The organism is Streptomyces sp. NPDC008238, assembly GCF_042956445.1.
Lineage (GTDB): Bacteria > Actinomycetota > Actinomycetes > Streptomycetales > Streptomycetaceae > Actinacidiphila.
The window spans coordinates 248,486-363,161 of the sequence record NZ_JBIBGK010000004.1 but is presented as its reverse complement, the minus strand read 5'-3'; the positions used below and the strand labels follow the sequence as shown (position 1 = coordinate 363,161).

The window sequence follows — 114,676 nt, the reverse complement described above, 5'->3', positions numbered from 1 at the left end:
TCGCTGCTGGGCTTCGTGGTCGTCGCCTACGTACTCTTCGTCGCCCTGTACGCGGTGCTGGTCTCCCTCGACCAGAACCGCGTCGCGGTGCGCGACCGGGTCGCCGCCGTCATCTGGCAGAGCCTGGCGATGCTGCTCCTGCTGGCCCTGCTCTTCGTGGTCGGATACGCCCTGTACCGCGGCAGGCCCGCGCTGGCGCACCTCAACTTCTTCACCCAGAACATGGGCGGCACGGGCCCTCTGGCCCCGCTCACCCAGGGCGGCGTGCTGCACGCGATGGTCGGCACCCTGGAGCAGATCAGCACCGCGCTGGCGATCACCGTGCCGCTGGGCCTGCTGTGCGCGGTGTTCCTCAACGAGGTTCCGGGCACCTACGCGCGTTTCGTGCGGACCGTCGTCGAGGCGATGACCGCGCTGCCCTCGATCGTGGCGGGCCTGTTCATCTACGCCACCTTCATCCTCATTCTCCACTTCGAGAAGTCCGGCCTCGCCGCCGGGCTCGCGCTGAGCGTGATGATGCTGCCGATCATCATCCGCGCGGCCGACGTGGTCATCCGGCTGGTGCCGGGTTCCCTGCGCGAGGCCTCCTACGCGCTCGGTTCGGGTCAGTGGCGCACGATCTGGACCGTCGTGCTGCCGACCTCCCGTTCCGGTCTGACGACCGCGGTGATCCTCGGGACCGCCCGCGGCATCGGCGAGACGTCCCCGGTGCTGCTCACCGCCGGAGCCAACCCCTCGCTCAACGCCGACCCGCTGAGCGGGCCCCAGGTCTCGCTGCCGCTGGCCACCTTCCAGCTGGTGGCCTCTCCCCAGCCCAACATGATCGCCCGCGGGTTCGGCTGCGCCGGGCTGCTGATGGCGCTCGTCCTGCTGCTCTTCCTGCTGGCCCGCGTCCTCGGCGGCCGCGGCGCGGGTGAGCTGTCCCGGGGGCAGCAGCACCGGCGGGTGCTGGCCTCCCGCCGTGACGCGGAGCGCATGAACCGCCGGCCGGCTCCGCTCGCGCAGTCCACGTCCGCGACCGGGACCCAGCCGTGACCGTCCACCCCGCCCGCCACCAGGGCACCGACCGCACCGATCAGGAGTCACCCGCCATGCCCGGAGCACGTCCGGCACCGTCCGAACGTTCCCGCTTCAGAGCTCTGACAGCCCTCGCCCTGATGCTGGCGGCGCTGCTCTTCGGCGCCTCGCTGCCCGTCGCCGAAGAGGCGGCCGCCGTGACGTACGTCCCGATCGCGGGCGCCGGCTCCACCTGGAGCCAGAACGCGATGGACCAGTGGACGGCCAACGTCCAGCAGTACAACATGAAGGTCACCTACAACGGGACCGGCTCCTCCGACGGCCGCAACCAGTACCGCAACGGCACCGTCGACTTCGCCGTCTCCGAGATCCCCTACGGCATCAAGGACTCGGGCGTCGTCGACACCCCGCCCCGCCGCAAGTACGCGTACATGCCGATCGTGGCCGGCGGCACGTCGTTCATGTACAACCTCAAGATCGGCAACAAGCAGGTGACCAACCTGCGGCTGTCCGGCGAGGTCATCACCAAGATCTTCACCGGTGTCATCAAGACCTGGAACGACCCGGCGATCAAGAAGGACAACCCGGCACTCGCCGCGTCGCTGCCGGCGCGTCCGGTCGTCCCCGTGGTCCGCTCGGACGGCTCCGGCACCACCGCGCAGTTCACGACCTGGATGGCCAGGCAGTACGGCGGGCTGTGGGACGACTACTGCCGCAAGGCCGGCCGCAGCACGCCGTGCGGCACGACGTCCATCTACCCCAAGATCTCCGGATCCTCCGTGGTCGCCCAGGCGGGCTCCAACGGCGTCTCCGGCTACGTCGCCGCGCAGCGCAACGTCGGCACGATCACGTACGTCGAGTACTCCTACGCGAAGGTCACCACGCACTTCCCGGTCGTCAAGGTGCTCAACAAGGCGGGCTACTACGTCGAGCCGACCGACAAGAACGTGGCCGTGGCGCTGCTGAAGGCGCAGATCGACGACAAGACGCTCACCCAGAAGCTGGACGGCGTCTACAACGACACGGACCGCCGGACCTACCCGCTGTCCAGCTACAGCTACATGATCATTCCGACCAAGGTCGAGAACAACTTCAGCGAGCTGAAGGGCAAGACCCTCGGTGCGTTCGCCTACTACTTCCTGTGCGAAGGCCAGAAGAGCGTCGGCAAACTCGGGTTCTCGCCCCTGCCGATCAACCTGGTGAAGGCCGGCCTCGCGCAGGTCCGCCGCATCCCCGGGGTCGACGTCGAGTCGATCGACGTCAAGAAGTGCCAGAACCCCACCTTCTCCACCGACGGCACCAACACCCTCGCCAAGAACGCGCCCTACCCGCAGCCCTGCGACAAGCAGGGAGGCCGCCAGTGCGCCACGGGCACCGGCGGCAACACGACGTCGACCACGGTCAAGGGCGGTTCCGGCTCGTCGGGCGGCTCGGGCACCGGCGGTTCCGGCAGCAGCGGTACGTCCGCCGGCTCGTCCGGCAGCGGGAGCGGGTCCGCCACGGGCACGTCGGGCGGGAACTCGGACGGCACATCGGCCGGCGGCACGAACGCGTCGCCCTCGGTCGACCCCGACACCGGACAGGTGGTCGCCAACGACGGTTCGACGGGCGCCTCCGGGGGTGAGGACGGCGCGTACTCCACGCCGGTCACCACCGCGAGCAGCATCGGCGGCGGCACGCGCACCGCCCTAATGGTGCTCGCCGCGGTGCTGTTGCTGGCACTGACGGTCGCGCCGCCGCTGCTCACGTCGCTCCTGAACCCGAAGCGGAGGCGGTCGTGATCCCCGCGCGTCTCCGCCGGGCGGCGCACCGCGCCGTACTCGTCGCCTGCGCCCTGGTGATGGCCGCGGCGGCGGCGCCCGCCACCGTCTCCCAGGCCGACTCCGGCTCCGGGATGACCGTCTCCGGCAAGGGGGACTTCGCCGACCTCAAGGTGACCGTCGACCAGACGAGCAGCCTGGTCAACCAGGTCGTGAAGATCAGCTGGAAGGGCGCGGTCCCCACCGTCGACGACAGCAAGTACCCCGCCGACTACCTGCAGATCATGCAGTGCTGGGGCGACGACCCCGCGGGTCCGAGCCCCGAGCAGTGCCAGTTCGGCGGTTCGGCCGACCTGGGCGCGGGCACGGGCGGACAGGCGGCCGGCGCCTGGACCAACACCCGGCAGCTCAGCTACGGAGGCCTCAAGGACCCGGCGCAGACGCTGCCGCCGCCCGCCTCGGGCAGCAGCATCTCGTTCGCGCCCTTCCGCGCCGTGAGCGGGGACGTGTTCGACAAGGGCAACACCAATGAGTTCTTCGACTCGAACACCACCAACGAGGTGCCCTACGCGCGCACCGGTTCCAACGGGACCGGGGAGGTCTACTTCGAGGTCCAGACCGCGGCGGAGGCCCCCGGCCTCGGCTGCGGCGACGTCCCGAAGGGGAAGTCCGGCGCGCGTTCGTGCTGGCTCGTCGTCGTCCCCCGTGGCGAGACGGAGGTCGACGGGACCTCGTACAAGGCGCAGTCGGACGGCCTGCTCCAGTCCTCGCCGCTGTCGGCGACCAACTGGAAGGAGCGCCTGGTCTTCCCCCTGCGCTTCGAGCGGACCGGCACGTACTGCCCCATCGGCGCGGCCGAGCGTCCCACCCTGGGCACCGAGATGGTCGCCGAGGCCGTGCACCGCTGGCAGCCCACCCTCTGCCAGACCGGCAACAAGACCATCTACGGGTTCGCGCCGGCGGGCGACGCCGGCGCCCGGGAGAACCTGTCGACGGAGGAGCCGGGCATGGTGTTCCTCAACCGGGCCGCGGATCCGTCCACGTTCGCCCCGGACGCCAAGCCCGTCTACGCCCCGGTCACCCTGTCCGGGCTGACCCTCGGCTTCTTCATCGAGAGCCATGCGGCGTCCTCCGCGCCGGAGGACGTCCGCGCGGACAACGGCCTCCGGCTGGAGTCGCTGAACCTCACCCCGCGGCTGGTCGCCAAACTGCTCACCGAGTCGTACCAGGACGGCAACTCGCGCTTCGCCGAGAGCACCGCGAAGAACCCGTACAACCTGGGACACGATCCGGAGTTCATCAAGTACAACCCGAAGTACAAGGATCTGGACTTCCTCGGTGCCCTCGGTGACGCGCTGGTGCCGCAGCCCCTCTCGGACGCGACCGCGCAGCTGTGGAGCTGGATCGACAGCGACCCCGCCGCCCGTGAGTTCCTCGACGGCACGCCCGACAACAAGGGCAGCCACGGCGACCCGGGTTTCTCGGGCATGACGGTCAACCCGAACTACAAGGACCTGGACCTGCCCGTCGACAACTTCCCGAAGAGCGACCCGTACTGCCAGCAGTTCGAGGACCACCCGGACCAGCCGCTGTGCATCCTCGACAAGCACCCCTACGCGACCGACCTGCGCAACGCGGCCCGCTCCGCCGCCCGCGGCGACACGCTGGCCCGCGGCAACTGGGACCCGACCAGCCAGCCGCCCGCCTACAAGAAGGACCCCCCGCAGCCGGCGGGCAGGCGGGCCATCCTGGCGGTGACCGACACCCCGACCGCCCGGCGGTACGGACTGGTGACGGCGAACCTGCAGAACGCCTCCGGCGCCTTCGTGGCGCCCACCGACGCGGCCATGCTCGCCGCGCAGAAGAGCATGAAGGCCGGCCCGGTGGGCGGCGTCATGGTGAGCGACCCCAGGGCCGCCGCCAAGAACGCCTACCCGCTCACGGTCCTCACCTACGCCGCCACCGTCCCCGAGAGGCTCAGCAAGCAGGAGGGCCGGGACTACGCCGCGCTGCTGCGGTACGCCGTGGGCAAGGGCCAGGCGCCCGGAGTGACCCCCGGCACGCTCCCCGAGGGGTACGCCCCGCTGCCGGCGTCGCTGCGCAAGCAGACCGAGTCGGCCGCCGACGCCGTCGTGTCCCGGTCGGGCCCCTCCGTGCCCGAGGAGGAGGGCGAGAACACCTCCGACGGCACGGGCGGCGGTTCGGGCGGCAGTGGCAGCGGCGGCGGTCAGACCGTCGGCACCACGCCTTCCACGACGCCGTCCTCGCCCCCGCCGAGCACCCAGGCGTCCACGGCGCCGCCGGTCCCCGTGGCCGCCGAGAGCCCGCTGGGCCGCACTCCGGCATGGGCGCTGGGCGCCATGCGCTACGTCCTCCTGGTCGCCCTGGCCGCCGGGCTCGTCGCGGCGGTCTGCGGCCCCCTCCTGCCGAGGGTGGCGCCGCGACTCGCGGCGGGCTTCCAGACCTGGCGTGCGAAGGGCACGTCCGGACGAGAGCCGAGGGGGTGATGCCCGAACCCGAGACCACGACAGGTCCGCGCCAACGAACTGTCTGAAACAACCGTGCCGGGCACCACCCGGCGCAAGCCTATCCGAGAGGTAAACGCAAGTGAACATGCGCAAGTTCGCAGTGGCCGTCATCGGCGCCGCCGGCCTGCTCACCGGTACCGTCTGCGGCAGCGTCGCCGTCGCCGACCCCTCCGGTGCCCCGGCCTTCCGCCAGCTGTCCGGTGTCGGCTCCGACACCACCCAGGACGTCATGAACGGCATGGCCCAGTCGATCACCATCGGCGGCCAGAAGGTCATCGGCTCCTACGACGCCACCGGCACGACGAAGATCTCGACCAAGAGCGGCGCCGCCTGCACCATCGACCGCCCGAACGGTTCGGGTGCCGGCCGCAACGCCCTGGTCGCCTCCCTCCAGGCCGGCGACAACTGCCTGGACTTCGCCCGGTCCTCCAGCCTCAACCTGGGCGCCGTGGACCCGGACCTCACCTACGTCCCGTTCGCCGTGGACGGCGTGACCTACGCGATCACCGGCTCCAGCCAGATCCCGCGCAAGCTCACGCTGAACGACCTGAAGCAGATCTACACCTGCAACAAGGACTACGTGGGCACCGCTCCCAACTTCACCATGACGGCGTACCTCCCGCAGGCGGGCTCCGGCACGCGCAGCTTCTGGGAGTCCACCGTCGGCATCTCGGACACCGACGTGAAGAACGGCGTCTACCCCTGCATCAAGGACGCCAAGAACGGCAACCCGGTGCAGGAGCACGACGGCCGCGTCCTCGACGACAAGTCGATCGTGCCGTTCTCCATCGCCCAGTACAGCTCGCAGGCCACGCAGACCATCGCGGACCTCCGCGGCAAGGCCGTCCTCGGCACCATCGACGGTCTCGCGCCGACCGTGCTGAACAGCAACTTCGGTGTGAAGCGCGACGTCTACAACGTGATCCCGACCAGCAAGGTCGGCACCGCGCCGTGGAGCACGGTCTTCGTCGGCTCGAACTCGCTGATCTGCCAGAAGACCGACGTGATCAACACCTACGGCTTCGCTGCCAACGCCAACTGCGGCGACACCAGCAAGCAGACCCCCTGATCACGCCCTGCTGTTTCCGTCACCTTCGCAACCTCCGAAGAGGGAGAACACGACAGTGTTCAAGAACAAGCTCTCGCGGGCCATGGCGGGCGGTCTCGCGAGCCTCGTCGCCGCCTGCGCGGCCGGCCTGATCGCGGCCCCCGCCGCGCACGCCGCCGAGATCGGCAGCCTGTCCTTCAACCCGGCCACCGGTACCGACACCACGGGCATCGCGCTGACCACCACGGGCGCCTGCCCCGACGAGGCGACCAACGTCATCGTGTCCGTCACCGGTTCGGGCTTCCCGGCCGAGGGCCAGACCGTCGTCGGCAACGCGTCCAAGGAGATCTACCCGATCTCCGGTGACGGCGGGATGGTCATCCCGCTGACGCAGACCATGCGCGACTACGCCAAGGACGCCGGCTTCAACGAGCTGAAGGGCGAGTACTCCTTCAAGGTCACCTGCCGCCTGGCCTTCGGCTCCTCGAACTTCGGCGACTTCACCGGTTCGATCTGGTTCACGTCCAACGAGACGTACCAGGACACCGACCCGAGCGTGAAGACCGACACCACCACCTCCCTCGCGGCCTCCCCGGCCAGCCCGGTCACCGAGGGCGAGACGGTCACGCTGACCGCGAACGTGGCCCCGGCCGCCGCCGCGGGCAAGGTGCAGTTCAAGGACAACGGCACCGCGCTCGGCTCCCCGGTCACCGTCTCCGCCGGCACCGCGGTCCTCACCACGAACGCGCTGGCCGCGGGCGACCACGACCTGACCGCCGAGTTCACCCCGACCGGCGCGGCGTACAACCCGTCCGCCTCCACCGCGGTGGCGTACAAGGTGAACGCCCCGCAGGCGACGGCGACGACGACCTCGCTGGCCATCTCGCCGTCCGACACCACGCCGCAGTTCAGCCCGGTCACCATGAACGCCACGGTCACCCCCGCCGCCGCGGCCGGTTCCGTGAAGTTCCAGGACACCGTGGGCGGTAACACCACCACGCTGGCCACCGTCCCCGTCTCGGGCGGCCAGGCCTCCTACACCACCAGCAGCCTCGACAAGGGTGAGCACGCCTTCTCCGCCACCTTCGTCCCGGCGAACTCCGCGGCCTACACCGGTTCCGACTCCGGCGCCGTGCCGTACCTGATCGGTGACTTCGCGGGCGTCTCCGCCTCGCAGGACATCACCACCACCGTCGAGTCCGGCGCCCTGGTCATCAGCGTCGACAACCCGCACGTCACCCTGCCGTCGCCGGTGCTGAACGCCGACGGCGACCTGCTGACGACCGCGGGCGACATCAACACCGTCACCCTGACCGACACCCGCGCCGGCAACCCCGGCTGGAGCGTCAGCGGCCAGGTGACCGACTTCTCCGACGGTGGCACGCACGCCATCAACGGCCAGAACCTGGGCTGGACGCCGAACGTGGTCGACCACGCCCCGGCGCAGACCGTCACCGCCGGCTCCGCGGTCGCCGCGGCGCAGGGTGTCGCCTCCGGTGACGCCGGTCAGGGCGGTCTGAAGGCCTCCCGCTCCCTGGCCACCGGTACCGGCCTCGGTACCGCGCACCTGGGTGCGGACCTCGCTCTGAACGTGCCGACCTCCACCGTGGCCGGCACCTACACCGCGACCCTCACCCTGACGGCCATCTGAGCCGGCGGACGGCCTGAGGGGCGCTGACGCCCCCGGGGCCGGCCCGGGCCGGGACGGGCAGCGATGCCCGTCCCGGCTCCCGGGTCCGGCCCGTCCGCACGCACGGCCATGTGCCCCGGCACCCTGCCGCGGCCCCCCGTACCACCCCGTCCCACCCGCGCCCGATCGGACGACCTGACATGATCACACGATCAGCCCGCCGTATCGCCGCCGTCCTGGCCGCCTGCGTCCTCGCCGTACTCCCGGCCGCCGAAACGGCGTCGGCCGCCACCCCGCAGGCCGCCGCCTCGCACGCGGCCACCGCACGACCCGGCGCGGGCCCGAACGGGCGCACCACCTTCGGCGTCCAGCCGTCGACGGCCGACAAGCCCGACGGCCGGCCCCACTACTCGTACGGCGTGACCCCCGGAGCCGTCATCCGGGACCACATCGCCATCTGGAACTACAGCGCCGAGCCGCTGACGCTGGACGTCTACGCCGCCGACGCCGTCAACTCCGCCGAGGGCGGCTTCGACCTGCTGCCGCGGGCCACCAAGTCCGCCGACGCCGGCACCTGGGTCAAGCTCGGCAGGTCCCGGGTGACCGTGGCCTCCCGCTCCCGCGTCATCGTCCCCTTCACGCTGACCGTGCCCCGCACCGTGAGCCCCGGCGACCATCCCGCCGGCATCGTCGCCTCGCTGTCCGCGGTGCGCACCAGCGCCAAGGGCGACCGGGTCCAGGTCGACCAGCGCGTCGGCGCCCGGATGTACCTGCGGGTGGCCGGCCGGCTGCGGCCGCTGCTCGACGTCGAGGACGTCCACACCGAGTACCACGGCACGGCCAACCCCTTCGGGACCGGCACCGCGACGGTGTCGTACACCGTGCGCAACTCCGGCAACGTCCGGCTTGCCGCCGAGCAGACGGTCCGCGTCCACGACGCGTTCGGGGGCATCGCCACGGTGAAGGGCTCGCGCGACCTCGCCGAGATCCTGCCGGGCAACGCGCTGAGGATCAGCGTCACGGCCACCGGCGTCCTGCCCACGGTGCGGGACGCCACCACCGTCTCGGTCGACGCGGTCTCCGTACGCGGTGACGTCGCGATCCCCGACCTGCCGAGCCTGACCCGCACCCAGGGCTTCTGGGCGGTGCCCTGGTCGCTGCTGGCCGTGCTGCTCGTCGTCGTCGTGGCGGCCGTCGTGTGGTGGGTCCGCCGCAGGCGCCGCCGCCGCGGTCAGCGCCCGGACGCCGCGCGCACCGCCGCGGCCTCGCCGAAGAAGCCGGCCCCCGCCTCGCGCGCCTCCGCCCCCGTCGCCATGGTGCTGGCCGCCCTCTCGCTGTGGGCGGGCGCCCCCGCGGCCCACGCCGCCGAGCGCGGCGGCCTCACGGTCGCGCCGCAGCACGGCAGCGCCACCGAGCCCATGACCCTCACCGCCGCCGGGCCCTGCCCGGACGGGACGCGGAACCTCATCGCGTGGGTGAAGGGCGCCGGATTCCCCCGCGACGGCAAGGTCGTCGTCGGCAACTCCGAGATCGGCACCTACCCGTCGGCGCCCGGCGGCGGACCCGTGGTCCCGCTGACGTACACGATGCAGGACTACGCCCTCGACGCCGGTTTCAGCACCCTGCGCGGCACCTACACCTTCACCGTCAGCTGCCTGGAGGCCCCCTTCGGCCTCAAGAGCCTGCGGGACTTCAGCGGTTCGCTCCGCTTCGCCTCCAAGACCTCCTACACGGACGGCACCCGGGCCACCCCCGAGAACCCCGGGGCGGCACGTTCCGCCCAGCCCGGCGGTACGGCAGGTCCCGGCGCGTCGTCCACCCCTGGCGGGTCCGGCCCGTCGGCCCCGGCCGGCGGCCAGGGCACCGTGCCCTCCGGCTCCCCGTACGCCTCCGGCGCGCCCGGCCAGGGCGGTGTCACCGGCGTGGTGAACGCCGCCTCGGCCGACCCGGCCGGGGACGGGAGCGGCTCCCTCGCCGCCTGGTCGCTCGGCGGCTTCGCGGTCGCCTTCCTGGTGCTCCTGGCGGGCGCCGCCCAGTGGGTGCGCGGGCGCAGAGGACGCACCGCGTCGGCGGACACGTCCGGCTGAGTACCCGTCACCCACGTCCATCACAAGCAATGAGGAGAAAGAAAGTGTCGTTCACACGTCTGCACCGCTCGACCGCGGCCGCGCTCGGCTCGCTCGTCCTGGCCGGAGGGGCGGTGGGCATCATGGCCTCGACCTCCGCGCACGCGGACACCATCGGCACCCTGAAGGTGAACCCGGCCACCGGCACGGACACCAGCGGGATGGACCTCACCACCTCGGGCATGTGCCCGGCCGAGGCGACCAACGTCATCGTGTCCGTCACCGGTTCGGGCTTCCCCGAGGAGGGCATGAACGTCGTCGGCAACGCGTCCAAGGAGATCTACCCCGCGAGCGAGGGCGGCTTCCGCGTTCCGCTGTCGCAGACCATGCGCGACTACGCGAAGGACGCGGGCTTCGACGTGCTCCAGGGCCGCTACGAGTTCACGGTCACCTGCCGCCTGGCGTTCGGCGAGACCTCGTACGGCGACTACAAGGGGTCGGTCTGGTTCACCTCCAACACCGCGTACCAGGACACCGACCCCGCGGGCGGCACCCCGAGCACCACCCCGAGCACCACGCCCAGCACCACCCCGTCGAACACCACCACGCCGACGACGGACCCGACCGGCACCGGCGAGCCCACGGACACCGGTGACCCGACGGACACCGGCGAGCCCACCGACACCGGTGACCCGACGGACACCAGCGGTGGCGACACGACCGGTGGCGACACGACCGACGGCGGCTCGGAGGGCATCTCCACCGAGGTCGACGGCGGCGCGTCGGGCGACGACGGCGGCTCGCTGGCCGCCACCGGCGCCGACGCCGGCTGGCTGGCCGCCGCCGCGGCCGCCCTGGTCGGGGCCGGGACCGTGGTCGTCCGGCAGGCGCGCCGCCGCGGCCTGCTGTCCTTCTCCGACTCCTCGAACGACTGAGACGGCGGGGAACGACCATGAAGATCACGACCGTGCGCCGGCGGCTCTCGCTGGTGCTCGCTTCGGCGCTCGCGGCCGGCGGCATCGCCGTCGCCGTCGCCGGGACGGCCAGGGCCGAGGTCATCGGCTCCATGGAGGTCGCGCCGGCCACCGGCACGGACCTGTCGGGGATGTCGCTGACCACGTCGGCGCCGTGCCCCGACGAGGCGACCAACCTCATCGTCAAGGTGACCGGTTCGGGCTTCCCGGCCGAGGGCCAGAACGTGGTGGGCAACTCGGAGATCGCCATCTACCCCGGGGCCCCCGGCGGCGGCTTCACCGTGCCGCTGATGCAGACGATGCGCGACTACGCGAAGGACGCGGGCTTCGACGAGCTGAAGGGCCGCTACGACTTCACCCTGACCTGCCGCAAGGCCTTCGGGTCGGCGACGTACGGCGACTTCACCACCGCCGTCTGGTTCACCTCCGACACCACGTACCAGAGCACCCCGCCCCCCACCCAGGCCGCCACAACGACCACCCTCGCCGCCTCCCCGGCGAGCCCGGTGGTGCAGGGCACCGCGGTGAAGCTCACCGCGACGGTGGCCCCGGCCGCGGCCGCGGGCTTGGTCCGCTTCCTGGACGGCTCGGCCCAGATAGGCTCGCCGGTCACCGTGTCGAACGGCACCGCCTCGCTGAGCACCGGCGCCCTGGGCGTCGGCACTCACACGCTGACCGCGGCGTTCACCCCGGCCGACGCGGCGGCGTACAAGCCCTCGGTCTCGGCGGCCCTCCCGTACACGGTCAAGGTCAAGCCCCCGGTGGTCGTCACCGCCGCGAAGGTGACCGGCACCGCCAAGGTCGCCTCGCAGGTGACCTGTTCCGCCACGTTCAGCGGGGCGACCTCGTACGCGTACGGCTGGCTGCGCGACAGCAAGGTCATCAGCGGCGCGACCGCGAAGACCTTCGGCCTGACCTCGAGCGACTACAAACACAAGGTCTCCTGCCGGATCACCGCGAAGAACAGCACCGGCAGCACCGCGGCGACCAGCCCCGCGGTGACCGTGGCCGTCGGCCCGGCCCTGAAGTACACCAAGCTGCCGACCGTCAGCGGCACCGCCAAGGTCGGCAAGCGGCTCACCGCCAAGGCCGGCAGCTGGAAGCCCTCCGCCACGTCCTACAGCTACGAGTGGCGGCGTGACGGCAAGGTGATCCGCGGCGCCACGCACTCCACCTACGTGCTGACCAAGTCCGACCGCGGGCACCGCGTCGCGGTCAAGATCACCGCCAAGCGGTCGGGCTACTCCAACGGCAGCGCCACCTCCAAGTCGGTGAAGGTCGGATGACCCAGCTCGGCACCCCGGTCCGCGTGGCCCCCGGCCACGACCGGCCCGCCCCCTCGGGGGACGGGCCGGCGGACCGCACCCCGCCGGGGCCGCCGGCCGGCCGGACGCGCACGCGTCCGGCCGGCCCCGGCCTGCGGGTCACCGGTGCGGCACTGAGCATCCTGGCGGCCCTGCTCCTCGGCTTCGTCGTGGACGTGGGCCTGCTCGGCCAGGTCCGCCACGCCCGCGACCAGCAGGTCGACTACGCCGCCCTGCGCAACGACCTCGCCAACGGCGTGGCACCCGTGGGCGGCTCGGGCGACGGCCTCAAGCCGCTGACCTCCGGCACCCCGGTGGCGGTGCTCTCCGTCCCCGGGCTCGGCCTGCGCGAGGTCGTCGGCGAGGGCACCACCTCGGAGGTCCTGACCCGCGGTCCGGGCCACCGCCGCGACACCCCGCTGCCCGGCCAGGCCGGCGTCAGCGTCATCATGGGGCGCCAGGCGACCTACGGCGGCCCGTTCCGGCACCTCGGCGGTCTCCACCCGGGCGAGCAGCTCACCGTGACCACCGGTCAGGGCGTGCACCGCTACCGCGTCGCCGCGGTCCGCCGCGCCGGTGACCCCCAGCCCGCGCCGCCCGCGGCCGGCAAGGGCCGCCTGACGCTGATCACCGCCGAGGGCACCCCCTTCATGCCGAAGGGCATCCTGCGGGTGGACGCGGACCTGATGTCCGACGTCCAGCCCGCCTCCGCCCCCGCCGTTCCGGCCGGCGCGCTGCCCGCCGAAGAGGCCGCGATGGCCGTCCAGGAGTCCGCCTGGCTGCCGGTCGTCCTGTGGGGCCAGGCCATGCTCCTCGCCGCCGCCGGTCTCGCCTGGGCCCACGCCCGCTGGGGACGGCGGCACGCCTGGGTCGTCGGCGTCCCCGTGCTCGGCCTGCTCGGCCTCCTCGTCGCGGACCACGCGGCACTGCTCCTGCCCAACCTGATGTGAGGACCCGTTCGTGACCGAGACCACCATCCCGCTCCCGCCGATCACCGAGGACGCCCACGCCGGCGCGACCCTGGACGCCCGCCGCATCTCGTGCTGGTTCGGCGACCACAAGGTCCTCGAACGGGTCTCCCTGACCATGCCCGCCGGGCAGGTCACCGCCCTCATCGGCCCCTCGGGCTGCGGCAAGTCCACCTTCCTGCGGACCCTCAACCGCATGCACGAGCTCGTGCCCTCCGCATCCCTGGCCGGCGAGGTCCTGCTGGACGGCGAGGACATCTACGCCCGCGGACGCCGCCTCACCGAGGCCCGCCGCCGCATCGGCATGGTCTTCCAGAAGCCCAACCCCTTCCCGGCGATGTCGATCTACGACAACGTCACCGCGGGCCTCAAGCTCACCGGCCAGCGGGTCCGCGACTCCCTGAAGGACGACCTCGTCGAGGAGTGCCTGACCAAGGCCGGCCTCTGGAAGGAGGTCCGGGCCCGGCTGCGCCAGCCCGGCGGCGCCCTCTCCGGCGGTCAGCAGCAGCGCCTGTGCATCGCCCGCTCGCTGGCCGTACGGCCCAAGGTGCTGCTCATGGACGAGCCCTGCTCGGCCCTGGACCCCACCTCGACCCGGCGCATCGAGGAGACGATCCGCGAACTGGCCCACGAGGTCACGATCGTGATCGTCACCCACAACATGCAGCAGGCCGCCCGCGTCTCGGACCAGTGCGCCTTCTTCCTCGCGGAACAGGGCACGCCCGGCGGCATCGTGGAGCACGGCCCCACCACGGCCATGTTCGGCAGCCCGACCGACCCGCGGACGGCCGACTACGTGGAGGGCCGGTTCGGGTAAGGGGTGGTCATGCCTTCGTACACGTCCCCACCGCGGGCACGGCCGGCCCGCGGGGTCCTCGCCGTCGTCGGCTCGGCCGCCGACGGCGCCGAGACCCTGCGCGAGGGACTCGTGCTGCCCGCGATCGCCCGCGGCTGGCGCGTTGCCGTCACGCTCACCCCGGCCGCCGCACTCCGGCTGCGCGAACAGGGCGAGACCGGGCGGCTGCGCGACGCCACCGGCCTGCCCGTACGCGACCGGTCGCGGCTCCCCGGCGAGCCGCGGCCCCATCCGGACCCGGACTGCTGCGTGCTGGCTCCGGCCGATGCCGACACCCTGGCCAAGCTCGCCCTCGGCATCGCCGACAACCAGGCCCTCACCCTGCTCGCCGAGGTCCTCGGCACCCCGCACGTGCCACTCGTGGCCGTCCCCGTCGTCAGCGCGGCCCACGCCCGCCACCCCGCGTGGCCGGGCCACCTCGCGACCCTCCGCGCGGCGGGCGTCCACCTGCTGCCCGACCCGGACGTACGGCCCGTGCCGGAACCGGGCGACGCGCCCGGCGGGCGCGGCCTTCCCTGGGCGGACGTCCTGGAGACGATCGACCGCGTGACGGGCTGAGGCCGCCGTCGCGGACCCGGGCCACCGGGGTCCCGGCGTTGGTGCGTTCGCTGTTCGGCCTTCACCTTTCCGCCGCCCCGGGTTGCGGCCGGCCGCGCATCCTTGCGCGATGCGATCGGGCACGGGGAGTGACCCTCGATCGCGCCCGGGGCACGGACACCGTGCCCCGCGACAGGGGGGAACGACGGTTCATGGCAAGCGGTCGGCGATCAGCGGCACCGTTCCGGTCGGTGCGGGTCCGCGCCGGGACGTCGAGCGCGCATGAGCGGGCGCGCCCACCCCAGGCCCTCCGGTCACCCGCAACCGCCCCACCACCACGGCCCGCACCCCTCCACACCGATCAGGAGTCACCCGCCATGCCCGGCCCGCGTCCGGCACTCTTCGCACGCCCGACCATCGTCACCGCCCTCTCCCTCCTGGCCGCCCTCCTGTTCGGCGCCACCCCGGCGACCGCCGCGACACACGTGCCGATCTCTGGTGCCGGGTCGACCTGGAGCCAGAACGCGCTCAACCAATGGACGGCGAACGTCCATCAGGACGGCATGCACGTGAACTACAACGGCACGGGCTCGTGGGACGGCCGCACCCAGTTCCGCAACGGCACCGTGGACTTCGCCGTCTCCGACATCCCCTACGGCCTCGAGGACTCCGGCGTCGCCGACCCGCCGCCGTCGCGCCAGTACGCGTACATGCCGATCGTGGCCGGTGGCACGTCGTTCATGTACAACCTCACCATCGGCGGCCGGCCCGTCACCGACCTGCGGCTGTCCGGCGAGGTCATCGCCAAGATCTTCACCGGCCGGATCACGAAGTGGAACGATCCCGCCATCAAGGCCGACAACCCGGGGCTCGCCGCCACGCTGCCCTCCCGTCCGGTCGTCCCGGTGGTGCGTTCCGACGGCTCCGGCACCACGGCGCAGTTCAGCACCTGGATGAGCAAGCAGTACCCGTCGCTGTGGGACGACTACTGCCGCAGGGCCGGCCGCAGCACCCCTTGCGGGATGACCTCGAACTACCCGATTGCGCAGGGCAGCGGCTTCGTCAGCCAGGCGGGCTCGAACGGCGTGGCCGGCTACGTGGCGCAGTCCCGCAACGAGGGCGCCATCACGTACGTCGAGTACTCCTACGCGGCGATCACCACCAGGTCGCCCGTCGCCAAGGTGCTCAACAAGGCCGGGTACTACGTCGCGCCCACCGCGCAGAACGTCGCGGTCGCCCTGCTGAAGGCGCGGATCAACGAGGACAGCTCCTCGCCCGACTACCTGACGCAGGCCCTCGACGGCGTCTACGACAGCACGGACCCGCGCGCCTACCCCCTCTCCGGGTACGGCTACGCGATCGTCCCGACCAAGGTGGAGCGCAACTTCACCCTGCAGAAGGGCGAGTCCCTCGGTGCCTTCGCGTACTACTTCCTCTGCCAGGGGCAGCAGCACGTGAGCAAGCTGGGCTACTCGCCACTGCCCATCAACCTCGTCCAGGCGGGCCTGAACCAGGTCCGCAGGATTCCCGGCGCCGACGTCCAGAGCATCGACATCAAGGGCTGCCACAACCCCACCTTCTCCACCGACGGCACCAACACCCTGGCGTTGACGGCTCCTTACCCGTCCCCCTGCGACCGGGTGGGCAGCACGCCGTGCGACGGCAGCGTCCCCGGCGGCCGGACGCAGTCGATCACCACGACCCTCGCGCCGGGGGCGTTGCTGATCTCCGTGGCGGGTGACGCGCACGTCGAGTTGCCCGGTCCGCAGCTCGACCCCTCGGGCGAGTACCTGCACACCACGGGGCAGATGACCCCGGTCACCGTCACGGACACCCGCCCCGGCAACATCGACTGGACGGCTACGGGCCAGGTCGGCGACTTCAGGGGCCAGGCCGGAAGCGTCCTCGACGGGAGCAGCCTGACCTGGGCCCCCGCGATCGTCGACCGCGGCAACGTCCGGTCCGTCACGGCGGGCGCCCCGGTCGCCCCCGGCGACGGCAGCGGGCTCAAGGACGTCCGGACGCTGGCCAGCGGAGTCGGCCCCGGCACCACGGACGTCGGGGCCGGCCTCGACCTCGACGCCCCGAGCTCCACGCCGCCCGGCACGTACACGGCGGTCCTGACGCTGACCGTCATCTGACCCGGACCCCGGCAGCTACCACAGCCCCGCCGGTGGACGCCCCACCCGACCACGGTCGGCCACGACGTCCACCGGCGCCGTAGCACTGCGGGCGGCAAGCTTCAGGCCGGGCACGCCTACCCTGGCGGGCGGGTTCGTGCCTCCGGACGGATCCCCCCGGGTCCGGCGGTCCGCGGATGTCGAGGACGTGTGATCGGCTCCGTCCCAGGGACACCAGCGGCCGCACCGGCCGCACGAGGAAGAGGGAGAGACCGGCATGGCGATTCAGCGGATGGACAACGTCGGCATCGTCGTCGAGGACCTGGACGCCGCCGTCGCGTTCTTCGTGGAGCTCGGCATGGAGCTGGAGGGCAGGGCGGAGGTCCAGGGCCCCTTCGCCGACCAGTGCACCGGACTCGACGGCGTGCACTGCGACATCGCAATGGTCCGGACCCCGGACGGCCGCAGCCGGCTCGAGCTGGCGAAGTACCGCAGCCCCGCCGCGATCAGCGCCGGGCCGCGCGACCGGCCGCACAACGTCCTGGGCACGCACCGCGTCATGTTCGCCGTGGACGACATCGAGGACACCGTCGCCCGCCTGCGCCCGCACGGCGCCGAACTCCTGGGCGGGATCGCCCGGTTCGAGGACAGTTATCTGCTCTGCTACCTCCGCGGCCCGGAGGGCATCATCGTCGGACTGGCCGAGCAACTGGGCTGATCAGGCGGAGCCCGGCGGCTGCGCGCCGAGCGGGCGGCACCCGTGCCGTGCCGTACGGGGAAGCCGGGGGCCCGAGCCCCGCGGATCCGCTCGTCCCCGGACAGCACGGGGCGTCCTCGCGGGGCGGTTTCCCGCCGTGCCCCGCGCACCGCTCGGCAGCGGGCCCCCGCGCCGGCGAGTGTGCCCCGCCGTTCGGCGATCGTGGCCGTGACCTGCGGAGTGTCTGCCCAGGCCGGTGGCGTGGGGCGGGTGTTCCGCGGGCCCGCGGCGCCGAGCGGACGGGCACCGGTGGCCCCGTCTCGCCTGCCACCTACGCGCGTTGTGCCGCGGGTCGGCTCGGGGACTACGGGACCCGGATCGAGGCCGGGGGAGTCCGCGTCCCGCCCGCCGGAACCCCGGCCCCCGCGCGTCGGAGCGGCCCGCGAGAGCCCGGTGGCGGCCGGACGGCACCGGGGCGCCCCCGCGATCACGCGCAGGTGCCCCGACCGCTGCGGCGCTCGCCCCGGCAGGCCTGCGACCAGCAAAAAGCCCCTCCCTAAGGGAGGGGCGCAGTGGGTGCCCCCGGCAGGACTCGAACCTGCGGCCAAGCGCTTAGAAGGCGCCTGCTCTATCCACTGAGCTACGGGGGCCGGACGTTGGCCGCGACCGAACCCGCCCCTTGTGTCGACGGTTCCGTGACCTTGCCGGGGACAAGGATAGGGCGAGGCTCATGTGCGGCCGGTTGCTTCGCCTTCATGACACGTTGTGTAGGTTCGGTGAAGCGGTCTGATAATCGCAGGCAGGTGCGAATGTCGCACCAGTTTTGGCGCCTCAGTCGGCGGCTGTTGTGCACTCGTTATGCCGGTGTCTCTTCCGGCCCTTCTGTCCCGTTCCGGGCTTCTTGCGGGCCGAAAGGCGTGAACTAGGCGGAATACGCTTCAAAAACCCATCAAAATGGGGCATTCTGCCACTGTGGCGATCTTGGATGTACGGCCCGAACTCCTCGACGCGCTGTCGGCTCTGCGCGACCGCGTCGCGGACGCGCGTTTTCCCCTTCCCCTTCCCGGTGCCGAGCGGGCCCGCCGCACACGACTGGAACTGCTGGCGCAGCTCGACGACTATCTGGTGCCCCGGCTGAAGGCACCCGAAGCGCCGCTGCTGGCCGTGGTGGGCGGCTCGACGGGGGCGGGGAAGTCGACCCTCGTGAACTCGCTGATCGGACGGCGGGTGAGCGACGCGGGCGTGCTGCGCCCCACCACCCGCACCCCGGTGCTGGTGTGCCACCCGCAGGACCGCGCGTGGTTCGCCGACCCGCGCGTCCTGCCGGGCCTGGCCCGCGCCTGGGCACCGCGGCCCCGGACCGCCGCCGACGCCGACGGGGAGGACGGTGCGGACGGGAGCGACGAGGAGCGCGAGGCGGAGGAGACCAGGCTCTGGCTGCGCCTGGAGACCGACGACACGCTGCCGCGCGGCCTCGCCCTGCTGGACGCGCCCGACATCGACTCCCTCGTCTCCCGCAACCGCGAGCTCGCCGCCGAACTGCTCTGCGCCGCCGACATCTGGATCCTGGTGACCACCGCGTCGCGCTACGCCGACGCCGTGCCGTGGCATCTGCTCCGTACGGCCAAGGAGTACGACGTCACCCTGGCCACCGTCCTGGACCGGGTGCCGCACCAGATCGCCGAGGACGTCTCCCAGCACTACGCGGCCCTGCTGACCCGGGCCGGGCTCGGGGACGTGCCGCGGTTCACCGTCCCGGAGCTGCCCGAGTCCGCGGGGGCCGGCGGCCTGCTGCCGCACACCGCGGTGGCGGCACTCGGCAGCTGGCTGGCGCACTGCGCCGAGGACCCGGCCGCCCGCCACCAGGCGGCGCGGCGCACCGTGTCCGGGGTCCTGGGGTCGCTCGGCAACCGGCTCCCGGAACTGGCCGGCGCCTCGGCCGCGCAGCACTCCGCGGCGGTGCGCCTGACCCGCCGGGTGGACGACGCCTACGACGAGGCCGAGTCGCGCGTCCAGGAGGCCGTGGACGCCGGGGCGCCGCTCTCCGGGGAGGCCCTGGCCAGCTGGCGCGGCTACCCGGACTGCGGCCCGGCGGCCCTGCTGTCCGCCCTGGCCGAGAGCCTGGCCGCGCTGCTGCGGACGGAGGTCGCCACGGCGGACGAGCGCACCCTCGACGCCTGGCGCAGCGACCGCGCGGGCACCGCCCTGGCGGAGGACACCGACCCGGAGGCGGCGGCCGAGGACGCCGCCGAGCGGATCGAGGACGCCGTGGACACCTGGGGGTTCACGGTGAACCGCCTGGCGCACCAGGCGGTCCGCGGGAGCGCCGACGGAGTGGACCCCCAGCACGCGGCGGCGCTGATCGCCGTCGCCGTGCTCGGCGGCCGCAAGGGAACGGTCGCGGGCGAGCGGCTCGCCTCCCTCGTCGGGGCGCACGCGGCGCTGCGGTCCGGCGACCGGGCGCGCGAGGAGCTGGACCGGCTCGTCGGCGACGTGCTCGACGCGGAGCGCGAACTGCGGGTGCTCCCGGTGGACGCACTCGATGTGACGGCGGGCCAGCAGGCCTCGCTGATCGCGGAGCTTTCGGTCGTGCAGAAGTCGTACGGACTGCAGGAGAGGTGATCAGGTGCTCACGGAGCGGGTGGACGCGCTGTCGGAACTGCTCGGGCTGTCGCGCACCCGGGTGAGCCACGAGGCGCTCGACGGGGCGGGGGAGTTGCTGGAACGGGTCGGCGACCGGCGCCGGCTCTCCGCCGACCACACGGTGGTGGCGCTGGCGGGGGCGACGGGCAGCGGGAAGTCGTCCCTGTTCAACGCGCTGACGGAGCTGGACCTGTCGCGGATCGGCGTCCGCCGTCCCACCACCTCCGCGCCGGTCGCCTGCGCCTGGGACCCCCGGGGCGCCTCCGGGCTGCTGGACCGGCTCGGCATCGCGCCCAAGGCGCGGTTCGCCCGGCACAGCGTCCTGGACGAGGGCGCGGAGCGCACGGACGACGGGCCCGCCGGCCTGGTCCTGCTCGACCTGCCGGACCACGACTCGGCGGCGACCGCCCACCGGGACCAGGTGGACCGGGTGCTCAAGCTCGTCGACGTGATCGTGTGGGTGCTCGACCCCGAGAAGTACGCGGACGCCGCCCTGCACGAGCGCTACCTGCGGCCGCTGGCCGGGCACGCAGACGTGACGATCGTCGTCCTCAACCAGATCGACCGGCTCCCGGAGGAGGCCGTCGAGCAGGTCCTGGACGATTTGCGGCGGCTGCTGGACGACGACGGGCTCGCCGTCGGCGAGCACGGCGAGGACGGCGCCATGGTGCTGGCCGTCTCGGCGCTGAGCGGCGACGGTGTCGCGGAGCTGAGGGCGGCCATCGCACAGGTCGTGACCGAACGGGCCGCCGCGAGCCGGCGGCTGTCCGCGGACGTGGACGGTCTCGCCGAGCGGTTGCGCCCGCTGTACGTCGCCGAGGCGGTGGCGGGGCTCACCGACCGGGCCCGCGAGGACTTCACGGCGAGCCTCGCGCACGCCGTGGGCGCCGCGGCGGCGGGCCGGGCGGCGGAGCGTGCCTGGGCCAGGGCCGCCGACGAGGCGTGCGGCACCCCGTGGCGGCACCTGCGCCGGGTCCGCGGCGGAGAGCCGGACGACGACGGCCTCGACGGCCGGCGTCCGGCGCTGTCGGCGTCCCGCGCCTCGGTCGACGAGGCGGTGCGCGCAGTCGCGGCGGAGGCCGTGGAGGGGCTCCCCGCTCCGTGGGCGCAGGCGGTGCGGGAGGCGGCGCGGCGCGGCGGCCGCACGCTTCCGGAGGCGCTGGACGCGGCGGTGGAACGGGCGGCTCCGGACGAGCCGCCGCGTCCCCGGTGGTGGTCGGCGATCGGTACGGCACAGTGGCTGCTGGCGCTGCTCGCGACGGCCGCGCTGGTGTCCGGGACGGTGGCGGCCGCGGGCGCGCTGCGTCTGCCGTGGTGGCTGCCTCCCGTGCTGCTGGCGGTGGGCGCCCTGGGCGGTCCGCTGCTCACCCGGGTGAGCCGGTTCGCGGCCCGCGGCCCGGCGCGGAGGCACGGTCAGGCCGCCGAGCGGCGGATGGCCGACGCGGCGGCCGACTGCGGGCGGGCGCGGGTGCTGGAACCGCTGGCGGCGGAATTGCTGCGCTACCGGGAAGTGCGGGAGCAGTACGGGGTGCTCGCCGGAAACCACTTCCGGGTGACGGAGTTGTCCACAACGGGTCAGTAATCCACAGGTTGAATCCGATTTCTCCACGGGGGGCGGGGAGGGCGCACCATGGAGCCATCGCGGGGCCGGCGGCAGGGGGCCGCCGGCCGGCGACGACAACGGGGGAACATCGGCAATGAACGAGACACTGGTCACCGTCGTGGGGAATGTCGCCACCAGGCCGGAATTCCGGAAGACGCCCACGGGTGTCCCGGTCGCCAGGTTCCGCCTGGCGACGACCGCGCGCCGCTGGGACCGCGAGCGCGGCGGCTGGTCCGACGGGCACACCAGCTTCTACACGGTGTGGGCCTGGCGGCAGCTGGGGGAGAACGTCGTGGCCTCGGTCGGGGTCGGCGAACCGCTGCTCGTCCAGGGCCGCCTGAGGGTGCGTGAGGAGGAGCGCGACGGGCGGCACTGGATCTCGGCCGACGTCGACGCGTTCGCCTGCGGCCACGATCTGACGCGGGGCACCTCGGCGTTCCGGCGGCTGTCCGCGGCCCGGCCGGAACTCACGGTTCCGAATTCCGGGGGTGCCGGGGAGTCGCTCGTGGGCGATCCGCCGGCCGCACTGTCCGGATAAGCCGGACAGCTGGGCATTCGCCCCGCGGGAAAGTGTCGATGATTTATCGACAATTTCACGTTCATGCCTACGCGCGGGTAACGATTGCGATTCGAATTCTCGGGCGGCCGTGAATCCCGGTGGCTTTGGTGCGGTTGGTTCCTAGGATTCAGCGATACCCCGGCTTTCCGCGGGGATCCACAGCTGTCGGCGAGGCCCACCCCACGACCAGCCTCGCACGGAGGGGAAATTCATGTTCACTGTACGGAGGCGGGGAGCTGCCCGCCTTGCCGTCGCGATGGTGGCCTCCGGGCTCCTCGCCACTGGTTCCATAGCCGCTGCCGGGTCCGCCATCGCGGACGACGCGACCCCCACCGCGCCCGGTGCGACGGCGACCCTCGGTGGTCTGAAGACCGCCGCCCAGGCCGAGATCAAGGAGAAGGGCAAGGAGCCGGAGAAGGTCAGCGCCGGCCTCTTCGAGATGTCCGTCGACGGCGGCGGCACGATCCAGACGTACTGCATCGACATCAAGAACCCCACCCAGACCAAGGCCAAGTACAAGGAAGTCTCCTGGGACCAGTCGAGCCTGCACGACAACGTCGACGCGGGGAAGATCAACTGGATCCTGCAGAACTCCTACCCCCAGGTCGACGACCTCTCCGCACTGCAGAAGACGGCCGGGATCAAGGACGGCGCCCTGACCCCGGAGCTCGCCGCCGCCGGTACCCAGGTGGCCATCTGGCGCTTCTCCGACAAGGCCGACGTGACCGCCGTCGACCCGCTCGCGGAGCAGCTCGCGGACTGGCTCGAGGGGAACGCCAAGGACCTCAAGGAGCCCGCGGCGTCGCTGACCCTCGACCCGCCGGCCGTCTCCGGCAAGGCCGGTGACCTGCTCGGTCCGATCAAGGTCAACACCAACGCCTCCACCGTCCAGGTGAGCCCCGCGCCCAGCAACCCCTCCGGCGTCAAGGTCACCGACAAGAACGGCACCGCGGTCACCTCCGCGAAGAACGGCGACGAGCTCTACTTCGACGTCGCGGCCGGCACCGCCGACGGGACGACCTCGCTGACGGCCACCGCCAACACCAAGCTGCCGGTCGGCCGCGCCTTCACGGGCATCGACAGCACCACGCAGGTCCAGATCCTCGCCGGTTCCAGCGACAGCTCGGTCTCCGCGACGGCGACCGGCACCTGGGCCGCCAAGGGCCCGATCCCGGCGGTCTCCGCCGAGGTCAACTGCGCCAAGAACGGCCTGGACGTGACGGCCGCCAACGAGGGCGACCAGCCGTTCACCTTCAACCTGGCCGACAAGGAGTACACGGTCGAGGCCGGCAAGTCCGAGACCATCACCGTGCCGGTGGCCGAGGACCAGCCCTACAAGGTGACCATCACCGGCCCCGAGGGCTTCGAGAAGACCTTCGAGGGCGTCCTCGACTGCGAGACCGCGGGCAGCGGCGGCGACACCCCGTCCTCCTCGCCTAGCCCGGCCTCGGCCGGCGGCTCCTCCGAGGGCACGGCCGACACCGGCTCCACGACCGGCGGTGACCTCGCCGAGACCGGTTCGAGCAGCGCCACCCCGGTGATCGCCGGCATCGCGATCGCCCTGGTCGTCCTCGGTGGCGGCGCGGTGTTCTTCCTCCGCAAGAAGAAGGCGGCCCCCTCCGCCGAGTGAACTGACCCCACAGGCCGCTCATGAGTGAAGGGGGCGGAGGTCGACAGACCTCCGCCCCCTTCGCCGTTCGCCCCGCGGGCGCGCGACGAGCAGCGAACAGCCCCCTCGGAGCGATCTCCGAGGGGGCTGTTCACATGCTCAGGACCCAGGACTCAGGACCCAGGACCCAGGACTCAGGTCCCGGCGCCCGGGACCCGGGGCCCGGGACTCAGTACTGCTCGGTCTCCACGAACCCCGCGTCCGCGCGGTCGTCCGCGCCGAAGGCGGCGGCGGTCGGGTCGAATCCGGGCGGGCTGTCCTTGAGGGCCAGGCCCAGGCCGGCCAGCTTCGCCTTGACCTCGTCGATCGACTTCGCACCGAAGTTGCGGATGTCGAGCAGGTCCGCCTCGGAACGTGCCAGGAGCTCACCCACCGAGTGAACCCCCTCGCGCTTGAGGCAGTTGTAGGAGCGGACGGTGAGCTCCAGCTCCTCGATCGGCAGCGCCATGTCGGCGGCGAGGGCGGCGTCCGTCGGGGACGGGCCCATGTCGATGCCCTCGGCGTCGACGTTCAGCTCGCGGGCGAGACCGAACAGCTCGACGAGGGTCTTGCCGGCCGAGGCCATGGCGTCACGGGGACGCATGGCCTGCTTGGTCTCGACGTCGACGATCAGCTTGTCGAAGTCGGTGCGCTGCTCGACACGGGTCGCCTCGACCTTGTAGGTGACCTTGAGCACCGGGCTGTAGATGGAGTCGACCGGGATGCGGCCGATCTCCTGGCCCACCTGCTTGTTCTGCACGGCCGAGACGTAGCCGCGACCGCGTTCCACGGTCAGCTCCATCTCCAGCTTGCCCTTGCCGTTCAGCGTGGCGAGCGCGAGGTCGGGGTTGTGCACCTCGACACCGGCCGGGGGCGCGATGTCGGCGGCGGTGATCAACCCCGGGCCCTGCTTGCGCAGGTACATCACGACCGGCTCGTCGTGCTCCGAGGAGATCACGAGCTGCTTGATGTTGAGGATGAGGTCGGTGACGTCCTCCTTGACGCCCGGCACGGTGGTGAACTCGTGCAGGACGCCGTCGATCCGGACCGAGGTGACCGCGGCACCCGGGATCGACGACAGGAGGGTGCGGCGGAGCGAGTTGCCGAGGGTGTAGCCGAAGCCCGGCTCCAGCGGCTCGATCACGAACCGGGAGCGGAACTCGTCGACGACCTCTTCGGTCAGTGACGGACGCTGAGCGATCAGCACGAGGTATTGCCTCCAGGTTTGGCGCCCTCTATGTGACGCCATAGACAACACGAAGGGTACGGGGCCCACGGCCTCCCGTGCGGCAGCCCCGCCCGTCCGGCCTCCGGCGGGCAGGACGGGCCCCCTCGCGGGGTCCGGGCGCGACGATCCGCCTCGTGTGCCCCGGGAGCCGGTCGCCGCCGCGTTTCGCGGGTGCATACTGGGGGCAATGACAAAGCCTCCTGCACCGAAGCGTCATTTGCCCACCAGCCCCTTCAAGGCGCCGGTCGCGCCGGCCCCGAAGGTCTTCGCCGTGGGCGACCAGGTCACGCACGACATCTACGGCCTCGGCCGGGTGATCGGCATCGACGAGGGAACCGCGGCGCTGGTGGACTTCGGGTCCACGCAGCTGCGGATCCCGAGCCCGTACAGCAAGATGACCAAGCTGTAGGACCGCCGTGCCGGTTCACGGCACGGCAGGCCCCGCCGGGGTCCGAGACGAAAGGGACACCTCTCATCGATTCGACGTCGCTGTTCTCCGCCCCGGAAGGGCAACCGCGCTCCGTGAGCGCGGCATCCCCGCCCCCGGCGACGAACCCCTTCCAGGCCCCGGACTTCGGGGACGGCGGGACGCCCCCGCCCGACGACGCCCAGGAACCCGCCCCGGGCAAGCACGCCCCGCGCCGCAAGGGCCGCTGAGTCCTGGCACAGCGGGCCGTCGCCTGGTCGGGGGAACGCCTCCGCCCGGCTTTGCGGCACGTCTCCTCCGGCCGCCCGCCCTACGGGCGGACCGTCGCCGTAGCGCGCCCCCATGAGGACGTCGCCCGCACCGGACCGCCGGCCGCCCCGGCCGGGCGGTCCACCGACGCGGAGCCCCGCCGGCCCGGGTGCGGCTCGGTAGGGACCGTCCGTGATCCGTCTCCGGATCCGGGCGCCGCGCGGGCGCTGGTCAGCGGGGTGCGGGGCGGTGTGCGGGTACTCGTTTCCGCCCGGGGGTGGACGGCTGGCAAGATGGGGTGTATCTGCCCACACATCGAATGCCGGACGGTTTCTCTTGGCTGAGTTCATCTACACCATGCGCAAGACGCGCAAGGCGCACGGCGACAAGGTGATCCTCGACGACGTCACCCTGAACTTCCTGCCCGGCGCGAAGATCGGTGTCGTGGGACCCAACGGTGCCGGTAAGTCCACCGTGCTCAAGATCATGGCGGGGCTGGAGCAGCCGTCCAACGGCGACGCGTACATCTCGCCCGGATACTCGGTCGGGATCCTGCTGCAGGAGCCCCCGCTGGACGAGTCCAAGACCGTGCTGGAGAACGTCCAGGACGGTGTGGGCCCGGTCAAGGCGAAGCTGGACCGGTTCAACGAGATCGCCGAGCTGATGGCGACCGACTACTCCGACGCGCTGCTCGATGAGATGGGCAAGCTGCAGGAGGAGCTGGACCACGCCAACGCCTGGGACCTGGACGCCCAGCTGGAGCAGGCGATGGACGCCCTCGGCTGCCCGCCCGGCGACTGGCCCGTGGTCAACCTCTCCGGTGGTGAGAAGCGCCGCGTCGCGCTCTGCAAGCTGCTGCTGGAGGCCCCCGACCTGCTGCTGCTCGACGAGCCCACCAACCACCTGGACGCCGAGTCCGTGCAGTGGCTGGAGCAGCACCTGGCCAAGTACGCGGGCACCGTCGTGGCGATCACCCACGACCGGTACTTCCTGGACAACGTCGCCGAGTGGATCCTCGAGCTCGACCGCGGCCGCGCCTACCCGTACCAGGGCAACTACTCCACGTACCTGGAGACCAAGCAGTCCCGTCTCAAGGTCGAGGGCCAGAAGGACGCCAAGCGCGCCAAGCGGCTCAAGGACGAGCTGGAGTGGGTCCGCTCCAACGCCAAGGGCCGCCAGGCCAAGTCCAAGGCCCGCCTCGCCCGTTACGAGGAGATGGCCGCCGAAGCCGAGAAGATGCGCAAGCTCGACTTCGAGGAGATCCAGATCCCGCCGGGCCCGCGTCTGGGCAGCATCGTGGTCGAGGTGAACAACCTCTCCAAGGCGTTCGGCGAGAAGGTCCTCATCGACGACCTGTCCTTCACGCTGCCGCGCAACGGCATCGTGGGCGTCATCGGCCCCAACGGCGCAGGCAAGACCACGCTGTTCAAGATGATCCAGGGCCTGGAGGCCCCGGACTCCGGGTCGATCAAGGTCGGCGAGACGGTCAAGATCTCCTACGTGGACCAGACCCGCGCCAACATCGACCCCGAGAAGACCCTCTGGGCGGTCGTGTCGGACGAGCTGGACTACATCAACGTGGGCCAGGTCGAGATGCCGTCCCGCGCGTACGTCAGCGCCTTCGGCTTCAAGGGCCCGGACCAGCAGAAGCCGGCCGGCATCCTCTCCGGCGGCGAGCGCAACCGCCTCAACCTGGCGCTCACCCTCAAGCAGGGCGGCAACCTGCTGCTCCTCGACGAGCCGACGAACGACCTCGACGTCGAGACCCTGTCCTCGCTGGAGAACGCGCTGCTGGACTTCCCCGGCTGCGCCGTGGTCGTCTCCCACGACCGCTGGTTCCTGGACCGGGTGGCCACCCACATCCTCGCCTACGAGGGCGAGTCCAAGTGGTTCTGGTTCGAGGGCAACTTCGAGTCGTACGAGAAGAACAAGATCGAGCGGCTCGGCGCCGACGCGGCCCGGCCGCACCGCGCCACCTACAAGAAGCTCACCCGGGGCTGAGCGGGAGATGGCCCGGCACATCTACCGCTGCCCGCTGCGCTGGTCGGACATGGACGCCTTCGGGCACGTCAACAACGTGGTCTTCCTCCGCTACCTGGAGGAGGCCCGGATCGACTTCATGTTCCGGCTGGCGCCCGGGGAGGGCAGCGCGTCGTTCACGGGCGGGTCGGTCGTGGCCCGTCACGAGATCGACTACCTGCGTCCGTTGGTGCACCGGCACGAGCCGGTGACCGTGGAGACGTGGGTGACCAAGGTGGGGGCCGCCTCACTGACCGTCGCGTACGAGGTCAAGGACGCGGACGTGGTCTACGTCCGCGCGTCCACGATCGTCGTGCCGTACAACCTGGAGAAGGGCCGGCCGCGCCGGATCACGGCGGAGGAGCGGTCCTTCCTCGAGGCGTACTACGACGACAGCGCGAACGGGTCCGGTGAGGCCGGCGAGGGGGCCGTTGCCGCATGACGGCACCCCTGCGACTCGCCGATGCCAGGGAGGCGGACGGTTTCGCCGCCTTCCTGGCCCGGCTGCTCCACTGGGACAAGGCCGCCGTCGTCCGGCTGCGCGCATCGGGCACGGTGCTCGCCGTGTTCGGGCAGCCGCCGTTCGGCGGCGGGGTCCTGGCCGTCCGCACCGCCGAACTGGACGGGGCCGCCGGAGACCTGGACTCGACGGTCTCCGCGGGCCAGTTGCTCGACGGCATCGACGACGTGACGGGCACGGTCGCCGTGCCCGCGGCCGTCACCGGGCCGGCCTGGGCCGGACTGCTCCCGCCGCGCGGCGGCTGGGAGCCGGTGCGGGGCCTGCCGTCCGCGGAGGACGTACGCGCCGTGGCCGCGGCTGCGGTGACGGAGTTCCGCGACCGCAGCGAGGCGCTGCGGCCCGAGAGCCGTACGCGGGCCGAACTGGACGCCATCGCCGACGACATCTGGTCCCGGCAGCTCGGCGCCACCGGCCTGCCGCTGCGCGTGGTGCACGCCGCCCACGCGCTGGGCTTCCTCCGCCCGGTCCGCACCGCCGTCCCCGCGCCGCGCACCTCGGAGCAGCCCGCGGTGCTGCTGCTCGCCGCCGGCCCGTGGCTGCGGCTGCGCACGCCGTACGGCTCGGTCGCCGTACGGCGCGGCCTGCCGGGGCTGTCGGTCAGCCCGGTCCGCTAACCCACGACGACCGCCGCGAGCCCGGTGAGCACGGCGACGGCGAACGCCACCGCGCCCAGGAGCACACAGCGGTGCTTGACGACGGCGATCCCGCTCGCGGAGACCAGGGCGGGGAGCAGCGAGGTCGTCATCGGCTCGCGCGCGGTGTGCTCCAGCGCGCGGCGCAGCGGCTCGCCGCCGCCGGTCCGCACGACGTCGGCGAAGAAGACCAGGGGCCGGCCGGGCTGCCAGTCGCTGCGGCTGCAGCGCCGCCCGTACGTCGTGGAGGCCCTCCCGCACCACGCGCACCGGATCGGCGACCTGCCAGTGCACGTCCACCTCCGACAGGAAGTGGAAGTGGTCGCCCTGGCTGGGCACCGACCCGCCGACGGGCAGGGCGTGCCGGCACGCCGAGCAGGGCGATCGCGGCGCGCGGATGCCGTTCCAGGAAGGGCAGGAAGTCGGCGGACCGGACGGCGACCAGCCGCACCGCGTACAGGGTGGACACCCGGGCCGACCGCAAGGAGCCGTCCACCGCGGCGAGTTCGCCGACGACGTCGCCCGGGCCGCGCAGCCCCAGCAGCGCCTCGTGGCCGTTCGCGGACGAGGCGGTGACCTTCAGCCAGCCGCTCAGCACCAGCAGGACGTGCGAGGAGGGCTCGCCCTCGTGGAGCACGACGGTGTTCGGGGGCCGGGACTGCGGGAGTCCCAGCGACAGCAGGTCGTCGCGCGGGCCGTCCTCGAGCCGGGCGAGGTAGGGGACGCGGTCGCCGAGCGCTGCGCTGATCGTCACCCGTCCCCCTGATCACCCGTCGAGGGCACCCAAGGACAGTCAGGGGGCACGGTCCGTGCGGGCCCGGTTCCGGATAGTGACACATCCGGGCTACGGATTCAGCCCGCGGTGTTCACCATCGACGCCGCCGCGTAGACGAGGTAGTCCCACAGCTGCCGTTCGAGGTCGGGCTCCAGGCCCAGCTCGTCGACGGCGGCGCGCATGTGCAGCAGCCACGCGTCGTGCGCGGCCCGGTCGACGGTGAAGGGCGCGTGGCGCATCCGCAGCCGGGGGTGGCCGCGGTTCTCGCTGTACGTGCGGGGGCCGCCCCAGTACTGCATGAGGAAGAGCCGCAGGCGGTCCTCCGCGGGGCCGAGGTCCTCCTCCGGGTACATGGGGCGCAGGAGCGGGTCCTCGGCGACGCCCTCGTAGAAGCGGCGGACGAGCCGCCGGAAGGTCGGCTCGCCGCCGACCGCCTCGAAGAACGTCTGCTGCTCGACGGTGCCCCGCGGGATCTCATTCACGCCTCCCATGCTCTCAGACGGCCCGCGTTGTCCGGAGGGGGTCACCGTCGCAGAGTGGTCGTATGACGGATGGCGACCGGTACGCCGCCGCAGCGGGGCCGCTGCGGGCCCGGCTGGTGCGCCGGATCGCCGCGGCCGGCGGCCCGGCGGACCGGCGGTGGCGGGCGGCGTTCGAGGAGGTGCCGCGGCACCTGTTCGTGCCCGTCTACCACCGGCCCCGCTCGGACGGGGGGTTCACCCGGCTGTCGGCCGAGGACCCCGACCCGCGCGGCCGGTCCCGGTGGCTGTCCGGCGCCTACGCCGACGTGCCGCTGATCACACTGGTCAGGGGCGGGGAGCCGGTCTCCTCCAGCAGCCAGCCCTCGCTGATGGCCGCCATGCTGGAGGCGCTGCGGGTCGAGGACGGGCAGCGGGTGCTGGAGATCGGCGCCGGGACCGGCTACAACGCCGCCCTGCTCGCGCACCGCCTGGGCGCCGGGGCGGTGACCACGGTGGACCTCGACGCGGAGATCACCGAGGGCGCACGCGCGCACCTGGCGGCGGCCGGGCGCCCGGTGGCGGTGGTCACCGGGGACGGGGCGCTGGGCTGCCCGCAGCGCGCGCCGTACGACCGGATCGTCGCCACGTGCGAGCTCCCGTCGGTGCCGGAGGCCTGGCCGCGGCAGTGCCGGCCCGGCGGACTGATCCTGGCGCCCTTCGCGGGCGGGCTGATCGGGCTGCGGGTGACGGGACCGGAGCGGGCCGAGGGGCGCTTCCTGCACACCCCCGCGTACTTCGTCTCGCTGCGGGGCGCGGGCGCGGCCCCGCGCCGGGAGGCCGGCGCCGCGCTCGCCCCGGCCCGCAGCCGCGCCAGCGACACTCCGCCGCGGGTCCTGGAGGACGAGCTGTTCCGCTTCCTGCTCGGCCTGTACGCCGGGGACACGGAGGTCCACTGGACCCCGGGCGGCCCCACGGTCACCGCCGCCGACGGCTCCGCGGCGCACGCCGCACGGGACGGCACGGTCCGGCTCGCCGGGCCGCGGGACCTGTGGTCCGCCGTCGAGGAGGCGTACGTCCTGTGGCGCGCCGAGGGCCGGCCGCCCCGGGACCGCTTCGGCATGAGCCTGGCGGAGGGCCGCCAGTGGACCTGGCTGGACCGCCCGGACGGGCCGCACCGCTGGGAGCTGCGGCCCGTGCCGGGGCCGGCCGGGGTCAGTCGCGGAGGACCGTGATCGTCGTCCAGGCGCCGACGTGGACGCGGTCGCCGTCCGTCAGCGGGACGGGCACGAAGGGGTCGATGGGGTCCTCGCCGCCGTTGACGGTGGTGCCGTTGGTGGAGCCCTGGTCCACCACCGACCAGCTGCCGTCGGGCTGTTCCACGAGCACGGCGTGCTTGTGGGAGACGCCCGGGTCCTCGGGCGCCCGGGACAGGTCGATGTCGGGGGCCTCGCCGGTGCTGTGCCGGCGGCGCCCGACGGTGATCTGCGGGCCCGTCAGCGGCAGCCGCTGCTCGGGGGAGTACGAGGGGAAGTACAGCCCGCGTGCCTCCGGGCCGCTGCGGGCCATCATGCCGGTGAAGTAGTCGCGGTCGGCGGCGATCACGGCGGTCCAGGTGCCCGGGCCCGCCTGCCCGTGACCGGGGCCCGGCGCGCTCGGCGGCGTGAGCAGGAAGTCACCCGAACCGGAGGTCACCGACTCGGGGGCGAGCGGCTCCGCCGGGCGGTTGATCTGGGACGGGCGGGACAGCTGCGACTCGTAGCGCTGGTACGGCGGCCCGTCCGGCGGGTAGCCGGGGGAGGCCGGCGGCGGGGGCGGCCCCTGCGGGACGAAGGTCGTCCCCGCCTGGGTGACGAAGTTGTAGCGGCACTCCTCGCAGAACTGGGCGTAGCCCTCGCGCGGGGTGCCGCAGTTGGGGCAGGGCTCGGCGGCCGCGGTGGCGTCCGGGTCGTAGCCGAACCCGCCCTGGCCGCGGCCGTACCCGGGGTCGTATCCCGGTTCGTAGGCGGGCTCGTAACCGGGGGTGTACCCGGGGGAGTAGCCGCCGGAGTACGGCGGCGGGGGCGGCGGGGGACCCGGCGCCGGGTACGCGGGCGGTGGGGACCCGGGTGCGGGGGCGGAGGAGGACGCCGGTGCGGACATGCGCATTCCGCACACCTCGCACCAGTCGTCCGTCTCGGACCGGTGACCGTTCGGGCAAGTCGACATGTCGCTTTCTCCCCCTCCGCCCCTCTGAGTCCCGCTGCTCTATTTCTTCACACGGACGGTCTTCGTCGAACGTGTCTCGAGGGTCATCTCGTCGGCGTCGGCCACCCGGGCCTTGAGCCGCACAGTACCCGTCACCGCGTCGACCACGTCCACGACCTTGGCCAGCAGCTTGGCGGTGTCGTCGTTGCCGGAGGCGCTGGCCAGCTGCACGGCGCGGCCGAGCTTGGCGGTCGCCGAGTCGAGGTCGCCCTGCTTGCGGGCCTCCAGGCCCTGCTGGATGACCTGGGCCAGCTCCGCCTGCCCGGTGTAGTGGGCGACCTGCGGGTTGATCCGCGTCGAGGCCGCCATGTCGTCCGTCCACACCGCGCGCACCAGCCCCTGGCCCAGCACGCGCGGCGTGCCGTCCGGCTGGGGCAGGACGAGGGAGATCCGGGCCGCCAGCATCTCCTGGCCGACGCCGGCCGAGGGCACCACCACGTTGACGTGGTAGTCGCGCGACTCGTCGCCCCAGGAGCCCGTCGGGTAGTCGCCGGCGCGCGGACCGGCCGCGGTGCGGCGGGCGGTGAGGTCCTCCACGGTCGGCGCAACCTGCTTGACGTACTGGATCTCCGCGCCCTGCGGGGTCCACACACGCAGGGCGACGTCGGCGACCTCCTTGCCCATCGCCGTCTCCATCATCCGCCGGAAGTCGGCCTCCAGGCCGGAGGGGTCGGCGACGATGTCGACGGAGCCGAGCAGCGCGGAGGCGATGCCGGTCAGCTCCTTGACCTCCCAGTCGGTGCCCACGCCGCGCGCGTCGCAGGTGAAGCGGCCGGCGCAGGAGTCGAGCGCGGCGCGCAACTGCTCCGGCTTCTCGTGCTCGTTGCGGCCGTCGGTGAGCAGGATGCCGTGCCGTATGGACACGTCGGCGGTGGCGAGCAGCCGGTTCGCCAGGCGCAGCCAGGAGCCGATCGCGGTGCCGCCGCCGGAAGTCAGGCCGCGCAGCGCCTCCTTGGCCTGGTGCCGGGTGGCCGGGTCGGCGACGGCGAGGCCGCCGTTCGCGGGGTAGACCTCCTTGGCCTGGTGCGTGCCGGCGACCACGGCGAAGGCGACACCGTCGCGGATGGTGTCGACGGCGGCGGCGGTCGCCTCGCGGGCACTGCGCATCTTGGTCGGCGGGTACTCCATGGAGCCCGAGCAGTCCACCATGATCACCACGGCGGCCCCGGCCGCCGAGCCCGGTACGTCGCCCGGCGCATGGGTGGCCAGCGGCAGACCGCCGCTGGTGCCGCCCCCGGTCGAGGTCACGGTGACGATCGCGTTGACCTCGCGCCCGCCCTCGGGGAGGAACTCGTTCTGGTAGATGTCGACGGAGAACTGCGGCACGTTCGACTTGGAGAAGTTGGCCATCGGGTGCGCTCCTAGCGCTTGTTCAACCTTCGGAAGGGAGCATCAGGGAGTGGTCACGCGGCCGGGAACGGCAGTACGGCGACGGTGATGTTGTCGTGGCCGCCGCCGTCGATGGCGACCCCGACCAGGGTGCGAGCGCAGTGCAGCGGGCGGCTGCGGGCGTCCTCGGGCACCACGGAGGCCAGCTCCGCGGCCGACTCCGCGTAGTTCCACAGTCCGTCGGTGCACACCACCACTACACCCGGTTCGTCCGGTTCGAAGGAAGCGGTGTGCGGGTCCAGTTCCACGGCGTCCGCGCCGAGCCAGCCGGTGATGGCGTGGGCCCGCTCGTCCGCGTACGCCTCGGCCTGCGTCATCAGGCCCATCGACACCATGCGTTCGGCCCAGGAGTCGTCCTCGGTCAGCCGGGAGGCGGGCGCGGAGCGGTCGTCGGGGATCCAGTAGGCGCGGCTGTCCCCGATCCAGCCCACGGTGAAGGTCTTGCCGGAGGTGATCGCGCTGACGCAGGTGCACGCGGGCGCGTTGTGGTGGCGCCGGGCCTCCTCCTCGGGTGTCTCGGCCGCCAGGTCCGTCACGGCCTGGGCGGCCACGAGCAGCGCGTCGCGCATCGCCTCGTCGGGGCGGGCGCCACGGGCCAGGGAACGCACGAGCGAGGTGCTCGCGGTGCCCGCGGCCGTCTCGGAGGCGTCGTCCGGACGGTACGCGGAGGACACCCCGTCGCAGACCACGGCGACGACGGCCGGGGTGCCGTCGGGCAGCGCGGTCGTGGCCAGCGCGAAGGCGTCCTCGTTGCGGTGGTGCCGCAGGCCCCGGTCGGTCACGGCGGCCACGCCGTCGCACTCCTGCTCCTGGTGGTCGCGGGGCCGGGGCTGGGCGTGCCCGCAGTGCTCGCAGTAGCCGTCCGGGTCGACGTCGCCCATGCCGCAGGCCACGCACCGCGGGGAGGCGGCGGGCGACCCGCCCGCCGCCGGGTCCAGCCGCGGGTCGGTGATCCGCGCCCGGGGCAGGTCGGCGGTGCCCAGACCGAAGGCGAGGGTGTCGTTGTCCCCCGGTGGGGCCAGCTCGTACGACTCCGGCTCGCCGTCCGGCGGTCCGGGGGCGGCGGCGGCCGAGGCGGGGTCGGGCGGCGCCAGTTCGTACGCGTCCGGTTGCCGGGGCGCGGACAGGTCGGCGCCGCAGACGCCGCAGAACTTGTCGTCGGGTTCCAGAGGCTCGCTGCACTCCGGGCAAACGGTCTCGTGCGGCATGGCGGTTACACCCACGTCCGGGGGCGGAGGCGGTTGGCGCGCTCCACCAGATCGATCCTTGTGCGGCCCTGGTCGGCGAGCCGGGCCAGTACCCGGTACGAGTGTTCCAGGCCGAAGCGCAGGCCCCGTTCGTCCAGGTCCCGGCCCAGGAGCCCGGGCGTGGCGGATCGCGCGGCCGGCACCCCGGCCGCGCCCTGCTGCCCCGCCAGCACCCAGTCCAGCGCGCAGCCCAGCACCTCGGTGGACAACTGCTCGCGCAGCCCGGTGTCCAGGCCCATCCGCTGCAGGTCCTCCACCTGCCGGGCCGCGGCCCGCAGGTCGTCCAGGAGCGGTTCCTGCGGGGCGCGCCCGCGCAGCCGCGCGCGGACCGCCGCCACCCGCGCCGCCGTGAAGTGGATCGAGGACTCGGGGACCGACTCCAGGGCGGCGACCGCCCCGGCCCGGTCGCCCGCGGCGAGCCGGACGCGGGCCAGGCCGAAGGCCGCGCTCACGTAGCTCTGGTCGGTGGCCCACACGAGGCGGTAGTACTCGGCGGCGTTGTCGAGCTGGCCCAGCACCTCGGCGCACACGCCCAGGGCCAGCTTGGGCGCGGGCTCGCCGGGGAAGGCGTCGTAGACCGCGTCGAAGGACAGCGCGGCGGTGGCGTCGTCGCGGGTGACGAGCGCGGCCAGGCCGCGGTGCCACACCACCCGCCAGTCGTCGGGATGTTCCTCCTGCAGCGCGCGCAACTCCTCTGCGGCCGCGCGGGCGTCGTCGCTGTCGAGCCGTGCGCGCACCGTGCGCAGCCGCAGCTCCGGGGACCGCACCGGCGCCGCCTGGAGCGCGGCCACCAGCTCGGACGGGGCGGCCGCCGCGAGACCGGCCAGGAAACCGGCGTTGGGGTCGGCGGGGTCGACGTGCGGCACGGGCAGCGAGAGCGCCGCCGCCCGCACGTCAAGCGGCGAGACGGCGGGTCCGGCCGCCGTGGCCGGCGGGGCGGTCCGCTGGGCGGGCACGGTGACCGGGGAGCCCGGCGCGGTGGCGCCGTAGCCGCCGGGGGCGGGCAGCGCCGCCGACGACGGGGGCAGGACGGGCGCCGGGGCCCCCGCCGGCAGGGCCGGCACGGCGCCGCGCCGGCCGTTCGCGGCGCGGCCGCCCAGGGCGGAGGCGTCCTCGGCGGGCGCCAGCAACTCGGTGTCCACCACGCGCAGTTCCGGCCCGAACAGGGTGGACAGCGCGGGCCGCGGCTTGCCGCTGCCCAGGGCCACCACCTCGCGCAGCACCCCCAGCAACTGCTCGCTCATCTCCTCCGCGGAGGCGAAGCGCCGGCCCGGGTCGGGGTCGGTGGCGCGGACCAGCAGCCGGTAGAAGGACTCGTAGCGGGAGAAGACCTCGATGCCGTCCGGGTCCGGAAGGCTGTCCACGAACACGTTCGTGTAGCCCTGGAAGTCGAAGGTGAGCACGGCCAGCGTGCGCGCCACCGTGTACAGGTCCGAGGCGACGGACGGGCCGACCTCGGGCACTTCGGGGGCCTGGTAGCCGACCGTCCCGTAGATCGGGCTGTCCTGGTCGTCCATCCTGCGGACGGCGCCCATGTCGATGAGCTCCAGCCGGTCCTCGGTCTGGATGGCGTTGTCGACCTTGAAGTCGCAGTAGAGCAGGTTGCGGCTGTGCAGGTGACCGAGGGCGTCCAGTGCCTCGATGGCGTAGGCGACGGCCTGGTCGACGGGGAGCGGTTCGCGTCTGCCGTCGGGGCCCCGGCGGTCGTTGGCGATCTCCTTGAGGGACTTGCCGCCGACGTACTCCATGACGATGTAGCCGTCGAGGGTGCCGCCCCGCGGGTCGAGGTGCTCGACGAAGTTGTAGATCCGCACGATGTTGGGGTGCTCGATCTCGGCGAGGAAGCGGCGTTCGGAGACCGCCGCGGCCAGCGCGTCCTCGTCGCCGGTGTCGAGCAGGCCCTTGAGCACCACCCAGCGGTCGCTGACCGCCCGGTCCACGGCCAGGTAGATCCAGCCCAGGCCGCCGTGCGCCAGGCAGCCCACCACCTCGTACTGCCCGTGCACCACGTCGCCCGCCCGGAGCTTGGGCGTGAACGAGTACGGGTGGCCGCACTTGGTGCAGAAGCCCTCGGTGCGTCCGGGGCGGTCGCCCCGGCTGCGCCCGACCGGCGCCCCGCACTCGCCCTTGCTGCAGTACCTCTTCCGCTCGGGGACCTGCGGGTCCGCCAGCACCGCGGCGGCCGGGTCCGGCCGGGGGATGGGCGGTACGGCCACCAGGCCCGCGCCCAGCTTGCCCCGGGTCGGCCCGCTGGTGGCGGAGCGCGCACTGCGCACGGAGACGGAGGCGGCGCCGCTCGTGCCGCCGCTCAGCGAACGCGACAGCCGCCCGGACACCGAACGGCGTGAGGAGCGGGACGTGCTCGAGGTCCGCGAGGAGCGCGAGGAGGAGCCGGAACCCGGCCCGCTCGCGGCGGCGTTCGAGGGCTGTGAGGACGGTGAGGACGGTGAGGACGGTGAGGACGGTGAGGACTGAGACGGGCTCGACGAGGCCCCGCCGCTTCCGCCGGCCCGGCCGGCGGCCGTTCCCGCCGCGGCGCCGAGCGGCGCCAGGCCGCACGTGTCGCAGAACAGCTCACCCCCGCCGACGTCCTCGATCATCCCGTCGCAGCCCGGGCGCTGGCAGTTCATCGTGCATCCCCCCTGTGGTCGGCAGGTTCCGCCTGCCCCGGCACCAGCAGTTCGGCGACGGCCCGCTGGTAGCGCAGCACCGCGTTCTCCGCCGCGCGCAGGTCGCACGGCGCGCTCCACAGCAGTCGCCGCGCGTGGTCGTACCGCTCCATCAGGAACGGGTCCTCCGCCATGCCGTGGCGCGCCACCTTCGCCCGGTAGGCGTCGAGCCGGCCGCGCAGCTCGGCGCGGACGGCCAGCGGCGCGGTGACCGCGGTCAGCGACTCGCGGGCGCGCAGCAACTCGTCGTCCGCGCGCTGTTCGAGACCGTCCAGCAGCGGCGAGAGCCGGTGCCACTGGCCGGTCCTGCGGAAGTCGACGGCGGCGGAGAGCTGGTCGTGCAGCGCGACCGGCGCGCCGCTGACCGCGGGCACCTCCGAGGCCGCGATCTTGGCGAGCACCTCGACCCGGGCGCTGCGCGCCTCGGTGAGGGTGCGGTCGGCACGCGACAGGACGTCCCGCAGCCGCATCAGCCGGTGGTCGGCGTCGTCACGGACGTGGAGCACGGCCTCGACCTCGCGCCGTATGTCCTCGAGCGTCCGCCCCGCCCGGTCGTAGCGCCCGGTGTCGGGGCGGCCGGCGGACCAGAAGGCGAGCGGGTCGGAGACCACCTCGGCGCGCAGCGCCGCCAGCGCGTCCAGCATCTCCGCGAGGTCGTCGCCCGAGGGGTGGGTGCCGGGGCGCACGCCGACGGACTCTGCGAGCGAACGGACCCGCTGCGCCTCCGCGACCAGCAGGTCGATGCGGGCGGGCAGCGCCGACCACACCGCGTCGGCGGCCGACACCACGTCCATCACCTGCGCGTACCACGCGTTCATCCGCGCCAGCAGCTGCTCCAGGCTGATCCGCTCGCTCAGCCGGGCCGGACCGGTCAGACCGCGCGCCGCCTCCGGCACGACGCCGCCGGAGACGGTGACCCCGGAGCCGCGCAGCAGCTCGGTCAGCTCCCGCAGTTCGCTCTGGGTGGGCCAGCGGCGGCGGCCGCGCAGACCCCGGGCGGTCGTCAGGGCCTCGGTGTAGGTGTCGAAGTGCGCCCACAGCAGGGCGACGGCCTGTTCGGCCGCGGTCCAGCGCTCCTTGGTGGCACCGCTGAGCTCCGCGCCCTCCAGCAGCCTGCGGCCGGAGTGGTCCTGCAGCGCGAGCAGGGACGCCTCGATCGCGTCCCGCTCGTCACCGAGCCGTGCCAGGGCACGGTCGACGTCCTCACGGCTCATCGCCGGTCCGGATGGTCCCGCGACCGCCATCGCACCTTCCTTCTCTCCAGCCGGTCCCCGTGCTTGCCGTCAGTCCTTGTAGAGCGGTTGCGGCGGCCCCTCGATGCCGGGGAGGTCCGCTTCCAGCCAGGTACGGTACGCCTGCATCCAATGGCTGTCCGCGCCGCCGCCGCGGTAGTCCTCCAGCACCCTGTTGACCCGGCGCACCAGGTCGGTGTCCTTGTCGTTCATCGCCACGCCGTAGTACTCGGTGGTGACCGGTTCGCCCACCAGCCGCACCGCCGGGTCCTGCGCCGCCTGGCCGGCGGCAAGGGCGTTGTCGGTGAACACGGCGTCGGCCTCGCCGAGTTGCAGCATCACCAGGCAGTCCAGCTGGTTCGCCACGAGGAGGACGCGCGGCCGCAGCCGCTCCTTCTCCTTCTCCAGCTCGGCCTGGGCGGTGCTGCCCTGGGCGACGCAGATCCGTTTCCCCCGCGCGGAGGAGTCGAACCCCTTGATCGCCGAACCCTGACGGGGGACCAGCAGCTGCTGTCCCGCCTCGAAGTAGGCCGTGGAGAAGGCGATGTGCCGCTCCGTGATCCGCTCGCAGGTGATGCTCACGGTCCGCACCAGCAGGTCCACGTCGCGGTTGTTGACGGCGTCGAAGCGCTTGGCGGTCGGCACGGTCCTGTACAGGATGGCGTCCTCGTCGCCGAGGATGTCCTCGGCGATGGCCTTGGCCAGGTCGATGTCGAAGCCGACGATCTTCCGGGAGGCCGGGTCGCGGTAGCTCCAGCGGTAGCTGTTCTGGTCGACCCCGACGACCAGCTTGCCGCGCTTGCGGATCCGCTCGACCGCGGGACCGCTCGCGGAGGACGGTCGCAGGCTCGCCTCCGGGTGGCCGCCGCAGTCGTCGTCGGCCGCGGCCTTCCCCGGCGCCGCGGCGGGACTCCCGGTGGCCGTCGTCCTGGCCTCCGGCCGGCCGTCCCGGCCCGCGCCCTCCTTCGGCGGCAGCACGGCGGCGGCGGCCGCGACGGCGGCCACCAGGGCCGCCGAGACCACGGCACCCCAGCCCCGCCCGCGCCACCGGCGCTGCCCGTGTCCCTCGCGTCCCATCGGCGGCCTCCCCCCGCTCACCGGTACTCCGAAAGCCGGCGCCCGATGCCGAGCACCGCGCCCGCGGCGCCCAGCACCGCCAGCAGCGCGGCCCCCGGCACCAAACCGCCCAGCGCGCCGCGCCCGTCGGCGGCGGCCTGTTCGAACTCCTGCTGCTCGTGCGCGACGGCACGGGCGAGGTCGGTGTCCACCTGGTCGAAGCAGAAGCCGGTGTACTGCTCGGGCCGCCCGCCGTCCTCGTACGTGCCGCCGATCGTCTGGGCCACGGCGTCCAGGTAGTTGCCCTCGTCGTCCTTCTCACGGGCCTCCGCGTGCAGCCCCCACCAGGCCTTCGCGGCCTCCATGGCGGAGGTGACGCTCTCGCGGCCCCGGTCGTCGTCGGCCAGGCCGAGCGCCTGCGCCAGCAGGCCCGTCCGGCCGTCGGCGTCCGTGCCTGCCAGGCCCTGCAGTTGCTTGTCGTACGCCGCGCTGTAGGCGTCCCCGCTGCCGCGGGCCACGAGCGTCAGATTCTCGTTGCCCCGGGCTTGCAGGGTCTGGATCCGGGCCTCGTTGAGGATCTGCAGCGACTGCGCCCCGTGCGCGTAGGAGTCGTCGAGCTTCGCGCGGGCGACACCGTGCCCGGCGACCAGCCACAGCAGGACGACGGCGGTGGCCACCGTGCCCGCCACCATGCCCGGGTTGAACACCCGCTGCGTGCGCCGGTACGAACGCCGCTGCGCCCACACCAGCGCGGCCAGCGCCACGACGCCGAGCGCCCAGGCGGCCAGCGGCAGCACCTTGGCGTCCGCGTAGTCCTCGCCCAGCCGCTCGGTCTCGATCGTCCACAGCTGCTTGGCGTCGGGGAGGATCTCCTCGCTCATCATCTTGTTGGCGCGCCGCAGGTACGCCCCGCCGACCGGGAAGCCCTGGCGGTTGTTGGCCCGGGCCCGCTCGACCAGCCCGGTGTAGACCGACAGCCGCTGGTTCAGCCGCTCCAGGCGTTCCCGCGCCTGGGCGGAGTCCTCGGAACTGGCCGCCGCCTCGGCGATGTTCCGCGAGGCCGTACGGATGTCCCGGGCGTACCGCTCGCGGTCCTGCGCGGGATCGTCGCCCCCGGCCAGGAAACCGCCGGCGGCGGTGGCGTCGGCGTCGGCGAGCGAGCGGTAGATGTCCGCGGCACGCGCGCTCAGCGGCCCGCTGTGGTGGATCACGTCGTCGGCCGCGGCCGAGCGCTCGGTGATCTGCCACGCCGTCACCGCGCCGAACGCCACGACGCACAGGGCCAGCAGCACCCCGATGACGCGCAGCCTGCCCGGTTCCGTGGTGGCCGCGGCGCGCCACGCGCGTGGTCGCTCCACCCACGCCCGCGGTCGCCTGCCGCCGGGTGCGGGCGTGTCCACCCGCACGGTCGGCGACTCCGTCTCCATCGGCGTCCGTGTCACCTGCCGGCCCTCCCCCCGACCCGTTCGCCCGCGCGACGAGCCCATGACCAGCAGTATGACCGTCGTCACAGACATCCACCCAGGGATTGCGTGGATCTTGCCGTCCGACACGGTCCGACCGCCGCCCGTGGGTCCCCCCGCGCGCCGCCCCCTCGCAGCTCACCACGCACGGGGGAGCGTGTTCGGTTCCCCCGGCGTGCGCGCCGGTCACGACACGGAGCCCACCGATGCGTAGTGCGCCCGCAGCCGCGCGTGCGCCTCGGCGGCCGCGCCCGTGCGGTCCAGGCCCAGCAGGGCGGCGCCCAGCACCGGCGGCGAGGTGACCACCCGGGGTACGGCCTTGGGCGCCGCGGCGGCCAGCAGGGAGGTCACGGAGTCCATCAGCAGGGGGTGACGGGCGGCCAGCACACCCCCGCCGAGGACGACGTCGGTCTCCTCGTCGAGGAGGCCGAGCCGGCGCAGCGCGACCGTGGCCATGACCACGATCTCCTCGGCCTGCCGCTCCACGATCGCCCGCGCGACCGGGTCGCCGTCCTGCGCCGTGGCGAAGAGCACCGGGGTCAGCTCGTGCTTGCGGGAGACCGCGACACGGCCCAGGTGGAGGGCCTCGATCAGGGCGTACATCGAGGTCAGCCCGAAGTGCCCGGGCAGCGTCGTGGCGAGCGCGGTGGAGCCGCCACGGCCGTCCTCGGCGCGCGCCGCCCACCACAGGGCCTCGTCGGCCAGGCCAGCCCCGCCGCCCCAGTCGCCGGAGAGGTGGCCGATCGCCGGGAAGCGGGCGGTACGGCCGTCCGGGAGCATGCCCGCGCAGTTGATGCCCGCGCCGCAGACCACGGCGACCCCGCGCGGCTCGTCGACGCCCGCGCGCAGCAGGGCGAAGGTGTCGTTGGCGACGCGGGTGTCCTCCCCCCAGCCGCGGGCGTGGACGGCGAGTTCGAGCTGCTGCTCCTCGACGGGCAGGTCGGCGTTGGCCAGGCACGCGGAGACGTGCCGCACCAGCGGCCCGCCGGACCGCGGGGACAGGCCCGCGGCGTCCGCGGCCCACTCCACGATCCGCGCGATCACCTCGACCGCCGCCTCGGTGCCGACGACCTGCGGCTGGAACCCCCCGCCGCGGGCGGTGCCGAGCACCGTCCCGTCGGCGGCGACCAGGGCCACGTCGGTCTTGCTGTTGCCCGCGTCGACGGCGAGCACGCCGTCGGGGACGAGAGGGTTCAGGCCCACGCGAGGTGCTCCCGGTTGTGCGCGATCAGACGGTCGGTCAGGGCCTCGGCGTACTCGTACTGGCCGACGAGGGGGTGCGACAGCAGGGCCTTGAACACCCGGTCGCGGCCGCCGTGCACGGCGGCGGTCAGCGCCAGGTCCTCGTAGCCGGTGACGTTGGCGACCAGGCCGCCGAACAGCGGGTCCAGGGGCGGGACGGGCAGCGGGTGCGTCCCGTTCGCGTCCACGGTGGCCGGCACCTCGATGACGGCGTCGTCGGGGAGGAACGGCAGGGTGCCGTCGTTGCGGGTGTTGACGACCTGGACGTCGCCGGTGTTCCGCAACAGGGAGGAGGCGAGCGCCACGGCGGCCTCCGAGTAGTAGGCCCCGCCGCGCCGGGAGAGCAGCTCCGGCTTCTCGTCGAGGGTCTCGTCCCCGTACATCTCCAGCAGTTCGGCCTCGATGGCGGCCACCTCGGCGGCCCGGGAGGGCTTGTCCCGCATCTCCCGCACGACCTCGTCGTGGGCGTAGTAGTACCGCAGGTAGTACGAGGGCACCACACCCAGCCGGTCCAGCAGCGCGCGGGGCAGGTGGAGGTCGCCGGCGATGCCGTCGCCGTGCTCGGCGAGCAGCTTCGGCAGGACGTCCTCGCCCTCGGGTCCGCCGATCCGGACGCCGCGCTCCCAGGTGAGGTGGTTCAGGCCCACGTGGTCGAGGTGGACCTGCTCGGGCGTCACGCCGAGCAGCCCGGCGAACCTGCGCTGGAAGCCGATGGCGACGTTGCACAGCCCGACGGCCTTGTGGCCGGCCTGCAGCAGGGCACGCGTGACGATGCCGACCGGGTTGGTGAAGTCGATGATCCAGGCGTCGGGGGCGGCCCGGCGCACCCGCTCGGCGATGTCCAGCACCACCGGCACCGTGCGCAGCGCCTTGGCGAGGCCGCCCGCGCCGGTGGTCTCCTGGCCGACGCAGCCGCACTCCAGCGGCCAGGCCTCGTCCTGCGCCCGGGCGGCCTGGCCGCCGACGCGCAGCTGCAGCAGCACGGCGTCGGCCCCGGCCACGCCCGCGTCCAGGTCGGAGGTGGTGGTCACGGTGCCGGGGTGGCCCTGCCGGGCGAAGATCCGCCGGGCGAGCCCGCCGACCAGCCGCAGCCGGTCCTCGGCGGGGTCGACCAGGACCAGCTCCTCGACCGGCAGGGTCTCCCGCAACCGGGCGAACCCGTCGATGAGTTCCGGGGTGTACGTGGACCCTCCGCCCACGACCGCCAGCTTCATCCCTTTACTCCCGTCAACGTCACGCCTTCGATGAAGGCCTTTTGCGCGAAGAAGAAGACGACGATCACGGGTGCCATGACCAGCACCGTGGCGGCCATCGTCAGGTTCCAGTTGGTGTGGTGGGCGCCCTTGAAGGACTCCAGGCCGTAACTGAGGGTCCAGGCCGCCGGGTTCTCGCTCGCGTAGATCTGCGGGCCGAAGTAGTCGTTCCAGCAGTAGAAGAACTGGAACAGCGCCACGGCTGCGATGGCCGGCTTCGCCATCGGCAGGACGACGCGCAGCATCGTGCGCAGTTCGCCGCAGCCGTCGACCCGGGCCGCGTCCGTGTACTCCTTGGGGATGGTCAGCAGGAACTGCCGCAGCAGGAAGATGGTGAACGCGTCGCCGAAGGCCATCGGGATGATCAGCGGCCACAGCGTGCCCGACAGGTGCAGCTGCTTCGCCCAGAACAGGTACATGGGCACGATGACGACCTGCGGGGGCAGCATCATCGTGGAGATCACGAGCATCATCGACAGGTTGCGCCCGCGGAAGCGGAACTTGGCCAGCGCGTAGGCGACCGGCGTGCTGGACACGACGGTCAGCACGGTGCCGAGGCCCGCGTACAGCAGGGTGTTGCGCCACCAGGTGAGGAAACCGGGGGTGTCCCAGACGGTGCCGAAGTTGCCCCACTCCCAGGTCCTCGGCCACAGGTCGCGGGTGAGGGCCTGGCTGTCGCTCATCACCGCGGTGAGGAAGACGAAGACGAAGGGCAGGACGAAGAAGAGCGCGGCTGCGATGCCGAGGGCGTGCACCGCGATCCAGTGGAGCGCCGCCTTGCGGGCGGCGTCGCGCCGGGCACCGGAGGGGAGACCGGTGGCGGGCGCCGTGGCGGAGGGGGCGAGGGTGGCGTGGGTGGTCATGGGTGTCAGTCCTCCGCCGTCAGGAAGCCGCTGCGGCGGCGCATGAGGAGCGCGGTGAAGGCCATGGCGAGCGCGAAGAGCACGAGGGCGATCACACAGGCCGAGCCGGTGTCGAAGCGCTGGAAGCCGAGGTTGTAGACCAGCTGCGGCAGGGTCAGCGTGGACTTCTCCGGGTAGCCCGGCTCGAACTGCTGGCCGGAGCCGCCGATGACGCCGCTGGCGACCTTCCCCGCCACCAGGGGCTGGGTGTAGTACTGCATCGTCTGGATCACGCCGGTCACGACGGCGAACATCACGATGGGCGAGATGTTCGGCAGCGTGACGTAGCGGAACCTCGCCCAGGGCCCGGCGCCGTCCAGCTCGGCGGCCTCGTACTGCTCCTTGGGCACGTCGAGCAGCGCGGCCATGAAGATGACCATGAGGTCGCCGATGCCCCACAGCGCGAGCAGTGTGAGGGCGGGCTTGGACCACGTCGGGTCGTTGAACCAGCCGGGCGTCGGCAGTCCGGCTTTGCCCAGCAGGTTGTTGACGGGTCCCGTGCCGGGGTTGAGGAGGAAGGCGAAGGCCATCGTCGCGGCTACCGGCGGGGCCAGGTAGGGCAGGTAGAAGGCGGTGCGGAAGAGTCCCGCACCGGTCTTGATCTTGGTGATCAGCAGGCCGATCCCCAGGCCGAACACGACCCGGAGGCTGACCATGACCACGACCAGCCACAGGGTGTTGCGCAGCGCCGGCCAGAAGAACGGGTAGTCGTTGAAGACGTACGACCAGTTCCTGACGCCGTTCCAGGTGGGGGCGGCGAACCCGTCGTACTTCATGAAGGAGAAGTAGACGGTCGAGACCAGCGGGTAGGCGAAGAAGACGCTGAAGCCGACGATCCAGGGCGACATGAAGGCGAGGGTGCGAAGCGCCTCGCGGCGGCGCTTCGCCCTCAGCATCGGGTGGACGGTGCTCATCAGCGGGCCTGCGCGATGTCCTTGTCGACCTGCTCGTCGACGCCCTTGAGGCCCGCGGCCAGGTCGGTCTGCTTTCCGGCCTCGTAGGCGTAGCCGAAGTCCTGCAGGGTCAGCTGGTAGGTGCCGCCGTTGACGCTGGCGGGGGTGGTGCTGCTGTTCGGGTTCTGCGCGATCTCCACGAAGGTGCGGAAGAGGGGATCGGCGTCGAGGTCGGGGGACTTGAGCGCGGCGAGCGTGGACGGCACGTTGTGGATGGCGTTGGAGAAGCTCACCACCGCGTCGGTGTCGGTGGCCATGTACTTCACCAGTTCCCAGGCGGCGTTCTTCTTGGCGCTGGTGTTGGCGACGCCGATGATCGTGCCCGAGAGGTAGCCCTTGCCGTAGGTGTCGGCCTGGTCGTCCGGTACGGGGAAGGGGGCGACGCCGATCTCGAACTTCGTGCCCGCCTCCTTGGCCATGCCGGCCCGCCACTCGCCGTCGACGGCCATGGCCACCTGCCCGGTGTGGAAGGGGTTCTTGGCGCCCCACTCGTCACCGAAGCCGGACCGGTACTTCTCCAGCTTCTTGAAGCCGCCGAGCGCCTTCACCATGTCCTGCTGCCAGGTGAACATGGCGGCGAAACCGGGGTCCTTGGCGACGTTCGACTTGCCGTCCGCGTCGAAGTACCTGGCGCCCCACTGGGCGGCCAGGTGCGTGGTGGTCGACTCGTAGCCGTGGAAGTTCGGCATGAAGCCGAGCTGGGAGTAGGAGTCGCCCTTGCTCTTGGTGAGCTTGACGGCGTCGGCCTTGAACTCCGAGAGCGTCTTCGGCGGGGAGGCGATCCCGGCGGCCTTGAAGGCGTCCTTGTTGTAGTAGAGGCCGTAGGCGTCGCCGAGCAGCGGCAGCGTGCAGCGCTTCCCCTCGAACTGGGTGTACTCCAGCATCGGCTTGGGGAAGGTGGTGGCCGGGTCGATGCCGGACTTCTTCAGGAACGGGTCCAGGTCGGCGAAGGCGTTGGAGGCGCAGAACTTGCCGACGTTGTCCGTGGTGAAGGAGGAGACGACGTCCGGGGCGTTGGGGCCGCCGGCCCGCAGTGCCTGGTTGATCTTGTCGTCGGTGATGTTGCCCTGCACCTTGACGTGGATGTTGGGGTGGGCCTTCTCGAACGCCTTGACGTTGGCGTCGATCGCCTTCACCTCGCTGGGCGCGGACCAGCCGTGCCAGAAGGTGATGGTCACGTCCTTGGTGGGGTCGTCGCCTGCGGTGTTGTTGCTCGAGCCCGTGCACGCGCTCGTCAGCAGGGTTATCGCGGCGGCTGCCGCGACGGCGGCCGCGGCCGTCTTGGTGGAACCGGACACTTCGCTTCCTCCGGGGGGACTTCGGGCGGTTCGAGGGTGTGCGAGACCGGCGGAGGGACCCGGGGCGGGCCCGTCCGCTGCGAGTGCGGGTGGTGGGTGGGCTGTTGCGGTCAGCGCGAGGTGTCGAACACCTCGTCGCGGGTGGTGGCGAGGGCGCTCTGCAGCGCTCCGGACAGGACGGGGTCGTTCGGTACGCCGCCGAGCACCAGCCGGGGCCGGGGCACGGCCAGTTCGGCCAGTTCGGACTGGACGAGGGAGCGCAGCGGCTCCCCGCCGGCGGCGATCACCCCGCCGGCCAGGACGATCAGGCCGGGGTCGAGGACGGTCACCAGCGAGGCGAGTCCGACGGCGAGCCCGGTGGCGAAGCGCCGCAGCAGTTCCGCGTGCGCGCCGTCACCGGTCCCCGCCGCCGCGGCCAGCAGCGCCGAGGCGCCCTCGGCCTGCGTGCCCCGCGGCACGGGCAGTCCCAGTTCGCGCGCGATGCGCAGCACCGCGTTGCAGCCCGCCAGCTCCTGGAAGCCGCCGGCGTTGGCCTTGGCGACGTGCCGGACCAGGGGGGTCCCCGGCACCGGCATGAAGCCGACCTCGCCGGCGCCGCCGGTCCAGCCGCGGTGCAGCCGGCCGCCGATCACGATGGCCGCGCCGATGCCCTCCTCGTTCCACAGCAGGACGAAGTCGTCGTGGTCCCGGGCCGCGCCGAGCCGCTGCTCGGCGACGGCGGCGAGGTTCACGTCGTTGTCGTACTCCAGGGGGACGGGCAGGGCGGCGGCCAGCTCGTCCAGGAGGGCGGGGGAGTGCCAGCCGGGGAGGTGGCTGGCGTAGCGCAGCCGGCCGGTGCTGGGGTCGAAGGCGCCGGGGGTACCGACGACGATCCGGTGCAGGTCGGTGCGGTGCAGTCCGGCCGCCTTGACCGCGCCGTCGACGGCCTGGACGACCTGTTCGACGGCGCCGCCCTGGCCGCGCCGGCCGCGGCCGGGGGTGGCGAGCTCGAAGACGCCGACCACCCGGCCGGTGATGTCGGCGACGGCGGCGCGGATGCGCTCGGTCGTCACGTCGAGGCCGGCGACGTGCGCTGCCGCGGGGTTGACCGCGTACAGCTGGGCGTTGGGTCCCGGGCGTCCGGCGGTCGTGCCGGTGGCGAGCACCAGTCCGGCCGCTTCGAGGCGGGCGAGGAGCTGGGAGGCGGTGGGCTTGGACAGCCCGGTGAGCTTGCCGATCCGGGTCCGGGAGAGGGGGCCGTGTTCGATGAGCAGGTCGAGCGCGGCACGGTCGTTCATCGCCCGCAGTACGCGCGGTGTGCCGGGGGTGCCAGGGGTGCCTGGGCTTCCGGGGGTACCGGCCACGGTCTCGTCCTCCCTCGTCGTGACGGCTCGCGCCGCAGGCTACGGCACGGGGCTGGTGGGCTGGGTGGGGTCGGAGGGGCGGGTGTGCCCCCTGTTGGTAGTTAGGAAACTTTCCTGTTGGTGAAAGGCAAGGTAGGCGCCCGTAGCCGGAGCGTCAAGGGCGGTTCGCGAGGTCGCCGCCAAAGCGTTACCGGCCGCGCCGGGGCAGGGAAAAGGGGCGCCGGGCGGTGCCCGGCGCCCCTGGAGGGCGGCGTTCGCTACTTGACCGTGCTCGGCTGGGACGACGCCGGCGCGGGCGCCAGCGGCTGGGCCGCCAGCGCCTGCGGGGAGGCCGGGTTGGCCAGCGCGGACGGCGGGGCCACGGCGGCCGAGGGGTCGGCGGGCTCGTCCTCCGCCACCGCCTGCGGGGTGCCGCCGACGATCGCGATCCCGGCCGCGTCGAAGGCCCGCTTGATCCGCCAGCGCAGTTCCCGCGCGACCGCGGCCGCCTTGCCCGGCATGGTCTTGGCCTGTGCCTGGATCAGCACGGAGTCCGAGGTCACCGACTCCAGGCCCAGCACCTCGACCGGCTCCCAGAGCACCTCGTCCCACGGCTGGTCCTTGGCCATCGCGGCGGCGGTCTCCTCGATCACCGCGCGGGCCCGGTCCAGGTCCTCCGTGTAGCCGACCTGGACGTCCACCACGGCCGTCGCCCAGCCCTGGCTGAGGTTGCCGATCCGCTTCACCTCGCCGTTGCGGACGTACCAGATCTCGCCGTTGTCGCCGCGCAGCTTGGTCACCCGCAGTCCGACCTCGACCACGGTGCCGCTGGCGACGCCCGCGTCGATGACGTCCCCGACGCCGTACTGGTCCTCCAGGATCATGAAGACGCCGGAGAGGAAGTCGGTCACCAGGTTCCGCGCGCCGAAGCCGATCGCCACACCGGCCACACCGGCGCTGGCCAGCAGCGGAGCCAGGTTGATCTTCAGTACGGACAGCACCGTCAGCGCCGCCGTCCCCAGGATCACGAACGAGGCCACGCTGCGCAGCACCGAGCCGATCGCCTCGCTGCGCTGCCGCCGCCGCTCCGCGTTGACCAGCAGTCCGCCCAGGGCGCTGGTCCCGGCGGCCTCGGCGCCGCGGTTCATGCGCTCGATGAACTTGGTGATCATCCGGCGCACGACGGTCCGCAGCACCAGCGCGATCACCACGATCAGCAGGATGCGCAGCCCGGCGGAGAGCCAGTCCGCCCAGTTCCGGCTGATGTAGTCGGCGGCGTCGGTCGCGCTCTTGTGGGCGTCGTCGATCGTCGTGACGGTGGACGGCGATGGGGACACGGGCGGAAACCTCCGGGTTGGGCAGGCTTCCCACACTAACGGGGGAGGCGAAGTGTCCCGTTGTGCTGTTCGAGCGCGACGTGCGGTGATTCAGGGCATGTAAAAGGGGTGTGGTTGAAAACACCCTCGCTCCGTTACCCGGTCATGGTGGCGCCGCGACCGGGCTTCCGGAGAGACTGTGGGCAGATCGTCCCGGCGCGAGCCACGCGCCGCCGGCGTAAAAGGAGGCACCCGTGCCGCATGTCCTGGTCCTCAACGCGTCGTACGAGCCGCTCGGCGTCGTACCGCTCCGCCGCGCGCTCATCCTCGTGCTGAACAAGAAGGCCGTGTGCCTCGAGGAATCCGGCGCCTATATGCACAGCGCGACCTGTACTGTCCCCGCTCCCAGTGTCGTCAAGCTCACCAAATTCGTCCGAGTGCCCTTTCGCGGCCCCGTGCCCCTGACCCGGCGGGCGCTGTTCGCCCGGGACGGCGGCCGGTGCGCGTACTGCGGAGGCGTCGCAACCAGCGTCGACCACGTGATCCCGCGCAGCCGCGGGGGCCAGCACACGTGGGAGAACGTGGTCGCGGCATGCCGCCGGTGCAACCACCTCAAGGCCGACCGCCACGTCGCCGAGCTCGGCTGGCGGATGCGCCACCAGCCCGCCCCGCCGTCGGGCCTCGCCTGGCGGATCATCGGGACGGGGCATAGGGACCCGCGCTGGCTGCCATACCTGCAGGCATTCGGCGCGGAGGACGCCATGGCCCGGATCGACGGCATATCCGCCTGAGACCGGGCCTTCGTGTTGTCCTGACCTGTTCCTGACCTGTTCCTGACCGGGCCCAGGGCCCCGGACCGCACCCCCGTGCCGGTCCGGGGCCCCCTTCCGGTGCCCTGCGCCCGCTACTCGTGGCGCAGCTGCGCCGGGTGCACGGTGCGCCGCAGCAGCGGCAGGCAGGCCGCGGTCGCCAGCAGTGCGGCGGCCAGGAGCCCGCCGGTGAGCAGCGCCGGCTCCAGCAGTGGCAGGGCGCGCCGCTCGGCGTTGAGCAGGACGGGCGAGATCAGCGTCAGGCCGCAGACGGCGCCCAGCACGAGCGCGGGGGCGAGGGGCAGCGCGGTCTCCAGCAGTGTGGCGCGCCACAGCACCTTCCGTGGCGTGCCCGCCGCGGCAAGGGCGGCCAGGGTCCGGCGGCGGGTCATCAGCGACTCCACGACGCCCACCGCGACGCCGCTCACGGTGACCGCACTGGCGATCAGGATGGCGAGCCCCGCCAGGTTCCAGCCGCCGATGTAGAAGCCCAGCTCGTCGGCGCTGTAGCCGCTCTCCGCGCGCAGTCCGTCCACCGCCACACGGCGCGCGGTCACCCAGCCCGCGCCCACCAGCGCCGCGAGCATCAGCACCGCGTGGGCCCGCGACGCGGCCCAGGGATCGTTCCGCAGCCGTTGCCCGGCGATCAGCAGCACCGGGCGGCCCGACCGGGCGGCCAGCCTCCCCGTGAGCAGCGCGAGCCCGGCGCTGCTGTGGAGCAGCCCGTAGACGTAGAGCGCGAGGATCACCGACCCCACCACCAGCGGCGCCGGCGCCACCCGCGTCCCCGCCAGCATCAGCGCGGTCCCCGCCAGCAGCGCGACCGGGCCCAGCAGCCAGCGGACCGCCCCGCCGCGCGGGGGGCGCCGCTTCGCGATCACGCCCAGCGGGTCGCGGGCCGACCGGCGCAGCGCGAACCGCGCCTCCGCCGTCGCCAGCAGCGGCACCGCGAGGACGACCAGGGCGGCCGGAGGCCATGGCACGGGTACGTCGGAGGGCCAGGTCAGCGCCTCGCGGTCGTCCTGCACCGCCGTGAGCAGGGCGCGCAGCGCCAGGAAGCCCAGCAGCCCGGCCACCGCCCCCAGGCCGCCCGCGGCGCCCGCCTCCAGTGCGGCGATCCGCCGGACCTGCCGCGGGCCGGCCCCGGACAGGCGGAGTGCGGCCAACCGCTGTTCACGCCGCAGGGCGCCGATCCGGGTGCACTGGCCGAGGAAGGCCAGCACCGGGACCAGGAGCAGCAGGAGCACCACGACGACCCCCGGCCGCAGCCCGGCGCTGTTGAGCAGGCCGTTGGTGTACCGGGGAGGGTCGCCCCCGTACCGGGTGCCGATCACGGCCACGACCGCGGCCGCGAGCGCGAAGCCCGTGCCGAGGGCCGCGCCGAGCGCGGTCAGCGCCAGACGCCACCACTCGCTGCGCGGGGAGCCCCGCAGCATGGCCCAGGCCAGCAGGGCGTCCCCCCGCAGCCCCCTCACCGGGTCACCTCCGCGGCGGGCTCGTCCTCGGTCTCGACGACGCCGTCCCGGACGGTCGCCTCGCGGTCCGCGTACGCCGCGACCTGGGCGTCGTGCGTGATCAGCAGCACGGCGGTGCCGGACTCGCGGGCGGCGTGGACCAGCGCCGTCATGACCTGCTCACCGGCGAGGGAGTCCAGGGCGCCGGTCGGCTCGTCCGCGAAGACCGCCTTGGGCGTGGTGACCATGGCGCGGGCCAGGGCGACGCGCTGGCCCTGGCCGCCGGACATCTCGCCGGGGCGCAGTCCGGCCTGGCCCAGGACGCCGAAGCGCTCCAGCCAGGTGCGGGCACTCCTGTGGGCCGCGGCACGCGAGGTCCCGGCCAGCAGCAGTGGCAAAGCCACGTTGTCGAGGGCGGTCAGTTCGCCGACCAGTTGCCCGAACTGGAAGACCACGCCGAAGTCGGTGCGCCGCAGGGTGGAGCGGCGGTTCTCGCCCGCCTGGTCGAGGCGCTCGACGCCGTAGTGGATCTCGCCCTCGTCGGGCCGGACGATGCCGGACATGCAGTGCAGCAGCGTGGACTTGCCGCTGCCGCTCGGTCCGGTGACGGCCAGCACCTCCCCGGGCAGCAGCCGCAGCGAGGCGCCGCGCAGGGCGTCGGTGGTGCCGTACCGCTTGACGAGGCCGTGTGCCTCGATCAGAGGTGTCGTCATGTTGAGGCGACCTCCTCGGCCAGTGCGCCGAGGCGCTGCGCGGCGTTGTCCATCCAGCGCAGGTCGGCGTCGAGATGGGTGAGGGCGTAGTCGGCGGAGAGCACGGCCGCCAGCGGGGCGCCGGCCGTGGTCTTCACGGTGGTCAGCTCGCGCATCCGCGCGATGTGGGCGGCGCGCTGGAGGCGCAGGAAGGCGGCCGGGTCGCCGTAGCCGGAGGCGATGATCGCCGTGACCTTGGCGAAGATCTCGTTGGCCGCGCTGACCGGCGCGGGCGGTACGGGCTCGCCGAGCCAGGTCCGCAGGGTCTGCGAGCCCCGCTCGGTGAGCCGGTAGGTGGTGCGCTCCGGGCCGCCGTCGCTCTCCGTGGCGTCGACCTCGGCGAGGCCGTCGCGCACCAGGCGCTGCAGGCTCGTGTAGACCTGTCCGTAGGCGAGGGGGCGGGCTTCGGGGAAGCGTTCGTCGTGCCGCCGCTTGAGGTCGTAGCCGTGGCCAGGACCGGCGGCGAGCAGACCCAGCAGGACGTTGCCGGTGCTCATGCGACGCCCCCTCCTTCTATTCACTCAATACATGTACTGAGTGAAAAGTGACACCCGTGCGGCCGTCGCGCAACGGCCCCCGGAAAGTGGTGGGTTGGGGAGGGTGGGCGGTCGCCGGCTCAGCCGGTGACGGCGTACGCCTGCAGCGAGTACAGCGAGTAGCCGTACTTGGTTCCGCGCTCCAGCCCCTGCACCCGGATGAAGCGCGTGCCGGAGGGGGCGTCCAGCCGTACGGACTCGGTGCCGCCGCGGCCGTCGGAGACCACCGCCGCGGTGTGCCAGCTCTGCCCGTCGGCCGAGGTCAGGATCGTGTAGCGGGAGGCGTACGCGTCCTGCCAGCGCAGCACCACCCGGCCGACCCTGGCGGCCCGCGGCAACTCGGCCTGCACCCAGGCGTCGTCCCGCACGGGGGAGGACCAGCGGGTCGCCGGGTCGCCGTCGGTCAGCGCCGAGGCCGGGAAGTCCGGCGTCTCGTCACCGGAGGAGGTGGCCGGGGCGCCCGCGGCGAGGTCGGGGCCGCCGGTGCGCGGACGGGCGTGCACGGTGACGGTCTGCCGCACGGTACGGCCCTCGGCGCGGAACACCAGCGGCACCTCGTACACCCCGGGGGCACCGTCCGCCGGCAGGGACAGCCGCACCGGGACCACCACCTTGCCGCCGCGCGGCAGTCGCACCGTCCCGGGCGTCACGACCGCCACGCCCGGGGGCGCCTCGGCGGTCAGCGACACCTCGGCCGCCGCCGGTGAGTCGTCGGTCAGCTCCGCGGTGACGGTCGCGGGGGCGCCGCCGGGTTCGAGGTCGGTCTTCGTGCGGTCCAGGGTCATCCGGGCCGCGGGCCGGTCCGCGTACCAGGGCACGATCTCGTGGACGACCGGCGGGCGGGCCCCCTCCGACGCCGTGACCCGCACCGCGTCGGCCGGCAGGCCCCGCGCCGGCAGTTCGGTCCAGCCGCTGCCCAGCGAACCGAGCCGGTGCCAGCCCTGGCCGGGCACCCGCACCTCCACCGACCCGGCGGCACCGGGCCCGGTGTCGGTGAGCACGGTCAGCGCCTCCAGCGGGCGGGCCGAGCCGTACTCCAGGGTCAGCCCCCCGGCGGGCACCCGGACGGTGGTGGTGGCGTCGCCGTCGGAGGCCGCCAGGGACGAGGGGTCGGCCGCGAAGGCACCGGAGGTGCCGTCGTCCTCGGTGGTCACGGTGAACTCCCGTACCGACACGGCGTTCTCCTGCGGCGCGGTCGCGCGCAGCCGCACGTACCGCGCCCGGGTGCCCTCGGGCAGCCGCACGGTCACGGTGCGGTCGTCGTGCACCGTGGCGGCGGTCCGCCAGCCGCTCTCGTCGCCCGCCGAGTACTCCAGCACCGCCTCGCGCAGGTAGTCGTCCCGCTCGGGGCCGGGCTGCGCGGCGCCCATGGCGACCCGGACGGAGTGGATCGTGCGGGTGCCGCCCAGGTCGACCCCGAAGGTGTCGTCCTGCTGCGGCGGGGCGTCGCTGGCCCAGGAGGTGCCGTCCTTGCCGTCGGTCATCAGCGACGGGTCGGTCGACCGCGCCGAGCCGAGGGTGGCGGTGGCCTTGCGGCCCGTGGTGCGTACGCCGGTCCACGCGTCCGCCATGGCCAGCGACGTGGCGAGGAACGGGTCGAGCACACCCTGGCCGACGGTGGCGGGGCTGTCCGCTGTTCGCCGGCGGGCCCGCTCCAGCGCCAGCCGGTGCCTCCAGGCCCCGGTGCCGTCGCCGGCGCGCAGCGCCACCAGCATGTCGACGGCGTGTTCGCCCGCCGAACCGTAGCGGGCCAGCAGGCTCAGCCACGGCCGCAGCTCGCCGCCGATGGAGCCGCCCGCCGGCCCGTCCAGCCGTTCCGGGGCGCCGCGCATCGTGGTGAACTCCGCGCGCAGCCGGGCGGCGGCCGCCACCACCCGGTCAGGGCCGCCGTGCGCGTAGGCGTCGAGGAACTCCGCGATGAGCGGCCGCAGGTACGCCGACTCCGACCCGTCCAGCGCCGAGGAGGCCGCGTTGCCCGCCAGGGCGCGCAGCGCGTCCCGCGCCCCGGGGTCGGGGCCCGCCAGGTCGTCGATCGCGGCGCGCCAGGACGCGGCGCGGTCGTACCCGCGCGGGTTCCACGCGTAGTCGGCGACGGTGAACAGCGCGATCCGGGAGGCGGCGGGCTGCCGCATCGCCGCCGCCAGCAGGCCCGCGGTGGCCGTCGCGACCGCGGGCTCGCGTCCGGTGTAGGGGCCGAGGAAGACCCGGTCCTCGGCGAAGTCGTTGACCGGGTAGTCGTCCATCGTCAGCAGCGGGTGCTGCAGCGCCGCCCGCGCGTCGGCGACCTGCCGTCCGGTGATCTCCCCCGGGACGACGCCGACGCCCGTCCACGCCACCTCCACCCGCCGGTCGAGCTCCCGGGCCAGCGTGCGGCGGAAGTCGGTGGCACCGTCCTGGTAGTACTCCGTCGGCAGCAGCGACAGCGGCACCGCGGCCCGGTGGCGCTCCGCCAGGTGGACGGCGAGCGCGTCGGCCACCTCGGCCTGCGCCCGGGCCGCGGCCGCCGGGCCGTCGCCGTAGGCGTCCGCGTCGTCGTCGCAGTGCCACTCGCTGTAGCTCACGTCCTGGAACTGCAGCTGGAAGGCGCGGACTCCCAGCGCCCACATCGCGTCGGCCTTGCGCAGCAGCGCCCCGCGGTCGTCCTGCGAGGAGAAGCACAATGCCTGGCCCGGCGACACGGCCCAGGCCAGGGTCACGTGGTTGGCCCGGGCCCGCTCGGCCAGTTCGCGGAACTCCGCGCGGCGCGCCGCCGGGTAGGGCTCGCGCCAGCGCTCCTGGCGGTAGGGGTCGTCGCCGGGGGCGTACAGGTAGCGGTTCTGCTTGGTGCGGCCGAGGAAGTCCAGCTGGGCGAGGCGCTGTTCCCGGGTCCAGGGCTCGCCGTAGAAACTCTCGGCGACGCCGCGGGTCGCGGCCGCCGGCCAGTCGCGGACGACGACGCCCGGCAGGCGGCGCCCGGTCGCCAGCTGGCGGAGCGTCTGCACCGCGTGGAACAGGCCGTCCCCGCCCGTCCCGTCCAGCGCGACGACCTCATGGCCGCCGGTACGGCCCACGGCCAGCCGGTAGCCGCCGGAGGGCAGGTCCCCGGTGGGCGCGGCGCCCAGGGCGCGCAGCGCTCCGGCGGCCCGCGGGCCGCCGGCGTACACCACCAGCCCGCGCGGTCCGCCGGCGTCCTCGTGGAGCGTGGTCACGCCCGCGCCGCGCAGGACCGCGCGGAGGGCGTCCAGGGCGTACGGGTCGGCACCCGGCCCCGCGACCAGGGTCGCCGTGTCCGGCACGGCGACGGAGGCGCCGCGGGCGCGCAGCGACTGCGGCCTGGGGTGGACGGCCGGCAGGGCGCCGGCCGTCACGGTGCCGTCTGTCGCGGTGGAGGCCGTCGCGGTGTCGTCCGCCACGCCGGGCGCCGCCGGAGGGGTGGCGGGCGGGGTGGCCAGGGCGACCGGTGCGGTCCCGAGCAGTCCGCCGACGACGGCGGCGACGAGTGCTGCCGTGCGGGTCGAGGCGGTTCTCCTGCCCGGGGTCATGGTCCGACAGCCCATCACCCGCACGGAGGGCGTGTCAACGTGCGGACGCGCCCCCTGCGCCCCGTGCGCGCGGCCCGTACCGCCGGTAGCCGGCGGCGGCCGGGGACACGGCCGGACCGCCGAGGGAAAACCCCCGGCCGTCCCACCCCTCCCGCGTGCGAGGATGGCCGAAAACCCGACGAAGGAGACGGACACGTGCCCGGCACGAACCTCACACGCGAGGAGGCGCGGCAGCGAGCGCGCCTGCTCACCGTGGACACGTACGACATCGAGCTCGACCTGAGCGGGGCCCAGGAGGGCGGCACCTTCCGGTCGGTGACCACGGTGCGCTTCGACTCCGCCGAGGCGGGTGCCTCGACCTTCATCGACCTGGTCGCCCCCGCCGTCCACGAGGTGGTGCTCAACGGCACCGCGCTGGACCCGGCCGAGGTCTTCGCGGACAGCCGGATCGCCCTGCCGTCGCTGCAGGCCGGCGCCAACGAGCTGCGGGTCGTCGCGGACGCGGCGTACACCAACACCGGCGAGGGCCTGCACCGCTTCGTCGACCCGGTCGACAAGCAGGCTTACCTCTACACCCAGTTCGAGGTCCCGGACGCCCGCCGGGTCTTCACCTGCTTCGAGCAGCCCGACCTCAAGGCGGCCTTCACCTTCACCGTGAAGGCCCCGGCCGGGTGGACGGTCGTCTCCAACTCCCCGACCCCCGAGCCGGCCGGCGACACGTGGAGCTTCGCGCCCACCCCGCGCATCTCCACCTACATCACCGCGCTGATCGCCGGTCCCTACCACGCCGTGCACAGCACCTGGGAGGGCGAGGGCGGCCGCAGCGTGCCGCTGGCCCTGTACTGCCGCCCGTCGCTGACGGAGTTCCTCGACGCCGAGGCCATCTTCGCGGTCACCCGGCAGGGCTTCGACTGGTTCGAGGAGAAGTTCGACTTCCCCTACCCCTTCGCCAAGTACGACCAGCTCTTCGTGCCGGAGTTCAACGCCGGCGCCATGGAGAACGCGGGCGCGGTCACCATTCGCGACCAGTACGTCTTCCGTTCCAAGGTGACCGACGCCGCCTACGAGGTGCGCGCCGAGACGATCCTCCACGAGCTGGCCCACATGTGGTTCGGCGACCTGGTCACCATGGAGTGGTGGAACGACCTCTGGCTCAACGAGTCGTTCGCCACCTACACCTCCATCGCCTGCCAGGCCTACGCGCCCGGCAGCAGGTGGCCGCACTCCTGGACGACCTTCGCCAACTCCATGAAGACCTGGGCGTACCGGCAGGACCAGCTGCCGTCCACCCACCCGATCATGGCGGAGATCAACGACCTCCAGGACGTGCAGGTCAACTTCGACGGCATCACCTACGCCAAGGGCGCCTCGGTCCTGAAGCAGCTGGTGGCCTACGTCGGCATGGACGCGTTCTTCACCGGCGTCCAGGCGTACTTCAAGCGCCACGCCTGGAAGAACACCCGCCTGACCGACCTGCTGTCCGCCCTGGAGGAGACCTCCGGCCGCGACCTGAAGACCTGGTCGAAGAAGTGGCTGGAGACGGCCGGCATCAACATCCTCCGCCCGGAGATCGAGACCGCCGCCGACGGCACCATCACCTCCTTCGCCGTCCGCCAGGAGGCCCCGGCGCTGCCGGCCGGCGCCAAGGGCGAGTCGATCCTGCGGCCGCACCGCATCGCGGTCGGCGCGTACGACCTCCAGGACGGCAAGCTGGTGCGTGTGCAGCGCGTCGAGCTGGACGTCGACGGCGAGCTGACCGCGGTGCCGGAGTTCACCGGCGTCAAGCGCCCGGCCGTCGTGCTGCTCAACGACGACGACCTGTCCTACGCCAAGGTGCGCCTGGACGAGGCCTCGCTGGCCACCGTCCGCGAGCACCTCGGCGACTTCACCGAGTCGCTGCCGCGCGCCCTGGTGTGGGCGGCCGCGTGGGACATGACCCGCGACGGCGAACTCGCCACCCGCGACTACCTGGAGCTGGTGCTCTCCGGCATCGGCAAGGAGTCCGACATCGGCGTCGTGCAGTCCCTGCACCGCCAGGTGAAGACGGCGCTGGAGCTGTACGCGGCCGACGGGTGGCGCGAGACGGGCCTCGCCCGCTGGACGGAGGCGGCGCTGGAGCACCTGCGCGCGGCCGCCCCCGGCAGCGACCACCAGCTCGCCTGGGCCCGCGCGTTCGCCGCGACGGCCCGCACCAAGGAGCAGCTGGACCTGATCGCGGGGCTGCTCGGCGGCACCGAGACGATCGAGGGCCTGGCCGTCGACACCGAGCTGCGCTGGTCCCTCCTGGAGCGGCTGGCGGCCACCGGCCGTGCCGACGAGGAGGCCATCGCCGCGGAGCTCGGCCGGGACGCCACGGCGGCCGGCGAGCGGCACGCCGCCACCGCGCGCGCCGCGCGTCCCACGGCCGAGGCTAAGGCCGCGGCGTGGGCCTCGGTCGTCGAGGCGGAGACGCTCACCAACGCCGTCCAGGAGGCGGTCATCGCGGGCTTCTCCGAGCCCGACCAGCGCGAGCTGCTGGCGCCGTACACGCAGCGCTACTTCGCGGCGGTCTCGGACGTCTTCGGCTCCCGCAGCCACGAGATGGCCCAGCAGATCATCGTCGGCCTGTACCCGGCGCTCCAGGTCTCCCAGGAGACCCTGGACGCCACCGACGCCTGGCTGGCGGCGGCCGATCCGGCGCCCGCGCTGCGGCGCATGGTGACGGAGTGCCGTGCCGGCGTCGAGCGGGCCCTGAAGGCCCGGGCCGCGGACGCGGCGGCCGGCTGACCGTCACCCGGAGCCGGACGAGGCCCCCGCGGCGCACCGCCGCGGGGGGCCTCGTGTCCTTCCGGTGCTCCTACCGCCCGGGAGCCGACGCGCCGTCCGGGCGGGCACCGGCGGCGGCCGGGAACGCCTGAGACCGGGCCGTGGTGCTCCGCGGCCCGGTCAGCGAGGTGCGAAGGGGTCAGCCCTGGGACTTGCGGGACTTGTCGGTCACCATGACCAGGCCCGCGATGACCAGGAACAGGACGACCGGCAGCACGAGGTACAGGCCCAGCGTCTCGACCACGCTCAGGCCGGGACCCGGGTCGTCGCCGTCGTCGCGGGTGTTCGCGAACGCGGGGGACGACATCAGCAGCATCAGCGCCGTGCCGGCCGTCACGGCACCGGCGCGCAGGGCGTTCTTGTTGGGCTTGTCCACGCTCTCAAAGTAGCGAACGCTCCCGCGGCCCGCGCGTCCGGGGTGGTGTTACGGCCCGTCCGGCCCCGCCATCGCGGTCCGCACCTCGTGCGCCAGCGCGTGCAGCCGCGGCGAGGCCGTCAGCTGTTCCAGGGTGAGCGGGCGCCCCTCCGGGTCCGCGACCGGAAGCCGCCAGTTGGGGTACTCGTCCCAGGTGCCCGGCAGGTTCTGCGGACGGCGGTCGCCGACCCCGTCCGGCAGCCACACCCCGACCATCCGGGCCGGCGTCCGCGCCAGGAAGCGGTGGACGGCCTTCACGACCGCCTCCTCGTCCCGGGTGCCCTCCGGCAGCATGCCGAGCCGGCCGAGCAGTGCCAGCCACTCCGCGACCTCCACCGCGTCCTCGGCCTGCTCCACCTCCAGCGGCCGGGTCAGCAGCCCCAGCCGGTGCCGCAGCCCCACGTGCTCCCCGGTCAGCCGGGCGGTCGTCGTGGGCAGGTCGTGAGTGGTCACCGTGGCCAGCGCGTCCGCCCGCCAGGCCGAGGGCGGCAGCGGCCGGGCGTGCGCGGAACCGCGGGCCCCCTCCCAGTCCCGCTCGAACCAGAGCACCGACGTGCCGAGGATGCCCCGGTCGGCCAGCTCCTCGCGGACGCCCGGCTCGACCGTGCCGAGGTCCTCCCCTATGACCACGGCACCGGCGCGCCGCGCCTCCAGCGCGAGGACCCCGAGCATCGCCTCCGCGTCGTAACGGACGTACGCGCCCTGCGTCGGCGGCTCGCCCTCGGGCACCCACCACAGGCGGAACAGCCCCATCACGTGGTCGATGCGCAGGCCCCCGGCGTGCCGCAGCACGTTGCGCAGCAGGTCGCGGTAGGGCGCGTAGCCCGTGGCGGCCAGGGCGTCCGGGCGCCACGGCGGCAGGCCCCAGTCCTGGCCGTGGGCGTTGAAGGCGTCCGGCGGCGCGCCGACCGACATCCCGTGGGCGAGGGCGTCCTGCAGCGCCCAGGCGTCGGAACCGGAGGGGTGCACCCCGACCGCGAGGTCGTGGACGATGCCGACCGCCATGCCCGCGTCCCGGGCCGCACGCTGTGCCGCGGCCAGCTGGGCGTCCGTCAGCCAGGCCAGCCAGCAGTGGAAGTCGACCTGGTCCAGCCGCTCGCCGCGGAGCCGCGCGACCTGCCCCGAGCGCGGGTCGCGCAGCCCCGCCGGCCAGCGGTGCCAGTCCGGGCCGTGCAGCTCGGCCAGCATCGACCAGGTGGCGTGGTCGTCCAGCGCCTGCCCCTGCTCCGCGAGGAAGTCGCAGTACGCGGCCCGCCGTCCCGGCGACAGCGGCACCTTGCGGACCAGCGCGAGCGCCTCGCGCTTCAGCTCCCAGACCGCGTCCCGGTCGATCAGGGCGTCCTTGAGCAGCACCGAGTCGCGCAGCACCGCCGCCTTGCGCAGCAGGTCGGCCGCCCGCTCGCGGTCGTCGGCGTCGAGGTAGGCGTACTCGGGGATCTCCTCCACCCGCAGGTACACCGGGTCCGGGAAGCGCCGCGAGGAGGGGCGGTACGGCGACGGGTCTGTCGGATGTCCGGGCACGGCCACGTGCAACGGGTTGACCTGCAGGAAGCCCGCGTGCAGCGCCCGGCCCGTCCACGCCGCGAGGTCCGCGAGGTCCCCGAGGTCGCCCATGCCCCAGGACCGCGAGGACAGCACGGAGTACAGCTGCGCCATGAAGCCCAGGACCCGTTCCGGGGGGCCGGGCAGCCGCTCCGGCGCCACGACGAGCTGCGCCTGCGCGCCGCGCCCGTCGGGTGCCTGCGCGCGCAGCACGTGCCGCCCCACGGGCAGCGGCGCTTCCCCGTCCCAGGAGGTCTCGGTGCCGTCCTCCGTGGTCAGCCGCAGCGCAGTGCCCTCGGGCAGCCGGTGCCGCAGTGGACGTCCGCTGCGCATCACGACGCTGCGGGGGAGCAGCCGGCGCCCCGCGCGGTGGTCGTGCTCGGCCAGCGCGTTCCGCACGGCCGCCGGGGTCGAGGCGTCGACGCCCAGCGCGGCCAGCACCGCCACGACCGTCCCGTCCGGCACGCGCACCTCGCGGTCCGGCGACGGACGGTAGGTGACGTCCACCCCGTGCAGCGCGGCGAGTCTGTCCCGGTCGGCGGCTTCGGTCATGGGATGCCCTCCTGGGGCGTCATCGCGGGTGCGCGTTCTCCGGACAGCCTCAGCCATACCCACTGCGTGGCGGGGCAGTCGCATTCCGTGCACGACGTCACCGCCCAAGAGTGGCGCCCCCGGCCGCATCGGACGCCGCGCCCTCCCCGCGAGGGCGGACCCGGTCAGGCGCCGGCCCACCGTCCCCCGAACGGCCCAGGCGGGCGGGGACGTGTTGCTCGTGCCAGGTGCGGGGCTTCGCGTCCGGGTGCGGCGCACACGCCTGGTGGCGTCGAGATACCGGTGTACGGCGGCTGCCGCACCGGAGGCCCACGGGCGCGACGCCCGGACCGGCCTTGGTGGCCGGCTGCGGGGCCCACTGGGTGCTGCCCCGCTGCTATCGAACGGTCCAGGCGGGCGGGGGACGTGTTGCTTCGTGCGGGTGCGGGTGCGGGTGCGGGTGCGGGTGCGGGGGCGCGCGACGCGAACGCCGGCGACGGGCGGCTGCGGCCCCGGGCGCACCGGGGCCCGACGCCCGGGGCGCGCTTCGCACCCGAGGCACCGCCGTGCCCGTCTGCCGGACGGCCCAGGCGGGCGGGCGGGGGGTCCGGCACGACCGGGGCGACGGTCAGGACACCCCGGCCCCGCGGGGCTCAGGCCGGCGGCCGGCCCGGTGCCGCCGGTTCGAACGCGCGGGACGTGCGGGCCCGCCAGGGGGAGGCGGCCTCCAGTTGGGCGGCGAGTGCGAGGAGGGGGCCCTCCTCGCCGTGCCGGGCGCCGAGCATCATGCCGATGGGGAGCCCCTGCGGCGACCACTCCAGCGGCAGCGACACCGCGGGCAGCCCGGCGATGTTCCAGGGCGCGGTGAACGGCGTGAACGCCAGTTGCGCCGCGAAGTCGGCCTCCGGGTCGGCGTCGTCGCGCAGGGCGCCCACCGGGGCGGGCGGCTGCGCCAGCGTCGGGGTGAGCACCGCGTCGTACGGCTCGACGGCGTCGGCCAGTTTGCGGCCCACCGCCTGCATGACGCCCAGCGTGCGCGCGTAGTCGAGGCCGCCCACGTCCTGCCCCTGGGCCCGCAGCCACCGCGTGAGCGGCAGCAGCTCCCCCTTGCGCTCCGGCGGCACGGGCGTGAGCGCGGCCAGCACGGCCCACACCGGGGTGAACGCGTCGCGGTCGCCCGGGGCGAGCGGTTGCGGCACGTCCACGACCTCGTGCCCGAGCCCGGCCAGCAGCGCCGAGGTGCGCTCGTACGCCGCCAGCACCTGCGGGGCGACCTCCACGCCCGCCACGTCCGGCACCGCCCAGCGGGCGATCCGCAGCCGTCCCGGTTCCCGTTCGCACCACCGCAGGAAGGAGCGCTCCGGCGGCGGCAGCCGGAAGGGGTCGCCCGGCGCGGGCACGGCCAGCACGTCGAGCAGGGCCGCGGTGTCGCGGACCGTGCGCGCGATGGGCCCGTTGACGGCGAGGCCGCTCGCGTCGCCCCAGGGCGCGGGGCTCACCCGGCCCCGGCTCGGCTTGAGCCCGACGACCCCGCAGCAGCTCGCCGGGATGCGGAGGGAGCCGCCCCCGTCGCTGCCGTGCGCCGCCGCCGCGAGTCCGGCCGCCACGGCCGCGGCCGCGCCGCCGCTGCTGCCGCCCGCGCCGCGCGCCAGGTCGTACGGGGTACGGGCCGGCGGGCCCACGGCGCCCTCGGTGTACGCGGGCAGCCCGAACTCGGGGGTATTGGTCTTCCCGGTCAGGACGGTCCCGGCGTCCCGCAGCAGGCGGACGAGGTACGCGTCCTGGTCGGCCACCCGGTCGGCGAGGACCGCCGAGCCGGAGGTGAAGCGCACCCCGGCGACCGGCGTCAGGTCCTTCACCGGCACCGGCACGCCGAGCAGCGGCGGGAGCGGTCCGCCCTCCTTGAGCAGGCGCTCGGCGCGCCGCGCGTCCGCGAGGGCGCGTTCGGGCGTGACCGTCAGGTAGGCCCCGACCACGGGGTCGAGACGCTCGATCCGGTCGAGGTAGTGGGCCGTCAGCTCCACGGGCGACAGCTCGCCCGCCCGGACGGCCGCGGCCTGTTCCAGCATCGTCAGTTCATGAGGGGCGGACACCACGCCAGGGTAGGGCCGGACGCGGGACGGGCGGGGTGAACGTTTTCCCCCGTTGCCGCGTCATAGGGGAAATCGCGGAAGGGGAGGGGTGTGGCGCTGCTGAGACGGAGGTCCCGGCCGGGGGACGGGGAGGACCCCCTCGCGCCGGAGCACCTCGATCGGGTACGGGCCGTCCTGGCGCTCGGCGGGGTGACCGCGGGGGACCTGCAGGACGGGGTGCAGCAGGTGCGGCTGAAGCTGCTGGAGCACCGGGCGGCCGGCCGCGAGCCGTTGCGGGACCCGGGGGCGTGGGCCGCCGTAGCGGCCTCCAACGTGGCGATGGACTGGCACCGTTCGCGCCGCCGGCAGGAGCGGCTCGGCGAACGCCTCGCGGCCCTGACGCCCCGGGACGAGGCCCGGCACGGCGGGGGAGAGGCGCATGTGCTGGCCCTGGCGGTCGCCGACGGACTGCAGGAACTGCCGCCGCGGCAGCGGCAGGTGCTGACGCTGCGCTTCTACGCCGACCTGCCCGTGGCCGAGATCGCCGCGGCGCTCGGCGTCCCGGAGGGCACGGTCAAGAGCCGGCTGCACGCCGCCGTCCGCGCGCTGCGCGGCCGGCTGCACACCAAGGAGGTGGTGTGACGATGCGCGGGGACGAGTACGAGGCCCACGGGGCGGACGAGGCACTGTCGGCCGCCCTTGCGGACGTGCCGCCGGACGGCCCCGCGGGCGGGGAGGAGTACGCCGCCGCGCGCGCCGACGTGGACCTGCTGCGCACCCAGGTGCGGCTGATCGGCGACGCCCTCGCCGCACGGCCCGCCCCGCCCGCGGAGCGCCGCCCCCACGGGCGCAGGGCGCTCGCGTGGTGCCTGGCCGCCGTCGTGGCGGGCGTGGTGGGGATCGGCGGGGTCGTCCTGGCGCGGAACGCCGCACTGGGCGGAGACTCGGCGGTGGGCGACGCGAAGCTCACGGCGGAGGGCGTCGTCGCCTGCGCGAGCGACATCGCCGAGGGCACCGTGCGCGAGGTGACGCCCACCGGGCAACCGGGGGACCTGCGTGTGGTGATGGACGTCGACCGCCGCCTCAAGCCCGCCGGGGGCGCTCCCCGGCTGGCGTTCACGATCCACATCGACGACGACCACGACGACGTGGCTCCGCCTCCCGAACCCGGGTCCCGCGTCCTGGTGATGGTCTCTGTCCTCCCGGAGGAGCCGGTGGACCTGTACGAGGGCGCCGAGGACATCGCCTCCGCCCGCGCCTGGATGGAGAGGGCACTCACGGCCTCCCGGGGGCTGCCGTGCGAGAGCGACACCGCATGAGGGGAGTACGGGACATGGGAAGCGGGAGGGGACCGGCCCTCACCGTGGCGGCGCTGCTCGCGCTCGCCGCGCTCGCCGGCTGCGGGACCGGCGGTGGCGAGGCCGAATCCGAGTCGGTCCGCAGCACCGACGCGGAAGTGCTGGCCTGCACCGAACTCGTCGCCGAGGGGAGGGTGGTGCGGGTGACGCCGGGAGAGGCAGCGGACCGGGTGTCGGTGCGGATGGAGGTCGACCGCTACCTCAAGGGCGGGCGCGGGGACCGCCGGCTGACCTTCCCTGTCGACCGTGACGAGGAGGGGGAGCCCGAGATGGCCGTGGGGAGCCGTGTGCTCATCAGGGTCGGGCTGCGGCCCTGGGGCTCCACCTTCGTCCACCAGGGCGAGGACATCGCCCGGACGCGGGAGTGGGTGGAGCGGGCGCTGCCCCGTTCACGCTCGCTGCGCTGCGGGGAGCAGGAGTACGAGTGGCGGCAGAGCTGAAGGGGCGGCAGAGCTGAAGGGGCGGCAGAGCTGAAGGGGCGGGTGCTCCGGGGAGCACCCGCCCCTTCAGGCGGTGATCAGGCCGTGGCCGCAGGTCAGCCCGCGTTGACCTTGTCGATCAGCACGCTGCCCGTGCCGGCGGCGGTGCCGTCGGCGTTGAGCAGCTGCACCTCGCCGAAGAACTGACGTCCCTCGGGAGCCGGGGCCGCGACCAGGACGTTCGCCGCGACGTTCGCGGAGGCGCCGTTGGCCAGCGGCACGGACGCCGCCTCGTCCACGACGACCGAGCCCAGCGTCGCCGAGTAGAAGACGTCGCGGTAGTCGTACTCGGTGGTGCCGGCCGGGACCGAGTAGCCGTCCACCTGGATGGTGTACGTGCCGGCCGCCGGGTTGGCGATGCTCACGGCCTCCTCCGAGTCGCCGTCCGCGGACTGGCCGACCTGCGTGCCGTTGAGGAACACGGTCAGGTCGAGGTCGGCGGAGGTGTCGGAGGTGCCGCCGATGGCGACGTCCAGCCGGGACGCGCCCGCGGGGACGACGACCGTGCTGGTGACGCTGTCACCGTCGGCGATCGTCTTGCGCGAGGCCGCGGCGGAGCCGAGCGCGCCGCCCTTCAGCTTGCCCTGCACCGGTGCGTAGCCGTTGGTGACCTTCCAGGAGACCGGGGCGGCGGTGCCGACCGTGGCCTCCTCGACGGTCTGGACCTCGGGGTCGAAGGAGACGCCGAGCGCGGTCGCGGTCAGGTTGTACGGGTTGTTCAGCACCGGCGAGGTACGACGCGCCTCGACCTCGATCTCCCACACGCCCGGGATCGGGTCGGTGTAGGAGCGCAGGTCGGGACGGCACCCGTTGGTGGTGGTGTAGTTCGGGTAGCAGAACGTCGTGGTGGTCGGGTCCGCCGGGATGCCCCACGGGGTGATCGCGATGAAGCGGGTCTGGCTGCCGGTGGCCAGGCCGCCCATCTTGATCTCGAGCGTCTTGGCGCCCTCGGGGACGGTCACGAAGTAGGACTTGGTGCCGTTGCGCTGCACCGAGCCCGACGCCTTGACCGCGAAGGACGGCTTGGCCTGCGGGGTGGCGACGACCACGGTGTTGAGGATCTGCTGGTCGGTGCCGCGCGTCGCCGGGTCGTCGACCGTCAGGATCGCGCTGTGCAGACCGGTCGAGCCGGGCTTGGCCTTGACGCGCACGGTCACCGGCTTGTTCAGCGGCAGCCACACGTTGTCGTAGTCGGCGAAGCGGAACGTGCCGTCGTTGTTCACCCACTCCAGGTCGTGCCGGACGGACCGGTTCGGACCGGTGGTGCGGGTGATGGTGACGTCGTACGTCTTGGTCTGGCCGGCCTTCAGGCCGCCCTCGCGGTCGTAGATGCCGGTGCCGTAGCCAGGCGTGGCGAGCGCGCCCGAGAAGAACGTGTCGACCGGGGCCTTGACCGTGTAGGTGTGGGCGCTCGCGCCCGCCCTGATCAGGCGCCAGGCGTCGACGATGTCGATCAGGCCGGAGCCCTGCGCGTATGCCGGGACGTCCTTGATCTTGTGCGCCGTGCTGGTCAGCGCGGTGCGCAGGGTGGCCGGGCTCAGCGGGACGCGGGTCTGCTTGGCCGCCGACAGCAGCAGCGCGGAGGCGCCGGCCGCCTGTGGGGAGGCCATCGAGGTGCCCTGCAGCATGGCGTAGCCGGGCGGCAGGGTGTAGCCGGCCTCGGCGACCGGGCCACCGGGCTCCCAGGTCGGGATGGTGTTGATGGAGGCACCCGGCGCGGAGATGATCGGCGCGAAGCCGCCGTCCTCACGCGGGCCGCGCGAGGAGAACGGCATCATGTCGTACGCCTTGGTGACCTGCGAGCCGTAGTTGGCCGCCCAGGTCTCCTTGGAGATGGTCGCGCCGACGCTCAGGACCTTGTCGGCCAGGCCGGGGTCGCCGATGGTGTTGGCGCCGGGGCCGCTGTTGCCGGCCGAGATGACCATCTGCACGCCGTAGTCGTCGATGAGACGCGTGTACAGCTGCGCGCGGGCGTTGTTGCCGTCGTTCAGCGGGGGCAGGCCGCCGATGGACATGTTGACGATGTCCACACCGCGGTTGACCACGAGGTCGATCATGCCCTCGGTCAGCGCGACGTTGGTGCAGCCGCCGCCCCAGGTGCAGGCGCGCGAGGAGACGATCTTCGCGCCCGGCGCGGCGCCGTTCATCTTGCCGCCGAACAGGCTGTTGGCGGCGGTGATGCCCGCCACGTGGGTGCCGTGCTCGGACTCGATGACGCCGATGTTGACGAAGTCGGCCTTCTTGCCGACCCAGGTGCCGCCGTACGGGTCCGTGGGGACGTCCTTGCGGACCTGCACCACGAAGGGGATCCGCTCGGAGATGGCGGTGGCGGGGTTGTCGGTGCCGAAGTAGCCGATCTGGAAGCCGTCCTTGTACGGCTTCATCTCGGTGTCGTCGGCGAAGTCCCCGTTGTCGTTCAGGTCGAGGCGGACGGTGCCCTTGGCCGGGTCGTACAGGACGCCCCAGTAGTCGGTGGTGTCGCCGTCGCGGTTGAGGTCACCGGCCATGTCGCCGCCGGCGGTGGCCGACTCGAAGAAGACCGTGACCTGCTGCGTCGCCTCGGGGGCCGACCAGGTGCGGCCCTGGTAGCTGACGCGCGGGCCGTTGGTCATGCGGCGCCAGGTGCCGTCGCCGTCGGTGATCGGGTCGGTGGCGGTGACCCAGTCGACGATCTTGCGCTCGCCGGTGGTGGTCTTCTGCAGCGCCGGGTGGCCGAGGTCGACGCCGGAGTCGAGGATGCCGATGGTGACGCCGCGTCCGTCGGCCTTCGGGTTGTCCTTGACGAAGTCCACCGCGCCGGTCTCGAAGGCCGGCTGGTAGGGGTTCTTCGCCGGGGTCTTCGCACCGGGAGCCGGGTACGTGGTGGAGCCGTGCCCGTGGTCGTGGCCGTGGCCCTTCGAGGAGCCCTTGCCGCCGTCGGCCGACGGGGACGGGTCGTCGAGGACGATCTCCTGCTTGAGGTCGATCGCCTGCACCGACGAGAGCTTCTGCGCCGCCGCGATCGCCGCGTCCGCCTTGGCGGTGGGAACCGTGGCGCGGACGTAGCCGAGGTTGTCGTAGGTGCGGTCCACCGACGCGCCCTTGAGCGCGTCGAGCTCGTCCGAGACCTGCTCGGTGGAGCCCTTGCTGGTGGCGATCATGAGGGTGACGTTCTTCTCGCCGCCGGCCTTGGCCTCGGCGAGGAGTTCGGCGTCGGCCGCTCCGAGCTTGTCGTGCGCGGTCTTCACCGCCGCGTCCGCCGGGTCGCCGGTCGTGTCGGCGAAAGCGGTGGAGGCGGAGATTCCGGTCGTCGTCAGAGCGGCCACCAGGCCCGCCGCGAGCGCGACTCGGACCACGCGTCTCTTCCCGCGTATGTGATCGAGAGACATGGGCATCCTGTTCAAGATTTGGGCGCCAGTTGACCGACACATTGCGCCATCTGTGGGGTTGTTGGGGAGTGCCGTAGATGGCGTAAGACCGACATGACGCGAATACGTCAAGAAGCCGGGACCCCGGCCGGGGCGCGAAGCAGCCCGAACCGGTCCATTGCGCGCGGGCGTTCGGTGCTGCGGGGGACTTCCGGCGCGGGACGCGGACACGGCGGTGGATGAACAACGGATGAGCGTCCGGACACCTGCGGACCCGGCGCCGGTGACCCGCGGGAGGACTGCTGATCCAAGTCCGCAGATGGGTGCCGGACGTTCCGTTTCCGTTGCACCGCAGGCCACCCCGGGTGCCAACGATCCGGTGAGGAGCGGCACCGCAGTGCCGCCGCAGCCACCGTCCACCGGGGGAACCCGTCATGCCTGGTCCCGTGTCCGCTGCCGCCCTCAGCCGCCGCAACGTCCTGATCGCCTCGGGTGTGACCGCCCTCGGCGCGGGGCTCGGTTTCGCCCTCGTCCCCGGCTCGGGCGACGCGACGGCCGCGCCCCCGCTCGCGGAGCCGACCGGACCCGCCCCCGGCCTTCCTGCCGCCCCCACGGCACCCGCCTCGCCCGCCGCGGCGCAGCCCTACACCGCGGGCACCACCCTGCACTCCGTCGCCGCTCCGCGCGGCCGGGGCGGCTACCGCCGGCTGGGCGACGGCCCCGGCTGGAAGCGGGTCACCCGGACCGAACTGGCCGCCGCCAGGAGCGGCCGCGCCGAACGCCGCACGCCCCTTTCCTGCTTGGTGCAGTTCACCGACCTGCACCTCACGGACGTGCAGAACCCGCAGCGCTACGAGTTCATGCGCTCCGCCTCCCCGGCCGGCTGGCGTCCCCAGGAGGCGCTGACCAACGCCGGCGCCGTCTCCCTGGTCGAACGGGTCAACGCGCTGCGGCACGGGCCCGCCACCGGCACGCCCATCGGCTTCGTCATGACCACCGGCGACAACACCGACAACAACTCGCGGATCGAACTGGACTGGTTCCTCGCGGTGATGAGCGGCGGCCGCTTCACGCCCGACTCAGGCGACCCGGGCCACTACGAGGGCGTGCAGGACTCCGGCCTCAAGGGCTTCTGGCAGCCCGACGCCGCGCTGCGCGACGCCGACAAGGCGGCCGGCTACCCCCGGCTGCCCGGCTTCCTCGCCGCCGCGGTCCGCGAGCTCAACAGCCCTGGCCTGCAGGTCCCGTGGTACTCCACCATCGGCAACCACGACCAGCTGTACGGCGGTTCGTACGCCGCCTCGTCCTTCTTCCACGACCTCGCGCTCGGCTCGCGGAAGTTGTTCTGGCTGCCCCCGGCCGAGGCCGAGGCGGTGGGCGACTTCCTGCGCAAGGGGCCCGACCCCCAGGGCACCCGCTTCCGCCAGGCCTGGAACCGCTACCGGAGCAGCGCCCGCACCGTCACCCCCGACGAGCGCCGCGCGCCGGTCACCCCGCGCGAGTACATCGCGGCCCACCTGGACCCGGCGCACGCCGGGGCCGGTCCGGTCGGCCACGGCTACACGACGGCCGAACTCGACTCCGGCCGGCTCTACTACACGTTCCGGATCTCCGACGGCGTCCTCGGCGTCAGCCTCGACACCACCGACCGGGGCGGCGACTACCGCGGTTCCCTCGGCACGGGCCAGTTGGACTGGCTGGACCGGACGCTCACCGAGCACGCCGACGACACCGTGCTGGTCTTCAGCCACCACCCCAGCTGGTCGATGACCAACCTGGTCCGCGACCCCGCCCGCCCCGCCGAGCGGCGGCACGGGGGCGACGAGGTGCTCACGCTGCTCGGACGGCACCGCAACGTGGCCGCCTGGATCAACGGGCACAGCCACAAGAACAAGATCGTCCCGCACGGCACGTTCTGGGAGGTCTCCACCGCCTCCCACGTCGACTACCCGCAGCTGGCCCGGATCATCGAGCTGACCGACAACCACGACGGCACGCTCTCGCTGCACTGCACGCTCGTGGAGTCCGCGGCCCCCTACCGCACCGACTTCTCCGACCTGTCGCAGACCGGACTCGCCGCGCTCTACCGCGAGCTCGCGTTCAACGCGCCGGGATCGCGCGCGACGCTCTCCGGCGAGCCGGGCGACCGCAACGTGGAGCTGCTGCTGAAGAAGCGCTGACCGCCCCCGGTCACCGCGGCAGCACCACCACCCACGACGCGGGGTCGCGGTCGGCGGCGGCCATGAGGGCCGTACGGACGACCGTGGCCTGCTGCTCCAGGGACTCGCGCAGCTTGCGCGGAGTGATGTGCACGACCGAGATGCCGAGCCGCTCCAGGTGCTCGCGCTTGCGGGCGTACTCGGCCCACTGGGTGTCGTCCTCCTGCCGGGGCACGCGCGCGTCGAGCTCCACCGCGACCGCGTGCTCCGGCCAGTACGCGTCCACGCCGCCCAGGTGCGGGCCGCCGGGCAGCCGCAGGTCCACGTTCCACAGCGGGTCGGGCAGCCCGAAGCAGCGCACCATCGTGTACAGCCGGCTCTCGGCGATCGCCCGGCCCTCGGCCACCAGCGCGTCCACCGCCTCGACCACATGCGGCCGGGAGAGCAGCCGGGCCCGGCTCAGCTCCGCGACCAGCGCCGACGCCTCGCAGTGCCCGCCGCGCACCGCCTCGGTCAGCACCTGCCGCACCGCCCGGGCGTCCTCCAGCTCCTCCACCGCGTCCGCCAGGGCCCGGGGCAGCGGCGCGCACGGCACGCCCTGCACCCCCTGCGGCCGGGGCAGCGCGGGCGTGCGGACCAGCCCCACGTCACCGACGGCGCGCAGCCGGCGCTGCCGGGTCACCAGCAGGTCGATCCGGTCCAGGCCGAGCAGCGGCGGCACCGAGGAGAACCGGTGCAGGGCGAGCGCCGCGAGCCCCGTGACCATCGCCTCGCGGCCCGCGTAGAGCAGCGCAGCCCGGACCCGCTCGTCGCCGGTGGGGCGGCCGCGGTGCAGGACGTACACCCGGGGGAGCACCTCCTGCCACGGCCCGCCGGGGCGGCAGCGCTCGGCCAGCGTCTCGGGGGTGACGCCGTGCTCCCGCAGCTGGCGGGCCGACAGCACGGTCGGCCGGGTGCGGGAGAGGTGGTCGAGGGGGCGGGGGCTGAGGGGGATGTTGTGGTTCATGGCGGGTGGATTCCCGCTTCCCTCGGGGAGGCTAACGGCTGTTACCGTTCCGTCGACAAATGCGGACATCACCGCACTAAAGTTCAGGCGTTCGGTTGCCGAGCGTGATTTTTCACCTATCCGGGTGACCAGCCTTCGTTCACCTGCTGCCCCGCCCCGGCGATGCTGCCGCACCACCGGGGCCGGACGGTACCCCGCGTACGCCATTGGGGTGATCGGTCACCTGTTCCCATCCGGGAGGGGGCCTCAGACGGCCCCGGCCGCCGCGTCCCGGTCCTGCGCCCGCAGCGCCCGCGCGAGGTCGTCCCGGCACTCGGCGACCAGCCGCCGCAGCGCCGGCGGCGCGTCGGCGTGGCCGTCCAGCCAGGCGTCGGCGGCGTCGAGCGTGGCGGGCCGGTCCTGGTGGTGCGGGAACAGCCCGCGGACGACGGCCATGCCGATCTCGATCGAGCGCTCCTTCCAGATCCGCTCGATCACCTCGAAGTAACGGTCCGCGTACGGGGCGAGCAGCCCGCGCTGGCCCGCCTGGTCGAAGCCCGCGATGGTGGCCTCGACGAGCGCGTTGGACAGCGCGTCGGACTCCACGACCGACGCCCAGCACTGCTCCTTGACGGCCGCGGAGGGCCGTGCCGCCAGGCAGCGCACCTGGTGCCGCTTGCCGGAGGCGGTGTCGTCGCGGGCGAGCTCCGCTGCGACGGCGGCCTCGTCGGCCGCGCCGCCGGCGGCCAGCGCCTCCAGGAAGGTCCAGCGCAGCTCCTGGTCGACGTCGAGCCCGTCGATCTTCTCGGTGCCGTCGAGCAGCCCGCGCAGCACGGCCGTCCCGGCGTCCCCGGAGGCCACGGCCGCGTGGAAGCGGGCCCAGGCCAGCTGGTGGCCGCTGCCCGGGGCCGCCGCGCGCAGCTCGCGCAGCGCCCCGTCCGCCAGCTCACGCGCGCCGTGCTCGCGCCAGGCGGGCGCCGCGTAGTCGTTCAGGGCCGTACGGGCCTGCATGTGCAGCCCCTGCAGCACGCCGATGTCGGTCTCGGCGCCCGCGAAGCGCAGCACCAGGTCGAGGTAGTCGCGGGCGGGCATCAGCCCGTCGCGGGTCATGTTCCACACCGCTGACCAGGTCAGGGCGCGGGCCATCGGGTCGGTCAGCGAGCCCAGGTGCTCCCGGACCGTGGCCAGGGAGTCCTCGTCGAAGCGGATCTTGCAGTAGGTGAGGTCGTCGTCGTTGACCAGCACCAGGTCGGGGCGCTCGGCCCCGGTCAGCTCGTCCACCACCGTGCGCGGGCCCGCGACGTCGGTCTCCACGCGCGCGTAGCGCTCCACGACGCCCTCGGCGGTGCGCCGGTAGAGCCCCACCGCGACCCGGTGCGGCCGCAGTTCGGGGTGCGAGGTCGCGGCCTCCTGCAGCACGGCCAGCTCGGCGACCCGCCCGTCGGCGTCGTAGGTCACCTGCGGGGTCAGCGAGTTGACGCCGGCCGTCTGCAGCCACGACCGCGACCAGCCGGCCATGTCGCGCCCCGAGGTCTCCGCCAGCACCGACAGCAGGTCGCCCAGCTCGGTGTTGCCGTAGGCATGGCGCTGGAAGTAGCGGCGCGCGCCCTCCAGGAAGGCGTCCCGCCCGACGTACGCGACCAGCTGCTTGAGCACGCTGGCGCCCTTGGCGTAGGTGATGCCGTCGAAGTTGAGCTTGGCGTCCTCCAGGTCGCGGATGTCGGCCGTGACCGGGTGGGTGGAGGGCAGCTGGTCGGCGCGGTAGGCCCAGGCCTTGCGGCGGTTGGCGAAGGTGATCCAGCCCTCCTTGTAGCGGGTGGCCTCCACCAGTGAGAACGCTCCCATGAAGTCCGCGAAGGACTCCTTCAGCCACAGGTCGTCCCACCACCGCATGGTGACCAGGTCGCCGAACCACATGTGCGCCATCTCGTGCAGGATGACGTTCGCCCGGCCCTCGTAGGACGCCTGCGTGACCTTGCCGCGGAAGACGTACTCCTCGCGGAAGGTGACCAGCCCCGGGTTCTCCATGGCGCCGATGTTGTACTCGGGCACAAAGGCCTGGTCGTACTTCCCGAAGGGGTACGGGTAGCCGAAGTGGTCGTGGAAGAAGTCCAGGCCCTGTTTGGTGACGGTGAAGATCTCGTCGGCGTCGAAGTGGCGGGCGAGGCCCTTGCGGCACAGCGCGCCCAGCGGGATCTCCAGCTCGGAGCCGTCCGGCAGCGTGCGCCGGTAGGTGTCGTGGACCATGTGGTACGGCCCGGCGACGACCGCCGTGATGTACGTGGAGATCGGGCGGGTGGGCGCGAAGTGCCGGGTCTCGCCGCCGTCGGAGACCCCGGTGACGCGCTCGTTGCCCAGCACCACCCAGGACTCGGGGGCGGTGACGGAGAAGGTGAACGGCGCCTTCAGGTCGGGCTGCTCGAAGTTCGCGAAGACCCGGCGGGCGTCGGCCGGCTCGTACTGCGTGTAGAGGTAGACCTCGCCGTCCTCGGGGTCGGTGAAGCGGTGCATGCCCTCGCCGGTGCGGCTGTAGGCGCACTGCGCGTCCACCACCAGGACGTTCTCGGCGGCCAGGCCGTCCAGCGCGATCCGCGTCCCGTCGAAGACCTCCGCCGGGTCCAGCTCCCGCCCGTTGAGCGTCACCGACGTCACGGCAGGGGCGAGCAGGTCGGCGAAGGAGGAGGCGCCGGGCTCCGCGCAGCGGAACCGGACCGTCGTCACGGACCGGAACGCCGGCTCCTGCGGGCGCAGCGCCGACCGCAGGTCGAGGGCGACCTCGTAACTGTCCACGGCCAGCAGCCGTGCCCGCTCGCGGGCTTCGTCACGCGTGAGGTTCTCACCGGGCACGGGGTCTCCATCCTTCGCACGCCGTTGTGGGATCTGTCTTGTGGACGCCACGCATCTTCGCACGTCGGCCCGGACGGCGGCGCACGGGAATGGCGATGGCACCGAGGGCGTTGCGCCGTGGGAAACGACGCGTCGACGCGTCATGCCCGGAGGAGAGAAACGTGACCGAGACCACAACCACCCCCACCCCGGTGGACTTCTGGTTCGACCCCGCCTGCCCCTGGGCGTGGATGACCTCCCGCTGGATGCTGGAGGTGGAGAAGGTGCGTCCCGTCGAGGTGCGCTGGCACGTGATGAGCCTCGCGGTGCTCAACGAGAACCGCGACGAGCTCCCCGAGGAGTACCGCGAGTTCCTGACCACGGCCTGGGGCCCGGTCCGCGTCTGCATCGCCGCCGAGCAGAAGTACGGCAGCAAGGTGCTCGGCCCCCTCTACACCGCCCTGGGCACCCGCATCCACAACCAGGGCCTGGGCCACAAGGACCACGAGGTCATCGTCGCCGCCCTGGAGGAGGCCGGCCTGCCCGCCGACCTCGCGGACTTCGCCCGCAGCGACGCCTACGACACGGAGCTGCGCGCCTCCCACCAGGAGGGCATCTCCAAGGTCGGCCAGGACGTCGGCACCCCGGTCATCGCGGTCCCCGGCGCCGACGGCGAGCAGATCGCCTTCTTCGGCCCGGTCGTCACCCCGGCGCCCAAGGGCGAGGCCGCCGCCCGCCTGTGGGACGGCACCCTGCTCGTCGCGTCGACCCCCGGCTTCTACGAGATCAAGCGGACCCGCGACCAGGGCCCCGTCTTCGACTGATCCCGGCCCGTCCGGTCAGAAGTGCCGGAGCAGTTCGGGGAAGGCCGCCAGCCGCAGCACCCGCTCGTCGGCCGGGTCCAGCTCGGACTGCTCCAGCACCCAGGTGTTCTCGTTGGGGATGAACACCGCGCTCATCCCGGCCTCGCGCGCGGGCAGGATGTCCGACTTCGGGGAGTTCCCGACCATCCAGCTCCTGTCCGGCGCGAAGCCGTACTCCGCCAGCAGCGCCCGGTAGGTCCCCGCGGCCTTCTCCGGCACGATGTGCACCCCGCGGAAGCGGTCCGCCAGCCCCGAGGCCGCCACCTTGCGCGCCTGCTCCTCCTCGTCGCCCTTGGTGAGCAGCAGCAGTTCGTGGCGGGTGCCCAGCTCCTCCAGCGTGCTCGCCACGCCGGGCATCAGCTCCACCCGGTGCTCCACGAAGGCCACCGCCAGCTCGTCCACCCGCCCGAGCTCGGCCTGGGTGACGGGCCGTTCCCGCAGCCGCTCCAGGAGCTCGCCGAGGCTGCGCAGGAAGACCTTGCTGCCGTAGCCGTGGACGACGGCGTTCGCCGCCTCGATCTCGTTGAGCAGCGCCCTGATCTGCGCGCGGTCCAGGACGGGATGGTCCACCCAGTCCAGGAAGTCCTCTATGACCCGCTCGAAGACCACGTTGTTCTCCCACAACGTGTCGTCCGCGTCGAAGACCAGTACCTGCCCCGTCAGCCGTGCCTCGTCCATCCCGCGAGGGTAGCCAGAGCCCGCGCCCGCCGGCCCCGCATTTTCCCGGCGGCGCTACCCGTGCCGTGCGGCGAGCGCCGCGTCCAGCTCGGCGCGGGAGGGCGGGTCGGCGCCCACCCGCGTGCAATTGAGGGCCGCGGCCGTGACGCAGCGCTCCAGCACGGCGGCGAGGGCGTCCGGCGCGGCGGGGACGCCGGCACCGGCGACCGCGTCCAGCAGCGCCGCCTGGAAGGCGTCGCCCGCCCCGATGGTGTCGACGACGTCGACCTCGGGCGCCGCCACCCGTACGAGGGCGTCCCCGGTCACCGCGAACGCGCCCGCCGCGCCCAGCGTGACGACCGCGAGCCGCGGCCCCTCGGCGAGCAGCGCCCGCGCCGCCTCCTGCGGGGCCAGCCCAGGGAAGAGCCAGGCGAGGTCCGCGTCGCTGGCCTTGACCACGTCGGTGACCCCGGCCAGCCGCAGGCACGCCCGGCGGTAGGCGGCACGGTCGGGCAGGACGGCGGGCCGCACGTTGAGGTCGGCGACGACGGTGCGCCCCGCGGCCGCGTGCAGCTCGCGGCAGAGCTCCAGCACCCGCGTCGCCCCCGGTTCGACCACCGTGGCCAGCGAACCGGTGTGCAGCACCGCGGTGTCTGCGGGCAGCGGCAGCCGCTCCGGGTCCCACGCGGCCAGGAAGTCGTACGAGGCGGAGCCGTCCCGGTCCAGGTAGGCCATCGCCAGCGTGGTGCGCCCGGCCGGGCTCGCGGCCCGCACGACCTCGACCCCGGTGGACTCCAGGTGCGCCCGGACCAGTTCGCCGGGCGGGTCGTCGCCCCACGTGGTGACCAGGGTGGTGGGCCGCCCCAGCCGGTGCAGGCCGACCGCGACGTTGGCCGGGCTGCCGCCGGGCACCGGTGTGACCTGCCGCTCCCCGGCACGCCACAGCAGGTCGACGAGGACCTCGCCGACGACGCCGACGCGGGAGGGGGAGGACGGAGCGCTCATGCGGGCAGCATAGGAGGCCGCCGGCCGGCCGCCGGAGCCGTGTCGCACCCGGCCGGCGGCGCCGCTCGGGCGGTCGTCGACGAGGCGTTGGAGAAACCCCACTAAGCCCCGGGTGACGAAGCTCACGCCCTGCGCGGCTTCCTTGTAGGAAGGCGACCAACGCCGTGATCGGGCCTTTGTGATCGGCGGACGATGATCGGTGAGGGCGGTGCGGGTTAACGTCACGGTGTCCCGAACCGACCCTCATCCCGCGGAGTCACCCGATGGCCAGCGCAGTTCCCGCCGCTTCCGCCGTACGGACCCACCCGGTCCTCGCCGACCTCATCCCCGCGTCGCGGCTGCGCGACGCGGCGCTCGTGACCGGTGGCGCCGTACTGACCGGCCTGGCCGCGCAGTTGTCGGTGCCGGTCCCCGGGTCGCCGGTGCCCGTGACGGGCCAGACCTTCGCCGCGCTGCTGGTGGGCACCGCCCTCGGCGCGCGCCGCGGCTTCCTGGCGCTCGCGCTGTACGCCGTCGCCGGTGTCGCCGGGGTTCCGTGGTTCGCGGAGGGGTCGTCCGGCGCGGCGGCGCCGAGCTTCGGCTACATCCTGGGCATGGCGCTGGCGTCCGCGCTCGTGGGCGCGCTGGCCCGCCGGGGCGCCGACCGCGGCGTGTGGCGGATGGCCGGGGTCATGGTGGCCGGCAGCGCCGTCACCTACGCCGTGGGCGTCCCCTACCTCGCGCTGGCCGCACACCTGACGCTGGGCCAGGCCGTCGCCCTGGGCCTGACCCCCTACCTCATCGGCGACGCGCTGAAGGCCGCGCTCGCCATGGGTGCGCTGCCCGCCGCCTGGAAGCTGGTCGGCCGCCGCGGCTGACCGGGTACGCGGCACGACGCACCCGGGTGGAGGGGGCGGGGCGATCGCCCCGCCCCCTCCTTGCGTCCTCCGTCAGTGCCGCGGCGCCGGCCCGCGCCGGGTCAGCCACAGTCCCGCGGCGCCCGCGGCCAGCAGCAGCCCGCCGCCCAGCAGCAGGACGGCCGTGCGCCCGGGGACGCCGGTGTCCGGCAGGGAGCCGGGTGCGGAGGGGCCGGCGCTCGCGGAGGTGTCGGGGCCGAAGGGCACGTTGTCGGTGCCCAGCAGCAGCGGGGTGTCGGGGGCGTTCGGCGTGGGCTCGCTGGTGCCGAACGGGACCGGGCCCTGCTGCCACAGCAGGGTGCCGGAGTCGCCGAGCATCACGGGCAGGCAGATCTTGCCCCTGCCCTGGAGGTCGTAGGTCGCGGACACGGTGTAGGCCTTGCTCTTTCCCGCCGCCAGTTTTCCGACGGCGCAGCTGAATCCGCTGTTGGAACCCTCCGGGAGCTTCGCCTCCGGAATCGGGTCGCAGCCCTTCACCGCGGTCACCTCGAGGGCGTCGAAACCGACCACCAGGAGCCGCAGCTCAGGGGACTGCGCGTCGCCCTTGTTGACGACCCGGGCCGTGATCGAGGTCTTCTCGGTCTTGTTGTCGACGGAGATCCTGGCCGGCAGTTCGGTGCTCACCTTCACCCCGGCCGGGGCGCTGGGACCTGGCGTACCCCCCTGGCCGCTGCCCGGTACGGGCTCGGCGCCGTACACGGGTCCGGCGAACGCCAGCGCCAGCACGGCGGCCGCCGCCGCCGATTTCCGAACATGAATTCGCCGATTGAAAAGGCGCATTGCTCTTCCCCCTTCTGCACCGCATCAGCGGTATCTGAAGAGGTACCACAAGATTCCGGGCAACTATGCTGTGATGGTGGCAAGTTCATACTTCTGTCCCGGTCCGCGCGTGAATTGCGGGCCGCCGGACAGGAATTGAGGGGCATGGGGAATTCCCTCCGCAGTGGGGAGTCCGGGCATGGTGGGAAATGCGGGTGGTGAGGTGCGCGGCCGGCTCGTGGTGGGCCGCTACCGGCTGGGGGAGCCGATCGGCCAGGGCGGCATGGGCCGCGTCTGGCGGGCGGTGGACGAGGTGCTGGACCGGCAGGTCGCGGTCAAGGAGATGCGCCTGGACGACAGGGAGGCCGAGGACGCGCGGGTCCGTCGTGAGCGCAGCCTGCGGGAGGCGCGCGCCACGGCCCGGATCGACCACCCGAACGTGGTCCGGATCTACGACGTGGTCCAGGAGGCCGAACGGCTCTGGATCGTGATGGAACTGGTCGACTGCCGCTCCCTGGAGCAGGTGCTGGTCCAGGACGGCCCGGTGGACGTGGCCGAGGCCGTACGGATCGGTACCGGGCTGGCCCGTGCACTGCGGGAGGTGCACGCGGTCGGCGTGCTGCACCGCGACATCAAGCCCGGCAACGTGCTGATCGACACCCGGGGCAGGGTCGTCCTCACCGACTTCGGCATCGCGGCGATCCAGGACGCCACCGCGCTGACGATGGCCGGGATGCTGGTCGGCTCGCCCGACTACATGGCCCCGGAACGCGTGGAGGGCCGCCGGCAGGGGCCGCCCTCGGACCTGTGGTCCCTGGGCGCGACCCTCTGCGCCGCCCTGGCGGGAGCGTCCCCCTTCTCCCGCGCCACCACCCTGGCCACGCTGCACGCCGTGCTCTACGAGGAGCCGTTGCTGCCGGCCGGCGCCGGGCCGCTGCGGGCCGCCCTGGCGGCCCTGCTGCGCAAGGACCCCGAGGAGCGGATGACCCTGGACGGACTGGACGAGGCGCTGGCCGCCCTCGGCGCGCCCCCGGGCGGCCCGACCGTCGTCACCCGGCAGCCGCCGCCCCCGGAGGAGGGGCGCACCCCGACGCTCGCCGTCGGAAGGGCCGCCCCGGCACCGGAGGCCGCACCGGACACGGCGCCGGAGGCCGAGCCGGAGGACGCCGTCCCGCCGGGCTGGGAGCACCGCACCCCGGCTTCCCCCGCCCCGGAGCCGTCCCCCGAGCCCCCGCCGGTCCCCGCACCCGCACCCGCACCCGCCCCCGCGCCGGAGCCCGGCCCCGGACCGGGCCGTGCCGCCGGGCCGGCCCCTTCGCGGCTCCGCCGGGCGGCGCTGCTGAGCGCCGCGGGAGCGGCCGCCGCGGCCGTCGCCGTCACCGGCGTCCTGCTCACCGCGCCGCGCACCGGCCACCGCGAGGGCCCCGTCGTCGCGGGCACCAGCCGCCCGCCCTCCACCGGCGCCACCTCGCCCGCCGCCCCGTCCACCGGCACGCCCGCCCCCGGGGAGCGCAACGAGACCGGCTTCGCCTGGGTGCCGCCGCGGGGCTGGACGCGCAGCGCCAAGAGCCCGTCCAACGTCCACTACCACGCCCCGGACGGACAGCAGGAGATCGCCGCCTCGTACGCACTCGCACGGGGCGGCGATCTCCTGGAGCAGTGGCGCGCCTTCGAGGCCGGCTCCCACGACGTGCCCGGCTACCGGAAGACCCGGCTGGAGCGGACGTCGTTCCGCGGTCGTCCGGCCGTGGTCTGGGAGTACTCCTTCACCCAGGCCGGCGCGGCCTGGAAGGCGCGGCAGCTCGGCTTCACCGCGGGGGGCAAGTCCTACCAGCTGAACGTCTGGTACGCGGCCGCGACCGGGTCTTCCGCGCCGGCCGCCTACGACCGGGTCGGCGCGTCCTTCCGGCCCTTGTGAAGCAGCTGGCGCGCCACCGCGACGGCCACCACGCCGAGCGCCACCAGCACCGAGACGACCACCTGGTCCCGGCCACCGCCGTCGGCGGTGTCGGTGAGCATGTAGCCGAGCACGAACACGATCATCGCGATCGTCGCCCAGGTCAGGTACGGGTACAGCCACATCCGCACCCGCAGCCGCTCCGGGGCCTCCCTCAGGATGATCTTCCGCATGCGCAGCTGCGAGAAGCAGATCGCCAGCCACACGAACAGCGCGATCGCGCCGGAGGCGTTGAGCAGGAAGAGGAAGACGGTGTCGGGGTACCGGTAGTTGAAGAAGACCGCGACGAAGCCGAAGACGACCGAGCCCAGGATCGCCGCCTGCGGCACGCCGCGCCCGGTGGTGCGGGCGAACGCCTTGGGCGCGTCACCGCGCAGGCCCAGCGAGAAGGCCATGCGGGAGGCGGTGTAGAGGCCGGAGTTGAGGCAGGACAGCACGGCCGTGAGCACGATCACGTTCATGATCTGGCCGGCGTGCGCGATGCCGATGGAGTTCAGCGCCGCGACGTAGGAGCCGTCCTCGGCGATCGACGGGTCGTTCCACGGCAGCAGCGACACCACGATGAGGATCGAGCCCAGGTAGAAGACGCCGATCCGCCAGATGACGCTGTTGGTGGCCTTGGTGACCGCGCGCTCGGGGTCGGCGGACTCGCCGGCTGCGAGCGTGACGATCTCGCTGCCCATGAAGGAGAACACGACCAGCAGCACACCGGTGAGGATCTTGCCGGGGCCGTTGGGGAGGAAGCCGCCGTGCTCGGTGAGGTTGGCCAGCCCCGCGGTGTCGCTGTGGCTGCCGGGCAGCACGCCGGCCACGGCGAGGGCGCCGAGCACGATGAAGCCGGCGATGGCCACGACCTTGATGCCGGCGAACCAGAACTCGAACTCGCCGTAGGAGGCCACCGAGGCCAGGTTGGTCGCGGTGAGCACGACCATCACGATCAGCGCCCAGCCCCACTGCGGCACGGCCGGGACCCAGCCCTCCAGGATCTTGGCGCCCGCGGTCGCCTCGACCGCCAGCACCACGACCCAGAAGAACCAGTACAGCCAGCCGATGGAGAAACCGGCCCAGCGGCCCAGCGCGCGGTCGGCGTAGGCGGAGAAGGAGCCGGAGGTGGGGTTGGCGGCGGCCATCTCGCCCAGCATGCGCATGACGAAGACGACCATGAGGCCGACGAGGGCGTACGACACGAGGATGCCGGGACCGGCGGCGGCGATGCCGGAGGCGGAGCCGACGAAGAGTCCGGCGCCGATCACACCGCCGATCGCGATCATCGACAGGTGGCGGTTCTTGAGCCCGGCCTTGAGGCCCGAGCCGTTCCCGGGCTCCGTCGGGGCCTCGGGGGCCGGAGCGGTGGAGCCTGCCGTGGGGGTGGGGGGACGTGTACTCATGGGGTGGCATGAAACACCGCCCGGGTGCGAGCAGGGAACCTTTGATTCCGTTTCGTTGTCCCATCCTCAGCGGACCCTCAAATTCCCCCCACGGAACACCCACGGCATGTCGCCGGGGGTGCCCGTGCGACACTCGTCCGCATGCGCGTGTACCTCGGTTCCGACCATGCCGGCTTTGAACTCAAGAACCACCTCGTGGGGTGGCTCAAGGCCAACGGGCACGAGCCCGTGGACTGCGGCCCCCACGTCTACGACGCCCAGGACGACTACCCGCCGTTCTGCCTGCGCGCTGCGGAGCGCACCGCGGCGGACCCCGGCTCCCTCGGCATCGTGATCGGCGGCTCGGGCAACGGCGAGGCCATCGCCGCCAACAAGGTCAAGGGCGTCCGGGCCGTGCTGGCGTGGAGCCGGGACACCGCGACCCTCGGCCGCGAGCACAACGACGCGAACGTGATCAGCGTCGGCGCCCGCATGCACACCACGGACGAGGCCACCGCGTTCGTCGAGGTCTTCCTGGGCACGCCCTACTCCGGCGAGCCGCGCCACACCCGCCGCATCGGCATGCTCACCGCGTACGAGACCACCGGCGAGCTGCCCCCGATCCCCCCGCACCACCCGCAGGAGGGCTGATCCGGGCATGCCCGAGGGGCATACGATCCACCGCCTCGCCGCGGACCACGGGGAACGCTTCGCCGGCCGCGTGGTCCGCGCGAGCAGCCCGCAGGGCAAGTTCTCCGACGGCGCCGCCCTCCTGGACGGCGCCGTGCTGGAGTCCGCGGAGGCCCACGGCAAGCACCTCTTCCTGGGGTTCGGCCCGCTCGGCTGGGTCCACGTCCACCTGGGGCTGTACGGGAAGTTCGGCTTCGGCACCGGCCCCGGCGGTGCCCCCGTCGGCCAGGTCAGGCTGCGCCTGGCCACCGACGAGCACCACGCAGACCTGCGCGGGCCGACCGCCTGCGAGCTGATCACCGGGGCCGAGAAGCAGGCGATACACGACCGGCTCGGCCCGGACCCGCTCCGGCCGGCCGACACCGGGGAGCGCGCCTGGGCCCGGGTGGCCCGCAGCCGCACCCGTGTCGCCGCGCTGCTGATGGACCAGAAGGTCGTCGCCGGCGTCGGCAACGTCTACCGCGCCGAGGTCCTCTTCCGCCACGGCGTCGACCCGTACCTGGCGGGACGGGACCTGGACCGCGCGCGGTGGGACGCGATCTGGGCCGATCTGGTGGCCCTGATGCGCGAGGGCGTGCGCAACAACCGCATCGACACCGTCCGCCCCGAGCACACCCCCGAGGCCATGGGCCGGCCGCCGCGCGTCGACGACCACGGCGGCGAGGTCTACGTCTACCGCCGCGCCGCGATGCCGTGCCACATCTGCGGCACCGAGGTCCGCACCGCCGCCCTGGTGGCGCGCAACCTCTTCTGGTGCCCCTCCTGCCAGCCCGCCCGCGGCTGACGCCCGGTCACCCCGTGGCGGCCGGCCCCGCGAGCGGTGCGGGGCCGGCCGCGGGACGGGCGCCCGTACGGGCTCCGGGCCGCTAGGGCGTGTCGTCAAATGCCCGCCTGCCCAGCGACGCCTGGTACGGCACTCCCCCAGCTCCGCTGGGAGGTGCCCCCACGCTGCGTTGTCGAATCGTCCGAGTAGCCCACTACGAGGACGACTCTCCGCCTTGCGATGCACCGCACCTGGCGGCACCTCCCGGCGCAAGCCGGGGGAGCCGCTGGGCCCGCCCTTCGGGCGGTGGGGGCACCTCCCAGCGGTAGCTGGGGGAGCTCATTTGACGACACGCCCTAGAAGCCGTGCGGCAGCCAGGGGGCGACGTCACTGCCGAAGGCCACCGCCGCCTCCCGCAGCGCCCCCTGCCGCAGTTCCCGTAGGCGGCCGGCCCGCGCCAGCGCGGTCAGCGAGACGTCGCCCAGGTAGGCGGCGCCCAACTCGCGCACCGACAGCGCCAGGTCCGCGGCGTCCGTGGTCCGCTCGCACACGGCGCCCTTGGTGTCGCCGCCGAGCCGCCAGCGGCCCTCGTTCCACGGGCAGAACGGGTCCGAGACCTCCAGCACGACGTCCAGCGGTGCCGCGTAGGTGCGGGCCGACAGGGCCGCGCCCACCTCGACCGGGCGCAGCAGCAGGCCCTCCTTGAACCGCACGCCGCAGCGGCGGACGTCGTCGACCAGGTGCAGGACCGGGTCGTCGGCGGGACGGTTGCGGGAGGTGATGCGGCAGGTGAGGTCGATGCCGAAGAGGTAGCGCCACAACGCGGCACACGTGTCCGGATCCAGTGCCTCCAGGTCGCGGAGCACCACCGTCCCGTCGGGCCCGCCCGCGTTCCAGGAGGACTTCACCGCGTAGCGCGTGTAGCCCCGTACCTCGCCGTCGCGCTCGGCGACCACGCACAGCAGGTTCGACGCGCCGTCCCGGTACGCCTCGGGGTCGAGCACGCCCTTGCGCCGCCAGTTCGGCCGCCGCTCGAGCATGCCCGGCCGGCCGGGCACCAGCCGCGCGTAGACCTCCTCGCAGGCCGCCAGGGCCTCCTCCGGGTCGGCGAAGCGCAGGGTGACCTCGTCGGCGCCCGCGGGCACCGTCAGGCCCGCCCGCAGGGTGTCGACCTCCACCGCCATCTGACGGGTGGCGACCTCGTAGCCGTACCGGCCGTAGATCGCCGGCTCGGAGGCCGTGAGCACCGCGAGGGGCTCGCCCCGTTCGCGCACGTCGTCCAGCTGCCGCCGCATCATCGAGCTGAGCAGCCCGCGCCGGCGGTGCGTCGAGGCGACGGTGACCATCGTGACGCCGGCCGCCGGGACCACGTCGCCGCCCGGCACCGCCACCCGGAAGGAGAACGCCCCCGCCGTGCCGACGACCTCCGTCCCGTCCCACGCGGCGATCGACCGGGTGAGTTCGGTCACCCCGCGGTCGAACTCCCGCTCCTCCGCCGGCACGCGCGCGCTGCCGAACGCGCGTTCCAGCGTGCTGAACCACTCGTCCCACTGTCCGGACTCGAGAACCCGCAACTCCACCGTCATGTGCCCTGCCTACCAGCCGCCCCAAGGGCGGGCGACCGGTTTTCGCCGGTCGCGGCGGCGAATCGGCGCACCATGAAGGGCACCTCCGATGCGGAGAACGGGTGAGGGTGGATAGGGTCGCCGGGAAGATGGCACGACGCCCGGTAGGAGACGGATTCAGGGCCCGGTGGCGCAGGACGGTCCACCGGGCTCGTGTCGGCCTGCGCAAATCCGCCGTGGACTACTTCCGCGGCGACGCGGCCGACTGGCTCGCCCTCACCGTCCTGATGATCGGCGTGCCGCTGATCGCCTGGGGCACGGTGCTGGCGCCGCAATGGTGCCCGCCCACCACCTTGGTGCTGCCCGTCCTCGTCGGCGGCCTGCTGCTGCGCCCCTCCAGCCTCCTGCTGCTGTACGGGGCCGGCGCCGCCGCGATGGTCGTGGAGTCCGCCGTGCTCGGCCCGTACGGCGAGGGCGTGGGCCGGGTGACGCCGGGCACCGTGCTCGTGGTGGCGGCGGTGGCGCTGGCCGGGCTGATCGTCGCGCAGTTCCGCGCCCGGGTCGGCGTGCCCTGGATGCGCGGCGGCACGATGCTCTTCGACCTGCGCGAGCGCATCCGGGTGCAGAGCAGGCTCCCCCGGCTGCCCGAGGGCTGGCACGCCGAGATGGCGCTGCGGCCGGCCGGCGGCCAGTCCTTCTCCGGCGACTTCGTGGTGGCCACCCGCACCTCGGGCGGCCGCATCCTGGAGGCGGTCCTCACCGACGTGTCGGGCAAGGGCATGGACGCCGGTTCGCGCGCGCTGCTGCTGTCCGGCGCCTTCGGCGGCCTGCTCGGCTCGCTGCCGCCGCACGCCTTCCTCACCGCCGCCAACGGCTACCTGCTCCGCCAGAACTGGGAGGAGGGCTTCGCCACCTCCGTGCACCTGGTGCTGGACCTGGAGACCGGTGACTACGAGCTGCTCTCCGCGGGCCACCTGCCGGGCATGCAGCTCAGCGCGGGCACCGGCCGCTGGGAGGAGAAGGCGGCCGAGGGCCCGCTGCTGGGGGTGTACGACGGCGCCGAGTTCCACAGCGTGAAGGGCACCCTCCGCTCCGGCGACGTCCTGCTGCTCTTCACCGACGGCCTGGTCGAGGCCGCCGGCCGCGACCTCACCGAGGGCATCGACCGGCTCATCGGCGAGGCCGACCGGTACGTCGCGCACGGCTTCCGCGGTGCGGCCTGGCAGCTCATCGAGGCGGTCGCCAAGGACGTCAACGACGACCGTGCCCTGCTCATCGTGTGCCGGGACTAGGCGCCGGCCGGAACGCCCAGGACATCCTCGGCTCGATCGCGAAGCGGAAGATCCTTTGCACGGGCGGGGTGCACAGCGCGGTGACCACCACGACGGCGATCGCGGTGACGGCGACCTGGCCCAGAGGGGTGTGGATCCACTCGTGGTCGTACCAGCGGCCGAAGCGCGAGCCCTTGGCGATGAAGCCGTGCAGCAGGTAGCCGTAGAGCGTGCCGGCACCCAGCGCCGTGAACCACGTGCGACGGCGCGGCACCCAGGCGAGGAAGCACACCGTCAGCGCCAGGGAGCAGCAGAACAGCGCCGGCGTCATGACCGGACCCGCCCACCAGGGCGCGCCCAGTTCCTGGGCGCTCGTGCGGTGGTAGAGCCAGGCCCGGTCCATCCGGGGCACCAGCCAGTAGGTGACGACCAGCGCGGTCAGCCCGACCGGGACCGACAGCACGCGCACCGCCCGGCGCCGCGCGAGGTGGAAGTGCTCGGCCTTCAGGCACGTGCCGAGCACGAAGAAGGGCAGGAACTGCAGGACGCGCTGGAGTTCCAGTTCCGCGCCGATGGCCGGGGTGACCGAGGCGAGCGCCGCGATCAGCAGGGCGACCGCGACCGGCTGCCGCACGACCCGCCAGACGGGAGCGGTGAGCCGCCAGATGAAGAGGGCGGCGAGGAACCAGGTGAGGTACCAGGGGTCGAGCAGGCTCAGCGACTGGGGCGCGGCGTCGTCGGCCCAGTTCCGGAAGAGCGAGTAGGCGGTCTCGAAGAGCAGGTACGGGACGGCGACGCCGGTGATCAGTCTCCTGACCCGGTCCGGACGGGCGTCGAAACTCTTGGAGAAGTAGCCGGAGATGACGATGAACGCCGGCATGTGGAACGCGTACACGAGGTTGTAGAGCGCGCTCGCGGTCCTGCTGTGCCCGGTGAGCGGTTCCCAGGCGTGGCCCATCGCGACCAGGACGATGGCCAGGTACTTGGCGTTGTCGAAGAACGGGTCGCGTCCGGCGGGGGCGGCGGGGGCCGTGGCGGGAGCGGGGGAACCGGAGGGCGCGGCCGGCCGGCCCCCGGCGCCGGTGGGGGCCTCCTGGCGTGGTGCGGGGAGAACGGAATTCCCGGTCTGGGTCCTGCCGGGGAACAGGGTGTTCGTGCGGGGGAGCTGGAACATTTGAAGCACCATAGCGGGCGCCTCTGGCTGAGCGAAATTCTTGGCCGGAATGGCCGCGGCGGCACTGACACCCTGGAATGCGTCCCCAGGTGGCTGACCGTTCTGTACCGCTATGGGTGGTCATAGAAGGGTTGAACGGGGCATATCGACAGACCGGTTGACGTCTGTGCAGGTTTTTTGATGATCCTTTGTGTGGCAAGTGGGTGCGCGGGGAAATAGTTTGGGGAAATCCATTCGAACGTGCCGTGCAATTGCGAGATTCGCCTCGTCCGAAGCGATCAGTGGTGGTCGCGATGTCCCGAGTCACAGGTGTGCGACCCCCGCACGCGGGGAAGGGTGTGTCCCGCGTGGTCACGGTGTCGGTGGCAGGTGGCACGATGGACGTCGCGGGGGTGCGGCTGCGGTGGCTCTCCCCGGAACGGTGAGGCGTCAGACCGAGGATGTGATCCCCAGTGGCCATCTCCCTGTCCGTGGTGCTGTTGTTGGCGATCATCATGATCGTCCTGATAAGGGGCAAGACGCTCAAGGTCGGCCCGGCCATCATCGCCGCGCTCTTCGGCTTCTTCCTTGCCTCCACGGGAATGGCCCCGGCGATCAACAAGTTCCTCGACTCGCTGGCCGACACCATCAACCAGATAAACCTCTGACGCGGTTGACCGGCGCGGGGGTGCCTCGCGGCGCACCCGCCGCATGGGTCGCGCCCGTCACGAGCGCGCACGTCGCGCGTCGGAGGTGAAGTCACCCGTCACCCGGCGCGGTGGCCGCGCCGGGTGACGGGGAGTCAGGCGACGGCCGGCGCGCGGTCCTCGGCCGTTCCCACGATGCGGCGCAGCGCTGCGGTCCGCTCCGCGGGGTCCTGCGCGGACAGCAGCGCCGCCATCACGGCGATGCGGGCCTGGCCCGCGCGCAGCGTCCCGGCCAGCACGCCCCCCGCCGCGGCGAGGTCCACCGCACCGCCCCCGGTGTACATCGGGGCCACCGGCCCCGCCGCCACCCGGGTGCTCACGGCGACCAGCACGCCGGCCTCCACCGCCCGGCGCACCGCCGCCACGAAGTCGGGCGTCGCGTTGCCCGCCCCGGTGCCGACCAGCACGATCCCCTGGGCCCCCGCACCCAGCGCGGCGTCGAAGAGCACGGGGTCGGCGTTCACGTGGTGCATCACGACGTCGACGCGCGGTGCCGTGGCGCCGGGGGCCGGCAGCGGCAGCGCCGCGGCACGCGGCCGCGGGGCGCCCCAGGCGATCTCGCCGAACTTCACCCGGCCGAGCGGCCGCCCCGAGGGGTCGGCGAACGCCTGGACGTCCAGGGTGTGCGCCTTGACCGTGCCCCGGGCGGCGTGCACGAAGCCCCCGAAGGCGATGACCACGCCGATGTCCTGGCCGGTCGCCGCGGTCAGCAGTGCGTCGTAGAGGTTGCCCGCCGCGTCCCCGTCCACGGAGTCCAGGGGGAGCTGGGCGCCGGTGAGGACCACCGGGCGCCGGTCGTCGTGGTGGAGGTCGAGGAGGAAGGCGGTCTCCTCCATGGTGTCGGTGCCGTGCGTCACCACGACGCCGTCCACGGCCGGGTCCGCCAGCACCTCGTGGACCGTCCGCAGCAGTTCCAGCTGGTGGGCGGAGGTCAGCCGCGAGCTGTTCACGGTGAACAGGTCGCGGACGCTCACCTCGACGCCCTCGGGGACCGCGCCCGCCGCCAGCACCTCGTGGCCGGCGGCCTCGGCCGCGTACCCGGCCCCCTGCCACCGGCTGGCGATCGTGCCGCCGGTGCCGATCACGACGATGTGCTTCACGTTTCCCTCGCTCGTGCGTTCGCCCGGTCCTCCCGCCGCAAGGATATGCGCTGACCCCTGGCATCGGATTGCCAATCAGCCCGCGTAGACCCACCAGGCGTGGTATTCATCGCCCCTATGGACGCCATCGACAGAAGAATCTTGCGCGAGCTCCAGGCCGACGGCCGGCTCACCAACCAGGAACTGGCCGCCCGGGTCGGCCTCACCCCGTCCCCGTGCCTGCGCCGGGTGCGGCAGCTGGAGGAGGACGGGGTGATCCAGAGCTACCGGGCCGTCGTCGACCCGGCCGCCGTCGGCCGCGGCTTCGAGGTCTTCGCCTCCGTCGAGGTGCGGCGGGACCGCGAGTCCGTCGCCGCCTTCGAGGAGCAGGTGCAGGCCATCCCCGACGTCGTCGAGGCCTACCGGCTCTACGGCGCGCCCGGCTGCCTGCTGCGGATCGCGGTGGCCGACAGCGACGCCTACGAGCGCTTCTGGACCGAGAAGCTGATCGCCCTGCCGGGCGTCAGCGAGGTGAACTCGCAGATGATCATGAAGCGCATCAAGGGCCCCCAGGGCGTGCCGGTCGGTTAGGGCCCGTCGGCGTCCCGGTCCCGTCCCGGAGCCGTCCCAGGCCGGGGGAGCCCGCCGACCGGGCCCTGGGTACCCGGCCCCGGCGGCCGCGATCGCCGGGCCGCCGAGACCGACGACCAGCGCCGCGGGGTACCCGGCTCCGGGACGGTGGCCGTCCGGCGCCCTAGGCGGGGTTCCCGGCGGCTCCGGCGGTTCCCGCGGTCCCGGCGGCACCCGGGACGCGTCCGAGGGCGTCCCGCACCGCTTCGGCGGAGCGCGCGACGACCGCCGAGCCGTCCTCGGCGGTGATGATCGGACGCTGGATCAGCCGCGGGTGCGCCGCGAGCGCCCCGATCCAGCGCTCCCGCTCACCCGGCTCGCGCGGCCACTCCCCGAGCCCCAGTTCCTTCGCCTCGGCCTCCTGGGTCCGCACGATGTCCCACGGCTCCAGCCCGAGCCGCTCCAGCACCGCGCGGATCTCGTCGGCGTCCGGCGGGTCCTCCAGGTAGCGGCGCACGGTGTACTGCGCGCCTTCCTCGTCCAGCAGGTGCAGCGCGGAGCGGCACTTCGAGCACGCGGGGTTGATCCAGATCTCCATCCCGCCAATGTAGTGAGGCGTTCAGCCGTCGTCGCGCCCGTCGTCGCGCAGCCTGCGCCAGATGCGAGTGCGGTGCAGCACGTAGACGGCGACGAGCATGACCAGCGCCTGGAGTCCCACGGCGAGCAGCCAGAAGACGATCTTGCTCTCCAACTCGTCGGTCATGTAGGTGAAGTTCATCCCGAAGAAGCCGGTCAGGAAGGTCAGCGGAAGGAAGATCGTCGACACGATGGCCAGCCGGTTGATCACCCCGTTCTGCTCGCCGGACACGAGTGAGGAGTAGCTGGCGAACGCCCGCCGGGCCGCGTCCTGGAGCGACTCGATGCTGGCGAGCACCATCCGCGCGGCCCGCTGGTAGGAGGCGGCGAGCCGCTGCCGCTCCTCCGGGAAGTTGCCGCTCATCATCCGCCGGGTGATGGTCTCGTCGGTCGCCTGCAGGTACGGCAGCAGCGCGTGGTGCAGCACGGCCGCGCGGCGGCGCAGCCGCGCCAGCCGGTACACCTGCTGCGGGTGCCGGCTCTCGAACATCTCGTCCTCGAGGTCCTCCACCTGCAGCAGCGCCTCCACGGCGGACTTGCGGAAGGTCTCCAGGGCGTCCTCCAGCAGCAGGAACAGCGCGGCCGTGGTGTCGGCGGGCCGTTCGCGCGGCAGCCGGGTGAAGAACCGGCCGACGAGTGCGTTCGGCCCCCGGTGGACGGTGACCAGGTACCGCTCGGTCACGAAGACGTGGAGGTGGACGACCTCGCCGTCGTCGACGACGGGCACGACGAACCGGGCGTTGTCGCCGTGGAACTCCGCCCGCGCCGCCTCGCCCTCCCTGCCCAGCCATGCCAGGTCCTCGGCCTCCAGGCCGAGTTCACGGGCGATCGGCAGCTCGTCGGGCCGCCCCTCCCCGGGCACCTCGACGTCCACGAGCAGGAACCGGCACGCCGCGAGCCGCTCACGTACCTCCGACAGGGCGGCAGAGGCGGCGACGCCCTCGGGCATCGACACCACCGTAACGATCATCGTTCCTCACCGTGGGTCACCGGCACGCCTCCCAGCCTGCGCAGACTCCGGCGCCCACGCATGCGGAGGTGGCCGGTCAGGGGAGGCCGCGGTCCCGGCGGGCGCCTCCCAAGCGAGGCTGCGACCGCGTGTCACGCCCCGAATTCCAGCGACGTGACGCGGGCCGGGGCCAACTGGCGTCACGAGGTCCCGCAACACCAACCGGAAAGAGGTTCACCGGGACGTTCCCCCGGTGCCGGGCCGTCCGAAGAGGGTTCGCCCGCAATGCCGGCCGCTCCCGCCCATGCCGGCGCTCATGCCGGCGTCGCCGAGGCCGTACCCCAGCGGCACGCGCTCCACGTCGCCGACGGCAGCGGGGTGAACAACGACATCCCCGCCTTCGACAACTGAGAGCCCGGCTTTCCGGTCCGCACAGCCGGCTCCGCCCCGGCCGTGCGGACCGCGAGCCGTCATCCTCGCGTCTGCATTAGTATCGAGTAATACGGTCGCGAACGGAACCATGAAGGCCCGTCGCGACGCCGAGCGGACGGGAGCAGGCATGAAGATCGCGGTTGCCGGTGGTACCGGCGTGGCCGGGCGGTTCGTGGTGGAAGAGGTGCGCGCCCGCGGCCACGAGCCCGTGGTGCTGTCACGCGGAGAAGGCGTCGACCTGCTGAGCGGGTCGGGGCTGGACGCTGCGCTGACCGGGGCCGAAGTGGTGATCGACGTCAGCAATGTGACGACGAACCGCAAGTCGGTGGCCGTGGGCTTCTTCGACAAGGCCGGCCGGAACCTCGCGGCGGCGGCCGGGCGGGCCGGCGTGCGGCACCTGGTGACGCCGTCGATCGTGGGCGTCGACCGGGTCGGGCACCCGTACTACACCGGCAAAATGCGGCAGGAGGAGATCATCCGGGGCGGCGCCGTGCCGTGGACCATCATGCGGGCGACGCAGTTCCACGAGTTCGTGGGGCAGGCGCTGGAGGGAGTCCCCGGGCCGCTCGCGCTGGTGCCGACGGCCCCGGTGCAGCCCGTCGCCGTACGCGAGGTGGCGGAAGCCCTCGTCGGCCTCGCCCTTGAGGCGCCGCAGGGGATGGCCCCGGAGTTCGCGGGCCCGCAGGTCGAGTCGCTGGTCGACCTGGCCCGGAGCCTCGTCGCCGCGGGCGGCGCGCGCCGCCGGCCGGTCGCGCCCCTGTACTTCCCCGGTGCGATGCGCAAAGGCGGCCTGTTGCCCTCCGGACCCGGCCCCCGGGGCACCGTGACCTTCGCCGACTGGCTCAAGGAGCAGAGCCCCGCGACACCTTCGTGACGGGACCTCGCCGGGGCGGATCCGGCGTCCTCCACCTCGACCGCGACGCCGACGGGGTGGTCACGTGCCCCAGTGGCAGTAGCTCGCGTCGCAGTGATCCGCCCCGGTCACAGGCTGTCCGTGTGAGGGCGCTGCGGCCGGCCTGCCCCGGGCCGCGCACCTGCCGCTGTGGTCCACGCCGCCCGGGCCGCTCGCCGACACGGCCGGTGCCGGGCGCTCAGGGCGGGAGCGTCCGGCCGTCGGATCCGCGGCAGGCGTCCGCCTGCCCCGTCAACGGGGGTCGCAGGTGCATCCTCCGCCGGCGGTGGCCGGCGTGCCGTCGTGGGCCGGCGCGCCCTGTTCGCCGGAGGCGCAGCACCCGGCCGGGGCGTTCTCTGCGCTCTTGCCGAGGGTGCCGGCGTCGGCCTTGACGACGTAGACCTCCCAGGGCTCCTTGCCGGGACCGGTGACCCAGACCTTGTCCTGGAGGGCGTAGCAGCAGGAGGTGTCGTTCTCCTCGAAGGTGGCCAGACCGGCCTCCTGGAGCCGTCCTGTGGCGGCTGCGACCTGGTCGGTCGACTCGACCTCGACGCCGAGGTGGTCGAGCCGGGTGTCCTGTCCTTCCTCGCCCTCGATCAGGACGAGCTTGAGCGGGGGCTCGGGGACGGCGAAGTTGGCGTAGCCGGGACGGAGCTTGGCGGGCCCGACGCCGAAGAGCCTGGAGTAGAACGCGATGGACCCCTCGAGGTCGGCGACGCGCAGGGCGAGTTGAACGCGGGACATGACGGACTCCCTCATCTGCCGTTCCGCAGCTGCATCGACGTTCATCGATACAGCTTGACGAATCCGAGGTTGCCAGCTGCATCGACAGGCGTCAACATAGACGCATGTCGAAATCAGAGCTGCGGGTGCTCGGCCAGGACGAGCAGGACCTCGCGTGCTGCTCGCCGATCGTCCGGGAACCGCTGGGCGAGGCCGAAGCCGTCGACCTGGCGCGGATGTTCAAGGCGCTGTCGGATCCCGTGCGGTTGCGCCTGCTCTCCCTGATCGCCTCCCACGAGGGCGGCGAGGCCTGTGTGTGCGACCTGACCGGGCCGTTCGACGTGTCGCAGCCGACGATCTCGCACCACCTGAAGGTGCTGCGGGAAGCGGGTCTGGTGGGCTCCGAACGGCGGGGTACCTGGGTCTACTACTGGGTGCTGCCGCCCGCGCTTGCCCGGCTCTCCTCCCTCCTCCGGGCCCCGGCCGAGCCGGCCGCCGCCGCGGCCCGCGCATGATCGCCCTCGGCCGCCGTGTTGCCGCGGAGTTCCTCGGCACCGCCGCCCTGGTCGCCGTCGTGGTGGGCTCGGGCATCCAGGCCTCGGAGCTGTCCCGGGACGCGGGCGTGCAGCTTCTCGCCAACTCCCTTGCGACGGTGTTCGGCCTGGGCGTCCTGATCGTCCTGCTCGGCCCGGTCTCCGGCGCGCACTTCAACCCCGTCGTCACCCTCGCCGCCTGGTGGACCGGGCGCGGCACCGGTGACGGCCCGGCCCCGCGTGAGGTCGCGGCCTATGTGCCCGCCCAGTTCGCCGGGGCCGTCGGCGGAGCGGTCCTGGCCGACGCGATGTTCGCCGAACCGCTCGTGCGGTGGTCGGCGCACGACCGGTCCGCCGGGAACCTGTGGCTGGGGGAGGCCGTCGCCACGGCGGGCCTGATCCTGCTCGTCCTCGGACTCGGCCGTACGGGGCAGCGGCGCGTCGGACCCGTCGCCGTCGCCTCCTACATCGGCGCGGCGTACTGGTTCACCTCCTCCACCAGCTTCGCCAACCCGGCCGTGACGGTCGGGCGCACCTTCTCCGACACCTTCGCCGGCATCGCCCCCGCCTCCGTGGCGCCGTTCGTCGCCGCCCAACTCCTCGGCGCCGTCGTCGGCCTGGCCCTCGCCGCCGTCCTCTTCGGCCGCGACACGCCGACCGCGCCGCCCGCCGTTGCCGCGACGCCCGCCGCGCCCGCACTCGCCGCCACCCGTCACTGACCGAGGAAGAACCCCGTGAGCACCTCCGCCGTCCCGTCCGTGCTGTTCGTCTGCGTCCACAACGCGGGCCGCTCCCAGATGGCCGCCGCCTTCCTCACCACCTCGCCGGGGACCGGCTCGAGGTCCGCTCGGCCGGCTCGGCCCCCGCCGACGCGGTCAACCCGGCGGTGGTCGAGGCCATGGAGGAATCCGGGATCGACATCTCCGCGGAGGTCCCCAAGGTCCTCACCACCGAGGCCGTGCGGTCCTCCGACGTGGTCATCACCATGGGCTGCGGCGACGCCTGCCCGTACTTCCCCGGCAAGCGCTACCTGGACTGGCAGCTCGACGACCCCGCCGGCCGGGGCGTCGACGCCGTCCGCCCGATCCGCGACGAGATCGAACGGCGCGTGCGCGGCCTGCTCACCGAACTGGGCGTACCAGCGGGGGCATGAGCCGTGCACCGTGACCGAGGGCGCCCTTCCGAGGCCCCCGTTGGGGTGAGTTGACCGGCCCGCGTCGGCAGGACACCGGCCTCGGCCACGGCACGATCCGCGTAGCCCGTTCGGTCACCGTTCGCGGGCCGGCCCGGGCGGTCGTGACCGGGAGCGCCGCGATCACCGGGGCGGCCGCGGGCGTGATCGCGAAGGCCGTGAGCGCGATGCGCGCAGGAAGGGGCACGAGGCGGGTGCGGACGGCCGGCCCAGCCGGGGGACGACGAAGGCCCAGGCCGGGGGAGATGTACCCCTGACCTGGGCCTTTGCCCGCAGAGCGGGCGACGGGAATCGAACCCGCGTAGCCAGTTTGGAAGACTGGGGCTCTACCATTGAGCTACGCCCGCAACGGCCAGTCATTCTGGCACATCAGATCGTAGCCGATCGACCCGGCTCCCGCGCACGGCATATTTGGCCGTCAGGGTGTGCGGAGGCATGTACTCTACGTGTCGCACCGACGGGGTGTGGCGCAGCTTGGTAGCGCGTCCGCTTTGGGAGCGGAAGGTCGTCGGTTCGAATCCGGCCACCCCGACCAGTGCTCGGCCGTCCCGCGCCGAGCGGCCCGGCCGCAGGATTGTGGTACCGGTAGGATGGGTCGTCGGCCACGCGATACGCGGAAAAGCCAGGTCGAACACCAGCCGCCCCGCACGACGCCGAGCGGCCGCCCATCAACGTAAAGCCCCCAAGGAGACCCAACCGTGAAGAGCGCCGTCGAGACTCTGAACCCGACCCGGGTTCGACTCACTGTCGAGGTGCCCTTCGAGGAGCTCAAGCCCAGCCTCGACGCGGCGTACAAGAAGATCAACCAGCAGGTCACGGTGCCGGGCTTCCGTAAGGGCAAGATCCCCGCGCGCGTCATCGACCAGCGGTTCGGCCGTGGCGCGGTCCTCGAAGAGGCCATCAACGACGCCCTGCCGAAGTTCTACACGGAGGCGGTCAACGAGGGCGAGCTCAACGTCCTCGGCCAGCCCGAGGTGGACATCACCGAGTTCAACGACGGCCAGGAGCTGAAGTTCACCGCCGAGGTGGACATCCGGCCGGTCATCGAGATCCCGGACTACTCCGGCATCGAGGTCACCGTCGACGCCATCGAGGTGACCGACGAGGACGTCGACAAGGCCCTGGAGCAGCTGCGCGAGCGCTTCGCCTCCACCACCGTCGTGGAGCGCGCCGCCGCCGAGGGCGACGTCGTGGTCGTCGACCTGGAGGCCTCGGTCGACGGCGAGGTGCTGGAGGACGGCGTCGCCAGCGGCGTCACCTACACCATCGGCTCCGGCCAGCTGCTCGACGGCATCGACGAGGCCGTCACCGGCCTGGAGGCCGGCGGTTCGGCCACCTTCGCCTCCGAGCTCAAGGGCGGCTCCGCCGCCGGCAAGACGGCCCAGGTCAAGGTGGACGTCTCCACCGTCCAGGCCCGTGAGCTGCCCGCGCTGGACGACGACTTCGCCCAGCTGGCGAGCGAGTTCGACACCCTCGAGGAGCTCCGCGCCGACGCCGTGAAGCGCCAGGAGCGCATCAAGCAGTACGACCAGGCCACCCAGGCCCAGGAGAAGGTGCTGGACGCCCTCCTGGAGCTGGTCGAGATCCCGCTCCCGGAGAAGCTCCTCAAGGACGAGGTCGAGACCCGCGTCCACAACCTGGAGCACCACCAGTTCCCGGCCATGGGCCTGACCTGGGAGTCGTTCCTCGAGAACGAGGGCAAGACCCGCGAGGAGTACGACGAGGAGATCGAGGGGCAGGCGAAGAAGGGCATCAAGACCCAGTTCGTCCTCGACGAGCTCGTCAACACCGAGAAGCTCTCGGTCAACCAGGAGGAGCTCACCGAGCACCTCATGCGCCGTGCCGCCTCCTCGGGCATGAGCCCGGACCAGTTCGCCCAGGCGGTCGTCGAGGGCGGTCAGGTCCCGCTGCTCGTCGGCGAGGTCGCCCGCGGCAAGGCGCTGGCCCTGGTCGTCGAGGCCGCCACGGTCAAGGACACCAACGGCGAGGTCGTCGACCTGGAGGACGAGGAGGACGAGACCGGCGAGACGGTCGCGGCCACCTCCGAGGACGCGGACGCCGAGACCGCCAAGGGTGAGGGCTCCGAGGCCTGAGCCTCGCCCCGCAGCGACATCCGACGGGCCCGGACGACAGTTGCGTCCGGGCCCGTTCTGCTTCTTTTCGCTCTCCGCTTACACCCTCCCTGCGCTCACAGCGAACAGTTCCGCGTGGGGGATTGCCGGGCCCCACCTGCGCGTTAGGGTCCGTAAGTACGAGGGCCCGTGCCCTACGAGAAGTCCCTGTGACGGCGTCCGCGCCGTCCGACAACGAGCAGGTGGATACGTGACGACTCCGATGCCTTCCGCCGCCGGCGAGCCGACCATCGGTGGCCTCGGCGACCAGGTCTACAACCGGCTGCTCGGCGAGCGGATCATCTTCCTCGGCCAGCCGGTGGACGACGACATCGCCAACAAGATCACCGCGCAGTTGCTCCTCCTTGCCGCCGAGCCGGACAAGGACATCTACCTCTACATCAACAGCCCCGGCGGCTCCGTGACGGCCGGCATGGCGATCTACGACACCATGCAGTTCATCAAGAACGACGTCGTCACCATCGCCATGGGCCTGGCCGCCTCCATGGGCCAGTTCCTGCTGACCGCCGGTACCCCCGGCAAGCGCTTCGCGCTGCCGAACACCGACATCCTGATGCACCAGCCGTCCGCCGGCCTGGCCGGCTCGGCCTCGGACATCAAGATCCACGCCGAGCAGCTCCTGCGCACGAAGAAGCGGATGGCCGAGCTCATCGCGGAGCACTCCGGCCAGAGCGTCGAGGCGATCACCCGCGACTCCGACCGCGACCGCTGGTTCTCCGCCGACGCGGCCAAGGAGTACGGCCTGATCGACGACGTCATCACGCACGCCGTGAACGTGCCGGGCGGCGGCGGCACCGGGGCCTGACCGGGCCTGAGCCCGTACAGCCCCGCAGGACCGACCCCAGCCCACTGCTCATCTCCAGGACGGTGAACGTGACCACCCAGAACTTCCCCGGCAGCGGCCTGTACGACCGCGCGAACGCCGCCGAGGCCCGCTACGTCGTCCCGCGCTTCGTGGAGCGCACCTCCCAGGGCGTCCGCGAGTACGACCCGTACGCGAAGCTCTTCGAGGAGCGCGTGATCTTCCTCGGGGTGCAGATCGACGACGCCTCCGCCAACGACGTCATGGCACAGCTGCTGTGCCTGGAGTCGATGGACCCGGACCGCGACATCTCGGTCTACATCAACAGCCCCGGCGGCTCCTTCACGGCGCTGACGGCCATCTACGACACGATGCAGTTCGTGAAGCCCGACATCCAGACGGTCTGCATGGGCCAGGCGGCCTCCGCCGCGGCCGTGCTGCTCGCCGCCGGCACCCCCGGCAAGCGGATGGCGCTGCCGAACGCCCGCATCCTGATCCACCAGCCGTACTCCGAGACGGGCCGCGGCCAGGTCTCGGACCTGGAGATCGCCGCCAACGAGATCCTGCGGATGCGGGCCCAGCTGGAGGAGATGCTGGCCAAGCACTCCAGCACCCCGATCGAGAAGATCCGCGACGACATCGAGCGCGACAAGATCCTCACGGCCGAGGAGGCCCTCTCCTACGGTCTGGTCGACCAGATCGTCTCGACCCGCAAGGGCTCGTCGGTCGCGGTCTGACGCCCGGCAGGGCATTCTGCGACAAGAAGTCCCCTCTTGGAGCGACCGGGTTGTGCAGGTCACGGCCCAGTAGCTCCAAGGGGGGCCCGCACTGGGGGCGCGGCAAGGTACCGTCGATAGGCAAGCACCAGGACTCGTCGAACTGACGGGACCCAGGCGAAGGGGAAGCACCTCGTGGCACGCATCGGTGACGGCGGCGATCTGCTCAAGTGCTCGTTCTGCGGAAAGAGCCAGAAGCAGGTGAAGAAGCTCATCGCAGGACCCGGTGTGTACATCTGCGACGAGTGCATCGACCTCTGCAACGAGATCATCGAGGAGGAGCTCGCCGAGTCCTCCGAGGTGCGGTGGGAGGACCTGCCGAAGCCGCGCGAGATCTACGAGTTCCTGGAGAGCTACGTGGTCGGCCAGGAGCCGGCGAAGAAGGCGCTCTCCGTCGCGGTGTACAACCACTACAAGCGGGTGCAGGCCGGTGAGAACGGCGGCGGCCGCGGGCACGACGACGGCATCGAGCTCGCCAAGTCCAACATCCTGCTGCTCGGCCCCACGGGCTCCGGCAAGACCCTGCTCGCCCAGACGCTGGCCCGCATGCTGAACGTGCCGTTCGCCATCGCGGACGCCACGGCGCTCACCGAGGCCGGGTACGTCGGCGAGGACGTCGAGAACATCCTGCTCAAGCTGATCCAGGCGGCCGACTACGACGTCAAGAAGGCCGAGACGGGGATCATCTACATCGACGAGATCGACAAGGTCGCCCGCAAGAGCGAGAACCCGTCGATCACCCGGGACGTCTCCGGCGAGGGCGTGCAGCAGGCCCTGCTGAAGATCCTGGAGGGCACCACGGCCTCGGTGCCGCCGCAGGGCGGGCGCAAGCACCCGCACCAGGAGTTCATCCAGATCGACACCACCAACGTGCTCTTCATCGTCGGCGGTGCCTTCGCCGGTCTGGAGAAGATCATCGAGTCCCGGGCCGGCGCCAAGGGCATCGGCTTCGGCGCGACGATCCGCTCCAAGCGCGAGATCGACTCCGCCGACCAGTTCTCCGAGGTCATGCCGGAGGACCTGGTCAAGTTCGGCATGATCCCCGAGTTCATCGGCCGTCTGCCGGTCATCACCAGCGTGCACAACCTCGACCGCGAGGCGCTGCTGCAGATCCTGGTCGAGCCGCGCAACGCCCTGGTCAAGCAGTACCAGCGGCTCTTCGAGCTCGACGGTGTCGAGCTCGAGTTCGAGCGCGGCGCCCTGGAGGCCATCGCCGACCAGGCCATCCTCCGCCAGACCGGCGCCCGCGGCCTGCGCGCCATCATGGAGGAGGTGCTGATGTCGGTGATGTACGAGGTGCCCTCGCGCAAGGACGTCGCCCGCGTCGTCATCACCGAGGACGTCGTGCACTCCAACGTGAACCCGACCCTGGTCCCGCGCGAGCCCCGCATCATCGGCAAGGGCGAGCAGAAGAGCGCGTAGCGCGCACCAGCCCGCGCACGTGAAGGGGGGCGCCCGGCATCTGCCGGGCGCCCCCCTTCACATGCGGGTGGGTCACTTCTTGACGCGGACGTCGTTCCGGAACTTCGCCGTGGTCTCCGCGAAGTCGGCGACGGAGGGCGCGTCGGGGATGGTGCCGGAGCCGGTCGCCTCCGGGGAGGGGGACCAGATCAGCAGCGCGACGGTGCTGTCGTCGCCCCAGACGCAGAAGGGCGACTTGAAGACGCCGTAGTCCTTCTCGCCGCACTTCATCACGTCGCCGTCGAAACCGGCCGGGTGCTGCTCGCTCGCCGCGCTCCCGGCGAGGGCAGCCGAGATCATCTTGTCGACCGCGGCGCCGGGGTCGTCGATCCCGCCGTAGGCGCCGCCGAACCCGATCTGCTCGCCCCCGCTGGTGTAGGCGGCGGAGATCGATGTGCCGTTCGAGATGTACTGGTCGCTGCCGGACTCGGACTCCGCGAGCTTCTGGCTGGAATTGCTGTACGTGCCGTCCACGACCGTCGCCGGGGTCGTCAGCTTGTAGTCGCCGCCCCCGCCGCTGCTGCTCATGAAGAAGACGATGCCGCCGCCGATGAGCGCGACGGCGACCACGAGGCCGACCAGGATGCCGATGACCTTGCCCTTGCCGCCGGACCGGGGCGGCGGCGGGGCGCCCCAGGCGCCGGGCTGCCGGCCGTACGGACCCGGCTGCTGACCGTACGGGCCGGGCTGCTGGGGGTAGCCGTAGCCGGCGCCCGGCTGCGGGGCCGTGGGCTGCTGCGGGTAGCCGTACCCCGGTCCGGGCTGCTGGGGCGGGCCGGGCGGCACCGGCGGCTGCTGGGGCTGGCCGGGCTGGCCGCCGTAACCCGGCTGCGGCGGCGGCTGGTTGAAGCTCATCGGTGAGAGTCCCCTCGTTGAACTGCTGTCTCCTCGTCATCATCCTCGCGGATTGTTTAAGCCGCCTTTACATCGGAGTCGTCAGGACTTGGTAACAAGACGGTGCAGATGCCCGGTTGATCACCCCCGGCGCCCGGACGGCCGGGGCGGTGCCCACCGGTCCGACACGGCTGAACGAGCGTCAGAATTACCCCGTACGCCGGTCGTTCGGGCCGGCGGGCCGCCACGCCCCCGCCGCCGGCCCGGGCGGGGTGTCCGCCCGCCGGTGCCGGAGCCCTCGCCGGGCCCGCGGCCCGCGCCGCGGCCCGCCCCCGGTCCGGACGGCGGCGGCACCCCGGCCGGGTCCCGCGGCGGGCACGCGTCGCCCGGGCGGACCTCGCCCGTGCCCCGGCCCCGCCTCTCGCGCCCGGCACCGGTGGATTCGTAACGGGGCCCGCCGCGCCCGTAAACTGAGCGCCGTGACCGACAACACTCAGCAGGCCGCCGCGAGCGGACCGAACAGCGCGACCCCCGAACTGCCGACCCAGTACGCGCCGGCCGAGGTAGAGGGGCCCCTGTACGAGCGCTGGGTAGAGCGCGGTTACTTCGAGGCCGACGCCAAGAGCGACAAGAAGCCGTACACCATCGTCATCCCGCCGCCGAACGTCACCGGCAGCCTCCACCTGGGCCACGCCTTCCAGCACACGCTGATGGACGCCCTCACCCGCCGCAAGCGGATGCAGGGCCACGAGGCGCTGTGGCTGCCCGGCATGGACCACGCGGGCATCGCCACCCAGAACAAGGTCGAGCAGCAGCTCGCCGAGGAGGGCAAGTCCCGGCACGACCTGGGCCGCGAGGCCTTCGTCGAGCGCGTGTGGCAGTGGAAGGAGGAGTACGGCGGCAGGATCCTTGGCCAGATGCGCCGTCTCGGCGACGGCGTGGACTGGTCGCGCGAGCGCTTCACCATGGACGAGGGCCTCTCCCGTGCCGTCCAGACGATCTTCAAGAAGCTCTACGACGACGGTCTTATCTACCGCGCCGAGCGCATCATCAACTGGTGCCCGCGCTGCCTGACCGCGATCTCCGACATCGAGGTCGAGCACGAGGACCGGGACGGCGAGCTGGTCTCGATCCGCTACGGCGACGGCGAGAACTCCATCGTCGTGGCCACCACCCGGGCCGAGACGATGCTCGGCGACACGGCCGTCGCCGTCCACCCCGACGACGAGCGCTACCGGCACCTGATCGGCACCGAGATCGACCTGCCGCTCACCGACCGCCGGATCCCGGTCGTCGCCGACGAGCACGTCGACCCGGAGTTCGGCACCGGCGCCGTCAAGGTGACCCCGGCGCACGACCCCAACGACTTCGAGATCGGCCGGCGCCACAACCTGCCGTCCCTGACGATCATGGACGACCACGCCCGGATCACCGTCCACGGCCCCTTCCAGGACATGGACCGCCTCGAGGCCCGGGACGCCGTCGTCGGCGCCCTGCGCTCGCAGGGCCGCATCGTCGCCGAGAAGCGGCCGTACGTCCACGCGGTCGGCCACTGCTCCCGCTGCAAGACGATCATCGAGCCGCGGCTGTCGCTGCAGTGGTGGGTCAAGGTCGGCCCGCTGGCGGAGGCCGCCGGTGACGCCGTCCGCGACGGCCGGGTGAAGATCCACCCGCAGGAGATGTCCGGCCGCTACTTCCAGTGGGTCGACAACATGCACGACTGGTGCATCTCGCGCCAGCTGTGGTGGGGCCACCGCATCCCGGTCTGGTACGGCCCCGACGGCGAGACGGTCTGCGTCGGCCCGGACGAGCAGCCCCCGGCCGGCGAGGGCTGGACGCAGGACACCGACGTCCTGGACACCTGGTTCTCCTCGGGCCTGTGGCCGTTCTCCACCCTGGGCTGGCCGGAGCGCACCCCGGACCTCGAGAAGTTCTACCCGACCGACGTCCTGCTGACCGGCCACGACATCATCTTCTTCTGGGTCGCCCGGATGATGATGTTCGGCCTGTACGCGATGGACGGCCAGGCGCCCTTCCACACCATCGCCCTCACCGGCCTGGTGCGCGACGAGCGCGGCAAGAAGATGTCCAAGTCCTTCGGCAACGTCGTGGACCCGCTGGACTGGATGGACAAGTACGGCTCGGACGCGCTGCGCTTCACCCTCGCCCGCGGCGCCAACCCCGGCACCGACGTGCCGATCGGCGAGGACTGGGTCCAGGGCTCCCGGAACTTCACCAACAAGATCTGGAACGCCACGCGCTTCGCGCTGATGAACGGCGCCACGGTCGAGGGCGAACTGCCCGCGCCCGAGGAGATGTCGGCGACCGACCGCTGGATCCTGTCCCGGCTGAACGCCACGGTCGCCGAGGCCGACGCGCTCTACGACGACTACCAGTTCGCCAAGCTCAGCGACGTGCTCTTCCACTTCGCGTGGGACGAGGTCTTCGACTGGTACGTCGAGCTGTCCAAGACCACCTTCCTCGCCGGCGGCCGTCCGGCCGAGGTCTCGCAGCGCGTGCTGGGCGAGGTCCTGGACAAGCTGCTGCGGCTGCTGCACCCGGTGGTCCCCTTCGTCACCGAGACGCTGTGGACCACGCTCACCGGGCGCGAGTCGGTCGTCGTCGCCGACTGGCCGGCCGACTCCGGCTTCCGTGACGCGGTCGCCGAGCGGGAGATCGCGGCGGTGCAGTCGCTGGTCACCGAGGTCCGCAGGTTCCGCGCCGACCAGGGCCTGCAGCCCGGCCAGAAGGTCCCGGCCCGGCTCGACCTGGGCTCCACCGGCCTGGAGGCCCACGAGGCCGCCGTCCGCCAGCTGCTGCGCCTGCAGCCGGAGGGTGAGGCCTTCACCGCGACGGCGACCCTCCCGGTGGCGGGCGTGACGGTCGCGCTGGACCTCTCCGGGGCGATCGACGTCGACGCCGAGCGGAAGCGGCTGGCCAAGGACCTGGCCGCCGCCGAGAAGGAGAAGGCGCAGGCCACGGCGAAGCTGGGCAACGAGGCGTTCCTGGCGAAGGCCCCGGAACCGGTCGTCGCCAAGATCCGCACCCGCCTGGAGGCGGCCGAGGCGGACATCGCCCGCATCACCGCGCAGCTGTCCTCGCTGCCGCAGGGCTGACGCACCGGGGGTGGGCAGGCGGAAACGCCTGCCCACAACCCGGATCTACCTGGCCCCTTCGTACAATGTGGTCGTGAGCAACCCGCGCCCCGAGAACGACGAGCCCCTTTCCGACCCGCTGGCCGCGATGGGTCTGGGCGGCGACGAGGACGAAGCCGGCACCGACCCCGGCCGCGAGGCCGACCTGGCGGTGATCGAGGCGGGCAGCCGCACCCTCCGGGCCGGCGGACCGGTGCCGCAGGACGACGGCGTCCCCGCCCGCCCCACCGACCCGGAGGTCGACAAGGCCCTCCGCGAGGTCGAGGCGGAGCTGGCGGGCCGCTGGCCGGAGACGAAGCTCGAGCCGTCCCTGGACCGGATGAACGCGCTGATGGACATCCTGGGCGAGCCGCAGCGGAGCTACCCCTCGATCCACATCACCGGTACCAACGGCAAGACCAGCACCGCCCGCATGATCGAGCGGCTGCTGCTCGCCTTCGACCTGCGCACAGGTCGCTACACCAGCCCCCACGTGCAGTCCGTCACCGAGCGGATCAGCCTCGACGGCCGGCCGATCGCGGCGGAGAAGTTCATCGAGACCTACCGCGACCTCACGCCGTACGTGGAGATGGTGGACGGCTCCCAGCCGTACCGGATGTCCTTCTTCGAGGTGCTGACCGGCATGGCGTACGCCGCCTTCGCCGACGCCCCGGTGGACGTGGCCGTCGTCGAGGTCGGCATGGGCGGCAGTTGGGACGCGACCAACGTGCTGGACGGCACGGTCGCCGTCGTGACCCCGATCGACCTGGACCACACCGACCGCCTGGGCGCGACGCCCGGCGAGATCGCGGTGGAGAAGAGCGGGATCGTCAAGAAGGACGCCACCGTCGTCCTGGCCCAGCAGCCCATGGAGGCGGCCCAGGTGCTGCTGAAGCGGGCCGTCGAGGTGGACGCGACGGTCGCCCGGGAGGGCATGGAGTTCGGCGTCGTGCACCGCGAGGTGGCCGTCGGCGGGCAGATGCTCACCCTGCGCGGCCTGGGCGGGGAGTACGAGCAGGTCTTCCTGCCGCTGCACGGTGAGCACCAGGCCCACAACGCGGCCGTGGCGCTCGCCGCGGTGGAGGCCTTCTTCGGCATCGGCACCGTGCACGCCCGCACCCTCGACGTCGACACCGTCCGCTCCGCCTTCGCCGCCGTCACCTCGCCGGGCCGCCTGGAGGTCGTGCGCCGCAGCCCCACCGTGGTGCTGGACGCGGCGCACAACCCGGCCGGCGCCCGGGCTGCGGCGGCGGCCGTGGGCGAGGCCTTCGGCTTCACCCACCTGGTGGGCGTGGTCGGGCCGAGCGGCGACAAGGACGTACGGGGCCTGCTGGAGGCCTTCGAGCCGGTCTTCGCCGAGGTCGTGGTGACCCAGAACTCCACCCACCGCGCGATGGACGTGGACGAGCTGGCCGCCCTCGCGGTCGAGGTCTTCGGCGACGAGCGCGTGCAGGTCGAGCCCCGGCTGGACGACGCGATCGAGGCGGCCGTGACGCTCGCCGAGGAGCAGGGGGAGTTCTCCGGCGCCGGGGTGCTGATCACCGGATCGGTGATCACCGTGGGAGAGGCCCGGCTGCTGCTGGGCCGCAAGTGACGAGCAGGAAGCGAAGTCAAGCGGATGCGGACCCTGTGCGCGAGCACCCTGATCGGTGAGTTCTTCGTGATCGGCTTCGCCGGTCTGGTGGCGATGAAGCAGCCGGAGCTGACGACCGGCACGGTGTGGACGGTCAGCGGCATCGCCATGGCCCTGTGCGTGCTGCTGTGCGGCATGCTCGGCCGGCGCGGCGCCCTGGCCGTCGGCTGGCTGCTGCAGGCCGGGCTGATCGCGAGCGGCTTCGTCGTCCCGGTGATGTTCTTCCTCGGTGCGGTCTTCGCCGCGCTGTGGTGGGCCGCCGTCCACTTCGGCCGGAAGGTGGACGAGGCCAAGGCGGCGCGTGCCGCGCAGCCGGCCTGAGAGCACCCGTAGGGCCCCGGCCGAGGGGGTGCCGTGGGCCGTGGGGATCACCGGTAATGTCGTCGTACCCGCATCCCGCACATAGGAGTCACACCGATGTCCCAGCGCACCCTCGTCCTTCTCAAGCCGGACGCCGTACGCCGTGGCCTGGTCGGCGAGATCCTCGGCCGCATCGAGCGCAAGGCGGGCTGGAGCATCACCGCGCTGGAACTGCGCACGCTCGACCGCGCGATCCTCGAGCAGCACTACGCCGAGCACGTCGGCCGGCCCTTCTACGAGCCGCTGGTGGAGTTCATGGCCTCCGGTCCGGTCGTCGCCCTGGTCGCCGAGGGGGAGCGGGTCATCGAGGGGCTGCGCGCGCTGGCCGGCCCCACCGACCCGATCGCGGCCGCGCCCGGTTCGATCCGCGGCGACTTCGGCACCATCGTCCGGGAGAACCTGATCCACGCCTCGGACTCCGAGGAGTCCGCCGAGCGCGAGATCAAGATCTTCTTCCCCGGCCTGGCCTGATCCCCCGCGGCGATTCGCCCCGAATCCGCCGCTGACGCCCGATCAGCTCAACGGGCGGCCGGAAATTTCCCGGCCGCCCGAGGCATATGCCGGGGGTTCGGGGGAACCAAATCCGCCGACACGGCGTCACCATTGCTGAGGACAGCTGTGTGTTCTGATGACAATGGCGGCGGAACCCTGACCCCGTGCCCTGGCGGGCGCGACTACGATGGAATCTCCGCTCCTCCGGCTCAGCGCACAGCAGCGCACCCGCCGTGCTCACCCCCACATCGCTCCAGCTCGGGAAGGCCAGACGTATCCTCATGGCGAACAACATGTCGTTCATCGGCCGTGACATGGCTGTCGACCTCGGCACCGCCAACACGCTGGTGTACGTCAGGGGTCGCGGGATCGTCCTCAACGAGCCATCCGTCGTCGCCATCAACACCAACACGGGCGGCATCCTGGCGGTCGGCTCCGAAGCGAAGAAGATGATCGGCCGGACCCCCGGCAACATCGTCGCCGTCCGTCCCCTCAAGGACGGGGTGATCGCGGACTTCGAGATCACCGAGCGCATGCTGCGCTACTTCATTCTCAAGATCCACAAGCGGCGCTACCTGGCCCGCCCCCGCGTCGTGGTCTGCGTCCCCTCCGGCATCACCGGGGTCGAGCGCCGCGCCGTCATCGAGGCCGCCACCCAGGCCGGCGCGCGCCAGGTGCACATCATCGAGGAGCCCATGGCCGCCGCGATCGGCGCCGGGCTCCCGGTCCACGAGGCGACCGGCAACATGGTCGTCGACATCGGCGGCGGCACCACCGAGGTCGCCGTCATCTCGCTCGGCGGCATCGTCACCGCGCAGTCCATCCGGGTGGCCGGTGACGAGCTGGACAACGCGATCATCCAGCACATCAAGAAGGAGTACAGCCTCCTCCTGGGCGAGCGCACCGCGGAATCGATCAAGCTCACCATCGGCTCGGCCTTCGCGGTCGACAACGAGGAGCACACCGAGATCCGCGGCCGCGACCTGGTCTCCGGCCTGCCCAAGACGGTGGTCGTCTCGGCCGCCGAGGTGCGCAAGGCGATCGAGGAGCCGGTCAACGCCATCGTCGACGCGGTCAAGACGACCCTCGACAAGTGCCCGCCCGAGCTGTCCGGCGACATCATGGACCGCGGCATCGTCCTGGCGGGCGGCGGCGCGCTGCTGCGCGGCCTGGACGAGCGGCTGCGCAGCGAGACCGGCATGCCGATCCACATCGCCGAGTCCCCGCTGGACTGCGTGGCCCTCGGCGCCGGCAAGTGCGTCGAGGAGTTCGAGGCGCTGCAGCAGGTCCTGGACGCGCAGCCGCGCAGATGAGTCCTCACGATCCGTCGTACGGGTGAAGTCCCGCCCGTACGCCGGATCGTTCTACCTCCCGGGCGGGCCCGTCGGGCCCACGGGCTCACACGCTCTGACGAGGAAGGCACGGACTGGCCCCCGTGAGGGACACACGAGAGAGCCGGCTTCTGCTGGTGCTGCTGGTGGCGATCGCTTTCGCGCTGATCACCGTCGACATCCGCGGCGGTGAGGACTCACCGCTGGACGGCGCCCGGTCCGCCGCGGCCGCCGTCTTCGGCCCCGTCGAGGACGGGGTCGCGGCGGCTGTCGACCCGGTGGACAACGCCGTGGACGCGGTACGCGACTCAGGCGACCGGAGCAGCCGGATCAGCGAACTGGAGCGGGAGAACGCCGAGCTGAAGCAGCAGCTCGGCAGCAAGGACGTCACGCGCGAGCGGGCCCGCGAACTCGACAAGCTGCTCAAGCTCGCCGGAGCCGGCCAGTACCGGGTCAAGGGCGCGCAGGTCATCGCGATAGGAGCCGCCCAGGGCTTCTCCTGGACGGTCACCATCGACTCCGGTGCCAACGACGGCATCCAGCGCGACATGACGGTGGTCAACGGGGACGGCCTGGTCGGCCGGGTCACCACCGTCGGCCCGTCGACCTCGACCGTCCTGCTCGCCTGCGACCCGGACTTCACGGTCGGCACGCGGCTGGAGAAGACCTCCGAGCTGGGCTTCGCGACGGGCCAGGGCAACCGGCCGATGCGGGTGCAGCTCCTCAACGGCAAGGCCCACGTGAAGAAGGGCTCGCGCCTGGTCACCTTCGGCTCCCAGGCCGACAAGCCGTTCGTGCCCGGCGTTCCGGTCGGCACGGTCGTCAAGGTGGACCCCGCCGGCGGCGGCCTCACCCGTACGGTCGAGGTCACCCCGTTCGTGGGCTACACCAAGCTCGACATCGTCGGTGTCGTCGTCCAGGGCCCGCGCAAGGACCCGCGCGACTCGGTGCTGCCGGCCGGGCCCAAGCCCGTCCCGACGGTCACCGTCACCGCGACGCCGAGCGTGAACCCCTCTCAGTCCTCGCTCTACGGACAGGAGGAGGTCCGATGAAGCGCATCCTGTTCTCCAGCGGCCTCGTGGTCGCCGGCATGGTCGTCCAGGTGTGCGTCCTGGCCCGCCTCCACCTGCCCGGCGCCGTGCCCGACCTGCTGCTGCTGGTCGTCCTCGGCCTCGCACTGACGTACGGTCACGTGGCCGGCTGCCTCATCGGCTTCGGCGCCGGACTGCTCGCCGACCTCGCCCCGCCCGCCGACCACGCCGCGGGCCGCTACGCCCTCGTGCTGTGCGTCGTCGGCTACATCGCCGGCCTGGTCAAGCCCGACGGCGGCCAGTTGCGGTCGGCCACCCGCCCGATGCTGGTCGTGGTCGGCGCCGCCATCGGCTCCACGGTGCTGTACGCGGCCGTGGGCGCCCTCGTCGGCGACACCGCGGCCCAGCACGTCGGCCTGGGCAAGCTGCTGTTCACCGCCGCCCTGTACGACCTGCTGCTCGCACCGTTCACCGTGCCGTGGATCATGGCGCTGGCCCGTCGGTTCCAGGGCGACTCGCTCACGGAGGACGCCTCCGGCCCCGGCTTCGGCGCCCGCATCGGCGGCCAGCGCTCGAGCCTGCTGGGCCGGGTGGGGAGCGTCGCCAAGGGAGGCCGGCGGCTGTGAGCGGCGCACGCGAGGCCGCCGGGGGGCGGCCGACGACGAGGCACGCGCTGTCGTGCCGAGCGGGCGGAGAAGCGGGAGGGGCGGCGTGAGCAACATCCCCGAGACGGGGCGGACGCCGCGGGTCACGATCCGGCTGGTGGTCCTGCAGATCCTCGTCCTGTCCCTGCTGTTCACCCTCGGCGGGCGGCTGTGGTTCCTGCAGATCCGCGACGGCCACGAGTACACGGCGCAGGCCAACAGCAACAACGTCCAGGAGGTCGTCGCGCCCGCCGTCCGCGGGTCGATCCTGGACGACAAGGGCGTGGCGCTCGCCGACAACGAGACCCGGCTGGTGGTCTCCGCGAGCCGCACCGACCTGCTCAAGCAGAAGGACGACGGCAAGGCGGTGCTGACCCGGCTCGCCGACGTGCTGCACATGAAGCCGGAAGAGGTCCTGGGCAAGGTCCGGCTCTGCGACTCGCAGACCCCCAAGCCCTGCTGGAACGGCTCGCCGTACCAGCCGATCCCCATCACCGACGAGGCCACCACCCAGCAGGCGCTGCAGATCATGGAGCGCCGCGAGGACTTCCCCGGCATCACCGCGGAGCCCACCGCCGTGCGCCGCTACACCGCGCCGTTCGGGTCCAACACCTCCCAGGTCCTCGGCTACCTCTCGCCCGTGACGGACGACGAGCTGACCGCCGCCGAGAAGAAGGGCCGGTCGCTGCTGCGCTCGGACCAGATCGGCCGCTCCGGTCTGGAGCGCACCTACGACAGCGAGCTGCGCGGCACGGCCGGCGTCACCCGCTACGAGGTGGACAACCTCGGCCGGGTCATCGGCAAGGCGGGCGAGACCGCCGCGGAGCCCGGCAGCCACCTGGTCACCAGCATCGACGCGCGCGTCCAGGCGGTCGCCGAGAAGGAGCTCAACGAGGCGATGAAGGTCGCCCGGCAGACCTTCGACAAGGTCACCGGCAGCCTCTACAAGGCGGACTCCGGCGCGGTCGTCGTCATGGACGTGCACACCGGCCAGGTCATCGCGATGGCCAGCGCCCCCACGTACGACCCGAACGTCTGGGTCGGCGGCATCTCCGCCAAGGACTACGCCAAGCTGACGGGCAAGAAGTCCAACTTCCCGCTGCTCAACCGGGCCATACAGGGTCAGTCGGCCCCCGGCTCGACCTTCAAGGCGATCTCCACCTCGGCCGCCGTGAAGGCCGGCTACGACATCAACGGGCGCTACCCCTGCCCGTCGTCGATGACCATCGGCGGCCGGGTCTTCAACAACTTCGAGGGCGAGAGCGCCGGTTCCATCACCCTCGCCCACGCCCTGGAGATCTCCTGCGACACCGTCTTCTACGGCCTGTCGTACGACCAGTGGCTCAAGGACGGCGGCACCAAGCCCAAGAAGCACCCCAAGGACTGGTTCTACAAGACCGCCAAGGAGTACGGCCTCGGCTCGGTGACCGGCATCGACCTGCCCTCCGAGGTCACCGGCCGGATCCCGGACCGCCAGTGGAAGCGCGACTACTACGAGGCCAACAAGGACTACTGGTGCAAGGTCGCCAAGAGCGACAAGCAGGACTACGCCAGCCAGATCGCGCGCGAGAACTGCGTCGACGGCTACGTCATGCGCGCCGGTGACTCCGTCAACTACGCCATCGGCCAGGGCGACACCCTCGTCACCCCGATCCAGATGGCCAACATCTACTCGGCCATCTCCAACGGCGGCACGCTCTACCAGCCCACCATCGGCAAGGCGATCATCAGCGCCGACGGCAAGAAGGTCACCCGGATCAAGCCGAAGGTGAACGGCAAGGCCCCGGCCACCAAGAACACCCTGAAGTACATCAACGAGGCCCTCGAGGGCGTCGTCACCCACGGTACGGCCGCATGGCGCTTCGGCGGCTGGCCGCAGGACAAGATCCCGCTGCACGCCAAGACCGGTACCGCGGAGGTCGCCGGCAAGCAGACCACCTCGTGGTTCACGACGTACAGCAAGGACTACGCGATCGTCATGACGATCTCCCAGGGCGGTACCGGTTCCGGTGGTTCCGGCCCGGCCGTCCGCAAGATCTACGAGGCCATGTACGGCGTCCAGAAGGACGGGGCGATCGACAACAAGAAGGCCCTGCTGCCGCGCCCCCTCAGCAAGCTGCCGAAGATCGACGCCGACGGCACCATCCGGGTCACCAAGGCGGCCTGGGCCGACGCGCCGCAGGGGCCCGCCGCGCCCGGCCACGTCGTGCTGGCGACCGCAGCGCTGCCCCCGGACCGCGGCGAGAAGCTCCTGGCGGGCAGGAGGTACCGGTCATGAGCGCGCAGGGCTACGCGGCGCGGCGCTTCACCCCCGAGCGCGGCACCCTGGGCAAGCTCCTGGCCCGGGACTCGATAGTGCGCCGGATGGACTGGCTGCTGCTCGGCGCCGCACTCGCGCTCTCCCTGATCGGCACCGCGCTGGTGTACTCGGCGACGCGCAACCGCACGGAGCTCACCCACGGGGACCCGTACTACTTCCTGCTGCGGCACATGCTCAACACCGCCATCGGCTTCGCCCTCGCCGCCGGCACGGTGGCGCTGGGCCACCGCCGGCTGCGCGGCGCGGTGCCGGTGCTCTACGCCATCTCGGTGCTGCTGGTGACCGCGGTGCTGACCCCGCTGGGCTCCACGGTCAACGGCGCCCACGCGTGGATCGTGCTGGGCGGCGGCTTCTCGCTGCAGCCCTCCGAGTTCACCAAGATCACCATCATCCTGGGCATGGCGATGATGCTGTCCGCCCGGGTCGACGCCGGCGACCGCCTCTTCCCCGACCACCGGACGGTCGCCCAGTCGCTCGGCTTCGCCATACTGCCGATGGCGATCGTCATGCTGATGCCCGACCTCGGGTCGGTCATGGTCATGGCCGTCATCGTGCTCGGCGTGCTGCTGGCTTCCGGCGCCTCCAACCGCTGGGTCCTCGGCCTGATCGCCGCCGGGGCGAGCGGCGCGATCGCGGTCTGGCAGCTCGGCGTCCTCGACCAGTACCAGATCGACCGCTTCGCCGCCTTCGCCAACCCCGCCCTCGACCCCGCGGGCGTCGGCTACAACACCAACCAGGCACGCATCGCCATCGGCTCCGGGGGACTCCTCGGCAAGGGCCTCTTCGACGGCAGCCAGACCACCGGGCAGTTCGTGCCCGAACAGCAGACCGACTTCGTCTTCACCGTGGCGGGCGAGGAACTCGGCTTCGTCGGGGCGACCCTGATCATCGTGCTGCTCGGCGTCATCATGTGGCGCGGCTGCCGCGTCGCCCGCAACGCGACCGACCTGTACGGCACGATCATCGCCGCCGGCATCGTCGCCTGGTTCGCCTTCCAGTCCTTCGAGAACATCGGCATGACCCTCGGCATCATGCCCGTGGCCGGTCTGCCGCTGCCCTTCGTCTCGTACGGCGGATCGTCGATGTTCGCGGTCTGGATCGCGATCGGACTGCTGCAGGCCATCCACATGAAGCGGCCCATGTCGGCCTGACACCGTCCACCGGGTGAACGCACCATTGCGGCCGGGCGAACCCGCGATTAGGTTCCTGACATGGGGAAGCGTGTCGCGGAGACCGAGCGCAAGTACGAGGCCGCCGAGCAGACCGGCGAACCCGATCTCGAAGGTCTGCCCGGGGTCGCGGCCGTGCGCGTCCTGGAACCCGCAGAACTGGACGCCGTCTACATCGACACGTCCGACCTGCGGCTGGCCACCCACCGGATCACGTTGCGCCGCCGCACCGGCGGCGACGACGCCGGCTGGCACCTGAAACTGCCCACCTCACAGACCGACACCCGCACCGAGGTGCACGCGCCCCTCGGCAAACAGGGCCGCAAGGGCGGCCCCAGGGTGCCCAAACCCCTGCTCGCCGAGATCACCGCCGTCATCCGGGACCGGGAGCTCGTCCCGGTCGTCCGGCTGCACACCACCCGCACCAGACTCCACCTCGTCGACGCGGAGGG

The 114,676-nt window shown here is 72.9% G+C and carries 94 protein-coding genes, 3 tRNA genes and 1 pseudogene (2 of these 98 cut by a window edge); 57 read left to right on the top strand and 41 right to left on the bottom strand.

Features of this window, described 5'->3' with window-relative positions:
- From pstA to ACFZAU_RS13875, 13 genes are all read left to right on the top strand, one after another.
- A protein-coding gene (gene pstA / locus ACFZAU_RS13935; protein WP_500552302.1) for a phosphate ABC transporter permease PstA crosses the window boundary here: on the top strand, window positions 1–1,035 show its 3' portion. It extends 180 nt beyond the left edge of the window; the window shows 1,035 of its 1,215 coding nt (coding positions 181–1,215); its start codon lies beyond the left edge, outside the window; it ends in the stop codon at window positions 1,033–1,035.
- 56 nt (window positions 1,036–1,091) lie between these two features.
- Window positions 1,092–2,798 carry a phosphate ABC transporter substrate-binding protein PstS gene (gene pstS / locus ACFZAU_RS13930; RefSeq protein ID WP_500552301.1) on the top strand — a complete coding sequence of 569 codons (1,707 nt, stop codon included), beginning with the start codon at window positions 1,092–1,094 and terminating at the stop codon, window positions 2,796–2,798.
- Window positions 2,795–5,284 (top strand): hypothetical protein, encoded by a 2,490-nt coding sequence (locus ACFZAU_RS13925; protein ID WP_500552300.1) that lies wholly within the window; start codon window positions 2,795–2,797, stop codon window positions 5,282–5,284. The genes pstS (ACFZAU_RS13930) and ACFZAU_RS13925 overlap by 4 nt, the downstream gene beginning before the upstream one ends.
- Before the next feature lie 106 nt (window positions 5,285–5,390).
- Window positions 5,391–6,374: a hypothetical protein gene (locus ACFZAU_RS13920; RefSeq protein WP_500461507.1), complete on the top strand. Its 984-nt coding sequence runs from the start codon at window positions 5,391–5,393 to the stop codon at window positions 6,372–6,374.
- 55 nt (window positions 6,375–6,429) lie between these two features.
- A complete protein-coding gene (locus tag ACFZAU_RS13915; protein WP_500552299.1) occupies window positions 6,430–8,004 on the top strand; it encodes an Ig-like domain-containing protein in 1,575 nt (524 codons plus the stop codon).
- A 179-nt stretch (window positions 8,005–8,183) separates the two neighbouring features.
- Window positions 8,184–10,070, top strand: coding sequence for a hypothetical protein (locus tag ACFZAU_RS13910; RefSeq protein WP_500552298.1), 1,887 nt, complete (start codon window positions 8,184–8,186; stop codon window positions 10,068–10,070).
- 44 nt (window positions 10,071–10,114) lie between these two features.
- A complete protein-coding gene (locus tag ACFZAU_RS13905) occupies window positions 10,115–10,984 on the top strand; it encodes a hypothetical protein (RefSeq protein WP_500552297.1) in 870 nt (289 codons plus the stop codon).
- A 17-nt stretch (window positions 10,985–11,001) separates the two neighbouring features.
- Window positions 11,002–12,309, top strand: coding sequence for an Ig-like domain repeat protein (locus tag ACFZAU_RS13900; protein ID WP_500552296.1), 1,308 nt, complete (start codon window positions 11,002–11,004; stop codon window positions 12,307–12,309).
- Window positions 12,306–13,277, top strand: coding sequence for a sortase domain-containing protein (locus ACFZAU_RS13895; RefSeq protein ID WP_500552295.1), 972 nt, complete (start codon window positions 12,306–12,308; stop codon window positions 13,275–13,277). The genes ACFZAU_RS13900 and ACFZAU_RS13895 overlap by 4 nt, the downstream gene beginning before the upstream one ends.
- A 70-nt stretch (window positions 13,278–13,347) precedes the next feature.
- Complete coding sequence (locus tag ACFZAU_RS13890; protein ID WP_499599358.1) at window positions 13,348–14,112, top strand: phosphate ABC transporter ATP-binding protein; 765 nt, start codon at window positions 13,348–13,350, stop codon at window positions 14,110–14,112.
- Between the two features lie 9 nt (window positions 14,113–14,121).
- Window positions 14,122–14,709 (top strand): flavoprotein, encoded by a 588-nt coding sequence (locus ACFZAU_RS13885; protein WP_500552294.1) that lies wholly within the window; start codon window positions 14,122–14,124, stop codon window positions 14,707–14,709.
- Window positions 14,710–15,065: 356 nt separating this feature from the next.
- A complete protein-coding gene (pstS, locus tag ACFZAU_RS13880; RefSeq protein ID WP_500552293.1) occupies window positions 15,066–16,829 on the top strand; it encodes a phosphate ABC transporter substrate-binding protein PstS in 1,764 nt (587 codons plus the stop codon).
- A 256-nt stretch (window positions 16,830–17,085) separates the two neighbouring features.
- Window positions 17,086–17,526 (top strand): VOC family protein, encoded by a 441-nt coding sequence (locus ACFZAU_RS13875; RefSeq protein WP_500552292.1) that lies wholly within the window; start codon window positions 17,086–17,088, stop codon window positions 17,524–17,526.
- Window positions 17,527–18,082: 556 nt separating this feature from the next.
- Here ACFZAU_RS13875 and ACFZAU_RS13870 read toward each other — a convergent pair.
- Window positions 18,083–18,155, bottom strand: a tRNA-Arg gene (locus ACFZAU_RS13870).
- Between the two features lie 304 nt (window positions 18,156–18,459).
- Between ACFZAU_RS13870 and ACFZAU_RS13865 the strand changes: the two genes are divergently transcribed.
- The 4 genes from ACFZAU_RS13865 (at window position 18,460) to ACFZAU_RS13850 (ending at window position 23,940) form a co-directional block, all read left to right on the top strand.
- Window positions 18,460–20,127, top strand: coding sequence for a dynamin family protein (locus tag ACFZAU_RS13865; RefSeq protein WP_500552291.1), 1,668 nt, complete (start codon window positions 18,460–18,462; stop codon window positions 20,125–20,127).
- A 4-nt stretch (window positions 20,128–20,131) separates the two neighbouring features.
- Window positions 20,132–21,730, top strand: coding sequence for a GTPase (locus ACFZAU_RS13860; RefSeq protein WP_500552290.1), 1,599 nt, complete (start codon window positions 20,132–20,134; stop codon window positions 21,728–21,730).
- Window positions 21,731–21,845: 115 nt separating this feature from the next.
- Window positions 21,846–22,289, top strand: coding sequence for a single-stranded DNA-binding protein (locus tag ACFZAU_RS13855; protein WP_500552289.1), 444 nt, complete (start codon window positions 21,846–21,848; stop codon window positions 22,287–22,289).
- Between the two features lie 232 nt (window positions 22,290–22,521).
- Entirely contained in the window at window positions 22,522–23,940 is a 1,419-nt protein-coding gene (locus tag ACFZAU_RS13850) for an LAETG motif-containing sortase-dependent surface protein (RefSeq protein WP_500552288.1), read from the top strand.
- Window positions 23,941–24,148: 208 nt separating this feature from the next.
- Here the strand turns inward: ACFZAU_RS13850 and ACFZAU_RS13845 are convergent, their stop codons facing one another.
- The gene (locus ACFZAU_RS13845; RefSeq protein ID WP_499599038.1) at window positions 24,149–25,165 is read right to left on the bottom strand and encodes a DNA-directed RNA polymerase subunit alpha; all 1,017 of its coding nucleotides are present in this window, start codon (window positions 25,163–25,165) and stop codon (window positions 24,149–24,151) included.
- A gap of 208 nt (window positions 25,166–25,373) precedes the next feature.
- On the opposite strand from ACFZAU_RS13845, the gene ACFZAU_RS13840 reads away from it, so the two are divergent.
- From ACFZAU_RS13840 to ACFZAU_RS13820, 5 genes are all read left to right on the top strand, one after another.
- Complete coding sequence (locus ACFZAU_RS13840) at window positions 25,374–25,595, top strand: hypothetical protein (protein WP_499599037.1); 222 nt, start codon at window positions 25,374–25,376, stop codon at window positions 25,593–25,595.
- Window positions 25,596–25,708: 113 nt separating this feature from the next.
- On the top strand, window positions 25,709–25,843 hold the full coding sequence (locus ACFZAU_RS13835) for a hypothetical protein (RefSeq protein WP_500552287.1): 135 nt from the start codon (window positions 25,709–25,711) through the stop codon (window positions 25,841–25,843).
- A gap of 355 nt (window positions 25,844–26,198) precedes the next feature.
- Window positions 26,199–27,863: an energy-dependent translational throttle protein EttA gene (ettA, locus tag ACFZAU_RS13830; protein WP_500552286.1), complete on the top strand. Its 1,665-nt coding sequence runs from the start codon at window positions 26,199–26,201 to the stop codon at window positions 27,861–27,863.
- A gap of 7 nt (window positions 27,864–27,870) precedes the next feature.
- On the top strand, window positions 27,871–28,323 hold the full coding sequence (locus ACFZAU_RS13825; protein ID WP_499599032.1) for an acyl-CoA thioesterase: 453 nt from the start codon (window positions 27,871–27,873) through the stop codon (window positions 28,321–28,323).
- Window positions 28,320–29,015, top strand: a complete 696-nt coding sequence (locus ACFZAU_RS13820) for a DUF8185 domain-containing protein (RefSeq protein WP_499599031.1) — start codon at window positions 28,320–28,322, stop codon at window positions 29,013–29,015. The genes ACFZAU_RS13825 and ACFZAU_RS13820 overlap by 4 nt, the downstream gene beginning before the upstream one ends.
- Here the strand turns inward: ACFZAU_RS13820 and ACFZAU_RS13815 are convergent.
- The 3 genes from ACFZAU_RS13815 to ACFZAU_RS13805 form a co-directional block, all read right to left on the bottom strand.
- On the bottom strand, window positions 29,012–29,146 hold the full coding sequence (locus ACFZAU_RS13815; protein WP_500552285.1) for a hypothetical protein: 135 nt from the start codon (window positions 29,144–29,146) through the stop codon (window positions 29,012–29,014). The genes ACFZAU_RS13820 and ACFZAU_RS13815 overlap by 4 nt on opposite strands.
- Complete coding sequence (locus tag ACFZAU_RS13810) at window positions 29,143–29,787, bottom strand: Crp/Fnr family transcriptional regulator (protein WP_500552284.1); 645 nt, start codon at window positions 29,785–29,787, stop codon at window positions 29,143–29,145. Before ACFZAU_RS13810 ends, ACFZAU_RS13815 begins: the two co-directional genes overlap by 4 nt.
- Window positions 29,788–29,885: 98 nt before the next feature.
- Complete coding sequence (locus ACFZAU_RS13805; RefSeq protein WP_499599025.1) at window positions 29,886–30,290, bottom strand: globin; 405 nt, start codon at window positions 30,288–30,290, stop codon at window positions 29,886–29,888.
- Between the two features lie 62 nt (window positions 30,291–30,352).
- On the opposite strand from ACFZAU_RS13805, the gene ACFZAU_RS13800 reads away from it, so the two are divergent.
- Window positions 30,353–31,501, top strand: a complete 1,149-nt coding sequence (locus tag ACFZAU_RS13800; protein ID WP_500552283.1) for a methyltransferase domain-containing protein — start codon at window positions 30,353–30,355, stop codon at window positions 31,499–31,501.
- Here the strand turns inward: ACFZAU_RS13800 and ACFZAU_RS13795 are convergent.
- The 14 genes from ACFZAU_RS13795 to ACFZAU_RS13730 form a co-directional block, all read right to left on the bottom strand.
- Window positions 31,482–32,414, bottom strand: coding sequence for an FHA domain-containing protein (locus tag ACFZAU_RS13795; protein ID WP_500552282.1), 933 nt, complete (start codon window positions 32,412–32,414; stop codon window positions 31,482–31,484). The genes ACFZAU_RS13800 and ACFZAU_RS13795 overlap by 20 nt on opposite strands.
- A 99-nt stretch (window positions 32,415–32,513) precedes the next feature.
- On the bottom strand, window positions 32,514–33,863 hold the full coding sequence (locus ACFZAU_RS13790; RefSeq protein ID WP_500552281.1) for a VWA domain-containing protein: 1,350 nt from the start codon (window positions 33,861–33,863) through the stop codon (window positions 32,514–32,516).
- A 53-nt stretch (window positions 33,864–33,916) separates the two neighbouring features.
- A complete protein-coding gene (locus ACFZAU_RS13785) occupies window positions 33,917–35,110 on the bottom strand; it encodes a protein phosphatase 2C domain-containing protein (RefSeq protein WP_500552280.1) in 1,194 nt (397 codons plus the stop codon).
- 5 nt (window positions 35,111–35,115) lie between these two features.
- A complete protein-coding gene (locus ACFZAU_RS13780) occupies window positions 35,116–37,779 on the bottom strand; it encodes a serine/threonine-protein kinase (RefSeq protein WP_500552279.1) in 2,664 nt (887 codons plus the stop codon).
- On the bottom strand, window positions 37,776–39,062 hold the full coding sequence (locus ACFZAU_RS13775; protein ID WP_500552278.1) for a hypothetical protein: 1,287 nt from the start codon (window positions 39,060–39,062) through the stop codon (window positions 37,776–37,778). Before ACFZAU_RS13775 ends, ACFZAU_RS13780 begins: the two co-directional genes overlap by 4 nt.
- Window positions 39,063–39,101: 39 nt before the next feature.
- Window positions 39,102–40,127, bottom strand: coding sequence for a glutamate ABC transporter substrate-binding protein (locus ACFZAU_RS13770; RefSeq protein WP_500552277.1), 1,026 nt, complete (start codon window positions 40,125–40,127; stop codon window positions 39,102–39,104).
- 17 nt (window positions 40,128–40,144) lie between these two features.
- Window positions 40,145–41,548: a GlnX family signal transduction membrane protein gene (locus ACFZAU_RS13765; RefSeq protein ID WP_500552276.1), complete on the bottom strand. Its 1,404-nt coding sequence runs from the start codon at window positions 41,546–41,548 to the stop codon at window positions 40,145–40,147.
- Between the two features lie 207 nt (window positions 41,549–41,755).
- Window positions 41,756–42,772, bottom strand: coding sequence for an N-acetylglucosamine kinase (locus ACFZAU_RS13760; RefSeq protein WP_500552275.1), 1,017 nt, complete (start codon window positions 42,770–42,772; stop codon window positions 41,756–41,758).
- Complete coding sequence (locus ACFZAU_RS13755; RefSeq protein WP_499599006.1) at window positions 42,763–44,025, bottom strand: 6-phospho-beta-glucosidase; 1,263 nt, start codon at window positions 44,023–44,025, stop codon at window positions 42,763–42,765. The genes ACFZAU_RS13760 and ACFZAU_RS13755 overlap by 10 nt, the downstream gene beginning before the upstream one ends.
- Window positions 44,022–44,927, bottom strand: coding sequence for a carbohydrate ABC transporter permease (locus ACFZAU_RS13750; RefSeq protein WP_500552274.1), 906 nt, complete (start codon window positions 44,925–44,927; stop codon window positions 44,022–44,024). The genes ACFZAU_RS13755 and ACFZAU_RS13750 overlap by 4 nt, the downstream gene beginning before the upstream one ends.
- A gap of 5 nt (window positions 44,928–44,932) precedes the next feature.
- Complete coding sequence (locus ACFZAU_RS13745) at window positions 44,933–45,880, bottom strand: carbohydrate ABC transporter permease (protein WP_500461659.1); 948 nt, start codon at window positions 45,878–45,880, stop codon at window positions 44,933–44,935.
- Window positions 45,880–47,217, bottom strand: coding sequence for an ABC transporter substrate-binding protein (locus ACFZAU_RS13740; protein ID WP_500552273.1), 1,338 nt, complete (start codon window positions 47,215–47,217; stop codon window positions 45,880–45,882). The genes ACFZAU_RS13745 and ACFZAU_RS13740 overlap by 1 nt, the downstream gene beginning before the upstream one ends.
- Window positions 47,218–47,327: 110 nt before the next feature.
- The gene (locus tag ACFZAU_RS13735; RefSeq protein ID WP_500552272.1) at window positions 47,328–48,494 is read right to left on the bottom strand and encodes an ROK family transcriptional regulator; all 1,167 of its coding nucleotides are present in this window, start codon (window positions 48,492–48,494) and stop codon (window positions 47,328–47,330) included.
- Window positions 48,495–48,817: 323 nt separating this feature from the next.
- Window positions 48,818–49,876, bottom strand: a complete 1,059-nt coding sequence (locus ACFZAU_RS13730) for a mechanosensitive ion channel family protein (protein ID WP_500461656.1) — start codon at window positions 49,874–49,876, stop codon at window positions 48,818–48,820.
- Between the two features lie 233 nt (window positions 49,877–50,109).
- Between ACFZAU_RS13730 and ACFZAU_RS13725 the strand changes: the two genes are divergently transcribed.
- Window positions 50,110–50,646 (top strand): HNH endonuclease, encoded by a 537-nt coding sequence (locus ACFZAU_RS13725; protein ID WP_499598993.1) that lies wholly within the window; start codon window positions 50,110–50,112, stop codon window positions 50,644–50,646.
- 113 nt (window positions 50,647–50,759) lie between these two features.
- On the opposite strand, the gene ACFZAU_RS13720 is transcribed toward ACFZAU_RS13725, so the two are convergent.
- From ACFZAU_RS13720 to ACFZAU_RS13705, 4 genes are all read right to left on the bottom strand, one after another.
- Complete coding sequence (locus ACFZAU_RS13720; RefSeq protein WP_500552271.1) at window positions 50,760–52,139, bottom strand: FtsX-like permease family protein; 1,380 nt, start codon at window positions 52,137–52,139, stop codon at window positions 50,760–50,762.
- Window positions 52,136–52,831 carry an ABC transporter ATP-binding protein gene (locus tag ACFZAU_RS13715; protein ID WP_499598991.1) on the bottom strand — a complete coding sequence of 232 codons (696 nt, stop codon included), beginning with the start codon at window positions 52,829–52,831 and terminating at the stop codon, window positions 52,136–52,138. The genes ACFZAU_RS13720 and ACFZAU_RS13715 overlap by 4 nt, the downstream gene beginning before the upstream one ends.
- Complete coding sequence (locus tag ACFZAU_RS13710; protein WP_500552270.1) at window positions 52,828–53,367, bottom strand: PadR family transcriptional regulator; 540 nt, start codon at window positions 53,365–53,367, stop codon at window positions 52,828–52,830. The genes ACFZAU_RS13715 and ACFZAU_RS13710 overlap by 4 nt, the downstream gene beginning before the upstream one ends.
- Window positions 53,368–53,486: 119 nt before the next feature.
- Window positions 53,487–56,927 (bottom strand): beta-N-acetylglucosaminidase domain-containing protein, encoded by a 3,441-nt coding sequence (locus ACFZAU_RS13705; RefSeq protein WP_500552269.1) that lies wholly within the window; start codon window positions 56,925–56,927, stop codon window positions 53,487–53,489.
- Between the two features lie 195 nt (window positions 56,928–57,122).
- On the opposite strand from ACFZAU_RS13705, the gene pepN (ACFZAU_RS13700) reads away from it, so the two are divergent.
- Window positions 57,123–59,693: an aminopeptidase N gene (gene pepN, locus ACFZAU_RS13700; protein WP_500552268.1), complete on the top strand. Its 2,571-nt coding sequence runs from the start codon at window positions 57,123–57,125 to the stop codon at window positions 59,691–59,693.
- 178 nt (window positions 59,694–59,871) lie between these two features.
- On the opposite strand, the gene ACFZAU_RS13695 is transcribed toward pepN (ACFZAU_RS13700), so the two are convergent.
- The 3 genes from ACFZAU_RS13695 to ACFZAU_RS13685 form a co-directional block, all read right to left on the bottom strand.
- Window positions 59,872–60,108, bottom strand: a complete 237-nt coding sequence (locus ACFZAU_RS13695; protein ID WP_500461697.1) for a hypothetical protein — start codon at window positions 60,106–60,108, stop codon at window positions 59,872–59,874.
- Window positions 60,109–60,156: 48 nt separating this feature from the next.
- A complete protein-coding gene (malQ, locus tag ACFZAU_RS13690; protein ID WP_500552267.1) occupies window positions 60,157–62,241 on the bottom strand; it encodes a 4-alpha-glucanotransferase in 2,085 nt (694 codons plus the stop codon).
- 632 nt (window positions 62,242–62,873) lie between these two features.
- Window positions 62,874–64,313: an amidase gene (locus ACFZAU_RS13685; protein ID WP_500552266.1), complete on the bottom strand. Its 1,440-nt coding sequence runs from the start codon at window positions 64,311–64,313 to the stop codon at window positions 62,874–62,876.
- A gap of 90 nt (window positions 64,314–64,403) precedes the next feature.
- Here ACFZAU_RS13685 and ACFZAU_RS13680 point away from each other — a divergent pair, with 90 nt between their 5' ends.
- The 3 genes from ACFZAU_RS13680 to ACFZAU_RS13670 are packed head-to-tail and all read left to right on the top strand — an operon-like array spanning window position 64,404 to window position 66,090.
- The gene (locus ACFZAU_RS13680; RefSeq protein WP_500552265.1) at window positions 64,404–64,934 is read left to right on the top strand and encodes a sigma-70 family RNA polymerase sigma factor; all 531 of its coding nucleotides are present in this window, start codon (window positions 64,404–64,406) and stop codon (window positions 64,932–64,934) included.
- Window positions 64,931–65,611 carry a hypothetical protein gene (locus ACFZAU_RS13675; protein ID WP_500552264.1) on the top strand — a complete coding sequence of 227 codons (681 nt, stop codon included), beginning with the start codon at window positions 64,931–64,933 and terminating at the stop codon, window positions 65,609–65,611. Before ACFZAU_RS13680 ends, ACFZAU_RS13675 begins: the two co-directional genes overlap by 4 nt.
- 14 nt (window positions 65,612–65,625) lie before the next feature.
- The gene (locus ACFZAU_RS13670) at window positions 65,626–66,090 is read left to right on the top strand and encodes a hypothetical protein (RefSeq protein WP_500552263.1); all 465 of its coding nucleotides are present in this window, start codon (window positions 65,626–65,628) and stop codon (window positions 66,088–66,090) included.
- 95 nt (window positions 66,091–66,185) lie between these two features.
- Here the strand turns inward: ACFZAU_RS13670 and ACFZAU_RS13665 are convergent, their stop codons facing one another.
- The gene (locus ACFZAU_RS13665; protein ID WP_500552262.1) at window positions 66,186–69,503 is read right to left on the bottom strand and encodes a S8 family serine peptidase; all 3,318 of its coding nucleotides are present in this window, start codon (window positions 69,501–69,503) and stop codon (window positions 66,186–66,188) included.
- A gap of 407 nt (window positions 69,504–69,910) precedes the next feature.
- On the opposite strand from ACFZAU_RS13665, the gene ACFZAU_RS13660 reads away from it, so the two are divergent.
- Window positions 69,911–71,656 carry a TIGR03767 family metallophosphoesterase gene (locus tag ACFZAU_RS13660; RefSeq protein WP_500552261.1) on the top strand — a complete coding sequence of 582 codons (1,746 nt, stop codon included), beginning with the start codon at window positions 69,911–69,913 and terminating at the stop codon, window positions 71,654–71,656.
- 10 nt (window positions 71,657–71,666) lie between these two features.
- Here the strand turns inward: ACFZAU_RS13660 and ACFZAU_RS13655 are convergent, their stop codons facing one another.
- Both ACFZAU_RS13655 and pepN (ACFZAU_RS13650) read right to left on the bottom strand, forming a co-directional pair.
- A complete protein-coding gene (locus ACFZAU_RS13655) occupies window positions 71,667–72,641 on the bottom strand; it encodes a hypothetical protein (protein ID WP_500552260.1) in 975 nt (324 codons plus the stop codon).
- Between the two features lie 246 nt (window positions 72,642–72,887).
- Window positions 72,888–75,467, bottom strand: coding sequence for an aminopeptidase N (gene pepN / locus ACFZAU_RS13650; RefSeq protein ID WP_500552259.1), 2,580 nt, complete (start codon window positions 75,465–75,467; stop codon window positions 72,888–72,890).
- Window positions 75,468–75,628: 161 nt separating this feature from the next.
- Between pepN (ACFZAU_RS13650) and ACFZAU_RS13645 the strand changes: the two genes are divergently transcribed.
- Entirely contained in the window at window positions 75,629–76,270 is a 642-nt protein-coding gene (locus ACFZAU_RS13645) for a mycothiol-dependent nitroreductase Rv2466c family protein (RefSeq protein WP_499598976.1), read from the top strand.
- Between the two features lie 15 nt (window positions 76,271–76,285).
- On the opposite strand, the gene ACFZAU_RS13640 is transcribed toward ACFZAU_RS13645, so the two are convergent.
- Window positions 76,286–76,987, bottom strand: a complete 702-nt coding sequence (locus ACFZAU_RS13640) for an HAD family hydrolase (protein ID WP_500461643.1) — start codon at window positions 76,985–76,987, stop codon at window positions 76,286–76,288.
- A gap of 54 nt (window positions 76,988–77,041) precedes the next feature.
- The gene (locus ACFZAU_RS13635; RefSeq protein ID WP_500552258.1) at window positions 77,042–77,971 is read right to left on the bottom strand and encodes a carbohydrate kinase family protein; all 930 of its coding nucleotides are present in this window, start codon (window positions 77,969–77,971) and stop codon (window positions 77,042–77,044) included.
- 263 nt (window positions 77,972–78,234) lie between these two features.
- Here ACFZAU_RS13635 and ACFZAU_RS13630 point away from each other — a divergent pair, with 263 nt between their 5' ends.
- The gene (locus tag ACFZAU_RS13630; protein WP_499598973.1) at window positions 78,235–78,828 is read left to right on the top strand and encodes a biotin transporter BioY; all 594 of its coding nucleotides are present in this window, start codon (window positions 78,235–78,237) and stop codon (window positions 78,826–78,828) included.
- A gap of 72 nt (window positions 78,829–78,900) precedes the next feature.
- Here ACFZAU_RS13630 and ACFZAU_RS13625 read toward each other — a convergent pair whose 3' ends face one another.
- The gene (locus ACFZAU_RS13625) at window positions 78,901–79,647 is read right to left on the bottom strand and encodes a hypothetical protein (RefSeq protein WP_500552257.1); all 747 of its coding nucleotides are present in this window, start codon (window positions 79,645–79,647) and stop codon (window positions 78,901–78,903) included.
- Between the two features lie 178 nt (window positions 79,648–79,825).
- On the opposite strand from ACFZAU_RS13625, the gene ACFZAU_RS13620 reads away from it, so the two are divergent.
- Entirely contained in the window at window positions 79,826–81,544 is a 1,719-nt protein-coding gene (locus ACFZAU_RS13620; RefSeq protein WP_500552256.1) for a serine/threonine-protein kinase, read from the top strand.
- On the opposite strand, the gene ACFZAU_RS13615 is transcribed toward ACFZAU_RS13620, so the two are convergent.
- Entirely contained in the window at window positions 81,508–82,971 is a 1,464-nt protein-coding gene (locus ACFZAU_RS13615; protein WP_500552255.1) for an amino acid permease, read from the bottom strand. The genes ACFZAU_RS13620 and ACFZAU_RS13615 overlap by 37 nt on opposite strands.
- Before the next feature lie 141 nt (window positions 82,972–83,112).
- On the opposite strand from ACFZAU_RS13615, the gene ACFZAU_RS13610 reads away from it, so the two are divergent.
- Together ACFZAU_RS13610 and ACFZAU_RS13605 are read left to right on the top strand one after the other, a co-directional pair.
- Window positions 83,113–83,601 (top strand): ribose-5-phosphate isomerase, encoded by a 489-nt coding sequence (locus ACFZAU_RS13610; protein ID WP_499598968.1) that lies wholly within the window; start codon window positions 83,113–83,115, stop codon window positions 83,599–83,601.
- Window positions 83,602–83,608: 7 nt separating this feature from the next.
- Window positions 83,609–84,424 (top strand): Fpg/Nei family DNA glycosylase, encoded by an 816-nt coding sequence (locus ACFZAU_RS13605; protein ID WP_500552254.1) that lies wholly within the window; start codon window positions 83,609–83,611, stop codon window positions 84,422–84,424.
- A gap of 335 nt (window positions 84,425–84,759) precedes the next feature.
- On the opposite strand, the gene ACFZAU_RS13600 is transcribed toward ACFZAU_RS13605, so the two are convergent.
- Entirely contained in the window at window positions 84,760–85,989 is a 1,230-nt protein-coding gene (locus ACFZAU_RS13600; protein ID WP_500552253.1) for a GNAT family N-acetyltransferase, read from the bottom strand.
- A 128-nt stretch (window positions 85,990–86,117) separates the two neighbouring features.
- Between ACFZAU_RS13600 and ACFZAU_RS13595 the strand changes: the two genes are divergently transcribed.
- Entirely contained in the window at window positions 86,118–87,260 is a 1,143-nt protein-coding gene (locus tag ACFZAU_RS13595) for a PP2C family protein-serine/threonine phosphatase (RefSeq protein WP_500552252.1), read from the top strand.
- Here ACFZAU_RS13595 and ACFZAU_RS13590 read toward each other — a convergent pair.
- Complete coding sequence (locus ACFZAU_RS13590) at window positions 87,241–88,413, bottom strand: acyltransferase family protein (RefSeq protein WP_500552251.1); 1,173 nt, start codon at window positions 88,411–88,413, stop codon at window positions 87,241–87,243. The two genes, ACFZAU_RS13595 and ACFZAU_RS13590, sit on opposite strands and share 20 nt — an antisense overlap.
- A 452-nt stretch (window positions 88,414–88,865) precedes the next feature.
- Between ACFZAU_RS13590 and ACFZAU_RS13585 the strand changes: the two genes are divergently transcribed.
- Window positions 88,866–89,060, top strand: a complete 195-nt coding sequence (locus tag ACFZAU_RS13585; protein ID WP_499598960.1) for a hypothetical protein — start codon at window positions 88,866–88,868, stop codon at window positions 89,058–89,060.
- 134 nt (window positions 89,061–89,194) lie between these two features.
- Here ACFZAU_RS13585 and ACFZAU_RS13580 read toward each other — a convergent pair whose 3' ends face one another.
- Window positions 89,195–90,199: an asparaginase gene (locus ACFZAU_RS13580; RefSeq protein ID WP_500552250.1), complete on the bottom strand. Its 1,005-nt coding sequence runs from the start codon at window positions 90,197–90,199 to the stop codon at window positions 89,195–89,197.
- 117 nt (window positions 90,200–90,316) lie between these two features.
- On the opposite strand from ACFZAU_RS13580, the gene ACFZAU_RS13575 reads away from it, so the two are divergent.
- Window positions 90,317–90,769 (top strand): Lrp/AsnC family transcriptional regulator, encoded by a 453-nt coding sequence (locus ACFZAU_RS13575; protein WP_499598957.1) that lies wholly within the window; start codon window positions 90,317–90,319, stop codon window positions 90,767–90,769.
- 163 nt (window positions 90,770–90,932) lie between these two features.
- Here ACFZAU_RS13575 and ACFZAU_RS13570 read toward each other — a convergent pair whose 3' ends face one another.
- Together ACFZAU_RS13570 and ACFZAU_RS13565 are read right to left on the bottom strand one after the other, a co-directional pair.
- Window positions 90,933–91,346, bottom strand: a complete 414-nt coding sequence (locus ACFZAU_RS13570; RefSeq protein ID WP_500461634.1) for an arsenate reductase family protein — start codon at window positions 91,344–91,346, stop codon at window positions 90,933–90,935.
- A 21-nt stretch (window positions 91,347–91,367) separates the two neighbouring features.
- On the bottom strand, window positions 91,368–92,354 hold the full coding sequence (locus ACFZAU_RS13565; RefSeq protein ID WP_500552249.1) for a magnesium transporter CorA family protein: 987 nt from the start codon (window positions 92,352–92,354) through the stop codon (window positions 91,368–91,370).
- Between the two features lie 264 nt (window positions 92,355–92,618).
- On the opposite strand from ACFZAU_RS13565, the gene ACFZAU_RS13560 reads away from it, so the two are divergent.
- Entirely contained in the window at window positions 92,619–92,744 is a 126-nt protein-coding gene (locus tag ACFZAU_RS13560) for a hypothetical protein (protein WP_500552248.1), read from the top strand.
- A gap of 148 nt (window positions 92,745–92,892) precedes the next feature.
- Window positions 92,893–93,639 carry an SDR family oxidoreductase gene (locus ACFZAU_RS13555; protein ID WP_500552247.1) on the top strand — a complete coding sequence of 249 codons (747 nt, stop codon included), beginning with the start codon at window positions 92,893–92,895 and terminating at the stop codon, window positions 93,637–93,639.
- Window positions 93,640–93,909: 270 nt separating this feature from the next.
- Here the strand turns inward: ACFZAU_RS13555 and ACFZAU_RS13550 are convergent, their stop codons facing one another.
- Window positions 93,910–94,401 carry an ArsI/CadI family heavy metal resistance metalloenzyme gene (locus ACFZAU_RS13550; protein WP_500552246.1) on the bottom strand — a complete coding sequence of 164 codons (492 nt, stop codon included), beginning with the start codon at window positions 94,399–94,401 and terminating at the stop codon, window positions 93,910–93,912.
- 104 nt (window positions 94,402–94,505) lie between these two features.
- Here ACFZAU_RS13550 and ACFZAU_RS13545 point away from each other — a divergent pair, with 104 nt between their 5' ends.
- From ACFZAU_RS13545 to ACFZAU_RS13535, 3 genes and pseudogenes are all read left to right on the top strand, one after another.
- Window positions 94,506–94,895, top strand: a complete 390-nt coding sequence (locus ACFZAU_RS13545) for an ArsR/SmtB family transcription factor (protein WP_500552245.1) — start codon at window positions 94,506–94,508, stop codon at window positions 94,893–94,895.
- The gene (locus ACFZAU_RS13540; protein WP_500552244.1) at window positions 94,892–95,632 is read left to right on the top strand and encodes an aquaporin; all 741 of its coding nucleotides are present in this window, start codon (window positions 94,892–94,894) and stop codon (window positions 95,630–95,632) included. The genes ACFZAU_RS13545 and ACFZAU_RS13540 overlap by 4 nt, the downstream gene beginning before the upstream one ends.
- Before the next feature lie 15 nt (window positions 95,633–95,647).
- Window positions 95,648–96,066 (top strand): annotated as a pseudogene (locus tag ACFZAU_RS13535) (arsenate reductase ArsC).
- 315 nt (window positions 96,067–96,381) lie between these two features.
- On the opposite strand, the gene ACFZAU_RS13530 reads toward ACFZAU_RS13535, so the two are convergent.
- A tRNA-Gly gene (locus ACFZAU_RS13530) sits at window positions 96,382–96,452 on the bottom strand.
- A 111-nt stretch (window positions 96,453–96,563) separates the two neighbouring features.
- On the opposite strand from ACFZAU_RS13530, the gene ACFZAU_RS13525 reads away from it, so the two are divergent.
- The 5 genes from ACFZAU_RS13525 to clpX all read left to right on the top strand — a co-directional run bounded on the left by ACFZAU_RS13525 (window position 96,564) and on the right by clpX (window position 101,237).
- A tRNA-Pro gene (locus ACFZAU_RS13525) sits at window positions 96,564–96,640 on the top strand.
- 163 nt (window positions 96,641–96,803) lie between these two features.
- The gene (gene tig / locus ACFZAU_RS13520; RefSeq protein ID WP_500552243.1) at window positions 96,804–98,198 is read left to right on the top strand and encodes a trigger factor; all 1,395 of its coding nucleotides are present in this window, start codon (window positions 96,804–96,806) and stop codon (window positions 98,196–98,198) included.
- A 241-nt stretch (window positions 98,199–98,439) separates the two neighbouring features.
- Window positions 98,440–99,042 carry an ATP-dependent Clp protease proteolytic subunit gene (locus ACFZAU_RS13515; RefSeq protein ID WP_018556566.1) on the top strand — a complete coding sequence of 201 codons (603 nt, stop codon included), beginning with the start codon at window positions 98,440–98,442 and terminating at the stop codon, window positions 99,040–99,042.
- A 62-nt stretch (window positions 99,043–99,104) separates the two neighbouring features.
- Window positions 99,105–99,776: an ATP-dependent Clp protease proteolytic subunit gene (locus ACFZAU_RS13510; RefSeq protein WP_499598943.1), complete on the top strand. Its 672-nt coding sequence runs from the start codon at window positions 99,105–99,107 to the stop codon at window positions 99,774–99,776.
- 174 nt (window positions 99,777–99,950) lie between these two features.
- The gene (gene clpX, locus ACFZAU_RS13505) at window positions 99,951–101,237 is read left to right on the top strand and encodes an ATP-dependent Clp protease ATP-binding subunit ClpX (protein WP_018556568.1); all 1,287 of its coding nucleotides are present in this window, start codon (window positions 99,951–99,953) and stop codon (window positions 101,235–101,237) included.
- Window positions 101,238–101,309: 72 nt separating this feature from the next.
- Here the strand turns inward: clpX and ACFZAU_RS13500 are convergent, their stop codons facing one another.
- A complete protein-coding gene (locus ACFZAU_RS13500) occupies window positions 101,310–102,131 on the bottom strand; it encodes a hypothetical protein (RefSeq protein WP_500552242.1) in 822 nt (273 codons plus the stop codon).
- Between the two features lie 458 nt (window positions 102,132–102,589).
- Between ACFZAU_RS13500 and ACFZAU_RS13495 the strand changes: the two genes are divergently transcribed.
- The 10 genes from ACFZAU_RS13495 to ACFZAU_RS13450 all read left to right on the top strand — a co-directional run.
- Window positions 102,590–105,226, top strand: a complete 2,637-nt coding sequence (locus ACFZAU_RS13495) for a valine--tRNA ligase (RefSeq protein ID WP_500552241.1) — start codon at window positions 102,590–102,592, stop codon at window positions 105,224–105,226.
- 127 nt (window positions 105,227–105,353) lie between these two features.
- Window positions 105,354–106,838, top strand: coding sequence for a bifunctional tetrahydrofolate synthase/dihydrofolate synthase (gene folC, locus ACFZAU_RS13490; RefSeq protein WP_500552326.1), 1,485 nt, complete (start codon window positions 105,354–105,356; stop codon window positions 106,836–106,838).
- A gap of 24 nt (window positions 106,839–106,862) precedes the next feature.
- A complete protein-coding gene (locus ACFZAU_RS13485) occupies window positions 106,863–107,198 on the top strand; it encodes a DUF4233 domain-containing protein (protein WP_499598939.1) in 336 nt (111 codons plus the stop codon).
- Between the two features lie 96 nt (window positions 107,199–107,294).
- Window positions 107,295–107,708 (top strand): nucleoside-diphosphate kinase, encoded by a 414-nt coding sequence (gene ndk / locus ACFZAU_RS13480; protein ID WP_500461624.1) that lies wholly within the window; start codon window positions 107,295–107,297, stop codon window positions 107,706–107,708.
- Between the two features lie 314 nt (window positions 107,709–108,022).
- On the top strand, window positions 108,023–109,042 hold the full coding sequence (locus tag ACFZAU_RS13475; protein WP_500552325.1) for a rod shape-determining protein: 1,020 nt from the start codon (window positions 108,023–108,025) through the stop codon (window positions 109,040–109,042).
- A gap of 122 nt (window positions 109,043–109,164) precedes the next feature.
- On the top strand, window positions 109,165–110,112 hold the full coding sequence (mreC, locus tag ACFZAU_RS13470) for a rod shape-determining protein MreC (RefSeq protein ID WP_499598937.1): 948 nt from the start codon (window positions 109,165–109,167) through the stop codon (window positions 110,110–110,112).
- Window positions 110,109–110,717 carry a rod shape-determining protein MreD gene (mreD, locus tag ACFZAU_RS13465; RefSeq protein ID WP_500552240.1) on the top strand — a complete coding sequence of 203 codons (609 nt, stop codon included), beginning with the start codon at window positions 110,109–110,111 and terminating at the stop codon, window positions 110,715–110,717. Before mreC ends, mreD begins: the two co-directional genes overlap by 4 nt.
- Before the next feature lie 85 nt (window positions 110,718–110,802).
- A complete protein-coding gene (mrdA, locus tag ACFZAU_RS13460) occupies window positions 110,803–113,013 on the top strand; it encodes a penicillin-binding protein 2 (RefSeq protein ID WP_500552239.1) in 2,211 nt (736 codons plus the stop codon).
- Window positions 113,010–114,206, top strand: a complete 1,197-nt coding sequence (gene rodA / locus ACFZAU_RS13455) for a rod shape-determining protein RodA (protein WP_500552238.1) — start codon at window positions 113,010–113,012, stop codon at window positions 114,204–114,206. The genes mrdA and rodA overlap by 4 nt, the downstream gene beginning before the upstream one ends.
- 60 nt (window positions 114,207–114,266) lie before the next feature.
- On the top strand, window positions 114,267–114,676 hold the 5' end (the start) of the coding sequence (locus ACFZAU_RS13450; protein ID WP_500552237.1) for a CYTH and CHAD domain-containing protein. 1,123 nt of this gene lie beyond the right edge of the window; the window shows 410 of its 1,533 coding nt (coding positions 1–410); it begins with the start codon at window positions 114,267–114,269; the stop codon falls past the right edge of the window.

Bases quoted from the DNA above. Each gene is read 5' to 3' on its own strand.
- pstS (WP_500552301.1), top strand. From the start codon at position 1,092: ATGCCCGGAGCACGTCCGGCACCGTCCGAACGTTCCCGCTTCAGAGCT.
- ACFZAU_RS13920 (WP_500461507.1), top strand. From the start codon at position 5,391: ATGCGCAAGTTCGCAGTGGCCGTCATCGGCGCCGCCGGCCTGCTCACC.
- ACFZAU_RS13910 (WP_500552298.1), top strand. From the start codon at position 8,184: ATGATCACACGATCAGCCCGCCGTATCGCCGCCGTCCTGGCCGCCTGC.
- ACFZAU_RS13900 (WP_500552296.1), top strand. From the start codon at position 11,002: ATGAAGATCACGACCGTGCGCCGGCGGCTCTCGCTGGTGCTCGCTTCG.
- ACFZAU_RS13895 (WP_500552295.1), top strand. From the start codon at position 12,306: ATGACCCAGCTCGGCACCCCGGTCCGCGTGGCCCCCGGCCACGACCGG.
- ACFZAU_RS13885 (WP_500552294.1), top strand. From the start codon at position 14,122: ATGCCTTCGTACACGTCCCCACCGCGGGCACGGCCGGCCCGCGGGGTC.
- pstS (WP_500552293.1), top strand. From the start codon at position 15,066: ATGCCCGGCCCGCGTCCGGCACTCTTCGCACGCCCGACCATCGTCACC.
- ACFZAU_RS13875 (WP_500552292.1), top strand. From the start codon at position 17,086: ATGGCGATTCAGCGGATGGACAACGTCGGCATCGTCGTCGAGGACCTG.
- ACFZAU_RS13865 (WP_500552291.1), top strand. From the start codon at position 18,460: ATGGGGCATTCTGCCACTGTGGCGATCTTGGATGTACGGCCCGAACTC.
- ACFZAU_RS13855 (WP_500552289.1), top strand. From the start codon at position 21,846: ATGAACGAGACACTGGTCACCGTCGTGGGGAATGTCGCCACCAGGCCG.
- ACFZAU_RS13850 (WP_500552288.1), top strand. From the start codon at position 22,522: ATGTTCACTGTACGGAGGCGGGGAGCTGCCCGCCTTGCCGTCGCGATG.
- ACFZAU_RS13840 (WP_499599037.1), top strand. From the start codon at position 25,374: ATGACAAAGCCTCCTGCACCGAAGCGTCATTTGCCCACCAGCCCCTTC.
- ACFZAU_RS13825 (WP_499599032.1), top strand. From the start codon at position 27,871: ATGGCCCGGCACATCTACCGCTGCCCGCTGCGCTGGTCGGACATGGAC.
- ACFZAU_RS13820 (WP_499599031.1), top strand. From the start codon at position 28,320: ATGACGGCACCCCTGCGACTCGCCGATGCCAGGGAGGCGGACGGTTTC.
- ACFZAU_RS13815 (WP_500552285.1), bottom strand. From the start codon at position 29,146: ATGACGACCTCGCTGCTCCCCGCCCTGGTCTCCGCGAGCGGGATCGCC.
- ACFZAU_RS13800 (WP_500552283.1), top strand. From the start codon at position 30,353: ATGACGGATGGCGACCGGTACGCCGCCGCAGCGGGGCCGCTGCGGGCC.
- ACFZAU_RS13795 (WP_500552282.1), bottom strand. From the start codon at position 32,414: ATGCGCATGTCCGCACCGGCGTCCTCCTCCGCCCCCGCACCCGGGTCC.
- ACFZAU_RS13790 (WP_500552281.1), bottom strand. From the start codon at position 33,863: ATGGCCAACTTCTCCAAGTCGAACGTGCCGCAGTTCTCCGTCGACATC.
- ACFZAU_RS13785 (WP_500552280.1), bottom strand. From the start codon at position 35,110: ATGCCGCACGAGACCGTTTGCCCGGAGTGCAGCGAGCCTCTGGAACCC.
- ACFZAU_RS13780 (WP_500552279.1), bottom strand. From the start codon at position 37,779: ATGAACTGCCAGCGCCCGGGCTGCGACGGGATGATCGAGGACGTCGGC.
- ACFZAU_RS13775 (WP_500552278.1), bottom strand. From the start codon at position 39,062: ATGGCGGTCGCGGGACCATCCGGACCGGCGATGAGCCGTGAGGACGTC.
- ACFZAU_RS13770 (WP_500552277.1), bottom strand. From the start codon at position 40,127: ATGGGACGCGAGGGACACGGGCAGCGCCGGTGGCGCGGGCGGGGCTGG.
- ACFZAU_RS13755 (WP_499599006.1), bottom strand. From the start codon at position 44,025: ATGAAGCTGGCGGTCGTGGGCGGAGGGTCCACGTACACCCCGGAACTC.
- ACFZAU_RS13750 (WP_500552274.1), bottom strand. From the start codon at position 44,927: ATGACCACCCACGCCACCCTCGCCCCCTCCGCCACGGCGCCCGCCACC.
- ACFZAU_RS13745 (WP_500461659.1), bottom strand. From the start codon at position 45,880: ATGAGCACCGTCCACCCGATGCTGAGGGCGAAGCGCCGCCGCGAGGCG.
- ACFZAU_RS13735 (WP_500552272.1), bottom strand. From the start codon at position 48,494: ATGAACGACCGTGCCGCGCTCGACCTGCTCATCGAACACGGCCCCCTC.
- ACFZAU_RS13715 (WP_499598991.1), bottom strand. From the start codon at position 52,831: ATGACGACACCTCTGATCGAGGCACACGGCCTCGTCAAGCGGTACGGC.
- ACFZAU_RS13710 (WP_500552270.1), bottom strand. From the start codon at position 53,367: ATGAGCACCGGCAACGTCCTGCTGGGTCTGCTCGCCGCCGGTCCTGGC.
- ACFZAU_RS13705 (WP_500552269.1), bottom strand. From the start codon at position 56,927: ATGACCCCGGGCAGGAGAACCGCCTCGACCCGCACGGCAGCACTCGTC.
- malQ (WP_500552267.1), bottom strand. From the start codon at position 62,241: ATGACCGAAGCCGCCGACCGGGACAGACTCGCCGCGCTGCACGGGGTG.
- ACFZAU_RS13670 (WP_500552263.1), top strand. From the start codon at position 65,626: ATGGGAAGCGGGAGGGGACCGGCCCTCACCGTGGCGGCGCTGCTCGCG.
- ACFZAU_RS13665 (WP_500552262.1), bottom strand. From the start codon at position 69,503: ATGCCCATGTCTCTCGATCACATACGCGGGAAGAGACGCGTGGTCCGA.
- ACFZAU_RS13660 (WP_500552261.1), top strand. From the start codon at position 69,911: ATGCCTGGTCCCGTGTCCGCTGCCGCCCTCAGCCGCCGCAACGTCCTG.
- ACFZAU_RS13655 (WP_500552260.1), bottom strand. From the start codon at position 72,641: ATGAACCACAACATCCCCCTCAGCCCCCGCCCCCTCGACCACCTCTCC.
- ACFZAU_RS13640 (WP_500461643.1), bottom strand. From the start codon at position 76,987: ATGGACGAGGCACGGCTGACGGGGCAGGTACTGGTCTTCGACGCGGAC.
- ACFZAU_RS13635 (WP_500552258.1), bottom strand. From the start codon at position 77,971: ATGAGCGCTCCGTCCTCCCCCTCCCGCGTCGGCGTCGTCGGCGAGGTC.
- ACFZAU_RS13630 (WP_499598973.1), top strand. From the start codon at position 78,235: ATGGCCAGCGCAGTTCCCGCCGCTTCCGCCGTACGGACCCACCCGGTC.
- ACFZAU_RS13625 (WP_500552257.1), bottom strand. From the start codon at position 79,647: ATGCGCCTTTTCAATCGGCGAATTCATGTTCGGAAATCGGCGGCGGCG.
- ACFZAU_RS13620 (WP_500552256.1), top strand. From the start codon at position 79,826: ATGGTGGGAAATGCGGGTGGTGAGGTGCGCGGCCGGCTCGTGGTGGGC.
- ACFZAU_RS13615 (WP_500552255.1), bottom strand. From the start codon at position 82,971: ATGAGTACACGTCCCCCCACCCCCACGGCAGGCTCCACCGCTCCGGCC.
- ACFZAU_RS13610 (WP_499598968.1), top strand. From the start codon at position 83,113: ATGCGCGTGTACCTCGGTTCCGACCATGCCGGCTTTGAACTCAAGAAC.
- ACFZAU_RS13605 (WP_500552254.1), top strand. From the start codon at position 83,609: ATGCCCGAGGGGCATACGATCCACCGCCTCGCCGCGGACCACGGGGAA.
- ACFZAU_RS13600 (WP_500552253.1), bottom strand. From the start codon at position 85,989: ATGACGGTGGAGTTGCGGGTTCTCGAGTCCGGACAGTGGGACGAGTGG.
- ACFZAU_RS13595 (WP_500552252.1), top strand. From the start codon at position 86,118: ATGGCACGACGCCCGGTAGGAGACGGATTCAGGGCCCGGTGGCGCAGG.
- ACFZAU_RS13590 (WP_500552251.1), bottom strand. From the start codon at position 88,413: ATGTTCCAGCTCCCCCGCACGAACACCCTGTTCCCCGGCAGGACCCAG.
- ACFZAU_RS13575 (WP_499598957.1), top strand. From the start codon at position 90,317: ATGGACGCCATCGACAGAAGAATCTTGCGCGAGCTCCAGGCCGACGGC.
- ACFZAU_RS13570 (WP_500461634.1), bottom strand. From the start codon at position 91,346: ATGGAGATCTGGATCAACCCCGCGTGCTCGAAGTGCCGCTCCGCGCTG.
- ACFZAU_RS13565 (WP_500552249.1), bottom strand. From the start codon at position 92,354: ATGATCGTTACGGTGGTGTCGATGCCCGAGGGCGTCGCCGCCTCTGCC.
- ACFZAU_RS13560 (WP_500552248.1), top strand. From the start codon at position 92,619: ATGCCGGCCGCTCCCGCCCATGCCGGCGCTCATGCCGGCGTCGCCGAG.
- ACFZAU_RS13555 (WP_500552247.1), top strand. From the start codon at position 92,893: ATGAAGATCGCGGTTGCCGGTGGTACCGGCGTGGCCGGGCGGTTCGTG.
- ACFZAU_RS13550 (WP_500552246.1), bottom strand. From the start codon at position 94,401: ATGTCCCGCGTTCAACTCGCCCTGCGCGTCGCCGACCTCGAGGGGTCC.
- ACFZAU_RS13545 (WP_500552245.1), top strand. From the start codon at position 94,506: ATGTCGAAATCAGAGCTGCGGGTGCTCGGCCAGGACGAGCAGGACCTC.
- ACFZAU_RS13540 (WP_500552244.1), top strand. From the start codon at position 94,892: ATGATCGCCCTCGGCCGCCGTGTTGCCGCGGAGTTCCTCGGCACCGCC.
- ACFZAU_RS13515 (WP_018556566.1), top strand. From the start codon at position 98,440: ATGCCTTCCGCCGCCGGCGAGCCGACCATCGGTGGCCTCGGCGACCAG.
- ACFZAU_RS13500 (WP_500552242.1), bottom strand. From the start codon at position 102,131: ATGAGCTTCAACCAGCCGCCGCCGCAGCCGGGTTACGGCGGCCAGCCC.
- folC (WP_500552326.1), top strand. From the start codon at position 105,354: ATGGGTCTGGGCGGCGACGAGGACGAAGCCGGCACCGACCCCGGCCGC.
- ACFZAU_RS13485 (WP_499598939.1), top strand. From the start codon at position 106,863: ATGCGGACCCTGTGCGCGAGCACCCTGATCGGTGAGTTCTTCGTGATC.
- ndk (WP_500461624.1), top strand. From the start codon at position 107,295: ATGTCCCAGCGCACCCTCGTCCTTCTCAAGCCGGACGCCGTACGCCGT.
- ACFZAU_RS13475 (WP_500552325.1), top strand. From the start codon at position 108,023: ATGTCGTTCATCGGCCGTGACATGGCTGTCGACCTCGGCACCGCCAAC.
- mreD (WP_500552240.1), top strand. From the start codon at position 110,109: ATGAAGCGCATCCTGTTCTCCAGCGGCCTCGTGGTCGCCGGCATGGTC.
- rodA (WP_500552238.1), top strand. From the start codon at position 113,010: ATGAGCGCGCAGGGCTACGCGGCGCGGCGCTTCACCCCCGAGCGCGGC.